We start from the raw sequence: 114,334 nt of genomic DNA on the forward strand, positions 1-114,334 counted from the left end.
TCGCGACCAACATGTAGTGGGTGTAGAGGCGCTGATCCGCTGGCAACATCCGGAACACGGCCTGGTGCCGCCGGACCTGTTTATTCCGCTGGCCGAGCAGAACGGCACCATCATCCCGATTGGCGAATGGGTGCTGGACCAGGCCTGCCGGCAATTGCGCGAATGGCATGACCAGGGCTTCACCGACCTGCGCATGGCGGTCAACCTGTCTACCGTGCAGTTGCACCACGCCGAGTTGCCACGGGTGGTCAATAACCTGATGCAAATCTACCGGCTACCGCCGCGCAGCCTGGAGCTGGAAGTCACCGAAACCGGCCTGATGGAAGACATCAGCACGGCCGCCCAGCACCTGCTGAGCCTGCGCCGTTCCGGGGCATTGATCGCCATCGATGACTTCGGCACCGGCTATTCATCGCTGAGCTATCTCAAGAGCCTGCCGCTGGACAAGATCAAGATCGACAAGAGCTTCGTCCAGGACCTGCTGGACGATGACGACGATGCGACGATCGTGCGGGCGATTATCCAACTGGGCAAAAGCCTGGGCATGCAGGTCATCGCCGAAGGCGTGGAAACCGCCGAGCAGGAGGCTTACATCATCTCCGAGGGCTGCCATGAAGGTCAGGGCTACTACTACAGCAAACCCCTGCAGGCCCGGGAGCTGGCGGTTTTTTTGAAGCAGGCCGAGCGCAATAACGCAGCCATTCTCTGACGCGGCAAAACGATACTGAATATTTCCCGCGTTTAACCCTTTACACAAAATGCAAATCTTTCGCATTATGTCGCAGTTTTTGCGCTCTCGCGCGCGCCCTATCAACAACCGAAGCAGGATGTTCGCCATGATTCGTATGCCCCTGGCCACCGCCAGTCTGCTGGCCATTGCCATTTCTCTCGCCGGTTGCGGCGAAGGTAAAGACAAGGCCGCAGCGCCCCAGGCGCCGACCCCGGCTGCCAGCACTACCGCTCCAGCGGCTGCCACCCCTGCCGGCAAGGTCGACGAAGCGGCTGCCAAGGCCGTGGTCGCGCATTACGCCGACATGGTATTCGCGGTGTACAGCGATTCCGAGTCCACGGCGAAAACCCTGCAGACCGCTATCGACGCGTTCCTCGCCAAGCCGAACGACGAAACCCTGAAAGCCGCCCGTGCCGCCTGGGTTGCCGCTCGCGTGCCGTACCTGCAGAGCGAAGTGTTCCGCTTCGGCAACACCATCATCGACGATTGGGAAGGTCAGGTTAACGCCTGGCCCCTGGACGAAGGCCTGATCGACTACGTAGACAAATCCTACGAGCACGCCCTGGGTAACCCAGGTGCCACGGCCAACATCATCGCCAACACCGAGATCCAGGTCGGCGAAGACAAGATCGACGTGAAGGACATCACTCCGGAAAAACTCGCCAGCCTCAATGAGCTGGGCGGTTCCGAAGCCAACGTCGCCACCGGCTACCACGCCATCGAATTCCTGCTCTGGGGCCAGGACCTGAACGGCACCGGCCCTGGCGCCGGCAACCGTCCTGCGTCGGACTACCTGACCGGTGATGGCGCCACGGGCGGCCACAATGAGCGCCGCCGTGCCTACCTGAGCGCCGTGACCCAACTGCTGGTCAGCGACCTGCAGGAAATGGTCGGCAACTGGAAACCCAACGTCGAAGACAACTACCGCGCCACCCTGGAGGCAGAACCTGCCACCGACGGCCTGCGCAAAATGCTGTTCGGCATGGGCAGCCTGTCCCTCGGCGAACTGGCCGGTGAACGCATGAAGGTTTCCCTGGAAGCCAACTCGCCGGAAGACGAACACGATTGCTTCAGCGATAACACCCACAACTCGCAGTTCTATGACGCCAAGGGCATCCGCAACGTCTACCTGGGCGAGTACACCCGCGTCGACGGCACCAAGATGACCGGCGCGAGCCTGGCATCCCTGGTAGCCAAGGCCGATCCGGCTGCCGACACCGCGCTGAAGGCAGACCTGGCTGCGACCGAAGCCAAGATGCAGGTCATCGTTGATCACGCCAACAAGGGTGAGCACTACGACCAGTTGATCGCGGCCGGCAATGACGCAGGCAACCAGATCGTGCGCGACGCGATCGCCTCGCTGGTCAAGCAGACCGGTTCGATCGAAGCCGCAGCGGGCAAGCTGGGCATCAGCGACCTCAATCCGGATAACGCTGATCACGAGTTCTGATCAAAGCAGCGCACCGCAAGCGCAATGCTTGCGGTGCCTGGTCACAAGTCTCCCGCCTTTGCGTCAGCCCCTGATGATGGAAGCAATAGCGCTGTTATAACGATTGATCAGCCCGCCCTGCAGCACTACAAACTTCCCGCTGTCCTGACTTTGCCTGATGAGCGTTTTGCTCACCTCATCCAGAACATTCAGGCTCAACTGCGATGGCGCACCTGGGACGAAGTGACGCGCCGAGGATACGCCGCCCCTCGGAATCATGCAGTACACCGTGTCACCTTGCGGCCATCGAAATAACAACTCCGGGCTCGGCCCTCCGTCGGCAATGAACTGGTAGCCCATCGCGCCCAAATGGCCCTTCAGCACTGCTCTGGCTTGGACTGCACCCCATGGGTCCAGCAGATTATTCCCGTACGTCTTGGGCAAGTTGAAATTCAGCGTTACAAACCCTGAAAGGGCTTGGTTGTCGATAATCGATAAAGGCTGAAGCAGCATCAATGGATCAAGCCCCAACCCCATGCCTTTTGCACGCCATCTGTTCAACTGAGCCAGGAACGCCGTCAGCCCGCTTGAGCTGACAACGCCGCCAGGATTGCAGTAATCGGACAGCGCACCGACCAATCTTTTAGCGGCGCGCGTGGTCAAGACCGGAAAGGCCTCCATCGCATAGCCAGCTGGAGTTCGCTTAAAGTGCCGACTGCTATCGATCAGCCATTGATTGCTAGACACATCGAAACACGCCAAGCGAGGCTGTTGAAAGATGTTGCGGCTCACCATCACGTCAATGTCAGCGGTGACACTCGGCGGCAAGCGCGGATCATAGATATGAACCCAATTGTCGGGAAAACTGTCCCCCTTGGGCAGGATTGGATAGAACTGCTGCTCCACCTGAATGACATCTACGGCTGCACCGCCTGACGCTTGAGGTACCTTGAACGTGTGAGGACGAGACGCATTGGGCGTCAACTGCGAAGCATCCAGCTCCAGCCTCCAGCCAGACCATACGTACTTGCCCGGTAACACACTTGGCACTATGGGGAAACCGGGGCCTGGCACCACGACGGCAGGTTCGCTGACCGTGACGGTCGACGCGCCAAGCGGTTGGTAGCCGTTCAACAAGTCCCACACATCATCCACGGGGCGGTTCAGGTAGGCCTGAAAACGGCTGGGGATCTCACGCCAGGTACTTATTTCCCTCGCAAACTCCAACTCCAGTTCCAGGACCCGCCCCTGAGGGAAGCTGAACGAGTCGAGCACTTGCCGCGCACGGGTTCGAGACAAATAGGGAAAGGCATTCATCAATGTCCGCTCAACGGGGAAACCACCTTTCAAGCCAATGGCCGGTGCAGCGATTTCCCAATGCCCCAAGGCATGTCGGCGGATCGGCGCATGATGAAAAGCGAACGGCGTGCGTGCATCGATTACGCGCCAGACGTGCACATCGGCGTCGTATTTGACGAGGTACCAATGCCCGGCGTCCTTCAGAAAGTGCCTCGCCAAACCACCGTTTACGGGTGCCTGGGTGAACACGTTCTGGCGCTCCCAGCCCTTCAATGGCGTTAACCGCGAAGGCACTGTGCGTTGCGCCATTTTGCTGTTCAACCCCCAGGGCTGGGAGGGTTTGCGGGACGGTGCATGGCCCATCCAGCCGTCAAACACCGTGCCAACCAATTCGGCGAAAGCTCTGACAAAGCCATGTGCCGCCACCTCCCGGTCCCCCTGTTTCGCCGCTTCGATGGCCTTGACCAGTGAATACAGGCTCCTGGCCAAACCGATCACCATGGTCACCTTGATCGGCAGGATCGCCATGACCACATCCAGCGCCACTTCAGTCACACCAGACACCGTGTCGATGTTGGTTTCCTGGGTCGTGGTCGATTGGGCGGCGGCTGAATTGATCGCCGCCGAGGCTTCGATCTCGTAAGCCTCCAGAAAGATGTTGTCCGCAATCCTGGCCAGATGCACCAGCGTGCCGGGCACCAGCGTCTTCAACAGGTTACGCACGCTCGACTGTTCATCTCGACTGACGCGACTCACCAGGTAGTCGTGCCAGGCGCTGTGGTTGATCACCTCGCGATAAAAGGCAGCGCGATCGCTGAACTCGTAAAACACACGCCCCAAAGGCGCCTGGGGCATATACACCACCAGCGAGCCGACAGACTCCGACGCTGTACTGAACACCCACACACCACGCACCCGGGCACCACGCAGTTTGAGGCTGCGCACCAAAATGCGATGGCCCTCGACCAGGGCACGCTCACTGGTATCTTCAGGGTGGTCCAGCGCGCAATTGACCCAGTTGAATCCCCGGTCGTGTCGATTGGGCAGGAAATCCCCGGCGATCTTTGCCTCAACGGCATCCAGACGCACCTGGTATTGCATGAGCGTCGCGTAACTGTCTCGCTGGGCAAGGGCTGCGGGCGATGTCAGCAAGCGGTCCTTGAGAAAGGCATCATATTTTTCACCGATGTTCAGGCCTCGGACCAGGTCCTTGACCTGGGAAGCGCTCAGGCCCTCGTAGGGTTTGCCTTGGTTATCGGTGATCGTGGAGAAATTGACGAAGTTGAAATCCAACCCGCCGACGTTTTCCAGGGCCACTTGGGTCAAGCTGCGGGTGTGCGTCAGGTGGCGCGGTCCTTCATCCGGTACCACCGGCCTGGCGCCGGCGCCATACACCGCCGACGGTAGGCGTGGCGTTCTGGTCTGGACCTTGATGTGATCGGGGTCCACCTCAAGCCCATGCTCGGCTTTCAAGGCGTTGCGCAGTTGCTCATTGGCGTAGGCCAGCAACGTCGCCTTGTCACCGAACTGCTGCAGGGAGGGCAAGCCGTCCCATTCAAGCACACGCGCAAGCTCGTGTTGATACTGTGTGAAAGCGTTCGTCCATGCGGTTTGCTCGGCCGGTGATGCCGACTTCAGGAACGCCTTGAATCGCCCGGCGATGCGCTTGGCCTCTCGCGCCAGCTCAACGGATTGCAGGCCGAAGGTATCGCCCAAATCAGTGACGCGGTTCAGGCTATCGGGCAGGTCACTGATCCCGTCAAACAGCTCACGACCGCGAAAATGCTCGATCTGGGTGGCGAAGTCCTCACGCAGTCGCTCACATTGCGCCTCAACGCTTGCAGCACAGGCCGAGTCGGTGATTTCCCGGTACAGCCACTGGTTCTGTGCGTTCGCCTGCTTGTGCGTGCCCATCCCACGGATGTGGTGCTTTTGGGCAATCATCATCAACAGCTCTTCGAAGGTCGTCTCGGCGCTCAATCGGCGATGCAGCTCCTGATCGAGCTGCGCCAGCGTTTCAAACCCTTCAAGCCCTCTTTCCGGGGTGAACAACACAACCGTGCCGACCGAGGCATCACTCGCCAACTCACGATCTGGTGCCGAGCTGGCGGATTGACCGCCGGGCTCCCTGGCAGTCAGCACCAACGCACCGTGCAGCAGCAAATTCGGCGCGGCGCCCTCACCCTTGAGCGCCACACTGAACACAGAGGGCCGGTAGCCCTTGAGGTGCTGCTGCCGGGACGCGTTATCGGGATAGCGCAGGATTTTAATCAGCAGCACGTAGGCACCGTCGCTCAAGGTGCCATCGCTCTTGAGCAACTCGGCCTCAAGCCGCAGTTGCTCGGACCTCTGGGCGATCAGCCAGGCCTTGCGCGTTCGGGTGTCGGTCAGGCCGACCGGGCTCGACCAATAATGCTGCAGATAACGCTCATAACGCACCGGCAGCTCGCCCGCCAAGGCGTCCAGAAAACGATCGAAAGTGGCGGGGGTCAACTCGGTCACCGGCGTGGTGGCATCCCCCGTTCCGGTCCGGCGCTCAAAGGCAGTCTTGCCTTTGGCATAGTCCGACGGCTGCTGATGGACAATTCGCCGGACCACGGCATCCAACACATGGGCAGGCAGGTTGTGGGTGTGGTCACGGTCGAACAACGGGTTGGTGTTGCCCTCGCGGATGAAGATCGCCTGAGGATCACTGTGGGAACCCAACGAGGGGAACGCCTGTTCCAGCGCGTCCTGGACAAATCCCTGGAATGTTGGCTGTTGCTGGAAAAAACGTCGGATCGTGACATTCAGCGCAACCAGGTCGTTCAGTTGGGAAACCTGGAGCGGCGTATCGATCGACGACAATCGCCGCCTGATCGAGGGATGCAGCGGCACGTGATTAGAGGACATGGAACCACCTTGGAGCCATTGACTGAGAAGCCTCCATGCTGCTTGGATCAAGGGCCGCGGATGAATTACATAGTTGTCTTGCGCAACCGGAACGATGAGACTCGCGGCGCACCGCCAGCGCCGGGTTTACATGCCCCGCACCCCAGGTAGAATGGCGCCTCTGCCCTATTTCGAGTTCACTTCATGGCGTTGCCGACCCTGCGCATCATCGGTTTCATCATCGGCATCTTCCTGATCACACTCGCGATCGCCATGGTTGTGCCCATGGCCACCCTGGTGATCTTCGAACGCACCAGCGACTTGCCCTCGTTCCTGTGGGCCAGCCTGATCACCTTTATCGCGGGACTGGCGCTGGTTATCCCAGGCCGTCCCGAACATGTGCACCTGCGCCCACGCGACATGTACCTGCTCACGGTCACCAGCTGGGTGGTGGTGTGCGTGTTCGCTGCGCTGCCGTTTTTGCTGACTCAGCACATCAGTTACACCGATTCGTTTTTCGAAAGCATGTCCGGCATCACCGCCACCGGCTCCACGGTACTGAGCGGCCTGGACAGCATGTCGCCGGGCATCCTGATGTGGCGTTCACTGCTGCACTGGCTGGGCGGTATCGGCTTTATCGGCATGGCGGTGGCGATCCTGCCGCTGCTGCGCATTGGTGGGATGCGCCTGTTCCAGACCGAATCCTCGGACCGCTCGGAAAAGGTCATGCCCCGCTCGCACATGGTGGCGCGGCTGATCGTGGCGGCGTATGTGGGCATCACTATTCTGGGCAGCCTGGCGTTCTGGTGGGCCGGCATGGGCCTGTTCGATGCGATCAACCACGCGATGTCGGCGATTTCCACCGGTGGTTTCTCCACCTCCGACGAATCCCTGGCGCACTGGAAACAACCGGCGGTGCACTGGGTGGCGGTGGTGGTGATGATCCTCGGCAGCCTGCCGTTTACCCTGTACGTGGCCACCTTGCGCGGTAACCGCAAGGCCTTGATCCGCGACCAACAGGTACAGGGTTTGCTCGGTTTGCTGGTGGTGACCTGGCTGGTGCTCGGCACTTGGTACTGGTGGACCACCAACTTGCATTGGCTGGATGCCTTGCGCCACGTGGCGTTGAACGTCACGTCAGTCGTGACCACCACCGGCTTTGCACTGGGGGACTACAGCCTCTGGGGCAACTTCTCACTGATGCTGTTCTTCTACCTGGGCTTTATCGGTGGTTGCTCGGGCTCCACCGCTGGCGGGATCAAGATTTTCCGCTTCCAGGTTGCCTACATCCTGCTCAAGGCCAACTTGAACCAGCTGATTCACCCGCGTGCCGTGATCAAGCAGAAGTACAACGGCCACCGTCTCGACGAAGAAATCGTACGGTCGATCCTGACCTTCTCGTTTTTCTTCGCCATCACCATCTGCGCTATCGCTTTGGCCCTGTCGCTGCTGGGCCTGGACTGGATGACCGCACTCACCGGCGCCGCCAGTACCGTCTCCGGCGTCGGCCCCGGCCTTGGCGAAACCATTGGCCCGGCGGGCAACTTCGCCAGCCTGCCGGATGCGGCCAAGTGGATCCTGTCCCTGGGCATGCTGCTGGGCCGCCTGGAAATCATCACAGTCTTTGTTCTGTGCATCCCGGCGTTCTGGCGTCACTGACGGGCGCCGTGCCTTGCAACCGCGCCCGGTATTCGCCGGGCGTGGCATCGAACCAGCGGCGGAACGCACGGAAGAAGTTGCTGGGATCGGCAAAGCCCAGCAGGTAGGCAATCTCCAGCAGCGTCATGCTTGGCTGCGCCAGGTATTGCTCGGCCAGTTCGCGGCGGGTGTCGTCGAGCAGGGTCTGGAAACTCGTGCCCTCCTCCTGCAAACGCCGCTGCAAGGTGCGTTGGGACAGGTGCAACGTCTGGGCCACCACTTCACGCTTGGGCTCGCCCTGGGGCAGCAGGCGACACAGCACCTGGCGCGCCTTGTGGGTCACGCGGCTCTCGGAAAAGCGCGCCAGGTATTCACCGGCAAACCGGTCGTGCAAAAGCGCCATGGCCTCGTTGGCCGTGGGCAGCGGCGCGTCCATGTCGGCGCGCTCGAAAATCAACGCGTCATAGGCCGCGTTGAACTCCAACGGGGCATGAAACGCTTGCTTATAGGGCCCCAGGTCAGCCGGCTGTTCACCTTGCAACAGGACTTTGCGCGGTTGCAGGGTGCGCCCGGTCAGCCAGCCGCACAGCGCCAACGCACAGGCCAGGGAGGCTTCGGCGCTTTGCCTGGTGGGCGGCAGATGGTCGCCATGCACCGTCAGAATCAGCGCATAGCCTTCAGGTAAAAGTCGGAAACTCAAGTCGGCGCTTTCGGCGATGATCCGCTGGTAACGCACCAGCCGCATAAAACCTTCAGCCAGTGTGTTACTGGACATCAACGCATAACCGGTCACATGAAACGACGCCGGGCGCACCACCTTGCCCATATTCAGGCCAATCGCCGGGTTGCCCGACAGCTCCACTGCGCGCTGCCACAGGCGGGTCATGGAATCCTGCGGGAACCGCGCGTCGGGGTCGTTGAGGGCGGCGTAGTCCAGGCCCAGCTGTTTGAACAGAGCGCGGCAATCCAGGCCATCCATTTCCAGTGCCTTGACTATCCCCATTGCCCAGCTTGCAGAAGTTGTTCGTTCGCTCATGGCGTCTTCTTAATAAAGCAGGCTCAAAACGGCAGCCAGGAAGCCAAGGATACTAAAGTGGCATCTAATGTCACTGGCTGTTACCACTGATCACTCTAGACTCAAATAAGCTCCCCGCCGAACACCTGTTGGGCGGCATAACAACCAAAGGGCCGATCACCGTGGAAAACGTCAAGCGATTCAACAGCTTCGCCGAGTTTTACCCTTATTACCTGGCCGAGCACGCCAACAGCACCTGCCGGCGCCTGCACTTTATCGGCACCACGCTGGTGATCGGGATCCTGGCGTATGCCATCGGCCGGGGCTCCCTGGGCCTGTTGATCGCCTTGCCTATCGCGGGCTACAGCTTTGCCTGGATTGGCCACTTCTTCTTCGAAAAGAACCGCCCGGCCACCTTTCAGCACCCGTTCTACAGCTTGATAGGGGATTTTGTGATGTACCGCGACATGATCCTGGGCAAAGTGCCGTTCTGAACGGTGTGACCTCTTGTCACTTGCGTAAAAACCATGAAGGTTCGTGCATCTGTCGATATAAAAGTCTTTTTGTCATTTACAGTGCTGTATCCTGCCAAGGCTTTTTGAGAGCGCGGAATCACCTGCGATTGAAAAAACAGACCTTGCGAGGAGCGACGACGATGCACGAGATACCTAATCTCCCCTTCCCAAGCCTGCACGAAACTGAGCAGCCAACACCGCAGCAGGCCAGCGCCAAGCAGCCTGAGGCCAAAGAAGCAAAACCAGTCGACAGCAAAAGCCAGGACTGACGCCGTACCAGACCGTGTGGAAAGCGCAGCTTTGAGCGCTTTCCACACTGCCTGAATCACCCGAGATTCCCCATCATGACCGACACCCTCCCCGACACCGCCGTACTCGATGCTGCCTTGCAAATGGTCGACGTGTGGAACCGTCTCAGCGCGGACAAACAAGCCGTGCTGCTCAAGCGCTTCGGCACCCAGGAAAACGCCTTGGCGGCCCTGGTCACCACCCAATTACTGGCGCCTGCCAAAACCTGACGTCTTTTTGATCTGACGTTTTTGCGTTTTACCGCCCTGCGCACGCCAAAGCCCCGGTATCATTAGCAGCCTATCTTTACCTGCTGCGACAGTGGACCTCTCCCCATGCCAGATACCCAGCGCCCCATGGCGGTCACGCTGCAAGTTGTTTCCATCGTGTTGTTCACCTTTATCGGCTACCTGAATATTGGCATTCCCCTGGCCGTGTTGCCGGGCTATGTCCACAGTGAGCTGGGCTATGGCGCGGTGATCGCAGGGCTGGTGATCAGCGTGCAATACCTGGCCACCCTGCTGAGCCGTCCTTACACCGGCAAAATCATCGATAACCTGGGCAGCAAGCGCGCCGTGCTGATCGGCCTGGCGGGCTGCGGCCTGAGTGGCGTGTTCATGCTGCTCGCAGCGTGGTTTTCAAACCTGCCGGCCGTCAGCCTGGGCAGCTTGCTTGTCGGTCGATTGGTACTGGGCAGCGCGGAAAGCCTGGTGGGCTCGGGCGCCATCGGCTGGGGCATCGGCCGGGTAGGCGCAGCGAATACGGCCAAGGTCATCTCCTGGAACGGCATTGCCAGCTATGGCGCGCTGGCCGTTGGCGCGCCGCTGGGCGTGGTACTGGTGAAGAGTTTCGGCCTGTGGAGCATGGGCGTCAGCATTATCCTGCTGGCCATCGTCGGCCTGCTGCTGGCCTGGAACAAGGTCGCCGCGCCGATTGTGGCCGGCGTGCGCCTGCCGTTCATGAACGTGCTGGGCCGCGTACTGCCCCACGGCTGCGCGTTGGCCTTGGGTTCTATCGGCTTTGGCACCATCGCCACCTTTATCACGTTGTATTACACCACGCAGCACTGGGATAACGCGGTGTGGGCCCTGAGCCTGTTCGGCGCCAGCTTCATCGGTGCACGGTTGTTGTTCGGCAATTTGATCAACCGCATCGGCGGCTTTCGCGTGGCGATTGCCTGCCTGTCAGTAGAGATTCTCGGCTTGCTGTTGCTGTGGCTGGCGCCGGACGCCAACCTGGCCCTGGCTGGCGCCGCATTGAGCGGCTTTGGCTTTTCCCTGGTGTTCCCGGCGCTTGGCGTGGAGGCCGTCAACCTGGTGCCGGCCTCCAGCCGAGGCTCCGCCGTGGGGGCCTACTCGTTGTTTATTGACTTGTCGCTGGGCATCACCGGCCCATTGGCCGGGGCTGTGGCGGCTGGCTTCGGCTTTGCCTCGATCTTCCTGTTCGCCGCTCTCGCCGCCCTCGTCGGCTTGCTGCTGAGCGTGTACCTGTACCGACAGGCACCCAAGGCCCGCGAGGCACGTGGCGACTGACTAAAAGTCGACCTTGCCGCGCCCGGCCTTGATGCTGCCGCGCTTGGTCTTGGATTCGAGACGGCGTTTTTTCGAGCCCAGGGTCGGCTTGGTCGGACGGCGCTTCTTCTCCACCTTGGTGGCGCTGAGGATCAACTCCACCAGGCGCTCGAGCGCGTCGGCGCGGTTCTGTTCCTGGGTGCGGTATTGCTGGGCCTTGAGGATCAGCACCCCTTCGCTGGTGATGCGGCTGTCGCGCAGCGCCAGCAAGCGCTCCTTGTAGAAGTCCGGCAACGACGACGCCGGAATATCAAAACGCAGGTGCACCGCGCTCGACACCTTGTTGACGTTCTGCCCACCCGCCCCCTGGGCGCGAATGGCGGTCAACTCGATCTCGGCGTCGGGCAGGTGGACGTTATTGGAAATTACCAGCATCAATCAAAAACCTTAGGCAACGGACACGCCCAATTCGGACAACATCAACAAGGACGCATGAACATGAAAACACTACTGATCACTTTGCTCGGCACCTTATCACTCATTCAAACATCACTGTCCTTTGCAGATAATGCCAATGGCAAAAACCTCTATTCACAGCGATGCGCCATGTGCCACGGGCCAGACCTCAAGGCCACGGGGCCGTTGGCGAAGAAAAGCAACCCGCCTACACCCGACCTTACAACGCCCGCCTTCAAAAAACGGCTGGCGGCTTATCCGGGCGTTATTGTTTCTTCGGTCATACTTCGCCCGAATGGAGATTTGATCCCGAAAACGCTGCGCGAAAACGGTGTGCAGGTCGCGCCGCATGCCTGGACCGTCAAGGACTTTCGCGATTTGAATGAATACATGAGCGGCGTGATTTCAAAAAATTGACGACTTGAAAACTCAAAAACCCCGCGTCCTGAGTTCCCGATAGAGGAATACAGGACGCCGGGTTTTCTGTGGACGTGCATCTGTTTACTTCAACGCAGCACTCGCTGTGTTCAACGCGGCTTCAGCACTGCGCTTGTTCTTGAGCCAGTAACACACCGCCATAAACGCCACCCACACCGGGATCGCGTACACCGACACCTGGATCCCCGGAATCATCAGCATGATCACCAGGATAAACACCACAAACGCGAGGCAAACGAAGTTGCCGTACGGGTACCACAGCGCCTTGAACAGCGGCACCTGACCGGTGCGGTTCATGTGCTGGCGGAACTTGAAGTGGGAGAAGCTGATCATCGCCCAGTTGATCACCAGCGTGGCCACCACCAGGGACATCAGCAGTTCCAGCGCGTGTTGCGGGATGAAGTAGTTCATCAGCACCGCCACCAGTGTCACTGCCGCCGAGGCGAGGATGGAGCGCACCGGCACGCCGCGTTTATCAATCTTGGCCAGGGCCTTGGGCGCGTCGCCCTGCTCGGCCATGCCCAGCAGCATGCGGCTGTTGCAGTAGGTGCCGCTGTTGTAGACCGACAACGCTGCAGTCAGGACCACAAAGTTGAGGATGTGTGCAGCGGTGTTGCTGCCCAGCATCGAAAACACCTGCACGAACGGGCTGCCGCTATAGGCATCGCCGGACGCATTGAGGGTCGCCAGCAGGCTGTCCCACGGCGTCAGCGACAACAGCACCACCAGGGCGCCGATGTAGAAGATCAGGATGCGGTAGATCACCTGGTTGATGGCCTTGGGGATCACGGTGCGTGGCTGGTCGGCTTCGGCGGCGGTGAAGCCGAGCATTTCCAGGCCACCGAAGGAAAACATGATGATCGCCATGGCCATCACCAAACCGCCCACGCCATGGGGGAAGAAGCCGCCGTGCTCCCACAGGTTACTCACCGAGGCCTGCGGGCCGCCGCTGCCGCTGACCAGCAGGTAGCTGCCCAGTGCGATCATGCCGACGATGGCCACGACCTTGATGATGGCGAACCAGAACTCAGCTTCACCGAAGACTTTGACGTTGGCCAGGTTGATCAAGTTGATCAATACGAAGAACGCCGCCGCCGAGACCCAGGTCGGGATCTCCGGCCACCAGTAGTGCACGTACTTGCCCACGGCGGTCAGCTCGGACATGCCCACCAGGATGTACAGAATCCAGCAGTTCCAACCCGACAGGAAGCCGGCGAAACCGCCCCAGTACTTGTGGGCAAAGTGGCTGAAGGAACCGGCGACCGGCTCTTCGACGATCATTTCGCCGAGCTGGCGCATGATCATGAAGGCGATGAAGCCGCAGATTGCATAACCCAGGATCATCGACGGGCCGGCGGACTTGAGCACCCCGGCCGAGCCGAGGAACAAGCCTGTGCCGATGGCGCCACCGAGGGCGATCAACTGGATATGCCGATTTTTCAGGCCGCGTTTCAGCTCGCCTGAAGGGGAATGGGGTCCACTCATGAAAAGGGTCTCACGCAAGGTTTGAGGATATTGAATGCAGGTTGCTGCCTGGAATCTCGACTCAAGCAGCGCCGCTCAAACCCCAGCGCAGGCACCAGGAGTACAGCGTCTTTCTAATGGTCATGCGTCACCTGTTTGTTTTTATCTGTGACGAAATCGAACCCGCCAGGCTCGTGGCCGGGCGGAGTGATCGGGGTCGGCAAACCCCAAGGTCTTGGCCTTTTGCGGGTTACGCAAAGGGGGTCACAGTAAAACGCGGCGCATTGTACACCGCTCGACAGCTTACGCCCGCCCCCGAACGGTGCATGCGACGATCTGTCAGGGATTCCTTACAGCTTCGAGTCGCCCAATAACGCCACCGTTTAGTCGTAAACTAATCGTTACATCGCGGAAAACCTGCGTTACAGCTGTCATCTTTGGGAAAATTGGCGATCAGAAGTTTCCGTCAACAAGAGGCTGCCAGCTCACTGTTTTTCCTCAGAAAAAATGCGTGCTAAAAAAACAGAAGAAAAAATCCAAATGAAACCGTGTCAATAAATATTTTGCATTAAGTAACAGCCTCTCCTAGGTTCATTCCACTTGCCAGCGAAGCCCGTTGGCAGGCCGTACTCAAACACCGTCCTCTAGGAGATACACCATGCAAGTACTGGAAAACGACCTGGAAACCGAACTGCAACTCGACGACTGGTTTGAAGCACCGACCCACGAGGCCGCCGTTGAAATGATGCAAGCCGATGCCGTGGTGCCGTTCGGCACCGCGATGTGGCCGTTCTAACCGGCAGGCATCCGGCAGGTGCTGTGCACGGCGCCTGCCCCCTTTCCCAAGGCACACAAGGACACGCGTCATGGACAAGGCCCGCGCCGTCGAACACTTTCTCTACTACCTCGCCCACCACCCGGCTCTCAGCGGCCTGAACTGCCCCACCGTGCTGCTGGGCCATACCGAGCGTTACGACGCCATCGCCCAGGCCATCTCCCACCGCAGCGCCGCCCGCTTCAACTTCCAGGTACAGCGCCTGGACCTGACCGCCAGCGATACCTTGGCCCACTCCATCGAAACCTGTGACCTGTACCTGTTTCTCTACGATTCCTCGACCCTGCCAAACCCACGCGCCGAAGGCCCGGACTTTATCCGCGCCTTGCAGGGTGTAATGGCTGAGCACTGGAAGAAGTCCCTGCTGTTCAAGGATTACGGCGATTACTTCTACGACACCTTCAGCGTGGAGCCGCAGCGTATTGCCGATCTCAACGCCACGCTGATCCGGCGCATGGGCCAGGCCAATGTGCTCAGCTTTACCGACAAACATGGCTCGCGCCTTGAGGCGCCACTGAGCAGCATCAAGAAGTGGACCAATATCAACGGCGTCGGTAACCACGACCTGGCCCCCGGCGAGATCGCCACCCACAGCGAAGCCATCAACGGCCAGGTTCGGTTTGTCGGCACTTTTCTCAGCACCATCCCGTTTGCGCGCAAATACGGCGTGCTGCAATCGCCGCTGGAGTTGTGGATCGAGAACTCGACCGTCTGCAGCGTCGCCAGCGATGTGCCGGGGCTGGTGGATGATTTCAATAAGTACCTGAACGCCAACCCGTCGAACCGGCGTGTGGAAGAACTGGGGATTGGTACCAATGAAGGCGTGAAGGACCTGTATGCACGCAATGCCGGGTTTGAGGAGCGCCATTGCGGCTTGCACCTGGGCCTGGGCGGCGGGCAGAAAGGCAGCCATCACCTGGATCTGATCTTTGCCAGCGGGATATTGGCACTCGACGACAAGCCGGTGTTTGATGGCACTTTCGCGTTTTAGAAGGACATCAGGATGACTAGGCCCCCTGTGGGAGCCGGGCTTGCCCGCAATTGAATGCATTTCAAATCCAGATCTAAAAAAAACGCCAACCCGAGGGTTGGCGTTTTTGCGCAGCGCTTAGCGCATCACTGCGGCTTCTTGCGCCCAAAACCCGGACGCTGACCCGAACCCGCCGGAGCGCCACGGCGCTTGCCCGATGGCTCGTCGGCCACCAGTTTCGGGCCGGGGCGCTTGTTCGCCGCCGGCTTGGCTGGGCGCTTGGTGCTGGCGTTGTCGGCAGGGCGATCTGCCTCGCCACGGTTGCTGCGACCACCGGCCGGCGCAGGACGCGGGGTACGCGGTGCGCGCTCGCCTTCCTGACGCGATGGGGCCGTTGGGCGGCGCTCACCTTCGATGTGCGGCTGACGGGAGATACGCCCACCAGTCGCCGGGGCATCCAGTGCCGGGCGTACGGTACGCGCCACACGCTCGGTACGGGCCACAGGACGCGACGATTTACGCTGCATACGCTCAAGCTTGTCTTTGCTCTTGGCGTTCATCTGCGGCATGGCGACCGGCGTCAGGCCCACTTCGGCGCTGAGGATGTCGACTTCGTACTGGCTCATTTCGCGCCAGCGGCCCATCGGCAGGTCGGAGTTCAGGAACACCGGACCGAAACGCACGCGCTTCAGGCGGCTGACCACCAGGCCCTGGGACTCCCACAGGCGACGTACTTCACGGTTACGGCCTTCCATCACCACGCAGTGGTACCAGTGGTTGAAACCTTCGCCACCTGGAGCCTGCTTGATATCGGTGAACTTGGCCGGGCCGTCTTCCAGCACGACGCCGGCTTTCAAGCGCTCGATCATCTCGTCATCGACTTCGCCACGGACACGTACCGCGTATTCACGGTCCATCTCGTAAGACGGGTGCATCAGGCGGTTGGCCAATTCACCGTCGGTGGTGAACATCAGCAAGCCGGTGGTGTTGATGTCGAGGCGACCGATGTTGATCCAGCGGCCTTCTTTAGGCTTGGGCATCTTGTCAAACACGGTCGGACGGCCTTCAGGGTCGTCACGGGTGCAGATCTCGCCATCGGGCTTGTTGTACATGATCACGCGGCGCACCGATTCGGCGGCCTCTTCACGCTTGATGACCTTGCCATCAATGGTGATTGCATCGTGCAGGTCGACGCGCTGGCCAAGCGTGGCCTCGACGCCGTTGACCTTGATGCGCTTCTGGGTGATCCAGGCTTCGACGTCGCGGCGCGAGCCCACGCCGATACGCGCCAGCACCTTTTGCAGTTTTTCACCTGCTGGGCCGATTTCCTGGCTGTCGTTCTGGTCGTTGTCGTTCATCTTAAGCACCTCCCGGTGGGTCGATTCAGGCGTGGCCTGAAGAGTGTTGAAAGCGGGGCTTTGGCCGAATAGGTCGGCAAAGGGTCGCGAATCATACGCTCATGGTGAGCGTTGCGCATCAGAGACTAGTCGATATGCGCCAAGTCATTTGTTTTTCCGCCGGCCGGTGGCGCCCAAAGCACCAGAGCACCAGAGAACCAATGTGGGAGGGGGCTTGCCCCCGATTGCGGTGTGTCAGGATCAAATGTACTGACTGAACCACCGCCATCGGGGGCAAGCCCCCTCCCACATGGGCCCGTGTCAGTCTTCGAACTGGCGGCGTTCGTTTTCGATGGCCTCTGCCAGTGCCCGGGCCTCGTCTTCCTCATCGCTCAGCGGCGGCTGTTCGAGGGCGGCGACGGCGGCCAGGAGTTTCTCGCGGGCATCGGCGACGCCGAGGATGTCTTCCTCCGAATCCACTTCAGGCGCAACTTCAACGTTCATTTCTGCTTCCGGCTCCGCCACCCCATCACGCAGCAGATCGTCAAAGTCGGTCTTGATGCCCTGCTCCATGTCGTCCAGTTCCAGCAACAACGTGTGGAAACTGGTTTCGTCCTTGGGCTCTTCCGGCTCGGCACTGGCATCGGCCAGTTCCTGCAGGCTTGCCGGCACCGGGGCGTCGTCGAAGTCCAGCACCGGCTCGGCTTCCATCTCGCGCAATTCGGCCAGCGGCGGCAGGTCGTCGAGGTTTTTCAGGTTGAAGTGGTCGAGGAATACCTTGGTGGTGGCGAACATCGCCGGTTTGCCCGGCACGTCGCGGTAGCCGACGATGCGGATCCACTCGCGCTCCAGCAACGTCTTGACGATATGGCTGTTGACCGCCACGCCCCGCACATCCTCAATCTCGCCACGAGTGATCGGCTGGCGATAGGCGATCAGTGCCATGGTCTCCAGCATCGCCCGTGAATAACGCTGCGGGCGCTCTTCCCACAGACGGCCGACCCACGGGGAAAATTTCTCACGGATTTGCAGGCGATAACCCGACGCCACTTCGCGCAGTTCAAAGGCGCGGCCTTCACAGGACTTGCGCAAAATCTCCAGCGCCTTTTTGAACACCGGCGGTTCGGGGCGCTCGGCCTCTTCGAAGAGTTCGAACAGGCGCTCCAGGGATTGCGGTTTGCCCGAGGCCAGGAGAAAGGCCTCCAGCAGGGGCGCCAGTTCGCGGGGTTCAGTCAGATTCATCGATTCAGCTCTTTATTCGGCTCGCGCCCGCACGTGGATAGCCGCAAAAGGCTCATTCTGGACCAGCTCGACCAAGGACTCCTTGACCAATTCCAACACCGCCATAAAGGTCACCACCACCCCAAGGCGCCCTTCTTCCTTGGTGAACAGCTCGACAAACGGCACAAACCCACCGCCCTTCAGGCGCTCCAGCACATCACTCATGCGCTCGCGGGTGGACAGCGCCTCACGGCTGACCTGGTGGTGTTCAAACATATCGCCACGGCGCAGCACTTCAGCCATGGACATCAGCAATTCTTCCAGGCTCACGTCTGGCAACAGTTTGCGCGCGCGGGCTTCGGGAGCATCCAGCTTGGGCACCACCACGTCGCGGCCCACGCGGCTCAGACCGTCGATGCCTTCGGCGGCGGCCTTGAAGCGTTCGTACTCTTGCAGACGGCGGATCAGTTCGGCACGTGGGTCGTCTTCTTCGGCTTCGACCGTCTCCGAACGCGGCAGCAACATGCGCGACTTGATCTCGGCCAGCATGGCGGCCATTACCAGGTACTCGGCGGCCAGTTCCAGGCGCACCGACTGCATCAGCTCGACATACCCCATGTACTGGCGGGTGATTTCCGCCACCGGGATGTCGAGAATGTTGATGTTCTGCTTGCGGATCAGGTACAGCAACAAGTCCAGCGGGCCTTCGAAGGCGTCAAGGAAGACCTCCAGCGCGTCCGGCGGGATGTACAGATCCAGGGGCATTTCCAGCACGGCCTGGCCGTACACCATGGCAAACGGCAGTTCCTGCTGGGCGCCTGCCTGAGGGTCGACGGTTTCCACTGACGACATTCAGGCCTCGACCATAAAGGGCGCCGGATCACCACAACCCACACGGATCACTTCTGGATCGCCATTGGCCAGGTTGATCACGGTGGAGGCTTTGCCGCCGCCGACGCCGCCATCGATGATCAGGTCCACCTGCTTTTCCAGCCGTTGGCGCATTTCGTACGGGTCTTCCAGGGGTTCGGTGTCGCCGGGCATGATCAACGACACACTCATCAGCGGCTCACCCAACTCAGCCAGCAACGCCAGGGCAATCGGGTGCTCCGGCACACGCAGGCCGATGGTGCGCTTCTTCGGATGCAACAGCAGGCGCGGCACTTCGCGGGTGGCGTTGAGAATGAAGGTGTACGGGCCCGGCGTGTGCGCCTTGAGCAGGCGGAAAGTGCCGGTGTCGACCTTGGCGAACAGGCCCAGTTGGGACAAGTCGCTGCAGATCAGCGCGAAGTTGTGCTTGTCGTCCAATTGACGCAAACGGCGCACACGTTCGACCGCGCCCTTGTCGCCGATCTGGCAACCGATGGCGTAGGACGAATCCGTTGGGTAGATCACCACGCCGCCGGCGCGAATGATCTCCACGGCCTGTTTAATCAGGCGTGCCTGGGGGTTTTCCGGATGAATCTGGAAGAATTGACTCACGGGTTCTACCTGTTCAGACGGTGGCAATAATGGGGTCATGCTTGAATCGCCCCCACAAAAGCGGCAAATCTTCCGGGACCGCGCGGTACTCGCCGATCTCGGACCAGCCGCCTGGGCCATGAAAATCACTGCCGGCACTGACCAGCAGACCAAATTCGCGGGCAAGAATCGCCAGGCTGCCGACCTGCTCGGCGGGTTGATGCCCGTTGACCACTTCGATCGCGTGGCCGCCCGCTCCAATATAGTCGCTGATCAGCTTGCGACGCTTGCTGCGCGTGAAATCGTAATGCCAGGGATGCGCCAGGCTGACCCAGGCCCCGGAGGCCCGCAGGGTCTCGACGGTGTCCTCAAGGGTCGGCCAATGTTGCTTCACATCACCCAACTTGCCAGCCCCCAGCCATTTGCGGAAGGCTTCAGCGCGGTCTTTGACAAAACCTTCACGCACCATCCAGTCGGCAAAGTGCGGACGGGCCGGTGCATTGCCACTGTCACCCAGTTCCTGCTGGATGGCGCGGGCGCCGTCGAGGGCATTGGGCATGCCTTTGAGGGCCAATTTGCGGCTTATTTCTTCGGACCGCAGCCAGCGGCCGTCGTGCAATTGCGCGATAGCCTCCACCAGCGGCGGGGCTTTCTGATCGAAGCCGTAGCCGAGCACGTGAATGGTCGCGCCGCCCCAGGTGCAGGACAATTCCACGCCGTTGACCAACTGCATGCCCAACGAATGGGCGGTTACACGCGCTTCGTCGAGGCCTTCGAGGGTGTCGTGGTCGGTCAACGCCAGGACTCGCACGCCTTTTTCAAACGCACGCGCAACCAGTACCGCGGGCGCCAGGGCGCCGTCGGAGGCCGTGCTGTGGCAGTGCAAATCAACATTCACGGGAGTGTGTAACCTCAAGTCAGCTGGCGCTTTCGCAACCAAGGATGTTTGTTATTATGCCGCCACATCCAGCTTCTGGCTCTTACTGTGAAACAATTCATCGACTTCATCCCGCTGTTGCTGTTCTTCATCGTTTACAAACTCGACCCTCGGGTCGTCGATCTGGCCGGCCATGAGCTCACTGTCGGCGGCATCTACAGCGCCACTGCCGTGCTGATCATCAGCTCTGTCGTGGTCTACGGCGCGATTTTCATCTCCCAGCGCAAACTGGAAAAAAGCCAATGGCTGACCCTGGTCGCGTGCCTGGTTTTCGGCAGCCTGACCCTGGCTTTTCACAGCGAAACCTTCCTTAAATGGAAAGCCCCGGTGGTGAACTGGCTGTTTGCCCTGGCGTTTATCGGCAGCCACTTCATCGGCGACCGCCTGCTGATCAAGCGGATCATGGGCCACGCGCTGACCCTGCCGGAACCGGTCTGGGTACGCCTGAACGTGGCCTGGATCGTGTTTTTTATCTTCTGCGGCGCGGCCAACCTGTTCGTGGCCTTTACCTTCCAGCAATACTGGGTCGACTTCAAAGTGTTCGGCAGCCTGGGCATGACCGTGTTGTTCCTGGTCGCCCAGGGCATTTACCTGTCGCGCCACCTGCATGACGCCGAGCCCACCACGCCGAAAACCGAGGACTGACATGCTCTACGCAATCATTGCCACTGACGTTGCCAACTCGCTGGAAAAACGCCTGTCCGTGCGCCCGGCCCACGTCGAGCGCCTCAAGCAGCTGCAAGCCGAAGGCCGCATCGTACTGGCCGGCCCGCACCCGGCCGTGGACAGCAACGATCCGGGCGACGCCGGTTTCACCGGTAGCCTGATTGTCGCCGAGTTCGCCTCCCTGGCCGATGCCCAGGCTTGGGCCAAGGCTGATCCTTATGTCGCGGCCGGCGTTTACGCCGATGTCGTGATCAAGCCGTTCAAGCAAGTCCTGCCGTGACCCGTGCTGCGCCGGACACATTGCGTTCGGCGCGCTGCTAATTGCTCATTATTCTCGGTAACCGGCCGACAACAGTCTGAATATTCGTGTGGAATCAGGAGTTCCGATGCGCTTACGTCAGTTGTGTCTGTTGGCAGTGTTAACGATCGGGGCTACGGCCCATGCTGAAGAAACCTCGAACACCGGCAGTTCCACGCCGCTGTCCTTGAGTGCCGGCAGCCAGATCAGCGAGTTGCAGCAACGTTTGAAAGAAAGCGAGCGCCAGCGTGAAGAACTGAACAAGCAACTGCAAAACGCGGATGCTGCCCGCGAAAGCGCTCAATTGAGTCGCCTTCGTCAAGAGAACCAAAAGCTGGCCCAGCAACTCAAAGATTCACAGGGCGGTGCCTTGACCCGATGGCTGACCGAGCAACAGCAATGGTTTGTCACCGGCGGGGCCGTCGCACTGATCGCCTTGCTGTGCGGGATCTTCGCCAGCGGTGGGCACCGTCGCCGTCGACAATGGCTAAATTGAGTGAGTCATGAGCGAGCTGTTACTGATAGATGATGACCAGGAGCTCTGTGAGCTGCTGACCAGTTGGTTGAGCCAGGAAGGCTTCCAGGTGCATGCCTGTCACGACGGTTTGAGCGCGCGCAAGGCCTTGGCCGACAGCGCTCCGGCCGCCGTGGTGCTCGACGTGATGCTGCCCGACGGCAGTGGCCTGGAGCTGCTCAAGCAATTGCGCAACGATCACCCTGAATTGCCGGTGCTGATGCTTTCGGCACGGGGCGAACCGTTGGACCGCATCCTCGGCCTGGAACTGGGCGCCGACGATTACCTCGCCAAACCCTGCGACCCACGGGAGCTGACCGCCCGCCTGCGCGCCGTATTGCGCCGCAGCCACCCGGCCGCCGTGTCCAGCCAGCTTGAGCTGGGCGACCTGTGCTTCAGCCCGGTACGCGGCGTGGTCAGTATCGATGAACAGGAATTCACCCTCACCGTCTCCGAAAGCCGCCTGCTGGAAGCTTTGCTGCGCCAGCCCGGCGAGCCGCTGGACAAGCAGGAACTGGCGCAGATCGCCCTGGGCCGCAAGCTGACCCTGTACGACCGCAGCCTGGACATGCACGTGAGCAACCTGCGCAAAAAAATCGGCCCGCACCCGGATGGCCGGCCACGGATCGTGGCGTTGCGCAGTCGTGGCTATTACTACAGCCTCTAAGCAAGCCCCATGTGTAGCAGCTGCCGAGCGCAAGCGAGGCTGCGTTGGGGTCTCGGTGATCGCGGGGTGTCAATACGTACGCTACACATGCCCATCGCAGGCAAGCCCGCTCCCACTATTTACCTCTGCGCTCGCGAACCTTTTGTCAGCTCGCATCAAACCCCTCTTTACCCAAGCTTTACGCTCCCCTGACCGCCGCTGACCTTGCTCTGGGTAATCTACTCACATCCGGACTCACCGGAATAGAGACAGGAGAATCACCATGCGCAAGACCCTTATCGCTTTGATGTTCGCCGCAGCCCTGCCAACCGTTGCCATGGCCGCGATGCCCGATGGCCCAAGCCCGATGGGCGGTCCTGAAGGCCACATGATGGGCGGCCCGGGCCACGGCGGTGAACACGGTCCGCGTGGCAAAGGCGGCCCCTTCAGCCAGCTGGACCTGAGCAAGGAACAGCGCCAGCAGATCGGCAAGCTGATGGGCGACCAATGGCACGCTCGCAAAGACCTGACCCAAAAGTACCTGGACAAACTCCCGGCCGCTGACCAGAAAGCCATGCAGGATGAAATCGCCGCCGGCAAGCAGAAGACCCAGGCCGATATCCGGGCCGTGCTCAAGCCTGACCAGCAGAAACAGTTCGACGAGATCATCAAGAAGCAGGAACAGCGCCGCGCCGAATGGAAGGAATTCCAGGCCTGGAAAGCGCAACAGCCGCAAAAAGCGCAATAATGCTCCCGCGTTAACGCTCCCAGCCCAGTGGCCCCCGCCACTGGGCTTTTCCTGTTTGAGGGTTTCCTGTGCGTTCATTGTTCTGGCGCATCCTGGCCAGTTTCTGGCTGGCCATCGCCTTGGTTGCCGGGTTGTCGATCCTGCTTGGGCATATGCTCAATCAAGATGCCTGGATTCTCAGCCGCCACCCCGGCCTCAAAAACCTGGCGCAAGAGTGGACCCAACTCTACGAAACCCAGGGCGAAGACGCTGCCCAGGAATTGCTGCAACAGCGCAAGCGCCAGTACCACATCGATGTGCAAGTGCTGAACGAAAGCGGCGAGCCCGTGGTGCGTGGCACCTTCCCGCGCCGCGCCGCCGCCTTTGAAGCACGGCAAAACGACAGCAAGGAAGGCCACCTGCCCTGGCGCCGCCTGACCGCCGAGTACACCAGCGAGAAAACCGGCGACACGTACTTGCTGATCTACCGCATCGCCCACCCCGAGCTCGACGAATGGCACCGCAGCAGCCTCACGTGGCCATTGAGCGCCCTAGCGATTGCCCTGGTGGTGCTGACCCTGTTCAGCCTGTTCGTCACCCTATCCATCACCCGCCCGCTGAGCCGGCTGCGCGGTGCGGTGCATGACCTTGGCCAGGCCACCTACCAGCAAAACAGCCTGGCGCGCCTGGCCAACCGCCGTGATGAGTTCGGCGTACTCGCCACCGACTTCAACCGCATGGGTGCACGCCTGCAAAGCCTGATCGGCAGTCAACGCCAATTACTGCGCGACGTGTCCCACGAACTGCGCTCGCCCCTGGCGCGCCTGCGGATAGCCTTGGCCCTGGCCGAACGCGCCAGCCCCGAAGAGCGGGAAAAACTCTGGCCTCGCCTGACCCGCGAATGCGACCGCCTGGAGGCCTTGATCAGCGAGATCCTGGTATTGGCCCGCGTCGATGCCGATAACGCCAGCGCCGAAGACGTCGACCTCAATCCCCTGCTCAAGACCCTGCAAAAAGACGCCCAGCTCAGCGCGCCCGACCAGGTGGTGCAACTGACCAGCGAAAACGACCTGCACCTCAAGGGCTGGCCGACCATGATCGAACGCGCCGTCGACAACCTGCTGCGCAATGCCCAACGGTTCAACCCGCCAGGCGAGGCCATCGAATTGCGGGCGCAGCGCCACGACGAACGAATCCTGATCAGCGTGCGCGACCATGGCCCCGGCGTGGACGCCGAGCACCTCAGCCAACTGGGCGAGCCGTTCTACCGCGCGCCCGGCCAGACCGCCCAAGGCCACGGCCTGGGCCTGGCGATTGCGCGGCGTGCAGCCGAACGCCATGGCGGCAGCCTGATTCTGGCCAATCACCCCGGCGGTGGCTTTATCGCCAGCATCGACCTGCCGTTGGAACCTGGGGTTGTCACACCGGTGTGATGTTCTTTTATAGTGGCCCTTCTCTTACGGAGGGCCTTTGATGACTGACCTGCTGACTCCCATCCAAGCCGCACTCGATCTGCCCCAGACACCGCTGACCCTGACCGAGGCTGGCGCCCTGCCCTCGATTTTCGCCGTTACCGAACTGGCCAGCGCCAGCATCGGCGCCGCCGGACAGGCCGTCGCCCGATTGATCCAACAACAGACCGGACGTTTGCCCAGCGTGAATGTCGACCGCCGCCTCGCGTCGTTCTGGTTCTCTTCCTCAATTCGCCCGCTGGGCTGGCAAGTGCCGCCACTGTGGGACCCGGTGGCCGGCGACTACGCCAGCGCCGATGGCTGGATCCGCCTGCACACCAACGCGCCCCATCACCGTGCCGCCGCCGAACAGGTGCTGGGCAACGTCGCAGATCGCGCCGAGATGGCAGCCAAAGTCTCAACGTGGAATGCCGCAGAGCTGGAACAGGCGATTGTCGATGCCGGTGGTTGCGCGGCGCAGATGCGCACGTGGCAGGCCTGGCAAATCCATCCGCAGGGGTTGGCGGTGAATGCTGAAGCGCTGATACAGCGCCAGACCTTCGACACCAGCCGTGACACGCCCTGGCTCGGCTCGGTCGCCCGTCCGCTGGCCGGCATCAAGGTGCTCGACCTGACCCGCGTACTGGCCGGTCCCGTGGCCAGCCGCTTTCTGGCGGGCCTGGGCGCCAATGTAGTGCGAATCGACTCGCCCACCTGGAACGAGCCCGGCGTGGTGCCGGAAATGACCCTCGGCAAACGCTGCGCCCGACTGGACCTCAAAAACCCCGAAGACCGGCAGATTTTCGAAAGCCTGCTCAAGGACGCCGACATCCTGTTGCACGGTTACCGCGCCGATGCCCTGGAACAACTGGGCTACTCCCCAAGTGCACTGCAAACCCTCGCCCCCGGCCTGATCGACGTAAGCCTCAACGCCTACGGCTGGAGCGGCCCATGGCGCAACCGCCGAGGCTTCGACAGCCTGGTGCAGATGAGCAGCGGCATCGCCGACGCGGGCATGGCCTGGAAACAAGCGGATAAACCGGTGCCGCTGCCCTTGCAGGCCCTGGACCACGCCACCGGGTATTTGATGGCGGCCAGCGCGATCCAGGCCTTGAGCGAGCGTTTGGAATCCGGCCGTGGTGGGGCGGCGCGGTTGTCCTTGGCGCGCACGGCAACGTTGTTGGTAGAAGCGGGACAAGCGCCGGAGCAACCAGCGTTGCGGGCCGAAGAGCCGTGTGATCAAGGCCTGCTCGTGGAACAGCCCCCCTGGGGCCAGGCCCACCGGTTGCTCCCCCCGCTGACCATCAGCGGTACGCCATTGCAGTGGGATTTGCCGGCCGGGGAATTAGGCTCGCACCGAGCACAGTGGTGATCTGGCGGCCGCTATCGGGGGCAAGTCGAACCGTCGCACCGCCCCTCCCACATGTGACTGTGTTCACAAATCAAAATGTGGGAGGGAGCTTGCTCCCGATGGGGCCAGTACAGCCAACCCATTTATAACGATAGAACCCCGCTGTACAGCCCATACGCCGCCAGCCCGGCACCGGCGATCACGCAACTGAAAATGCCTTTCTCCATGTGAGTAAACAACGGCCGCCCCTGCTCACGCTTGGCCAGGGCAAACAGGATCACGCCCGGCGCATAGAGCAGCGCCGACAGCAGCAAATACTTCAAACCCCCGGCGTAGAGCAGCCATACCGCGTAACTCAGGGCAATCACGCCCACCAACAGATCCTTGAATCGCTGACGCTGGGCACCTTCATAGGTTTCGCCGCGCCCGCTCAACAGCACCGCGTAGGCCGCCGACCACAGGTACGGCACCAGGATCATCGACGAAGCCAGGTAAATCAGCGTGGTGTAAGTGCTGTGGGAAAACAGCGTGATCACCAGAAAGACCTGAATCATCACATTGGTCAGCCACAGCGCATTGACCGGCACCTGGTTGGCGTTTTCTTTCTTCAGGAACGCAGGCATGGTCTTGTCCTGGGCAGTCGCGTAGAGGATTTCCGCGCAGAGCAGCGCCCACGACAGCAATGCGCCCAACAGCGACACCGCCAGGCCGAGGCTGATCAGCATCGCGCCCCAAGGCCCGACGATATGCTCCAGCACGCCCGCCAGGGAGGGATTTTGCAGGTTGGCCAGTTCCGGTTGGCTCATGATCCCAAGGGACAGCACATTCACCAGCACCAGCAGCGCCAGCACGCCAAGAAAACCGATCACCGTGGCCCGGCCCACGTCCGAGCGTTTCTCGGCCCGCGCCGAATAGACGCTGGCGCCTTCAATGCCGATAAACACAAACACCGTGACCAGCATCATGTTGCGCACCTGGTCCACCACGCTGCCGAGCTGCGGGTTGCCCAGGCCCCAGATATCACGGCTGAAGATATCGGCCTTGAACGCCACCGCTGCGATCACGATAAACATCAGCAGCGGCACGATCTTCGCCACAGTGGTGATCTGGTTGATGAACGCCGCCTCTTTGATCCCGCGCATCACCAGAAAATGCACGGCCCACAGCAGCACCGAGGCACAGCCGATGGCCACCGGCGTATTGCCCTGGCCGAACACCGGAAAAAAGTAGCCCAGGGTGCTGAACAGCAACACGAAGTAACCGACGTTGCCCATCCACGCGCTGATCCAATAACCCCAGGCCGACGAGAACCCCATGTAATCGCCAAAACCGGCCTTGGCGTAGGCATACACCCCGGAATCCAACTCGGGTTTGCGATTGGCCAGGGTCTGGAACACAAACGCCAAGGTGAGCATGCCGACGGCAGTGATTGCCCAGCCGATCAGGACGGCACCGACCTCGGCACGGGCGGCCATGTTTTGCGGCAGGGAGAAGATCCCCCCGCCAATCATAGAACCCACCACCAAGGCGATCAGGGCGCTGAGTCGAAGTTTCTGGGCCGGTTGGGACATGAACGCTCCTGAAGAATTAACAGTTTTAGCTGACCACCGTGCACTCCACTAATTAACTCAGCGAGTGTAGCGTTTATTAGAGACAGCGATAAAACTGGCACACTCATAACCTAATGGCATGTCAACTCAACGCTATTCAGGCTTATTTATATTTTAAATACTGCATCACCTTTAACCTTTATAGCGAATACGTGAAGCGCCGCCGAAAAGTTTGCACATCCGCAAAAACGGTCTAGCTTCAAACGTCCATAGCACTGGCTAAATAATTAATTCCAATGGCGTAACCGCTCTGCACAGCGTGTTTCCGAGGATTCTTATCGCCCACGAGTTCCCACCCTAAGTCATTAATTCACAATGGAATGTGCCAATGAAGTGATCTGAGTCAGCTGTTTGATTAGCACACGGAATTATTCTGTGGTCTCTCTTCTCCCGCATTGGAGTTATGCAATGTCTGAATCTCCGGGAAAACTTCGATTAGGCGCATTGGTTGCACTTGTCGTGGGTTCGATGATTGGCGGTGGGATCTTCTCCCTGCCGCAAAACATGGCCGCCAGCGCCGACGTCGGTGCGGTATTGATCGGTTGGGTGATTACTGCCATTGGCATGTTGACCCTCGCGTTCGTATTCCAGACCCTGGCCAACCGCAAGCCCAACCTCGATGGCGGCGTCTACGCCTACGCCAAGGCCGGCTTCGGTGATTACATGGGTTTCTCGTCGGCCTGGGGTTACTGGATCAGCGCCTGGCTGGGCAACGTCGGCTACTTCGTGCTGCTGTTCAGCACCCTCGGTTACTTCTTTCCGGTCTTTGGCGAAGGCAACACCCCCGCGGCCGTGATTGGCGCTTCGGTGTTGCTGTGGGCCGTGCATTTCCTGGTGCTGCGCGGGATCAAGGAAGCGGCGTTCATCAACCTGGTGACCACCGTCGCCAAGGTCGTGCCGCTGGTGCTGTTCGTGTTGATCGCGCTGTTTGCGTTCAAGCTGGAGATCTTCACCGCTGACATCTGGGGCGTGAAAAACCCGGACCTGGGCAGCGTGATGAACCAGGTGCGCAACATGATGCTGGTCACCGTGTGGGTGTTCATCGGCATCGAAGGCGCGAGCATCTTCTCGTCCCGTGCGGAAAAACGCTCCGACGTGGGCAAGGCCACTGTGATCGGCTTTATCACCGTGCTGCTGTTTTTGATGCTGGTGAATGTGTTGTCCCTCGGCATCATGACCCAACCGGAACTGGCCAAGTTGCAGAACCCGTCGATGGCTGCGGTGCTGGAGCATGTGGTCGGCCATTGGGGCGCGGTGTTGATCAGCGTCGGCTTGATCATCTCGCTGCTGGGGGCGTTGCTGTCGTGGGTGCTGCTGTGTGCGGAGATCATGTTCGCCGCCGCCAAGGACCACACCATGCCGGAGTTCCTGCGCAAGGAGAACGCCAACCACGTGCCGGTCAATGCGCTGTGGCTGACCAATGCCATGGTGCAACTGTTCCTGATCATCACCCTGTTTTCCGCCAGCACTTACCTGTCGCTGATCTACCTCGCCACCTCGATGATCCTGGTGCCCTACCTGTGGTCGGCGGCCTACGCGCTGCTGCTGGCGGTGCGCGGCGAGACCTACGAAAACGCCCTTAAAGAGCGCAGGAAAGACCTGTTCATCGGCGCCGTCGCGCTGATCTACGCGGTGTGGCTGCTCTATGCCGGCGGCACCAAATACCTGCTGCTCTCCGCCCTGCTCTATGCCCCCGGCGCAATCCTGTTCGCCAAGGCCAAGCGTGAGTTGGGCAAACCGATTTTCACCAACGTCGAGAAGCTGATTTTCGCCGCGGTAGTCATTGGCGCCCTGGTGGCGGCCTATGGCCTCTACGACGGCTTCCTGACTCTGTAATTGTTGCTCCTTGGAGGATCTGTAATGACCACGGAAAAAGTGAAGTACGGCGTACATTCCGAAGCCGGCAAACTGCGCAAAGTCATGGTGTGCTCCCCAGGCTTGGCCCACCAGCGGCTGACCCCCAACAACTGCGATGAACTGCTGTTCGATGACGTGTTGTGGGTGGCCCAGGCCAAGCGCGACCATTTCGACTTCGTGACCAAGATGCGCGAGCGGGATATTGATGTGCTGGAAATGCACAACCTGCTGACCGACATAGTTGCCAACCCTGAGGCCCTGGACTGGATCCTGGAACGCAAGATCACCGCCAACACCGTGGGCCTGGGCCTGGTCGAGGAAGTCGGCTCGTGGCTGCGCAGCCTGGAGCCGCGCAAGATCGCCGAGTACCTGATCGGCGGCGTATCGGCCGATGACCTGCCGAGCAGCTTCGGTGGCAAGACCATCGAGATGTTCCGCGATTTCCTCGGCCACGCCAGTTTCATTCTGCCGCCGTTGCCCAACACCCAGTTCACCCGCGACACCACCTGCTGGATCTACGGCGGCGTGACGCTCAACCCGATGTACTGGCCGGCGCGACGCCAGGAAACCCTGCTGACCAGCGCCATCTACAAATTCCACCCTGAATTCACCAACGCCGACTTCCAGATCTGGTACGGCGACCCCGACCAGGAACACGGTGCCGCTACGCTGGAAGGCGGCGACGTGATGCCGATTGGCAATGGCGTGGTGTTGATCGGCATGGGTGAGCGGTCGTCCCACCAGGCCATCGGCCAACTGGCGCGCAATCTGTTCAAGAACAAGGCCGTGGAAAAAGTCATTGTGGCCGGCCTGCCCAAATCCCGCGCCGCAATGCACCTGGATACCGTGTTCAGCTTCTGCGACCGCGACCTGGTCACCGTCTTCCCCGAAGTGGTCAACCAGATCGTGCCGTTCACCCTGCGCCCTGACGAAAGCAAGCCACACGGCATCGACATCCAACGGGAGAAAACCAACTTCCTGGAAACCGTCGCCGCAGCGCTCAACCTCAAGGCGCTACGTGTCGTCGAGACCGGCGGCAACAGCTTCGCCGCCGAACGCGAGCAATGGGATGACGGTAACAACGTGGTGGCTGTGGAACCCGGCGTGGTGATCGGCTACGACCGCAACACCTACACCAACACCCTGCTGCGCAAGGCCGGTGTGGAAGTCATCACCATCAGTGCCGGTGAACTCGGCCGGGGCCGTGGCGGTGGCCACTGCATGACCTGCCCGATCATCCGCGACCCTATCGACTATTAAGGAGATTCCATCATGGCTTTCAATATGCGCAACCGCAGCCTGCTGTCGCTGATGCACCACACCACGCGCGAGCTGCACTACCTGCTGGACCTGTCCCGCGACCTCAAACGCGCCAAATACACCGGCACCGAGCGTCCGCACCTGAAGGGCAAGAACATCGCGCTGATCTTCGAAAAAACCTCGACCCGCACCCGCTGCGCGTTCGAAGTGGCGGCCCATGACCAGGGCGCCCACGTCACCTATATCGACCCGGTGTCGTCGCAGATCGGCCACAAGGAAAGCATGAAAGACACCGCCCGCGTGCTCGGTCGGATGTTCGATGCCATTGAATACCGTGGCTTCGAGCAGGAAATCGTCGAAGAACTGGCCAAGTTCGCCGGGGTGCCGGTGTTCAACGGCCTGACCGCCGAATTCCACCCGACGCAGATGATCGCCGACACCCTGACCATGCGCGAACACAGCGACAAGCCGCTGCATGACATCAGCTACGCCTACCTGGGCGACGCCCGTTACAACATGGGTAACTCGCTGCTGATGATCGGCGCCAAGCTCGGCATGGACGTGCGCATCGGCGCACCGAAAGCCCTGTGGCCCCATGAAGATTTCATCAAGCAATGCCAGGCATTTGCCGAGGAAAGCGGCGCACGCATCACCATCACCGAAGACCCGAAAGAAGCCGTGAAGGGCGTGGACTTCATCCACACCGACATCTGGGTGTCCATGGGCGAGCCGGTGGAGGCATGGGACGAGCGCATCGAGCAACTGCTGCCGTACCAGGTCAACGCCAAGATGATGAAAGCCTCGGGCAACCCTCGGGTGAAGTTCATGCACTGCCTGCCGGCGTTCCACAACAGCGAAACCAAGGTCGGCAAGGACATCGCCGCGCGGTATCCGAACCTGGCAAACGGCGTGGAAGTGACCGAGGAAGTCTTCGAGTCGCCGGCCAACATCGCCTTTGAGCAAGCGGAAAACCGCATGCATACCATCAAGGCGATCCTGGTGTCGGCGCTGGCGGATATCTAACTCTCACTGTCGGAACACAATAAAAATGTGCGAGGGGGCAAGCCCCCTCCCACATTGTGCCTTGTGTCCCAAAGCTGAATTCTAGAAGGATCGTATTATGCGCATCGTCGTAGCCCTGGGCGGCAACGCCCTCCTGCGCCGTGGTGAACCCATGACGGCGGACAATCAACGCGCCAACATCCGCATCGCCACCGAACAGATTGCCAAGATCCACCCCGGCAACGAGCTGGTGATCGCCCACGGCAATGGCCCGCAAGTCGGCCTGCTGTCGCTGCAAGCCGCCGCCTACACCCAGGTTTCACCGTATCCACTGGACGTGCTGGGCGCCGAAACCGAAGGCATGATCGGCTATATCATCGAACAAGAACTGGGCAACCTGCTGGACTTTGAGGTGCCGTTCGCCACGCTGCTGACCCAGGTGGAAGTGGACGCCAAGGACCCGGCATTCCAGAACCCGACCAAGCCGATCGGCCCGGTCTACTCCAAGGCCGAAGCGGAAAAACTGGCGGCCGAAAAAGGCTGGGCGATTGCCCCCGATGGCGATAAATACCGCCGGGTGGTAGCCAGCCCACGCCCCAAACGCATCTTTGAGATTCGCCCGATCAAGTGGCTGCTGGAAAAAAGCAGCATCGTGATTTGCGCCGGCGGTGGCGGGATCCCGACCCTGTACGGCGAAGACGGCAAACTGCGCGGCGTCGAAGCTGTCATCGACAAAGACCTGTGCTCGTCGCTATTGGCCTCGCAACTGGACGCCGATTTGCTGGTGATTGCCACCGATGTCAACGCCGCTTTTATCGACTTCGGCAAGCCGACCCAGAAAGCCATCGGCCAGGCGCACCCGGACGAAATGGAAAAACTCGGCTTCGCCGCCGGCTCCATGGGCCCCAAGGTCCAGGCCGCCTGTGAGTTCGCCCGCCAGACTGGCAAAACCGCAGTGATCGGTTCACTCTCGGACATCGAAGCCATCGTCCAGGGCAGCGCCGGCACGCGCATCAGCACGGCAACACCTGGCATCACCTATCTGTGAAGTAGAGGAGATACGCCTATGGCCACCTTTGAACCCGGTCACCTGCATATCGAACGTCACGCGCTCAACAATAACGATGTCAGCTACGACCTTTGCCTGGACTACGAAGTCGTCACACATGAGGCGGAAGGCAAAGGCATGCAATTCACCCTGCACGGCAACATCCAGGGCAAGGACATGAAGGAAACCTTTTTCCTCCCCAAGGACCAGGCTTACAACTTCGCCAGCAATGTGACCAAGATCGTCGAGAAATACGGCATTCCCAAGACCCACAGCAGCGTCGGCTCGCAACACAAGCATTACGACATGATGTTCGAAGATGTGCGGCATCAACTGGATATGAAATCCGGTGATCCGGTCAAACCCGAACACCTGGAGTAACGCGGAGCAAATGTGGGAGGGGGCTTGCCCCTCCCACATTTTTTGATCTGCATCGCCTGTCAGGCATACTTGCGGCCTCTCGCACCTCAGAATCGTCAGCCACTGCATGCGTATCCACGTCAGCTTCATCGACCGCGTCGGCATTACCCAGGAAGTCCTGGCCTTGCTCGGTGGGCGCAATCTCAACCTGGATGCGGTGGAAATGGTACCGCCCAACGTCTACATCGACGCCCCGACCCTCAGCGCCGAGGTGCTCGAAGAGCTGCGCGATGCACTGTTCAGCGTACACGGCGTGCGGGCGGTGAAGGTGGTGGACATCCTCCCCGGCCAACGCCGCCACCTGCAACTCGACGCCCTGCTGGCGGCCATGACCGACCCGGTGCTGGCCCTGGACAGCGCGGGCACGATCCTGCTGGCCAACCCGGCGCTGATTGCCCTGTACGGGCGTGAACCGGCCGGGGAAAGCATCGCAGAGCTGTTCAATGACCCGGCGCTGCTCGATACCTTGTTGGAAAACGGCTTTCGCCTGCCCCTGCGCGAGATCAGCGTCAACGGCCAGACCCTCCTGCTGGACGCTACACCGATCACCGATGCCGGCGCCCTGCTCACCCTTTACCAGCCAAACCGCATCGGTGAACAACTCTCGGCGCTGCACCATGACCATGCCGAAGGCTTTGACGCACTGCTGGGCGAGTCGCCGGCGATCCGTACCCTCAAGGCCCGCGCGCAACGGGTGGCCGCGCTGGATGCACCGCTGTTGATCCAGGGCGAAACCGGCACCGGCAAGGAGTTGGTGGCGCGGGCCTGCCATGCCATCAGTACGCGCCACAGTGCGCCGTTCCTGGCGTTGAACTGCGCCGCGCTGCCGGAGAACCTCGCCGAAAGCGAGTTGTTCGGCTACGCCCCCGGCGCCTTTACCGGCGCCCAGCGCGGCGGCAAGCCGGGGCTGATGGAGTTGGCCAACCAGGGCACGGTGTTCCTCGATGAAATCGGCGAAATGTCGCCGTATTTACAAGCCAAGCTGCTGCGTTTTCTCAACGACGGCAGTTTCCGCCGGGTGGGCGGCGACCGCGAAGTGAAGGTCAATGTGCGCATCCTCAGCGCCACCCACCGCAACCTGGAAAAAATGGTCAGCGAAGGCACCTTTCGTGAAGACCTGTTCTATCGCCTCAATGTGCTCAACGTCGAGGTGCCGCCCCTGCGCGAACGCGGCCAGGACATCCTGTTGCTGGCCCGCTACTTCATGCAGCAGGCCTGCGCACAGATCCAGCGCCCGGTGTGCCGCCTGGCGCCCGGTACCTATCCGGCGCTGTTGGGCAACCGTTGGCCGGGCAATGTGCGCCAGTTGCAGAACGTCATCTTCCGCGCCGCCGCCATTTGCGAAAGCAGCCTGGTGGACATCGGCGACCTGGACATCGCCGGGACCTCGGTGGCCCGCCAAAGCGACGGTGAAATCGACAGCCTCGAACAGGCCGTCGAAGACTTCGAACGCAGCCTGCTGGAGAAGCTCTACACCAGCTATCCCTCCACACGACAGCTGGCCAGCCGCTTGCAGACCTCCCACACCGCCATCGCCCACCGCTTGCGCAAGTACGGCATTCCCGGCAAACCCTGAACCCACTCATCACCAGAATGAGCGCCGCCCGCGGTGCTTGACCGAGCCCGTTGTGTTGAAGAACAACTGCGCGGCCTTAGGTGCACTGATGCGCGAATAGTAGATCTCGATAACATCCCTGTCGGTTTTGTCCGCGAGGCTGCGGAAACTCATGAAGCGCTGCTCCGGCCGTTTCAAATGGCCGGCGTTGTAGGCGGTGTCAGGTGCGGTGGGCGTCGAGTAATGAAAATGCGCATACGCCAGAACCTTGCCTTGCTTGTCCTTGACCACATACTCCTGCAAAAAATCATCGACACGCTTGAGTGCGATACGGCCCTCAATGCGCAGTATCTGCACCTGATCCTGGGCCTGGAGCCAGGCAATCCCGTCCTCATCGGGCGGCAGACGTTTGATCATGTCGATACGCATCCGACGTCCCGCCTCCAGATAACGGCGCGCAGCCTGCTCCAACTCATCGAGCAGCGCCTGGGACGCGGTATCGGGGGTTGAGGGCAACGCCTTGCGAATTTTCTCGGCAACCGCCTGGATAGTCGTGGATTGACGTATCAACCGCGTCTCGACACTGTCCGGCAAACTGGAGCCAAGAGCCTCGGCACGCGCCTGCTGCAACACGATGGGTTCCCTGTCCAACAACCGACGGGCGTCGCCCTTGAGGTTTTCCAGTGAGCGTGTCGGGCGTGGTACGGGCACCGTCGCCTCGATAACCGGTTCAAAATCATTGGAGCTGGGGCTACGCCGAAAGCTGGTCTGTACGCGCTTATCGATGGGATTGAGGATATCCACGATCTCATCATCCGATTCGGGCGTGCGGGCCCTTACCTTCCCGAGCTGATAGCGATTTTTCCGGTCGCGAAACAAACGTTTGTCGGCACTGAGCACCGACACTGGTTGAGGCGCGCAATGTTCCTCCTGTTCGCGAAGCAGCCCCGACAAAGACTGCGCCGCTTGCTGCCCCAACTCTTCGAGCAAACGGCTCAGTTGTTCGATAACACGCTCGTCAACCACGTCAGCGGCCATATCACCGTACTCCCGCACCCCTGCCTGAGACCGGCGATACTCCCTGGCAATCGCTTCATACCCGTTGATTCGTTGCTGCATGCTCAGCAAACCGGGCTCTTGCAGGGTTTTTTGCGACTGAATCGATTGGATCGCCTCACCTAGCAACCCGTGAACCTGCTCGAAGGGCGCAGACTCTTCAGAGGACGGCAAACGGCGCAGCACTGCCCCATATAAAGCCTTTAATTGCATGGACTGCCAGTCCAGAGGCGTGCCCATATCCGAGGGGGCCTTTAAATGCGCATACGGCTCAAACCCAGGCACGCCCATCAATCGCTCACGGGCATTCTGCTCCAGCGTACTCAGTTCGATCAGTTGAACGTTGTACCCTGCGATCGTCCGCGAGGATTGAACAAAGGTGCGATGTGCCGCTTGGGCAATAACCTCGTCGGCGCCATCCATTTGCGCGTCCAACTCAATCAAACGCTCATCGGGAAGAATTGCGTCTGCCCGCACGTTGATCACCACCGTCATCTGGTCGCGCAAGTTCTCGATCATGGCCTCCAACTGCTTCATCTTCTCCCGCTCGAAAGCACTCACAGGTTTGTGGGTGTTCAGTGCATTCAACGCATTTATCCTGTCGCACTGCAGCCGGTATTCGTTTTCCAACTCGATCAAATACTCGGTGCTGATGTCGCGCCGTTGGTGATCAGTGAACGTAGTGGCGCCCGCAGCGTGAGCCTCTTTGTAACGCTTCTGGGCCTGCGCCACCCGAGACAGGACCTCAGCGAGCCTGGCTGACGCGCGGTCGTAGTCACCCTCCAGTCTGCGGTTTTCATTCTGAAGGTGCAGACGCCGCTCGGCGGCCGTGGTCTTTTTTGGCTGCCCGCCGAGCAATCGCAGGCCCAGGTCAATCTTCCAGATACCTTTTGAGTCTTGCCTGAGCCATGGGCCCAAGCGTTGGTTGTTTCTCAAGTCAGCGATCCGCCAGCGATCGCCATCGGGCTTGACGCCATATAGCTTGCTGTCTATCAGCGTGTAATCCTGATGACGGCCTTGCACCCTCACCCGACCGCGCACAGGACTGTCTGTCGAGATCACGCTGGGGTTTGCAGGCCAGGTTTCCCCCGGTTCTGGCGACCATTGGAAGGTTTCGAGCTGTGCTCGCTGCGCCGTGTCAAGCTTGAGCCGAGAGTTGGCCCAGGCATAATCCATGGCCGTGATATCTGCGTGTGAACGCTGCCAGGCGAATTTCCACACGGGTTCAAGCGTGTGGCTGACCGGAATCACCTCCGAGCCTTGGGCCGCACCTGTCGTCACGGTTTTGATCGCGTCCAGGCGTAAACGCTGATCCAGCGTGACCACGGGGCTCATCAGCAGGCCGGCCACACTGCCCATCAGCTCGGCAAGGGCATTGGCAGTCTCTTCCCGACTGGCCTGTGCCGGTAACGCCAGCACTGTGCGAAAGGTCCTGAAGGTTTGGAACAGCCAGCCCGCTACCGCCACAGGCCCTCTGATCATGGGCAACAGCGCATTGAACAACTGCCAGAGATCATTCTTGAACACGGTCCAGCGCAATGCCTCGTTGGAAGCAGATTGCTTCATGGCAAGCTGCCACAGGCTTTTGGCGTTTTCATTGAAGACGGTCGTCAGAAAATCGCCCTGCACCAATGCATCGCTGAGCAGCGCCGGGCTAGAGCCGGGCAGCGCGTCGTATTCATCGCCCTGAAAAAACCGCTGAACATGGGGGTTCAGAAAGCCGCCATTGCCAAACATGGCCCGGCTGTCATCCGGCAAACGCTGCAGCACCAGGCATTGCAGGTCGCTGCCCGCTCGCGCGATCTCGTCGAGCAACGCCTGGCGACTGGCAAACTGTTGTAAAACCGCTTCGGTGTGATCCGGGCGATAAAGAATGTGCGGCAACTGGCCGTTGTCACGCGGGCCGATGACATACAGGTTGTCCGTTTGATGGGCACGCCCCCCGGCATGCACCAGGAACGCCAGCGGCCGGGCCACTATCACTTCACCGTCGATCACGCGCTTTTGCGGATCGCCCTGCAACATCGCTTGCACCACCAAGGCGCCAGCGCGGGTAAAACCGTAGCGCTGGCGCAGGCTGTGTTCAAAGGCGAGCATCGGCAACTGGATCGCCATCTGATCAACGAACAATCGCCGCCGCCGTGCGGACTCCGCCGGGTCGGCGATCAACGCGTGCTCAAGCAGCGCGGGGTAGTGCTTACCCACATCCACGCTTTCGATCAGGTGCTTGAGGTATGCCGGGGTGATCCGGCCGGGCACCTGGCCCGGCATGGCCTGGTTGCTGATCTGCACACGGGCATAGGCCGTGGCGAAGGGGTTTTCCAACGACCATTGGGTCAAGGTCCTGGAGGTGCGTTGCGTCCAGCCGACGGTGGCGCCCTGGGTGCGCTCGAAGGTCAGGAGGTAATCGTCCGGGTTAATGGGCGCTTGAGTGGGGTAGTCCAGGCGCATTTGCCGTTGCAGCGCTTTGCGTGCATACACATCGATAGGGTCGAGGCCCTCCAGGAACGACGCTCCACCGGTGGCTCGCTGCAGGTGCTCCAGGCGTTCGAGCCACTGGCCATAAACCAGGCGATCAGCACGGTTGGCCAGTTGCAGCCAGACAGGCAACTGTTCTTCATGAGGTTGCTGAAGGTAATCAGGATCGAACCAGGCCAACGGCGACGTGAGTTTGATGAACAGCTGTTCATAGCTGCTGATGTAGGGAAGTGCCGACCAGTCGAGACGATACACGTTGCGAAGCTGACGCTCGAGCAAGGTCTGGGCCAAGGCATCGAACACATTACCGTCGGGCTCACGAAGCACCCAGTTGATGGGCATGCCAGGCCGGTAGTGGTTCATATAGCGAGGCAACAGGTTACCCAACGCGTCCAGGGTATCGAGCTTCAGCAGGTTCATCGCCGGGACGTAAACCAGGCTGATCTGTTGCCCCTGAACCCGACGCTGCAGGACCAGCAGTGGCAACCACTCGCCCGCGCGCTCTGCCTGCACGGCATACACCTGATAGATATGCAGCGCATCGGGGCTGCCCACCACCTCTCGATCCGCCCGATACCCCCATAGCACGGTCTCCTCGACACCCAGCCCCAGCAACGACTGCGCGTGCTCGGGCAGCAGCGGTGGATTTTGCCGCGCCGTGAGCAGGCATGCTCGCAACTGGCTGCCAACCGCGTTCCAACGGCTGCGGGCCGGATCGTGAGGCACGCGGGCATTCCAATAGTCCACCAACCGCTGGCCGAACCCCACGAGCACGCCGGGGGCCAGGGTGTTGAGCATCAATTCGATGTCGTCCACGCTGATGGCTTGGGTCACCGGTTGGAACACCTCCTCTCCCAAGCGGATCAACAACTGATGATGGCCTGGCGTGTAGTTCAACGCTTCGCCGCTCATGCAGCGTTTGATCAGCGCATCGCTCAAGGTGATGAGCTGCGCGTAGCGACCGCCTGGCTGTATCACACCGATCCAGCTGTTGCTCGCCTGCAGACGGGATTCGGTAAACCACTCGCCTATCCACGCCTGGATCATTGATTGGGCCACCTGAGTCAGGCTCAGGCGGTGGGCAAACAGTTTGGATAAGTAATCGCGGGACTTCCGGGCCTGGGTGGCCTCCGGGGGATTTGCAGTTGAAGCACGCATGGATCGCATCCTGATAACGAGATGAGTGCACGTTAAAACGCGGGCAGGCGGGCATTACGGTAGATAGATCTCCTTGGCAGCGCCAAAAGCGACGCCGACCCGTACTGAAAGCGCTACAGCGTAACGATTTCGATACAACCCTAGTTTTTGCACGCCATGCAACGCTTTGATCCACATAGGCTTTTTTTACCCGGCCCGGCTGTAGCGAAATCGCTACAACCAAAACGCATAGGCTTATAACCATATTTGTTAACCTTTTGATTTATAACAATTTATTTAGATTGGCCGCGATCTTGCTAAGCAACTTCCCATTATTTCAATCCCGTCCACCAGACGAATCTGGCCCCGAGGAGTTTCCATGAGCGAGTTGCGTTTCACTGAAGATCACGAATGGCTGCGCGCCGAAGCTGACGGCAGCGTCACCGTGGGTATCACCGCTTTTGCGCAGAACGCGCTGGGTGATGTGGTTTTCGTGCAACTGCCGGAGTTGCAGGCCTACGCCAAGGGCGCTGAAGCGTCCACCGTGGAATCGGTAAAAGCCGCCAGCGGCGTGTACATGCCATTGGACGGTGAAGTGCTGGAAGTGAACGACAAACTCGACGGCAGCCCGGAGCTGGTCAACGAAGACCCGATGGGCGAAGGCTGGTTCTTCCGCTTTAAACCGGTCGACGCCGAGGCTGTAGCTAAACTGTTGGATCAGGATGCGTACGACCGCCTGATCAAAGCCAACGCTGAAGCCTGAGGAGCGCGCCATGACTGTTAATTTGAGCACCGCCAACGAATTCATCGCCCGCCACATCGGCCCGCGCCAGGAAGATGAGCAGCAAATGCTCGCCAGCCTGGGCTTTGACTCCCTGGAAGCCTTGAGCGCCAGCGTGATCCCGGAAAGCATCAAGGGCACCAGCGTGCTCGGCCTGGAAGACGGCCTGAGCGAAGCCGAGGCCCTGGCCAAGATCAAGGCCATTGCCAGCCAGAACCAACTGTTCAAGACCTACATCGGCCAGGGCTACTACAACTGCCACACGCCATCGCCGATCCTGCGCAACCTCCTGGAAAACCCGGCCTGGTACACCGCCTACACACCTTACCAGCCAGAAATTTCCCAAGGCCGCCTGGAAGCGCTGCTGAACTTCCAGACCCTGATCAGCGACCTCACCGGCCTGCCGATTGCCAACGCATCCTTGCTCGACGAAGCCACCGCCGCCGCCGAAGCCATGACCTTCTGCAAGCGCCTGAGCAAGAACAAAGGCAGCAACGCCTTCTTCGCCTCGGTGCACAGCCATCCGCAGACCCTCGACGTGCTGCGCACCCGCGCCGAGCCGCTGGGTATCGAGGTGGTAGTCGGCGACGAGCGTGAACTGACCGACGTGAGCCCGTTTTTCGGCGCCCTGCTGCAATACCCGGCGAGCAACGGTGACGTATTCGACTACCGTGCGCTGACCGAGCGCTTCCACACCGCCAACGCCCTGGTGGCCGTGGCTGCCGACCTGCTGGCCCTGACCCTGCTGACCCCGCCGGGTGAATTCGGCGCCGACGTGGCCATCGGCAGCGCGCAACGCTTCGGCGTGCCGCTGGGTTTTGGTGGCCCGCACGCGGCGTACTTCTCCACCAAGGATGCGTTCAAGCGCGATATGCCGGGCCGTTTGGTCGGTGTGTCCGTTGACCGTTTCGGCAAGCCGGCCCTGCGCCTGGCCATGCAGACCCGCGAGCAACATATCCGCCGTGAGAAAGCCACCAGCAACATCTGCACCGCCCAAGTGCTACTGGCCAACATCGCCAGCATGTACGCCGTGTACCACGGGCCCAAAGGCCTGACTCAGATTGCCCAGCGCATTCACCAGTTGACCGCGATCCTGGCCAAGGGCCTGACCGCCCTGGGCTTGAAGGTCGAGCAGGAACACTTCTTCGACACCCTCACACTCAACACCGGCGCCAACACCACCGCGCTGCACGACAAGGCCCGCGCCCAGCGCATCAACCTGCGTGTGGTGGATGCCGAGCGTGTCGGCCTGTCGGTGGATGAAACCACCACCCAAGCCGATATCGAAACCCTGTGGTCGATCTTTGCCGACGGCAAGGCCCTGCCCGCCTTCGCCGCCACTGAGAGCACCCTGCCAGCCGCGCTGCTGCGCCAGTCGCCGATCCTCAGCCACCCGGTGTTCAACCGCTACCACTCGGAAACCGAGCTGATGCGCTACCTGCGCAAGCTGGCGGATAAAGACCTGGCCCTGGACCGCACCATGATCCCGTTGGGCTCGTGCACCATGAAGCTCAACGCCGCCAGCGAAATGATCCCGGTGACCTGGGCCGAATTCGGTGCCCTGCACCCGTTCGCCCCAGCCGCACAAAGCGCCGGCTACCTGCAACTGACCTCCGACCTGGAAGCCATGCTCTGCGCAGCCACCGGTTATGACGCGATCTCGCTGCAGCCGAACGCCGGCTCCCAAGGTGAATACGCTGGCCTGCTGGCCATCCGTGCCTATCACCAGAGCCGTGGCGAAGAACGCCGCGACATCTGCCTGATCCCCTCGTCGGCCCACGGCACCAACCCGGCGACCGCCAACATGGCCGGCATGCGCGTCGTCGTCACCGCCTGCGACGCCCGTGGCAACGTGGACATCGAAGACCTGCGCGCCAAAGCCATCGAGCACCGCGAGCACCTCGCCGCGCTGATGATCACCTACCCGTCCACCCACGGCGTGTTCGAAGAAGGCATCCGCGAAATCTGCGGCGTCATCCACGACAACGGCGGCCAGGTCTACATCGATGGCGCCAACATGAACGCCATGGTTGGCCTGTGCGCACCGGGCAAGTTCGGTGGCGACGTGTCCCACCTGAACCTGCACAAGACGTTCTGCATCCCCCACGGCGGTGGCGGCCCGGGCGTTGGCCCGATTGGTGTCAAATCCCACCTCACGCCATTCCTGCCGGGCCACGCGGCCATGGCACGCAAGGAAGGCGCGGTCTGCGCGGCACCGTTCGGCAGTGCGAGCATTCTGCCGATCACCTGGATGTACATCAGCATGATGGGCGGCGCGGGCCTCAAGCGCGCTTCGCAGTTGGCGATCCTGAATGCCAACTACATCTCCCGTCGCCTGGAAGAGCACTACCCCGTGCTCTACACCGGCAGCAACGGCCTGGTGGCGCACGAATGCATCCTCGACCTGCGCCCACTCAAAGACAGCAGCGGCATCAGTGTGGATGACGTGGCCAAGCGGTTGATCGACTTCGGCTTCCACGCACCGACCATGTCGTTCCCGGTGGCCGGCACCTTGATGATCGAGCCGACCGAAAGTGAATCCAAGGAAGAACTGGACCGCTTCTGCGACGCCATGATCGCCATCCGCGAAGAAATCCGCGCAGTGGAAAACGGCACGCTGGACAAGGACGATAACCCGCTGAAGAACGCACCGCACACGGCGGCGGAACTGGTGGGCGAATGGAGCCACCCCTACAGCCGTGAGCAAGCGGTGTACCCGGTTGCCTCGCTGATCGAAGGCAAGTACTGGCCGCCGGTTGGCCGGGTCGACAACGTGTTTGGGGATCGCAACCTGGTGTGTGCGTGCCCGTCAATCGAGAGCTACGCATAATCTGAGGACGCACTCAGTCAAAATGTGGGAGGGGGCTTGCCCCCTCCCACATTTGACCACCTCAATAATAAGAAACCGGAGAACAACTCATGTCTTTAAGCGTGTTCGACCTGTTCAAGATTGGCATCGGCCCCTCCAGTTCCCACACCGTCGGCCCGATGCGCGCCGCTGCCCGCTTCGTCGAAGGCCTCAAGCGCGACAACCTGCTGACCACCACCTGCAGCATCAAGGTGGAGCTTTATGGATCCCTCGGCGCCACCGGCAAAGGCCACGGCAGCGACAAAGCCGTGCTGCTGGGCCTCGAAGGCGAACACCCGGACACCGTAAACACTGAAACCGTGGCCGCCCGCCTGGCGCAGATGCGCAGGGATGGCCGCCTGAACCTGCTCGGCGAACACAGCATTGCGTTCAACGAGAAAGAACACCTGGCGATGATTCGCAAACCCCTCGCCTACCACCCCAACGGCATGATTTTCCGTGCCTTCGACGCCGCCAACATCCAGATCCGCAGCCGCGAGTACTACTCGGTGGGCGGCGGTTTTGTGGTGGATGAAGACGCCGCCGGCGCCGACCGGATTGTCGAAGATGCCACGCCGCTGACCTTCCCTTTCAAGCACGCCAAGGACTTGCTCGGTCATTGCGCCACCTACGGCCTGTCCATCAGCCAGGTGATGCTGACCAATGAAAGTGCCTGGCGCCCGGAAGCCGAAACCCGCGCCGGCTTGCTGAAGATCTGGCAGGTGATGCAGGACTGCGTCGACGCCGGATGCCGCAATGAAGGGATCCTGCCCGGCGGCTTGAAGGTAAAACGCCGCGCTGCCGCGTTGCATCGCCAACTGTGCAAGCACCCGGAATCGGCGCTGCGCGATCCGTTGTCGGTGCTCGATTGGGTCAACCTGTACGCGCTGGCGGTCAACGAGGAAAACGCCAATGGCGGGCGCGTGGTGACGGCGCCCACCAACGGTGCGGCCGGGATCATTCCGGCGGTGCTGCATTACTACATGCGCTTTATCCCGGGCGCGAACGAAGACGGCGTGGTGCGTTTCCTGCTCACCGCCGCCGCCATCGGGATTTTGTACAAGGAAAATGCGTCGATCTCCGGGGCTGAAGTCGGTTGCCAGGGCGAAGTCGGCGTAGCCTGCTCCATGGCCGCAGGCGCTTTGTGCGAAGTGCTGGGCGGCAGCGTGTCCCAAGTGGAAAACGCTGCCGAAATCGGCATGGAACACAACCTCGGCCTGACCTGCGACCCGATTGGCGGATTGGTGCAGGTGCCCTGCATCGAGCGCAATGCCATGGGCTCAGTCAAGGCCATCAACGCCGTGCGCATGGCCTTGCGCGGCGACGGGCAGCATTTCGTCTCGCTGGACAAGGTCATCCGCACCATGCGCCAGACCGGCGCCGATATGAAAAGCAAATACAAGGAAACCGCCCGTGGCGGTTTGGCGGTCAACATTATCGAGTGCTGACGCCCAAGGCGCGGCAGCACGTTTTTCAGGAGCTGAATATGTCCACCGAAACCCTGTTGAAAACCCCATTGCACGCCCTGCACATCGAATTGGGGGCGCGTATGGTGCCCTTCGCCGGCTATGACATGCCGGTGCAGTACCCGTTGGGTGTGATGAAGGAACACCTGCACACCCGTGAACAGGCCGGGTTATTTGACGTGTCCCACATGGGCCAGATCCGCCTCACCGGCGCCAATGCTGCCAAGGCCCTGGAAACCCTGGTGCCGGTCGACATCATTGACCTGCCGGTGGGCATGCAGCGCTACGCGATGTTCACCAACGAGCAAGGCGGCATCCTCGACGACTTGATGGTCGCCAGCCTGGGCAACGACGAACTGTTCCTGGTGGTCAACGCCGCCTGCAAGGACCAGGACCTGGCGCACCTGCGCAAACATATTGGCGATCAGTGCACCATCGAGCCACTGTTCGAAGAACGCGCCCTGCTCGCCCTGCAAGGCCCGGCGGCAGTGAAGGTGCTGGCGCGCCTGGCGCCGGAAGTGACCGGGATGACCTTTATGCAGTTCGCCTCCCTGCGCCTGCTGGGCGTGGACTGCTACGTCAGCCGCTCCGGTTATACCGGTGAAGACGGCTTTGAAATCTCCGTGCCTGCCGCCAATGCCGAAAGCCTGGCGCGCAGCCTGCTGGCCGAAAGCGAAGTACAGGCCATCGGCCTGGGCGCCCGCGACTCCCTGCGCCTGGAAGCTGGTCTGTGCCTGTACGGCCATGACATGAACACCGAGACCACCCCGATTGAAGCCAGCCTGCTGTGGGCGATCTCCAAGGCCCGTCGCGCCGATGGCCCGCGTGCCGGCGGGTTCCCGGGTGCCGACCAGATCTTCACCCAGCAGCAGACCGGTGTGAGCCGCAAGCGCGTCGGCCTGCTACCCCAGGAACGCACCCCGGTACGCGAAGGCGCCGAGATTGTCGACGCGCAGGGCACGGTGATCGGTAGCGTCTGCAGCGGCGGCTTTGGCCCAAGCCTCGGCGGCCCGTTGACCATGGGTTACCTAGACAGCGCGTTTATCGCACTGGATACCGAAGTCTCTGCGTTGGTGCGTGGGAAAAAGGTGCCACTTCGTGTAAGTAAAATGCCATTCGTGCCACAGCGTTACTACCGTGGTTGATTGACTGTTCCTATAAGTAACGCGGTTGCGTTAACGTGCACTAATCTGTAACGCAACCGCCATAAAACAGTGCAGCGACGATAGTCATTTTTATAGGAATCAACCTATAACGAGTGACACTTTCTATCGAATAAGCCGATTCCACATTACTCAGCGAAGTGTCATCAGGCCCAGCAAAACCTGGGCTTTTGGCAGGGGTTGTTTTTTCTCTATTAGTTGGCGTAGAGTTTGCCCACTGTGTTTGCATGGGTCGCTTGGAACCTGGACCTGGGCAGTAGCTGAAGTAGTTGTGCTACAACCCGTTCGACGTCTCTTACTTTCCTGCAACCCAGCCCAGTACTCTTTCATGTGAAAGGGGCTGTCATTAATTTTAGCGTCAAAGGAAAGAAGAAAATGTCCCAACGTCAGAGCGGTACCGTCAAGTGGTTCAACGACGAGAAAGGGTTTGGTTTTATCACGCCGGAGAGCGGTCCGGATCTGTTCGTGCATTTCCGCGCCATTCAGGGCAACGGCTTCAAGAGCCTCAAGGAAGGCCAGAAAGTGACCTTCATTGCTGTGCAAGGCCAAAAAGGCATGCAGGCTGACGAAGTTCAAGCAGAAGGTTGATCCTTCCTGCGACAAAAAGCCCCTGACATGACATCAGGGGCTTTTTTATGGGCGCGATTCCGTAAAATGCGTTTTTTCCTCAGAGAGTCCTGCCATGTCCAAACCCTTGCTGAGCCCCCAAGGCGAATTCCCCGCCGTTGGCCTGGGCCGTCGCCTGGCAGCGATGTTCTATGACTTCCTGTTGTGCACCGCCCTGCTGATCGTCACGGCGTTTATCTACAAGCTGGTGTGGATGGCGTTTTTGGGCGAAGCCAGGATGCGTACCCTCACCGAGTCCGGCGCCCTGGATGGGGACCCGCTGCTGTCGACGATTCTGTTTTTTGTGCTGTTCGGCTTCTTCGCCAAGTTCTGGACCCATTCCGGGCAGACCCTGGGCATGCAGGTATGGGGCGTGCGCGTACAGAACGCCGACGGCTCGCGCATCAGCTTGTGGCAGGCGCTGTTGCGCTTTGTGGTGTCGATTGCGTCGTGGTTGTGCGTGGGGCTGGGGTTTATCTGGGCGTTGTTCGATAAGCAGAAACGCGGCTGGCATGACATCTACTCAAACACGCAACTGGTGCGGGTTCCGAAGCAGAAAAAGTAATCCCAGGAACACTGAAGATCCAAATGTGGCAGGGGGCTTGCCCCCTCCCACATTTGGACTGTATTCACAGCTGGCTCAGGCGTTGCCGGCCAGCTTCAGGCGCGCGGCGTGGGTAAAGTCCAGCATGCGCTTGAGTGGTCGCACGGCATGAGGAATCACCGAAGGCTCGACGAAGATCTCGTTGCTCCCCTCTCGCAGGCACTGCAACGTGCGTTCCAGCGTGTTCATCGCCATCCACGGGCAGTGCGCGCAACTGCGGCACGCGGCGCCGTTACCGGCCGTAGGCGCTTCGACGAAGACCTTGTCCGGGCACAGCTGCTGCATCTTGTAGAAGATGCCGCGGTCGGTGGCGACGATAAAGGTCTTGTTGGGCAAGCGTTGCGCTGCAGCGATCAGTTGGCTGGTAGAGCCCACGGCATCCGCCAGTTCGATCACCGCTGTCGGCGATTCCGGGTGCACCAGGATCGCAGCATCCGGGTACAGCGCCTTCATGTCTTCCAGTTGCTTGGACTTGAACTCTTCGTGGACGATGCACGCACCGTCCCAAAGCAGCATGTCGGCACCGGTCTGGCGCTGGATGTAAGTGCCCAGATGCTTGTCCGGGCCCCAGATGATGGTCTCGCCGTTGTCCATCAGGCTTTCGACGATTTCCAGCGCGCAGCTGGAGGTCACCACCCAATCGGCCCGGGCTTTGACCGCCGCCGACGTGTTGGCGTACACCACCACGGTGCGTTCGGGATGCTGGTCGCAGAAGGCCGAAAACTCATCCACCGGGCAACCCAGGTCCAGGGAGCAGGTGGCTTCCAGGGTGGGCATGAGGATGCGTTTTTCGGGGGTGAGGATCTTGGCGGTCTCGCCCATGAAACGCACACCGGCAACCAGTACGGTCTTGGCCGGGTGGGCGGCGCCGAAGCGGGCCATTTCCAGGGAGTCGGAGACACAGCCACCGGTTTCTTCGGCCAGGGCCTGGATCACCGGATCGCAATAGAAGTGGGCAACCAGCACCGCGTCCTGAGCTTTCAGCTCGGCGGCGATGGCGGCACGCAGGCTCGCCTCTTCATCGGCGCTGAGGGCCTTGGGCTGCTTGGCGTCGAGGTGGGCTTGAACCAGTAGGCGTTCAGATATCTGCGTCATGTTCGCAAGACCTGCAGGCGCAGTTGCGCGAAAGTCGAGTGTACCACCGGCTCTGGAGCCCTTCGGGCGCCGCCGGACGAAGTGATTGTGTTCATCAAGCACGGGTAAAGGTGAAGCTGCGCAAGGCTACAGAATATCCAATGGTTTCAAAAGCCTAATCTGGCGTTGGCGCGTGCGATTGTCGCAGCAAAAACGGTAACTGCCGGCGTGCCAACGCTCGCACCGCGTCATCAGGTCCCGCGGCCTGTTCGTTCAGGCCGTTTTGGAAGGGCGTTCAAACAGGCATAGGTACTCGGCGTCCTTGAGGCTGCTTTCAAACTGCTCAAGGCCGTTATAGATGTTTTGCAACCCTTCTATCCGGGCTTGCAGTTCCAGTTTTTTAGCAGCAATCGCCTGGCTGACCACATCCCAAGGCAGCGCCTGCCCGCTGTGCGCCTGAATGATCGCCTGCATTTCCTTGAGTTTGAAGCCCAACTGCTGAGCGCATTTGATGAACGTCAGCAGCTCGACACTTTGCTGGGTATAGACCCGATACTTACCATCGCGCATGGGCGGCGGCAGCAAACCAATGCCTTCATAGTGGCGGATGGTCTTGACCGTCGTGCCCGACAACTGCGCGGCTTTGCCGATATACATGTAAAAGTCCTTTTTAAGGCACAACAGGTGCGCGCACTTTCGCGCGCCGCATCTTCACACATGTATAAGGGGTCGGGAAACGAAGGCTTCAAAAGAGGGTCAGCGACCAGCGATTGCCTGGGCTTGCTTGAGCCAGGCCTCACGCTGAGCGGGAGCGGAACCAAGCAGCGGTCCGAACGTAAGGGTCTTCAACGGTTTGATGCCACAGAACGCCAAGGTGGTCTTGCGCACCTGGTGCAGGCCCGGCATGCAATAGACCCATTTGTAGTACCAAGGTGGAGTATCCATCGTGACGAGCAGATGAGCGGTTCGCCCCTTCAATAGCTTGTCGGGAAAGGCTTTGCCTTCGCGATACTTAAAGGCGAAACCAGAAAGAAAAGTCCGATCAAAAAAACCTTTCATCAGCGCCGGAATGCCGCCCCACCAGATGGGATACACAAATGCCAAGTGTTCAGCCCATGTGATATCGGCCTGGGCCTTGAGCAGATCGGGCTCCAACGGCTGAACCTGCTGGTAGCCTTCGTGCAGCACGGGATCGAAGCTCAGTGCATTCAGCCGCAACAGACGCACCTCATGCCCGGCCTGCGTGGCCGCCCTCATATAAGTATCAGCCAGGGCGCCACAGAAACTGTCGTTTGAAGGATGCCCCAGAATCACCAGAACGCGCTTACTCATCATCACCTCATCCTTAAAGTAGAGCGCTCAGAATAGGGTGTGCCCGTAACGGGAGAGTCAACAGGGGCGTTTTTCAAATGCGGTTATAGCCGGATGCATTGCGCACCGGCAGGTAAGCCCCAAAACGCAGGCAAAAAAAAACCCGGAAATCCTCACTTGCGTGGGCCTTCCGGATTTTCTAAACCGCCAAAAATGGTGGGTCGTGTGGGATTCGAACCTACGACCAATTGGTTAAAAGCCAACTGCTCTACCAACTGAGCTAACGACCCGCTGTGTGGTGGCGCGTATAATACTGATTTCTAAGGATTATTCAACACCTTATTTGAAATAAATCAGAAATAACGCGTTGGGTCCGTAATTCCGGCCATTTTGAAGCCCTCTGCACGCAGTCGGCAGGCGTCGCATTTCCCACAAGCACGACCGCCTTCGTCTGCCTGATAGCAGGAAACAGTCAGCGCGTAATCGACGCCAAGTCCTACGCCAGCCTTCACGATATCGGCCTTGGTCATGTTTTGCAGCGGCGCCTGGATACGAAACCCCTGCCCTTCCACACCGGCCTTGGTCGCAAGGTTGGCCATGCGCTCGAACGATTCGACGTACTCCGGGCGGCAGTCCGGGTAACCGGAGTAATCCAGCGCATTGACACCGATAAAGATGTCGCGGGCGTTCAGCACTTCGGCCCAGCCGAGGGCCAGGGACAGAAACACTGTATTGCGTGCCGGTACGTAAGTGACGGGGATGCCTTCCGAGGGCGCCTCTGGCAGGCCGATGGTGCTGTCAGTCAAGGCCGAACCGCCCATGCCCCCCAGATTCAGGCCAACCACCTTGTGCTCAACCACACCGAGGTCGCGGGCGACACGCGCAGCCGCGTTCAACTCAGCGCGGTGACGCTGCCCGTAGTCGAAACTCATGGAATAGCAGCTGTAGCCTTGTGCTCGGACCATGGCCACCAACGTGGCGGAGTCGAGACCACCGGACAGCAGAATGACTGCACGCTTTTGATCCGTCATCTCAGCGCCCTGGCTCGTCGTTCCACAGGTATTTATGCAGCTGCAATTGCAGGCGTACGGGCAAGTTATCGGCAACCACCCAGTCGGCCAGATCGCGTGCGTTCAGGTCATGGTGGCTGGGGGAGAACAGCACTTCACCGGCACGGCGGTCGAGGCCGTACTGGATCAGCTTGGAGTTGGCCCAGTCATAATCCTCACGGGAACAGATAACGAACTTGACCTGATCGTTGGGCGTCAGCAGTTCGATGTTCTCGTAAAGGTTGCGGTGCGCTTCCTTGGAACCAGGGGTTTTGAGGTCGACCACTCGGCTCACACGCGGATCTACCGCGGAAATATCCAGGGCGCCACTGGTTTCCAGGGACACCTCGTAACCGGCGTCACACAACTGCTTGAGCAAAGGAATGGCGTTGGGCTGGGCCAGGGGCTCGCCGCCGGTCACACAGACGTAGCGCGGCCGGTAGCTGGCAACTTGCTCAAGAATGTCGTCAAGAGTGCGCACGGTGCCGCCACTGAAGGCGTAGGCGCTGTCACAGTATTGGCAACGCAACGGGCAGCCGGTCAGGCGCACAAATACTGTGGGCAGGCCGGCGGTGCGCGTTTCACCCTGCAACGAGTAAAAAACTTCGGTGATGCGTAATGTGTCTTGCATAGTCGCCACGGGCGTAACAGCTAAACAGGCTGTCCGCCTCCGTCAGGCACTTCAAGAAACCCCGCCAACGCGTAGGCCCCAGGAAGCGGGTGTCATAAAAGGGCGTGGATTCTAACGAAAAAACCCGCGCCAGGCGCGGGTTTCTTCTAAACGGGCGGCATCGCTTACAAGCGTTGCAGATCCCGTTGGGCCAACTGTGCGGCAGAGGTGCCCGGGTATTGGGCAACAACCTGCTGCAGAATGCCTTTAACCTTGTCGGCATGACCGAGGCGGCGTTCTACGTCAGCGAGTTTGTACAGCGAGTCCGGCACCTTGGCGTGCTTGGGGTACAGTTGGCTGACCTTGGCAAATGCCTGGCCCGCCCCTTGCAAATCACCTTTTGCCAGGTTCACCTCACCCAACCAGTACTGGGCGTTGCCCGCGTACTGGCTGTTTGGGTAACGGCCCAGGAATGCGGTGAAGGCCTTGCTGGCCTTGTCGAAATCCTTGGCTTTAATCAGGTCGAAGGCTGCATCGTAATACAGCTTTTCCTTCGCCGGATCACCCGGTTCGCTGCTGGCTGCAGGGCCTTGGCTCGCGGCTGCGGCCCCTGCTGCTGCACCACCGGCAGCGGCGCTTGGCGCACCACCGGCAGAAGAATTATCAGGAGTAGCGGCAGGTGTAACACCGGCTCCTATACGTCGATCAAGATCCTGGTAACGCTCCAGGCCTTCTTGCTTCAGCTGACGCACTTCATTCTGCAGAACTTCAATGGTGCCTTGTTGCTGCGCCAATTGATCCTGCATACGTTGCAGCTGGTTGAACAGTTCGCCCTGTGCCGAGGGGGCGGACGTAGCCGCCCCCCCAGCATAGGCGCCGTTCGTGCCATAACCTGCTGGCGGATAGCTGCTCCCGCTATTGTTATAGCCAGAGTTGCTATCTTCCACAGGAACCGCAGCCCACACCGCAAGCGGTGCGAAGCTGAGAGCCAATACAGTTAGAGCACGACGGCACGTTCGCATGACGAATTACTTACGCAGTTCGACGCGACGGTTTTGAGCCCAGGACTGCTCGTCGTGGCCAGTAGCAACTGGACGCTCTTTACCGTAGGAAACCAGTTCCAGTTGGCCTGGAGCAACACCTTGCAGTACCAGGTAGCGCTGAACGGCTTTCGCACGACGCTCGCCCAGTGCCATGTTGTACTCACGAGTACCACGTTCGTCGGTGTTACCTTCCAGAACAACGCGAGCGCCGTTAGCTTTCAGGTCCTTCGCGTGAACGTCCAGAGCGCGCATGGCTTCTGGTTTCAGGTCCGAACTGTCGTATTCGAAGTAGAAAGTGGTGATAGCGCGCAGAGCAGCTTCTTCGCTCAGGGAGCCGTCAACTGCACCAGTGTTAGCGCCGTAACCAGCGTTTGGATCAACAGCTGCGCCTTCACCGGCATTGTCGCCGCCTTTAGACGAGCAACCAACGGCTACGGACAGAGCCAGAGCCAGAGCAGCAAACTTACCAAACTTCAGCATTTCCATCGTGAAACTCCTAATGAACCCCAGTGTGTTAAGTACTTCTTTTTGTAGCGCCGCGTCAGTTCAGGTAAGGGGACCAGGACGGTTCTCTGACTTCGCCTTGAGCGGTAGGAAGCGGGAGCCTTACGCGTCCATTAATGGACACGAGCATCAAGACTCCCCGGCCCTGCTGGCGGGTGGCGTAGATTACCATGGTGCCGTTGGGCGCAACAGTAGCTGACTCATCAAGGTTGGTATCTGTGAGGATTTTTACGGTTCCGCGCTGCAAATCTTGGGCCGCAACCCGGAAATTAGTGAAACCATCCTGACGGTGAATCATCACCAACGTCTTTTCATCAGCCGAAAGCTTAGGGTTGGCGTTGTAGTTACCAATAAAGGTCACTCGTTCCGCACCGCCGCCACTCACGCTCGATTTGTAGATTTGTGGCTTGCCGCCCCGGTCAGAGGTGAAATAGATGGTCGAACCATCCTTGCCCCAGAACGGTTCAGTGTTGATACCCGGGCCGCTGGTCACACGATTGATCTGGCGCGAAGCCATGTTCATCACGTAGATATCCGGGTTGCCGTCCTTGGACAGCACGAACGCCAGGCGCGAACCGTCCGGCGACCAGGCTGGCGCACCGTTGAGGCCTTCGAAGTTGGTGATCTGCTCACGACGGCCAGTATCGATATGCTGGACGAAGATGCGCGGACGCTTCTGTTCGAAAGACACGTAGGCGATACGCTTGCCGTCCGGCGCGAAGCGCGGCGACAGGATTGGCTCACGCGATTGCAGCAGGGTCACGGCACGTGCGCCGTCGTAGTCCGAGCGCTGCAGGGTGTAGCGAGTGTTATCTACAGAGAAACGCTCAGCCGTTACGTAAAGCAGGCGTGTCGAGAACGCACCTTTGATACCGGTGAGTTTTTCAAACGACTGGTCCGAGATGTAGTGGGCCATGTCGCGCAGTTGCTCGGTGGTGCCCGAAACGCTGCCGGTCAGGACCTGCTGCTCGGTGGCCACGTTGAACAAGGTGTACTGGATTTGCAGGCGACCGCCGGCCGGCACGATGTTGCCGACCATCAGGTACTGGGCACCAACGGCTTTCCAGTCACGGAACACAACTTCGCTGGCCTGGTTCGGCTGGCTGATCATGTTGCCTTTCGGAATCGGCGCGTAGTAACCGGAGTTACGCAGGTCGTCGCTGACGATCTGGGCCATGTCATCCGGCAGCACGCTACCGCCCTGCCAACCGAACGGAACTACAGCAATCGGGGTGGCCCGGTCGCTACCGCTGGTTACCAGGATGTTTTTTTCATCCGCCGCCGCTATCCCTGCCATACAGCAAATAACGACAAGCATTCCTCGAAGAAGGTTTCTCACAAGGCTAGATCCTCAGGTGTGAATGTCATCTTGAATGAACGATAGGGAGCGAAGTCGCTTGGTTTCATTCCCTGCATCTCGGTCAACCGGCCAATGTTCTTGACCGCGGCAACCGCCGAACTGTCGAACGAACCGTCACCACTGGACTTGGTCACGCTGACCGAAGTCACCGTACCGTCCGGCAACATGCCGATCTGCAGCACTACTGTCATGCCTTTGCGTGCCGAAGGTGGACGTGTCCAGCCTTCTGCTGCCCGTGCCCGAATCAGGTCGTCGAAACTGCCCGCGACTTCATCACCACGTTCATCGGCCAAGGCTTGCTGACGCTGCGGCGTGTCGGAGAGCAAATCTGCCAAGGCCTGGGCCTTTTTCTCTTCGGCGGATTTACGCGCTGCTTCCTGGGCCTTTTTCTTGGTGGCATCGGCGGCAGCTTTCTTCTTCGCGTCGTCGGCGATCTTTTTCTTCGCCTCGTCTGCTTCAGCTTTTTTCTTGGCGTCTTCGGCGGCTTTCTTCTTCGCGTCTTCGACTATCTTCTTCTTGGCTTCTTCAGCGGCCTTTTTCTTGGCCTCTTCTTCGGCAGCTTTTTTCGCTTCTTCTTCAGATTTCTTCTTGGCTATATCAGCCAATTGTTTCTCTTCAGCTTTTTTAGCTTCGGCAGCTTTCTCGGACTTCTTGGCTTCATCAGCCTTTTTCGCCTCGTCGGCCTTCTTCGCTTCGTCAGCCTTTTTCGATTCCTCGGCCTTTTGAGCCGCCTCTTCTTTCTTTTGTTCCGCAGCAGCCTTCACCGCTTCCTGCTCGACCTTCTTCTGTTCCATCTGTTCGACTTCAGTCTGGCGCGCAGCCGACTTCTGGGCCTCACCCGCAATCTTCTGATTGGTCTGGGTGGTGGCCTGACTCTTCGATTTCAGCTGATACAGGGTCGCCTGCACGATCGGCTTGGCTGGCGGCAGGTCCGGGGTCATGGCAAAGCTGACGAACAGCATGCCAAACACCAGGACGTGCAGGGCAATTGCCCAGACGCTAGGCCAGAAGTAGCTTTCCGAGGCGGACGGCTCTCGCTGTTGCTGCATCAGGGCGCCTCGGTAATCAAGCCAACGTTACCGACGCCGGCCTTCTGCAGCCCGCCCATGGCGCCCATGACGGAGCCATAGTCGACCGACTTGTCGCCGCGAATGAACACCTGCGTGTGCTTGCCGCCTTCGTTGCCGGAGCGAATGATCTTGGTCACCGCATCGGTCATCGCCGGCAGGGTCAGGGCCTTGTCCTGCTGCTTCTGAGTGTCGACTTCGCTGCCAAGGTTCCAGTAATAGGTCTTGTCAGCCTTGATCGAAATGGTCAGTACCTGGGTGTTGTTGTCCTGGGGCAAGGCTTCGCTGGAAACCTTGGGCAGATCAACCTTCACGCCCTGGTTGAGCATCGGCGCGGTCACCATGAAGATCACCAGCAGCACCAGCATCACGTCGATGTAAGGCACTACGTTCATCTCGGCGACCGGCTTGCGCTTGGTTCGAGCTCGAGTGATTAAAGCCATCGGGGAGTACCTGCTTATTCTTCGCTGGTGTGCACTTTACGGTGCAGGATCGCCTGGAATTCATCGGCGAAGGTGTAGTAACGGCCAATCAGGTTCTCGCCGCGTGCGGCAAAACGGTTGTAAGCGATAACGGCCGGGATAGCGGCGAACAGACCGATCGCGGTGGCGATCAGGGCTTCGGCGATGCCGGGGGCCACAGTGGCCAAGGTCGCTTGCTGGGCCTGGGCCAGGCCACGGAAGGAGTTCATGATCCCCCACACGGTACCGAACAGACCGATGTAGGGGCTGACCGAACCGACGGTGGCAAGGAACGGCAAGCTTTGCTCAAGCTTCTCTTCCTCGCGGGAGATGGCGACGCGCATGGCGCGGGCCACGCCTTCCATCACCGCTTCCGGGTCTACACCCGGCTGCTGGCGCAGGCGCGAAAATTCCTTGAAGCCGGCACGGAAGATCTGCTCCACGCCTGAATCCGGGTCCGGGTTGCTGCCGGCCTGGCGGTAGAGCTTGGACAGGTCGATACCCGACCAGAAGCGCTCTTCAAAGCTCTCCAGGGCACGTCGACCGGCACGCAGCAGGTTGCTGCGCTGAAAAATCATGACCCAAGAGGTAACCGATGCGGCTACCAGGATCAGCATCACCAGTTGAACCACAACACTGGCATTGCTGACCAGGCTCCACATGGAGGAATGGTCGACGACGGTAGGTTCCACGCTAAATCTCCTGCTTTGATTGTTTACCCGCGCCGCTCACGGCGGCAAAGGCCGCACGTAGAGTTTCGGGAATGGCCCGAGGTTTCAAACTGTTGGTGCGCACACACGCCACCAGGAACTGCCCCTCACAGAGCAGCGTTGCATCCGTGGCCCGCCTGACCTGCTGCTTGAAACGCAGGCTGGCACGGTTCAATTCGATTACTTCAGCGCTGACCAGCAGCTCGTCGTCCAGTCGCGCCGGCGCGTGGTAACGCGCCTCGCTGGAATGCACGACGAATAACAGGTCCTCCCCTGCCAGCTGGGATTGGGCAAAGCCCAGCTCCCGTAGCCGCTCGGTTCGAGCCCGCTCCATGAACTTGAGGTAATTGACGTAATAAACGATGCCGCCAGCATCAGTGTCCTCGTAATAAACGCGACAGCGATGTGCGAACGACTGATCCCCGTTTTGCGCGCGCATACTCTAGTGCTTACTCCTGAGGTTGCCAATCCGGCTGGGCAACTGTTTTTGCATTCTCGCGAACATTTCCAATGACTGAATGACGACGCCAGACACTGGGACAGCACAAACCTCGAATAAATCGACTCAACTGATGCTTTTAATCGTCCACTGCATCGAGGAATTCGTCTACCACGGGCATCTCACCCAATCGTGACGGAATGTTTAACCCAAAGTGCAGATAAGCGTGACGCGTCACCACCCGCCCCCTTGGCGTGCGCATGATGTAGCCCTGTTGGATCAGGTACGGCTCCAGCACGTCCTCAATGGTATGACGCTCTTCACTGATGGCCGCAGCCAGGCTGTCGACGCCCACCGGCCCACCGTCGAACTTCTCGATCATGGTCAAGAGTAGACGTCGATCCTGGTGATCGAAACCATGTTCGTCCACGTCCAGCAGGTTGAGCGCCAGGTCGGCCACGGCTTTGGTGATATGCCCTTTGGCCCGCACTTCGGCAAAATCGCGCACCCGGCGCAGCAAACGGTTGGCGATCCGTGGCGTGCCACGGGCCCGGCGCGCAATCTCGAACGCACCTTCCGGGTCCAGCGGCAAGCCAAGGATGCTCGCCGAACGGCTGACGATGGTTGCCAGGTCCGTCGTGCTATAGAACTCAAGACGTTGAACAATGCCGAAACGGTCTCGCAACGGGTTGGTCAGCATGCCCGCACGGGTGGTCGCGCCCACCAGGGTGAACGGCGGCAGGTCGAGCTTGATCGAGCGCGCCGCGGGGCCTTCGCCGATCATGATGTCGAGCTGGAAATCTTCCATCGCCGGGTACAGCACTTCCTCGACAATGGGCGACAGTCGGTGAATCTCGTCGATAAACAGCACATCGTGGGGTTCAAGGTTGGTCAGCAGCGCCGCCAGGTCACCCGGCCGCTCAAGCACCGGCCCGGAGGTGGACTTGATCGACACGCCCATCTCATTGGCAATAATCATCGCCAGGGTGGTTTTACCCAGCCCCGGCGGACCGAAGATCAGCGTGTGATCCAGGGACTCACTGCGCCCGCGCGCAGCCTGGATAAACAACTCCATCTGTTCGCGCACGGTGGGCTGGCCGATGTAGTCGGCCAGGCTCAGCGGGCGGATGGCCCGATCCTGGACTTCTTCACGGTCGCGCGGGCCAGTGGCCGCGATCAGACGATCAGCTTCAATCACTTAAATCATTCCCTTCAGGGCGCGGCGAATCATGTCTTCAGCACTCAGGTTCTTGTCCTTGATGGCCGACACCGCCTTGCTGGCTTCCTGAGGCTTGTAGCCGAGGGAGATCAGCGCATTGACGGCGTCACTTTCAGCGCTGGCGACTTGCGCAGCAGGCATGTCCGGCTGGTTCGGCACCAGGGCAAACATGCTCGGCACGACCTCCCAGGCCTTGAAGCGGTCTTTGAGTTCTACCAGCAGGCGCTCGGCGGTTTTCTTTCCGACGCCAGGCACCTTGGTCAACGCCGAGGTGTCCTGGGCTGAAACGGCACGTACCAATTCGTCCACTTCCAGGCTCGACATCAAGGCCAGCGCGAGCTTCGGCCCTACGCCATTAAGGCGAATCAGCTCACGGAAGAAGTCCCGGTCACGCTTGCCGATGAAACCATAGAGTAGTTGCGCGTCTTCGCGCACCACCAAATGGGTGTGCAGCGTTATCGACTCACCGACCGACGGTAGGCGATACAGGGTGGTCATGGGCACTTCAAGCTCATACCCCAACCCGTTTACATCCAGAATCAGGTGCGGCGGCTGTTTCTCAGCCAGGGTGCCGCGCAAACGTCCAATCACGGTTCAGATCCTTAAAGCGTGGGGGTCAGATCAAGGCCTGACCGCACATTTCGATTGCGCCGATGCTATCAGAGACGCAGCCGGCCGCCACGACTGCGTGCAGTGCCCAAGCCGTGCGGCAGCAGGCTGGAACGGGTGTGCGCATGGCAAATGGCGATGGCCAGGGCGTCGGAGGCGTCGATCTGCGGCTTCGACGTCAGCTTGAGCATGTGCATGACCATCATCTGCACCTGTTCTTTATTGGCCGCGCCGGTGCCGACCACGGCCTGCTTGACCTGGGTCGCGGTGTACTCGGCGATTTCCAGGCCCTCTTCGGCGCCGGCGACGATGGCGGCGCCACGGGCCTGGCCGAGTTTCAACGCCGAATCGGCGTTCTTTGCCATGAACACCTTTTCGATGCCCATGGTCACCGGCCCGTAGGTCTGGATCACTTCCCGCACACCGCGATAGACAATCTGCAGGCGCTCGGCCAACTCGCCCGCGCCGGTGCGGATGCAACCCGACGCGACATAGACGCAGCCGCGCGGGGTGTGTTGCACCACACCAAAACCGGTGATGCGCGAACCGGGGTCGATACCTAGGATTAAAGTCATAACGCCTGCGGGTTGGATGAAAACTATTTTGATACAGAGAAAATCCAATGTGGGAGAGGCTTGCCCCTCCCACATCTGGATCTACATCGTCCGTCAGACCAACTGTTCGGCTACGGACTCGGGGATATCAGCGTTGGAATAGACGTTCTGCACATCATCCAGGTCTTCCAGCATATCCAGCAGCTTCAGTACCTTCTGTGCACCGTCCAGGTCCAATTCGGCGCTGGTGGTCGGCAGCATCACAATTTCCGCGTCAGTACCTTTGAAACCGGCAGCTTCGAGCGCATTACGCACGGCGTAGAAGCTGGCAAACGAGGTAAACACGTCGATGGAGCCGTCGTCATTGGTGACAACGTCGTCGGCATCAGCCTCCATCGCCGCTTCCATCAGCGCATCCTCATCCACGCCCGGCGCGAAGGAAATCTGGCCCTTGCGTTCAAACAGGTAGGCCACCGAACCGTCAGTGCCGAGGTTGCCACCGCACTTGCTGAACGCATGACGCACCGCAGCGGCCGTGCGGTTGCGGTTATCGGTCATGCACTCGACCATTACCGCCACACCGCCCGGGCCGTAGCCTTCGTAGGTCAGCTCGACCATGTCGTCGGTGTCGGCCGCACCGGCACCACGGGCCACGGCGCGGTCGATGATGTCGCGGCTCATGTTGGCGCCCAGAGCCTTGTCCAGCGCCAGGCGCAGGCGCGGGTTGGAGCCCGGATCACCACCGCCCTGACGGGCAGCGACGGTCAGCTCGCGGATCCACTTGGTAAAAATCTTGCCTTTCTTGGCATCCTGACGCTCTTTGCGGTGCTTGATGTTCGCCCACTTGGAATGGCCAGCCATAACACAACTCCGAAATTCTCTAGAAACCTTGATCAATCCCGCCCCAGGCGAGATACAGCTCTTTAACGCAAAGGCGCATCCGAAGATGCGCCTTTTTGACTGTGTAAAACCCTATAGCGCTTTCGCGCAGCAGCCTTACTCAGCCTTTGGCGTCTCGCGCAGACGGATATGCAGTTCGCGCAACGCCTTGGCATCCACCACGCCCGGTGCCTGGGTCATGACGTCCGCAGCACTCTGGGTTTTCGGGAAGGCGATCACCTCACGGATCGACTGGGCGCCGGTCATCAGCATCACCAGGCGGTCAAGGCCGAAGGCCAGGCCACCGTGAGGCGGCGCGCCATATTTCAGGGCGTCGAGCAGGAAGCCGAATTTCTCTTCCTGTTCCGCTTCGTTGATGCCCAACAGGCGGAAGACCGCTTGTTGCATCTCTTTGCGGTGGATACGGATCGAACCGCCACCCAGCTCAGTACCGTTGAGCACCATGTCGTACGCACGGGACAGCGCGCCGGCCGGGTTGGCTTCCAACTCCTCGGGCGAGCACTTCGGTGCAGTGAACGGGTGGTGCAAGGCGCTGAAGCTGCCGTCGTCGTTCTCTTCGAACATCGGGAAGTCGACCACCCACATCGGTGCCCACTTGCAGGTCAGCAGGTCCAGGTCGTGGCCCAGCTTGATGCGCAGCGCGCCCAGGGCTTCGCTGACGATCTTGGCTTTATCGGCACCGAAGAACACGATGTCGCCGTCGACTGCGCCGACGCGGTCCAGGATCGCGTTGAGGTTGTCCAGCGGAATGTTTTTCACGATCGGCGATTGCAGGCCGTCAACACCGTTGGCGCGCTCGTTGACCTTGATGTACGCCAGGCCCTTGGCACCGTAGATGCCGACGAACTTGGTGTAGTCGTCGATCTGCTTGCGCGGCATGCTCGCGCCGCCAGGCACGCGCAGGGCGGCGATGCGGCATTTCGGGTCGTTGGCCGGGCCGCTGAAGACTTTGAAATCAACTTCTTTGAGTTGGTCGGCAACGTCCACCAGTTCCAGCGGGTTACGCAGGTCTGGCTTGTCGGAACCGTAGCGGCGCATGGCTTCTTCGAAAGTCATGTGCGGGAATTCGCCGAATTCCAGGTCCAGCACTTCCTTGAACAGGTTGCGGATCATCTGCTCGGTCAGGCCCATGATCTCTTTTTCATCGAGGAAGCTGGTCTCGATGTCGATCTGGGTGAATTCCGGCTGACGGTCGGCGCGCAGGTCTTCATCGCGAAAGCACTTGGCGATCTGGTAGTAACGGTCGAAGCCGGCCACCATCAGCAGTTGCTTGAACAACTGCGGCGATTGCGGCAGGGCGAAGAACGAACCGGCGTGAGTACGGCTAGGCACCAGGTAGTCGCGTGCGCCTTCCGGGGTGGCCCGGGTCAGGATCGGCGTTTCGACGTCGAGGAAGCCGTTTTCATCGAGAAAGCGGCGGATGCTGGTGGTCATGCGCGAACGCAGGCGCAGCTTCTCGGCCATTTCCGGACGACGCAGGTCCAGGAAGCGATAGCGCAGGCGGGTTTCTTCGCCGACGTCGGAGTATTCGTTGAGTGGGAACGGCGGGGTTTCCGACTCGTTCAGCACTTCCAGCTCATAACCCAGCACTTCGATGCCACCGGACGCCATGTTTGCGTTCACGGCACCGGCCGGACGCAGGCGGACCTTGCCGGTGATCTTCACGACGTACTCGCTGCGCACGCGGTCAGCGGCGGCGAAGCTCTCGGCGCGGTCCGGGTCGAATACCACTTGGGCCAGACCATCACGATCACGGATATCGAGGAAGATCACCCCGCCGTGGTCGCGGCGACGGTGAACCCATCCGCAAAGGGTAATTTCCTGACCATCCAGGGTCTCGTTCAGTTGGCCGCAATAGTGGCTGCGCATCATGGTCGTGGTTTCACTTCTCGTAATTCGAAATTCGGTGGAGGCTTGCCTCGTCACCGTACAGTTAAGCAGGGGACGGATAATGCAGGAGCCTGCGCATGGAGTTCAACTCAGTCGGCTTTGTCGCCGCCGGCCAGATTTTTCTTAGAGCCGGTCTTGAAATCGGTCTCGTACCAGCCGCTGCCGCTCAGGCGGAAGCCTGGCATGGACAACATCTTCTTGAGCTCGGGTGCCTGGCAGGCCGGGCAATCGACCAGCGGCGCGGCGCTGATCTTCTGGATGGCTTCCAACTGGTGACCACAGGAAGCACATTGATAGTCGTACATGGGCATGGCGATGTCTCGGCGATCAAATCGTTACTGCGCCACGCCTGCCCAAAAGATAAAGCCTCGGCACGCGCAGCAAAGCGCGGGATTATATCTGGTAAATCGAGGCAGCGCAGCCGGCTTTCTGCCCGGAGCCTGGTCCACCTCGACGGCGGACCGGCCCCAAAGCCTACCGATCACTCCGGGGTTGGCGACGTAGCACGACCTTTTAACAGATGAACCACGCACACCACCCTGACCAAGCCACTGAAGTTCTTCACGCCTCCATAGCGCAAGTGCACTTCCCGATCGACATAAGACAGCAATGCACTGACAGAGCAGGCATTGATCCTGGCGATTTCCGTGAGGATATTCCAATAGATCTGCTCAAGCCGCAGACAAGTGGAAAACCCATTGAGTCGCACCGATCGGGACAATGGCTTGGCCAGCCCCATATCGAACCCCTTGGCGAAGGGGTCGACGTTTATCTTATGAAAACCACCGGTTTCCATCACTCCAGTATCCACTCCACGTGACATACACCTGACACTCCATTGCCAAACAGCAGCCCACGGGGTCTCCCATGGGGCAGTGGCCCTATAAAACAGCAGGACGAGACAGGCAGCCAGAAGACGGGACGTTGATAAGCGTAGGACAACGCCAGGAAATGCGTGGAAACCAGCAAGTGGCGCCCGATCGGCGCCACTCCGGTTCGAGGTTTACTGGTTTTCTAGCAGCGAGCGCAACATCCACGCGGTTTTTTCGTGAACCTGCATGCGCTGGGTCAACAGGTCCGCCGTCGGCTCATCGCTGACTTTGTCGAGCAACGGGAAGATACCGCGCGCAGTACGGGTGACTGCTTCCTGGCCCGCCACCAACTGCTTGATCATTTCTTCTGCGTTGGGTACGCCCTCCTCTTCCTTGATGGAAGACAGACGGGCATAGATCGAATAGGCACCCGGCGCCGGGAAACCCAGGGCACGGATACGCTCGGCAATGGAGTCCACCGCCAGCGCCAGTTCGTTGTACTGCTCTTCGAACATCAAGTGCAGCGTCCGAAACATCGGGCCCGTGACGTTCCAATGGAAGTTGTGGGTCTTCAGGTACAGTACATAGGTATCGGAAAGCAGGCGTGAAAGCCCATCGACGATGGATTTACGATCTTCTTCGCTGATACCGATATCGATTGCCATGTTTATCCCCTTCAATTGACTAGCATTCATTGATCAGGTGCAGGACCACTGTAGCAAGAGTGCTGCTGACGCGCAGCCCGCCGAGGACAAGGTGCGGCAAATGGTCCTGCGCTTCACGCGCTTTTCGTCGGCAGGCACGTCTTTGAGCACGGCCGGAGTTTCACCGCCGTCCTTTAAAAACACCTGCACCCGTCTAGGACCAACGTTTGACGCGCAAATGCCCTGCTCCCTGCACACCGTGCAAATGCTGGATTTGAGTAGGCACAGCCTTTGCTGTTAAATAGGCAGCGTGTCGCCGTCGTTTTTTCCCACGGCAAGCGACATAGGCTGATACCCGTGCACGTGCCCAACGCCTCCCATTGTTCAGAAGCGAACCGTGCCAGTCAGCTCTTCCTTGCGATCCGTCTTAACGTGAGTTAATCAAAATGTTGAAAATCGTCCACCTGCTAACGGGCGTTGCAGCGTTGCTGCTGTCCTTTATCCCGAGCCTGCAGCCTGAAAGCCTGCCCTACCTGCAACAACATGATGCTTTGTACCTGGCCTTGTTCGGCCTTCTTAACCTGACGCTCGCCCCAGTAATCCCTTACTGGAACAAAGGCACACGTCATCAACTGCAAAATCTGGTCAGCGCGCTGCTGGTACTGACCGTTGTCGTACAAACCCTCACCCTCCTGGCACCTATGCCTGAAGTCGGCGGCCATCCGGCCATCCTGCTCAGCCTGGTGATTGCTGTGGTCGCCATTGCTCTTCACCTGGCCATCAGCTTCTACCGTTCGTCCCCAGCGGCCGCGTCGCAAAACTACGACATGACCAATCGGGATACCGGTACCGTCAAGTGGTTCAACACGTCCAAAGGCTTCGGCTTTATTTCCCGTGATTCGGGCGACGATATCTTCGTCCACTTCCGGGCTATTCGCGGCGAAGGCCATCGTGTTCTGGTTGAAGGCCAGCGCGTGGAGTTCTCCGTGATGAATCGCGACAAAGGCCTGCAAGCCGAAGACGTGATCGCAGCATTGCCGCGTCGCTGATTCCAGCGATCGCAGCAACAAAAAACCGCGATCCAGCCTGGCTGGATCGCGGTTTTTTTATAGCCTGCCGATCAATAGTGAGGCGGCGGCGCTTCTTCTTCGGACGACTCGAATTGCCCACCCATTTCTTCCTGGCGCTTGAGCAGCGCGGTCATCTGCAACTGCAGGCGTTCGACGGCCCGCTGCTGGGTGACCAGAATGTCATTGAGGGTCTCGATGGTGTCGTCCTGGAAGGCCAGGCGGCTTTCCAGGTCGGTGACGCGGTCTTGCAGATCCATGGTTCAGCCCTGGGTAAAGATAAAGTCGGCAGGTAGCCATTCACGCAGACGTGCACGAACGGCCGCCACTTGCTCCTCCGTGTACGGCCGGGCCGGATGCTTGCCCCACACGGGGGCGGGCCAGGCGGCGTCGTCACGTTTGCGTACGATCACATGCACATGTAACTGGCTGACCACGTTGCCCAGTGCACCAATGTTCATCTTGTCAGCGCCAAACCCCTCGTTCAGCCACTGCGCCAGGGCCGTGGTCTCTTGCCACAGCGCGTGTTGATTGGCGACATCCAGTTGAAATACTTCGCTGATATCCTTGATACGCGGCACCAGGATGAACCAGGGATAGTTAGCGTCATTGGACAGCAGCAGGCGGCACAGCGGGAAGTCCCCGATGACCAGTGTGTCTTGTTGCAGGCGTTGATCTAAGGCGAACACCACGGGCACTCCGTTCGGCAGGTCAGGTTCAGGGCACCAGCATACCGTTGAACGCACCCGGCTTCACGGCGAATGGCGGCAACGTAACGCAAACCGATAAAAACCTGCACCCTTTAGAGGCAGGCAACTATTTGAGCTACGCTAATCCGGGCCTCCCAAAGGCGCACCAAAATGACCCACTTGTGCATCAAAGGGATCCGCGGACTACCCACTTGTAGGGTGGACCGGTAACGTTTTTCCCTGGCACAGCTTTTCAGTACCACTGAACGGACGTAACACATGCACGTCAAGGCCAAACAAAACGGCGTAAAAAGCCCGTACTTATGAGGTTTTTACGCGCCCGTCACGTTTTTCACGAAAAAATGACATTCGGTTACCGGTTTGGGCGCGCTTGTTGCATTCACACTCACATCGTCGGCAACGACACCCGTTTGGAAGCAGGTGTTTCGCGATAGAAGAACACCAGCGTTTCAATGCATCCCAAGGAAGATTCCAAACTTCGAAAGCGGTTTGGAAACAGCATTGAAGTTGTCAGTCCCGTTGCATTCAGGGCTGTGAATTTGCGACATGGAGCTAGCAATTTACGACAGCCTCGTAAAGAAGCTGAAAGGAAAGTTTGGTAAGTATCGTCAATAGAGTCTGCGTGATATAACTTTGCGCCGACACAAAAAAGAAAGAGCCGCCCAGATAAAAATACAGGTGGGACGGCAGTACTCTTCCGAAAACCAAAGGAGCAAATCACGATGCGCGTGATGAAGTGGAGCATGATCGCCCTGGCTGTTTCTGCAGGCACCTCGCAGTTCGCAATCGCGTCCTCCCAGGACGACGCAAAGGGTTTTATCGAAGATAGCACCCTGACCGCGAAAACCCGTGCAATGTACATGAACCGTGACTACAAGGACGGCGTGGGCAACGTACGTCGTGGTAACGGTACCTACACCACCGGTACCGACGACAAAGTCAGCGGCTACCGCCAGGACACCGGCATCAGCGAGCTGGTCACCTACCAATCCGGCTTCACCCAAGGCACCGTCGGCTTCGGCATCGATGCCATGGCCATGGGCAGCTTCAGACTCGACGGTACTTCGGACCGCGCCGGTAACGGCCTGTTCGCAACCAATGGCGCTGGCGAGCCAGAAACCACCCAATCCAAAGTGGCTGGTGCGGCGAAACTGCGCATCTCCGACACCGTACTGAAATATGGCAACCAATTCGTTTCCAGCCCGGTTTTCACCACCGACGACGGCCGTCTGCTGCCTGAAGTCGCCACCGGCACCTTGATCACCAGCAACGAGATCAAAGGTCTGGAATTGACCGCCGGCCGCTTCAGCGCATTGAGCGCGCAAACCGGTATGGGCCGCGACACCATCAACGGTCGCAGCCGTGTTACCGGCAAGCAAAACCCAGGTCTGACCGCAGCAAACATCGCGGGCTTCACCTACTCGGGTCTTGAGAACTTCATTTTCGCGTTCCACGCGTCCGATGTTGAAGACTACTGGAAGAAGCAGTACGTCAACGTCTTCTACACCCTGCCGCTGAGCGACAAGCAATCGTTGAGTTTCGACTTCAACGGCTACCGCAGCAATGACGACGGCAAGAAACTGGCCGGCGAACTGGACAACCGCGTCTGGAGCCTGGCAGCTGCCTATAGCATCGACGCCCACAAGTTCACCCTGGCTTACCAGCAGTCCTCGGGTAAAACCGGTTACAACTACGGCGTCGACGGTGGCGGTACCGTTTACCTGGCCAACTCCGTGCAGATCTCCGACTTCGTTGGCGAAGACGAGAAGTCCTGGCAAGCTCGCTACGACCTGAACATGGCCTCCTTCGGCGTGCCAGGCCTGAGCTTCATGACCCGCTACACTCGCGGTAGCAACGTTACCGTTGCCGATTCCAGCGATGGCAAAGAGCACGAGTGGGACGTGGAAGCCAAGTACGTGCTGCAAGAAGGCCCGGCCAAAGGCCTGTCCTTCCGCGTACGTAACGCGATCTACAGCGGCACCAACAGCGACTACCGTGCGACCAACTACGACAACCTGATCGACACTCGTGTGATCGTAGAATACCCACTGAGCATTTTGTAATTTCAGTGGTCAGCTGATTGCGCTAACGCGTAACGCTAATAAAAAACCGGCGCCCTGATCAGGTCGCCGGTTTTTTTATGCCCAATAAAAAGTGTATTGATGGGATCGAGTACTTAAATAGCAAGCTAACTAAGCAAGTCACTTTCGCTAATTATGCCACTCAACACAATTAGGACTTGATAGTTACCAAATAGAGACTGACAACAAACAAGGGGCCTGAAGCCCCTTGTTTTTAACCGCTATAATTGACCGAGTGGCCAAGTTAACAATGCGACTGATTACACAGCGGCTTCCTGAACCACACGAATCACCCGTTGCGGAAACGGAATATCAATCCCCGCGACCTTCAAGCGATCACGTGCCAGTTCATTCAACATGAACACTACGTCCCAATAATCCGGCGTATTAGTCCAGCAGCGCAGGGAAACCGTGATCGAGCTATCGCCCAGGGTCGAAACCACCGCCACTGCAGCCGGATCGGTCAGCACGCGTGGATCTTTTGCCAGCTCCAGCAGCACTTCGCGGGCTTTTTGCAAATCAGCGTCGTAATCCACACCCACGTCAAACACCACCTTGCGGGTCGGCTGACGGTTGGTGTTGGTGATGAGGCCGTTGGACAGGCTGCCGTTAGGAATAATCACCGTCTTGTTGTCACCGGTGCGCAGCACGGTGTGGAAAATCTGGATGCTGTCGACAGTGCCCGAGGTGCCCTGTGCTTCGATCCAGTCACCAATGCGGAACGGGCGGAACAACAGAATCAGCACGCCACCGGCGAAATTCGCCAGGCTGCCTTGCAGCGCTAGGCCGATAGCCAGGGTTGCGGCACCAATCGCGGCGACGAACGAGGTGGTTGCCACACCGATCATCGACGCCACGTTGACCACCAGCATGACTTTGAGCGCGATATTCGCAAGGCTGGTGATGAAGTGTTGCAACGCAAGATCGGCATTGCGCATGGCCAGCAGACGCCCCACGCGATTGGTCAATACGTTGATCAGCCACCAGCCAATGGCCAGCGTGAGCACCGCCAGCAATACCCGGCTGCCGTATTCCATGATCATCGGGATCCACGACTGTGAGGTCTTGATCAAGTGATCCATTTCAGCGTTCAAATCCATGTAGCTTCTCCTGTTTGGCGGATGTGCGGCTTTATTGACTGCCTAAAAACGCAAATGAGCCCCGTAGGGCTCAATTGTAGGCACTGGTTATGGGGCGTGGGACGTCAAAATCGCCCACGGGTTCCCCACGGTGCCATCAGTCGCGGAAGTTATTGAACTGCAGCGGCATGTCGAAGGTTTTGGCGCGCAGGGCCGCGATGGCCTCTTGCAGGTCGTCACGTTTCTTGCCGGTGATACGAACCTGCTCGCCCTGGATGGCGGCCTGGACTTTGAGCTTGGCGTCCTTGACATGAGCGACGATCTTCTTCGCCAGCTCCTTGTCGATGCCTTCCTTGAGCACGGCTTCCTGCTTCATCAGTTTGCCGGAGGCGTAGGCGTCCTTGATTTCAAGGCACTGCGCGTCGATCTTGCGCTTGACCAGCGACAGCTTGAGGATCTCGATCATCGCTTCCAGCTGGAAATCGGCTTCAGCGGTCAGGTTGACGGTCAGTTCCTTTTCCTTGAACTCGAAGCTGCCCTTGCCCTTCAGGTCATAGCGACGGTCCAGCTCCTTGACGGCGTTCTCGACGGCGTTGGTGACTTCGTGTTTGTCCAGTTCAGATACCACGTCGAACGAAGGCATGTGATTTCTCCAATATAAGGGGCGGGTTCAGTAGAGATGGAGCGCGCCCGAGCTAAAATGCCGGGGCATTATAGCGGTTCTTTCGCGCCGTTCACCGCTGGCGAGCTTATGGAGTACACACTGATGGCGACCCCCTGGCATATTCTTGGCGCCGGCAGCCTGGGCACACTCTGGGCCGCACGGCTGGCGCGCGCAGGCGTGCCCGTCAGGCTGATCCTGCGCAATGAGGCGCGCCTGACCGACTATCGAGCCGGCCAGGGCCTGACCCTAGTCGAGCAGGGTGTGGAACAGACTTACCCGGTAGTCGGCGAAACGCCTGACAGCCCAGAGCCGATTCATCGCTTGCTGGTGGCGTGCAAAGCCTACGACGCCCAGGGCGCCGTCGCACAACTGCAACACCGGCTGGCGCCAGACGCGGAACTGATCCTGTTGCAAAACGGCCTCGGCAGCCAGGACGCCGTGGCCGCCCAGGTGCCCCAGGCACGCTGCGTCTTCGCCTCCAGCACCGAAGGCGCATTTCGTGATGGCGATTGGCGCGTGGTATTTGCCGGCCACGGCTACACCTGGCTGGGGGATGCGCGCCACGCCGCCCCGCCGCTGTGGCTGGACGACCTGCACGCTGCCGGCATCCCCCACGAGTGGAGTGCCGACATTCTTACGCGGCTGTGGCGCAAACTGGCGCTCAATTGCGCCATCAATCCCCTGACCGTGCTTTACCAGTGCCGCAACGGCGGCTTGCAAGCCCACGCGTGTGAAGTGGCGACCTTGTGCGCTGAACTGGCCGAGCTGCTCGAATGCTGCGGCCAGCCCGCCGCCGCACAGGACCTGCACAGCGAAGTGCTGCGGGTGATCCAGGCCACGGCGGCCAATTACTCGTCCATGCACCAGGACGTGGCCAACGCACGGCGTACCGAGATCAGCTACCTGCTGGGCTACGCCTGCCAGGCAGCGGCCCGCCATCAATTGGTGTTGCCGCACCTGCAACAGTTGCAAGCGCGCCTGGTCGAGCATTTGCGCGCACACGGATTGGCCAGCGACTGAGGCACGCGCTACCCTGCCTACCTGTCTATCACCTGGGAAAACCCTGATGCCACTGCGCCAGCGTCTTGAAAATCTACCGGTAGGGCAGAAACTGCTGGCGGCCCTGCTGGTGTTGTTGACCACCGTATTGCTGGTGGCCAACCTGACGTTTATCAGCGCCGCCTACTGGATCTCCCAGGAAAGCATGGCGCCCCAGGCCCTGCAGGCCATCGGTCGCCTGGTCTCCAACCCCGCCCTTGCCGCCGAAGCCCTCGAATCCCCCGCCAACGCCGACGCCTTGCTCAGTGAGCTGACCAGCTATTCGCCATTGCGCGCCGCCGCGCTGTATGACGGCGAAGGCAACCGCCTGGCGCAGATGCAACACGGTGACCGCCTGCACCTGCCAGACAACTATCGGCATATCGAGGCGTGGCGGGTGACGGAGTTTCGCAGCAACCAGATCATCACCCTGCCCCGCGCTGGCCAGCCTTCCGGGCACTTGCTGCTGGTGGCCAGCAGTGAGCTGCCGGTGGCCTTCTACACCGGTACGCTGACGGCGAGCCTGGGGATCCTGATTTTCAGTGTGTTGCTGTGGCTGATCATCGCCCGGCAGATCAAACGCCTGATCACCCGGCCGATCCACGAGCTGGAAGAACTGTCACGCCAGGTCACCCGCGAAGAGAACTACGCCTTGCGCGCCGGCCGTGGCAACCACGATGAAATCGGCAGCCTGGCCGAAGCCTTCAACACCATGTTGTCGCGCATCGAAGCCCGCGAACAACAACTCAAGCGCGCACGGGACGACTCTCAAGCGGCTTACGACCAAGCCCAAGGCCTGGCCGAAGAGACCCGCCACACCAACCGGAAACTGGAGCTGGAAGTCCAGGTTCGCAGCAAGATCGAGAAAAAACTCACCGGTTTTCAGAATTACCTGAACAGCATCATCGACTCGATGCCGTCGGCACTGATCGCCCTGGACGAGCAGCTCTATGTCACCCAGTGGAACCAGGAAGCCAGCGCGCTTTCCGGTACACGTCTGGACGAGGCCTTGAATCAGCCGATCTACCTCGCGTTCCAACCGCTCAAACCCTACCTGCCGCAGATCAAGGCCACGGTGGAGCAACACACGGTAGAGCGCATCGAGCGCGTCACCTGGATCAAGGACGACGAGCCCAAGCATTACGCCCTGACCTTCTACCCACTGATGGGCGGCGCCGGGCGTGGCGTGGTAATCCGCATCGACGACATCACCCAGCGCCTGTCCCTGGAAGAAATGATGGTGCAGTCGGAAAAAATGCTCTCGGTCGGCGGGCTTGCCGCCGGCATGGCCCACGAGATCAACAACCCGCTGGGGGCGATCCTGCACAACGTGCAGAACATCCGACGCCGGTTGTCGTCCGACCTGCCCAAGAACCTGGAATACGCCGAGCAGGCAGGTATCGAGCTGGACATCGTCAACCGCTACCTTGAAGGCCGCGAGGTGCCGCAACTGCTCGACGGTATCCAGCAGGCTGGAGCGCGGGCGGCCAAGATCGTTACCCATATGCTCAGCTTCAGCCGCCGCAGCAACCGGCAGATGGCGCCTTGCGACCTGCCAGCGCTGATCGACCAGGCCGTGGAAATTGCCGGCAACGACTTCGACCTGGCCATCGGCTTCGACTTCAAGGGCCAGGCGATCACCCGCCAGTTCGACCCACAGTTGGGTCCGGTGCCGGGCACCGCCAACGAACTGGAACAAGTGCTGCTCAACCTGCTGAAAAACGCGGCCCAGGCCATTCACTTACGTGAAGACGATCGCGAACCGGGGCGCATCATCCTGCGCACACGTCTCAACCCGCCGTGGGCAGAGATCCAGGTGGAAGACAACGGCATTGGCATGAGTGAAAACGTACGCAAACGCACCTTCGAACCGTTCTTCACCACCAAGGAAATCGGCCAGGGCACCGGGCTGGGGCTCTCAGTGTCGTACTTCATCATCACCAACAATCACAAAGGCCAGATGGAGGTGCACTCCACTCTCGGCCAGGGCACCTGCTTTACCCTGCGCTTACCCTTGGCCGGCAGCCAACTGCCGCCCTACGAACTGACCCAACTGGAGCACTGACCATGGGCTTTCGCCTGTCGAAGATTTACACCCGCACCGGAGACAAGGGCGAAACCGGCCTCGGCGACGGCCGCCGTGTGCCCAAGGACCACCCGCGCGTGGAGGCCATCGGCGAAGTCGATACGTTGAACAGCCAGCTGGGACTATTGCTGGCGGGGCTGGAAGAACAGAGCGGCAAGCATCCAGAGCTGAAAGACGTGATCGAGGTGCTGGCGCCCTGCCAACATCGACTGTTCGACCTCGGCGGTGAGCTGGCGATGCCGGTGTACAAGGCGTTGAACGCAGCGGAAGTGGATCGGCTGGAGGCCGCGATTGATCGCTGGAATGACGAGGTCGGGCCGCTGGAGAACTTCATCCTGCCCGGTGGCTCGGCGCTGATCGCCCAGGCCCATGTATGTCGCAGCCTGGCGCGCACTGCAGAACGACGTTGTCAGCACCTCAATGCAGTGGAGCCGTTGGAGGGCGTGGGGCTGGCGTATATCAATCGGCTGTCGGACTTGCTGTTTGTGGCGGCGCGAGTGATCGCCAGACGCCAGGGTGTGGCTGAAGTGCTGTGGCAAGCTGCCGCCAAGCCACACTGATGGTTTTTTGGGTGACCTTTAGGGCCCTATCGGGGGCAAGCCCCCTCCCACCCTTGATTTGTGAATGCATTCAAGTGTGGGAGGGGGCTCGCCCCCGATGAGGCCAGTCAGGACAACATCAACCCTCAGGCCAGAACGCCCGAATCCCAGCAACACCTTGAGCCCCGGCTTCCCAAGCCTGTTCCCGCTCTGCAGGTCCAACCCCGCCCAACAGAAACACCGGCTTGCTGAACCCACGAATCAACTCCGCCGCCTGCTCCCAACCCAAAGGCTGGGCATCTGGATGGCTCTGGGTCGGCTGCACCGGCGACAGCGTGACAAAATCCACGTCCATCATTTCTGCCAGCGCCAGTTCCTCAGCGTTGTGGCAGGACGCCGCCAACCAACGGTCTTTCGGCAACGGCCGGCCCTTGCTCGCGTATTTGCGCAATTGGGCCGAGGTCATGTGCCAACCGGCCGCAGGGAAATCCCCCAACCATTCAAACGGCCCCTTGAGCATCAACTGTGCCTTGCCCGCACACAGCCCCACCGCATCCACCGCCAAGTCGCGATATTTAGGGTCGTAACCGTTGGGCGCACGCAGTTGGACCAGCTTGATGCCACCCGCGATAGCCTTCTGAATCCCGCGCAACAGGGTCGGGGTTTCCAGCTCGCCGGGGGTAATCAGGTAATCGGCGGGCAAGCGCGCGGCGGCAACGATTGGAGCGTTAGCGGCCGGGAACTCGTAATTGATCAGATCCCGAGGTGCCACCCACTCCAGGGGTTGCCCTTCGGCACCGTGGGGCTCGCCGGTAAAGGCCGAGACTTCCCAGACATCCAGCAACACCTGCTTGTCCGGGTAGTCATGCTGCACCTTGATCAACGGCCGCGCCGTGGTCACCTGGATGCCCAGTTCTTCCTGCAATTCGCGGGACAAGGCCGTAGCGACGGACTCGCCCGCCTCGACCTTGCCGCCGGGAAACTCCCAGAGACCGCCCTGATGCTGAGTATCGGCGCGGCGCGCCAGCAGGATCCTGCCATCGACACCGCGGATCACCGCTGCTGCTACATGCACTCGTTTCACCGCGCTTATCCTCCAGGCTCAGGTACGGTATTCCGCGTTGATCTTCACGTATTCGTGGGACAGGTCGGTGGTCCAGATGGTTTCGCTGCAGTCGCCGCGACCCAACTCAATGCGGATGGTGATTTCTTCCTGCTGCATCACCGCCGAACCCTGGGCTTCGGTGTAGCTCTCAGCGCGGGCGCCACGGCTGGCGATGCACACATCACCGAGGAAAACGTCGATCTTGCTCACGTCCAGGTCCGGCACACCGGCACGGCCGACGGCGGCGAGGATGCGACCCCAGTTCGGATCGGAGGCGAACAGTGCAGTCTTGATCAGCGGCGAGTGGGCCACGGTGTAGCCGACATCCAGGCATTCCTGGTGATTGCCGCCGCCGTTGACTTCAACCGTCACGAACTTGGTGGCGCCTTCGCCGTCACGCACGATGGCCTGGGCCACGTCCATGCAGACTTCAAACACCGCCTGCTTCAATGCTGCGAACAACGGGCCGCTGGCCTCGGTGATTTGCGGCAGGTTGGCCTGGCCGGTGGCGATCAGCATGCAGCAGTCGTTGGTCGAGGTATCGCCATCGATGGTGATGCGGTTGAACGATTTGTTGGCGCCATCCAGGATCAGGCTGTGCAGCACGTCGCGGGAGACTTTGGCGTCGGTGGCGATGTAGCCGAGCATGGTGGCCATGTTCGGGCGAATCATGCCCGCGCCCTTGCTGATACCCGTGACGGTAACAGTCACACCGTCGTGCACGAACTGACGGCTCGCGCCTTTGGGCAGGGTATCGGTGGTCATGATGCCAGTGGCGGCGGCCGCCCAGTTATCCACAGACAGGTCGTCCAACGCGGCTTGCAAGGCGCCTTCGATTTTCTCCACCGGCAGCGGCTCGCCGATGACACCGGTGGAGTACGGCAGCACTTGGCTGGCATCCACGCCGGTCAACTCGGCCAGCTTGGCGCAGGTACGCGCTGCTGCAACCAAACCCGGCTCACCGGTGCCAGCGTTGGCATTGCCGGTGTTGGTCAGCAGGTAACGGATGGTGCCGGCAACACGCTGCTTGGCCAGGATCACCGGAGCGGCGCAGAAGGCGTTGAGGGTGAACACACCGGCGACGGTCGAACCTTCGGCACAGCGCATCACCACCACATCCTTGCGCCCCGGGCGCTTGATGCCGGCCGACGCGATACCGAGCTCAAAACCGGCAACCGGGTGCAATGTGGGCAAAGGACCAAGACCAACAGCCATGAACGCGCTCCTTATAAATAGATGATGTCTGTGCCGTCGTAATCGACGGTGAAATTAATGGCAAAACGCCGCGACGGCAGAGGCCGGTCGCGGCGCGGGGTATTGCAGCGTCAGGCGAAAATCTTATTCGATCTGGCCATGGCAGTGTTTGAATTTCTTGCCCGAACCGCAGTAGCACAGTTCGTTGCGGCCCAGCTTCTGATCATTGCGAACCGGAGCCTGAGCCAAGGCCACATCGACCTCTTCACCCAACACTTCAGGTGCTTCCAGACCCGGTGCTTCGTCATGCTGGAACTGCATGCGCGCCGCCAGTGCTTCGGCTTCCTGACGCAGGCGGGCTTCTTCCTCGATCGGGTCTTCGCGACGCACCTGAACGTGGGACAGCACACGAATCGAATCGCGCTTGATCGAATCCAGCAACTCGGAGAACAGCGTGAACGACTCGCGCTTGTACTCCTGCTTCGGGTTCTTCTGGGCGTAGCCACGCAGGTGGATGCCGTGACGCAGGTGGTCCATGGTCGACAAGTGGTCTTTCCACAGGTCGTCCAGCACGCGCAGCACGATTTGTTTCTCGAAGGTGCGCAGTGCCTCGGCACTCGCTTGCTCTTCTTTCTCGTTGTACGCGGCCAGCAGCTCGGTCATCAGCTTCTCGCGCAGCGTCTCTTCGTACAGGTGATCGTCTTCGTCGAGCCATTGCTGGACCGGCAAGTCGACACCGAAGTCGCTCTTCAACGCGGCTTCCAGACCGGCAACATCCCACTGCTCTGGCAGGGATTGTGGCGGGATATGTGCGCTGACGGTGGCGTTGAGCACGTCCTGGCGGAAATCGGCGATGGTCTCGCCAATGTTGTCGGCGGCCAGCAACGTGTTACGCATGTGATAGATCACTTTACGCTGTTCGTTGTTGACGTCATCGAACTCAAGCAGTTGCTTGCGAATGTCGAAGTTACGGCCTTCAACCTTGCGCTGCGCCTTCTCGATGGCGTTGGTCACCATGCGGTGCTCGATCGCTTCACCGGACTGCATGCCCAGGGCTTTCATGAAGTTCTTCACCCGATCCGAGGCGAAGATGCGCATCAGGCTGTCTTCCAGGGACAGGTAGAAGCGGCTGGAACCGGCGTCACCCTGACGGCCGGCACGACCACGCAGCTGGTTGTCGATACGGCGCGATTCGTGACGCTCGGACGCAATCACCTGCAGGCCACCGGACTCCAGCACGGCCTGGTGGCGCTTCTGCCAGTCAGCCTTGATCTGGGCGATCTGCTCAGGAGTCGGGTTGTCCAGGGACGCCACTTCCACTTCCCAGTTACCGCCCAACAGGATGTCGGTACCACGACCGGCCATGTTGGTGGCGATGGTCAGTGCGCCTGGGCGACCGGCCTGGGCAATGATCTCTGCTTCTTTTTCGTGGAACTTGGCGTTGAGGACCTTGTGCTCGATGCCTTCCTTGTTGAGCAGGTTGGACACGTGCTCGGAAGTCTCGATGGTTGCGGTACCCACCAGGATCGGGCGGCCCTGGGCCAGGCCGTCCTTGATGTCGTTGATGATCGCCGCGTACTTCTCTTCGGCGGTCAGGAACACCAGGTCGTTGAAGTCTTTACGTGCCAGCGGCTTGTTCGGTGGAATCACCATCACGGCCAGGCTGTAGATCTGGTGGAATTCAAACGCTTCGGTGTCCGCTGTACCGGTCATGCCGGACAGTTTGTTGTACAGACGGAAGTAGTTCTGGAAGGTGGTAGAGGCCAACGTCTGGCTTTCGGCCTGGATGTTAAGCACTTCCTTGGCTTCGATAGCCTGGTGCAGGCCTTCGGACAGACGACGACCCGGCATGGTACGACCGGTGTGTTCGTCGACCAGTACCACCTGGCCATCCTGCACGATGTATTCAACGTTGCGATGGAACAGCTTGTGGGCGCGCAGGCCGGCGTACACGTGGGTCAGCAGGCCCAGGTTATGCGCCGAGTACAGGCTTTCGCCTTCAGCCAGCAGGCCGATCTGGGTCAGCATGTCTTCGACGAACTGGTGACCCGCCTCGTTGAGTTCGACCTGACGGGTCTTCTCGTCGATGGAGAAGTGACCTTCTTTGGTCACCACGCCTTCCACTTCCTCGATGTGCTGCTCCAGACGCGGGATCAACTTGTTGATCTCGGTGTAGAGGCGCGAGCTGTCTTCGGCCTGGCCGGAGATGATCAGTGGGGTGCGGGCTTCGTCGATGAGGATGGAGTCGACTTCGTCGATCACGGCAAAGTTGAGTTCGCGCTGGAATTTTTCATCCATGCTGAACGCCATGTTGTCGCGCAGGTAGTCGAAACCGAATTCGTTGTTGGTGCCGTAGGTAATGTCGCACGCGTAGGCAGCGCGCTTCTCTTCCGGCGGCTGGAACGGTGTGACCACACCGACGGTCAGGCCGAGGTATTCATACAGCGGGCGCATCCAGTTGGCGTCCCGGCGAGCCAGGTAGTCGTTCACCGTCACAACGTGCACGCCCTTGCCGGACAGTGCGTTGAGGTAAACACCCAGGGTCGCTACCAGGGTCTTGCCTTCACCTGTACGCATTTCGGCAATCATGCCTTCATGCAAGGTCATGCCGCCGATCAACTGGACGTCGAAGTGGCGCATGCCCATGACACGCTTACCGGCTTCACGGGCGACCGCAAAGGCTTCGGGAAGCAGCTTGTCGAGGGTTTCACCTTTAGCTATGCGGGCCTTGAACTCTTGGGTCTTGGCGCGCAATTGCTCGTCCGACAGGGCAACCATCTGCTCTTCGAAGGCATTGACCAGCTGCACCGTCTTGAGCATGCGTTTGACTTCGCGCTCATTCTTGCTTCCAAAAAGTTTCTTTAACAAAGGCGCAAACATATCGGCAGGTTCTTCCACACATAGGGATGGAGGGCGCACCGTGAGTGGCCCGAGCAGCCCTCACGGCCGCATGCGAACGCGCATTCTACCCGGAATCGTGGGTGAGGAAAGTGGCGTTGTTCCCCGACGCTGGCATGGTGCTGTGAGAGGGCTTGTTTAAAATAAGGGCTTTTGCGCGAACTTCAACCCATGGAGCCGATTGATTTCATGGGAAACCCCCCGGCAATGCATTGTCCGGGGCCGCGCAGACGCATTCTGCTAAGATGGCCGCTCTGTTACTTAAGGTGTCCAATCATGGCATTTCGCCCTCTTACAGCCCGCGCACCCAGCGTGTTGCTTCGCGAAGCCAAGCCGTTGAAAGCCATCTTTGGCCATGCGCAACGCTTGGGCCACCTGCAACGCCTGCTCGAAAGCCAACTGCAACCCGCCGCCCGCGAGCACTGCCATGTAGCGTCGTGGCGTGAGGGTAATTTGCTGTTAATTGTCACCGACGGTCATTGGGCCACCCGGTTGCGCTATCAGCAAAAACGTCTGCAGCGTCAATTGATGGCATTCGATGAGTTCGCCAGCCTGACCCGCATTCAGTTCAAGGTGCAACCACCGACCGTGCAGCAAGGGGCAGCCGGCCATACTATGGACCTGTCGGAAAATGCGGCCGAGACTATTCAGGCCACGGCCGACGGCATCAGCGATCCAGGCTTGCGCGCCGCGCTTGAGCGCCTGGCCGCCCATGGCAAGCCCAAGGCCTGAAGCGCTATTTGCGCTTGCTGCCGCCCAGCAAAGACCCCAACAAACCCCGTACCAATTGGCGCCCCATCTGATTGGCTGCCTGCTGCATGGCTGATTTCAGCGCCTTGCCTGCGGCGGTTCCGAGGAACGCACCCGCCTTGTCCGTGAAGCTGGGCTCCTCGGCGGGCTGACTGGCCTCTTCCGTGGTACCCAGTTCCTTACGCGCCATCAGCACTTCATAGGCAGACTCCCGATCAATCGGCTTGTCATAGCGGCCCTGCAACGGCGAACTCGCCACCAGTGCGGCGCGCTCCGCCGTGCTGAGCGGCCCGATCCGCGATTGCGGTGGCGCGACCAGTACGCGCTGGACGACTTCCGGCGTGCCTTTTTCCTGCAACGTACCCACCAACGCCTCACCCGTACCCAGCTCGGTCAACACTGACAAGGCATCGAATGTCGGGTTGGGCCGGAAACCGTCCGCTACCGCCCTGAGGGATTTCTGCTCTTTCGTGGTGAACGCCCGCAGGCCGTGCTGCACCCGTAAACCAAGTTGCGCCAGCACAGTGTCCGGCAGGTCGCCCGGCGATTGAGTGACGAAATACACACCCACGCCTTTGGAACGAATCAGCCGCACCACTTGCTCCAGGCGCTCTTGCAATGCCTTGGGCGTGTCGGCAAACAATAAATGTGCCTCGTCGAAGAACAGCGCCAGCAGTGGTTTATCCGCGTCGCCGCGCTCCGGCAACTGCTCGAACAACTCCGCCAACAGCCACAGCAGGAAGGTCGCATACACCTTCGGCGCCTCATGCACCAGGCGGCTGGCGTCCAGCAAGTGGATGCGCCCACGCCCGTCAGCCGTGGGCTGCAAGATGTCTTCAAGCTGCAGGGCCGGCTCGCCAAACAGCGCCTCCGCCCCCTGCTGTTCCAAGACAGCCAGGCGCCGCAACAGCGCCTGGCTGGAACCGGTGGTCATCAGCGCCGCGTCTTCACCGAGCAGTTCCGGGTGATAGCGTAGATGGTTGAGCAGTGCCTTGAGGTCCTTGAGGTCCAGCAGCAACAGGCCTTCGCGATCCGCAACCTTGAACGCTGCGTACAAGGCCGACTGCTGGCTGTCAGTCAGTTCCAGCAGACTGCCCAGCAACAACGGCCCCATTTCACTGATGGTAGTGCGCAACGGATGACCGGACTGCCCGTGGATATCCCACAACGTAACGGGATACGCCTTGGCCGTGTAATTAAGGAAAGGCATCCCGGCAATACGCTCGGCCACCTTGCCTTGTGGATTGGCAGCGGCACCCAGGCCACAGAGGTCACCTTTGATGTCCGCCGCAAATACCGCCACGCCCGCATCACTGAAGGCTTCAGCCAGGCGTTGCAACGTGACGGTCTTGCCGGTGCCCGTGGCGCCGGCGATCAGCCCGTGGCGGTTGGCCAGGCGCATGGCCTGGGCAATGGGCTGGCCATCAAGACCGGCACCGATTAGGAGTTGCGTGGAATCAGGCATTTCGTCACCCATGGTTAAGCTTTAGTGTCGCCAGGTCGATAAGAAAGATGTGAGACCCATAAAGTCTAAAAATCGCTCAGATAGTTCCTACAGGGACCAACGGAAATATCAAACTTTTTTTACGCACCCTTTCGCGTGTTCCACAAGGACGCGCTTCGGATATTAAGACCTTAGCGGACCCTTCAAGCTATGAATAAAAATCTGCGCTTCAGCCACAAGATCCTGCTTGCAGCCTCCCTTATCGTCATCGCGGCCTTTGCCCTGTTCACCCTCTACAACGACTACCTACAACGTAACGCTATCCGTGACGACCTCAACAATTACCTTCACGAAATGGGCGATGTCACCGCCAGCAACATTCAGACCTGGCTGACCGGGCGCATTGCGCTGGTGGAAAACGCCGCACAAAACATCGCCATCAACCCTGAGCCTTCGACCGTTGCCAGCCTGCTGGAACAGAAAAGCCTGACATCCTCCTTCATGGCGACCTACGTGGGTGACAGCAAAGGGGCTTTCACCATTCGCCCCGACACCAAGATGCCGGACGGCTTCGACCCACGGGTTCGCCCCTGGTACAAGGGCGCCCAGAACAGCAACGGCTCGACCCTGACCGAGCCGTACATTGATGCCGCTACCGGGCAATTGATCATTTCCCTCGCCACCCCCAGCGCCAAAGGCGGCCAGAGCATTGGCGTGGTGGGCGGTGACCTGAGCCTGCAAACCCTGGTGGATAACATTGGCGCGCTGAACTTCGGCGGCATGGGCTATGCGTTCCTGGTCAGCGCCGACGGCAAAGTGCTGGTACACCCGGACAAAAACCTGGTGATGAAAACCCTGGCCGATGTGTATCCAAAACATACGCCGAAGATCAGTGGCGACTTCAGTGAAGTCGAAGCCAACGGCAAGGACAACATCGTGACCTTCACACCGATCAAAGGCCTGCCGTCGGTGAACTGGTACTTGGGTATTTCGGTGGATAAAGATAAATCCTACGCCATGCTCAGCGAATTCCGCACCTCGGCGGTGATCGCCACGATCATTGCCGTGGTGATCATCATTGCCTTGCTGGGCATGCTGATTCGTGTCTTGTTGCAACCACTGCATGTGATGACCCGTGCCATGCAGGACATCGCCGACGGCGAAGGTGACCTGACGCGCCGCCTGACCATCCAGAACCACGATGAATTCGGCATTCTGGGCAATGCGTTCAACCGCTTCGTAGAGCGGATTCACACGTCCATTCGCGAAGTGTCCTCGGCCACCGAGCACGTGAATGAAGTGGCACTGCGGGTGGTCAGCGCGTCCAACTCGTCGATGGTCAACTCCGACGAACAGGCCAACCGCACCAACAGCGTAGCTGCCGCCATCAACGAGCTGGGCGCCGCCGCCCAGGAAATCGCACGCAACGCCGCGCAGGCCTCCAACCAGGCCAGCGATGCACGGCACTTGGCCGAAGACGGTCAACAGGTGGTTGAGCGCAATATCAAGGCGATGACTCAGTTGTCTGCAATGATCAGCGCCTCCAGCAGCAATATCGAAGCGCTTAACAGCAAGACCGTGAACATCGGCCAGATTCTCGAAGTGATCACCAGCATTTCCCAGCAAACCAACCTGCTGGCGTTGAACGCTGCCATCGAAGCGGCCCGTGCCGGCGAAGCCGGACGCGGGTTTGCGGTCGTCGCTGACGAAGTGCGCAACCTGGCGCACCGCACCCAGGAATCGGCGCAACAAGTACAAAAGATGATCGAGGAACTGCAAGTCGGCGCGCGGGAGTCGGTCAGCACCATGAGCGACAGCCAGCGCCACAGCCATGACAGCGTAGAGATTGCCAACCTGGCGGGTGAGCGCCTCAACAGCGTGACTCAACGCATTGGCGAGATCGACGGCATGAACCAGTCGGTGGCGACTGCCACGGAGGAACAGACCTCGGTGGTGGAGTCAATCAACATGGACATCACCGAGATCAACACCCTCAATCAGGAAGGCGTGGAAAACCTGCACTCCACCCTGCGCGCGTGCACCGACCTGGAACAGCAGGCGGCACGGTTGAAACAATTGGTGGGCAGCTTCCGGATCTGATCTGCTTTATTCAGCAGCGGGATCCGGTTTGGCCTGCTCACGCTCCCACAGCTCGGCGGCACCCGGAAATTCGGTGCCGTCTTCACTGTCCAGGTCATCCGGATCGTACCGGCTCAAGCACCCTTCACCCAATGTCGCAGGTGCTTTGGAGGTGGCTTTGTCCAGTGGGTCACTCATCGGTCAATCCTCAATGGCACACAAAGAAAAAGGGCCTGCAGCGATTTAAAGCCCAGGCCCTTCATTCTTCAATCAGAACGCCTTGATCAGAACACGACAGTCTTGTTGCCGTGTACCAGCACGCGGTCTTCCAGGTGGTAACGCAGGCCACGGGCCAGCACCATTTTCTCGACATCGCGGCCGAAGCGCACCATGTCCTCAATGCTGTCGCTATGGCTGACGCGCACTACGTCCTGCTCGATGATCGGACCGGCGTCCAGCTCTTCGGTGACGTAATGGCAGGTTGCGCCAATCAACTTCACGCCACGCAGGGACGCCTGGTGGTATGGCTTGGCCCCCACAAATGACGGCAGGAAGCTGTGGTGAATGTTGATCACCTTGCCGGCGTATTCGCGGCACAGTTCCGGCGGCAGGATCTGCATGTAGCGCGCCAGCACCACAACATCAGCCTCATGCTGCTTGACCAGGCGAGAAACCTCGGCGAACGCCGGCTCCTTGTCCTGTGGGTTAACCGGCACGTGGTAGTACGGGATCCCGTGCCACTCGACCATGCTGCGCAGGTCGTCATGGTTGGAGATTACACACGCGATCTCGCAGTCCAGCTCATCACTGTGCCAGCGGTGCAGCAAGTCGGCCAGGCAGTGGGATTCGCGACTGGCCATCAACACCACGCGCTTCTTCTGCTCGGTGTCGGTGATATGCCAGGTCATCGAAAACTCTTCGGCGATTGGCGCAAAGGCCTCGCGAAAAGCCTCAAGGCCAAAGGGCAGCGTGTCGGCACGGATTTCATGACGCATGAAGAACCAACCGCTGAGATTGTCCGAGTGATGGCTCGCCTCGGTGATCCAACCGTTGTGGGAGGCCAGAAAATTACTGACTTTGGCAACGATGCCGACCCGGTCCGGGCAAGCAATCACCAGCCGAAAAGTGCGCATTAGGGGGAAACTCCAGAACTTCGCAAAGGCCGCCATTCTAGCGATTACGCAGGAAAACTGCAGTATTCGTTAGCGCTTATTCTGTTCACCTGCCCGCGACCTCCGCCTCGCCAACCCAAGGATTACCACCGCTACTATGAATTTACTGTCCCCCCAAGGCTGTTCCCTGATGTCAGCAATATTATCTTTAGGTTTACACCGTGATAATTAACTCGATTGCATTAGGTGTGCTAAAAACATTCAAAGTAATTCACATAAATGCGACCTAAATGTTTACTTGGGGAAACTGCCTGACTATTATTGGGCCACTGTCCCTGTCAATCAGCGTTCTACATAAGGTAGTCCACATGTCTCTGATCAACGAATACCGTGCCACCGAAGAAGCTATCAAAGAGCTGCAAGCCCGTTTGAAGAACCTGTCCCAAGACGACAAGCTGAAAACCGAGCTGGAATTCGAAGGCAAACTGCGCACCCTCATGGGTGAATACTCCAAATCCCTGCGTGACATCATCGCGCTGCTGGATCCAGAGTCGAAAGTTAAAGCACCTCGTGGCGCCGTGAAAACTACCGGTACCAAGCGTGCTCGCAAGGTCAAACAATACAAAAACCCGCACAACGGCGAAGTGATTGAAACCAAAGGTGGCAACCACAAAACGCTGAAAGAGTGGAAAGCCAAGTGGGGCGGTGACGTGGTTGAAGGCTGGGCTACCCTGCTGGGCTAAGCTTTGCCAGGCCTGCGCCTGATACGCAACACATTAAAAACGCCAGCTTGCTGGCGTTTTTTATTGGCCGTCAATTCTGCACAACCTAATTACAGATTCACACGGGCCGCTAAAGCATCGGCATATTCCTGCCACTGCACCAGCACCTGCTGCTGCAACGGCGTCGCACTAACAGCCAACTCCTGCCGCGCCTGATTAAATGCCTCAAGGGTATTGGGTGCGCCAAATTCAGGGCAGGACAAACGTTGCTGACAGAAAAGTTTCCAGCGTTGTAGCTCCTCGCTGTTCAGCGTATCGGGGAAGTTACGCGCTCGGTAGCGAAATAATAATTCCGGCAATCGATGATCATCAAAAGGCCACTGCTGTCTTGCTAATTGCTCGGGCTCTGCCATCCGGACTTGTTCACATAAGCGTCGATCACGATCGCCAATAAAGCCGTCGTAAAGCTGCTGTTCCGGGTCGGTATTCCCTGAAAAATCTTCGTCGGCATAAATGACCGCCAACTTATCGCGCCACAGTTCCTGTGCGTCAGTTAGCCGCAGCGCCCGCGCCTGATAAATGTCCATATCCAATTGCAGGCGTTCACGATCTTCGACCCGCAATACGTTCAAGGGCGCGACAACTGGGCAGCGATTGATATGCACCAGCTTCAGCGGCACCGGCAACTCACCTTCGGCAAGGTCATCACGACGGGTGTACAGGCGTTGGCGCAAGGTGGCGGCGTCAGCGTCAAGCAGCCCCTGAGGGTCCAGGCCAAGGTCGCAGACAATCAACGCGTTGCGGTTGCGCGGATGCCAAGCCAAGGGCAGGACAACGCCAAGGTAATGACGCTCGGCGGAAAACCGCCCTGATATGTGCACCATTGGTTGCAACAGGCGCACCTGGTCCATCACTCGCTGTTTACTGCGTAATTGAAACAGCCAGTCGTACAGCTTGGGCTGCTTCTCGCGCACCAATCTAGCCAGGGCGATCGTGGCGCGCACGTCGGATAACGCATCGTGGGCCTGCCCATGATCGATGCCGTTGGCAGCCGTCAAACGTTCAAGCTTGAGGGTCACACGCCCGTCCTGCTGCGGCCACTCGATGCCTTCCGGACGCAGGGCGTAGGCGGTGCGAACCACATCGATCAAGTCCCAACGACTGTTACCGCCCTGCCATTCGCGCGCGTAAGGGTCGAAGAAGTTGCGATACAGGCTGTAGCGCGTCATTTCATCGTCAAACCGCAATGTGTTATAGCCGGCACCGCATGTTCCCGGAGTTGCCAGTTCGGCATGTACGCGGGTCATGAAATCAGCCTCGGCCAGGCCCTTTTCGGCCAGTATGGCGGGGGTGATCCCTGTAATCGCGCACGCGGCGGGATGGGGCAGGATATCGTCGCCGGGCTGACAGTAGATGTTGACCGGCGGGCCGACCTCGTTGAGTTCGAGATCCGTACGAATCCCCGCTACCTGGAGCGGTCGATCACTGCGCGGGTTGATGCCGGTGGTTTCATAGTCGTACCAGAAAATGGTGGTCACGGGCTATTCCTGTGCTGAAGATCGACAAAGTCTAGGCGCTGGGCCTGGTTCGGGGCCAGCACCAAATCAACTGTACAAACATCCAGCAAAACCTTGAGTGGTTGCTTCCATCGCCGACGCTGTTAGCATCCGTGTCACCCAGCCGCTCTGCACTGCCAAGGATCGCGATGCCATCAGCCCCATTGGATACCCGCTACCAGATCGAAACCCCAGAGGGCATCGACCTGCCACTGCGCCCCGCCGGCCTGGTGCCACGGGTGCTGGCATTTGCCTTCGACCTCGGCGCACGCGCAGTGATCATGGGCGTATTTATGGTGCCATTAGCCCTGCTCGGCAATATTGGGATCGGCCTGGGCTCGCTGCTGCTGTTCCTGGTCAGTTGGTGGTACATGGTGCTGTTCGAGGTCCTCAACCAGGGCTGTTCACCGGGCAAACAGGTCATGGGCCTGCGGGTAGTGCAGGACGATGGCACGCCCATAGGCTGGTCAGCGTCACTGATCCGCAACCTGCTGCGGTTCGTCGACATGCTTCCGTTCGGCTACTTCCTCGGCGCCATCAGTTGCCTGCAGCACCCTCACTTCAAACGCCTTGGCGACCTGGCCGCCGGCACCTTGGTGGTCTATCGCGAGCAGCCCCTGGCACGCCCCCAGATACCTCAAGCTGCAGCACTGCGCCTACCGTTTGCCCTGGACCTGAGTGAGCAGCGGGCGATCCTGGGTTTCGCCGAACGCCAGGCTGAGCTGTCCCCCGAGCGGGTACACGAACTCGCCTCCATCCTCGCGACACCGCTGCAAGTATCCCCAGCACGTGCCGTGGAGCAACTCAATGGCGTGGCCCGTGGCCTGCTGGGGCCAGCATGAAACAGAGCCTCTTCGAAAGCCGTTACCAGCCCCAATGGCAAGCCTTTGCCGAACAACTTAAGCAGTTGGAACAAGGCAAGGCCAAGGCCGGTGACCTCGCCGACTTTCCTCATCAATACCGCCGTCTATGCCAGCACTTGGCCCTGGCCCAGGAGCGTGGTTACAGCAGTTACCTGGTGGACCCGCTGCAACAATTGGCATTGCGCGGCCATCAACAACTCTATCGCCACCGCAGCCAATTGGCGGCGAATGTACTGAGTTTCCTACTGGCCGACTTTCCGCGACAAGTAAGGGAACAATGGCGCTTCGTGTTGATTGCCAGCCTGCTGTTCTTTGGCAGCCTGCTGGGCATTGCCCTGCTGGTCTACCTGTTTCCCGACCTGATCTACAGCATTGTCAGCCCACAGCAGGTAGCCGAAATGCAGGGCATGTATGACCCCGATGCCAGCCGCCTGGGTCGCGCCGCCGAACGGGCGTCAAGCGAAGACTGGATGATGTTTGGCTACTACGTGATGCACAACGTCGGCATCGCCTTCCAGACATTCGCCGCGGGGTTGCTGTTCGGCTTGGGCAGTGTGTTTTTCCTGATATTCAACGGGCTGATCATCGGCGCGATTTCCGGGCACCTGACCGAAATCGGCTATGGGCAGACCTTTTGGTCATTTGTCATCGGCCATGGTGCCTTTGAACTGACGGCTATCGCCCTCGCTGGCGCCGCAGGCTTGCAACTGGGCTGGGCGCTGATTGCGCCTGGGCAACTGACACGCAGCGAATCCTTGCGACTTGCCGCTCGCAAGAGCGTGCAGCTGCTGTGCGGTGTCATGGTGTTCCTGCTGATCGCAGCCTTTATCGAAGCCTACTGGTCTTCCACCACCCAAATCGCCCCTTGGATAAAATACCTTGTGGGCACTGCACTTTGGCTGTTGGTGGCTGCTTACCTGACCTTTGCCGGACGGACTCGCCATGCGCCTGAGTGATGCCAGCGTGGCGATTCGCCCGCGAACCGCATGGGAGGCCATGGACCTTGGCGTATCAATGGCCCGGGAGCATCGGCTGCTGTTGATGGGGAGCTGGGCGCTGGTGACCCTGCCGGTGTTTGCCGTGCTCACCGCGTTGCTATGGAACTACCCATCCACGGCCATGTTCCTGTTCTGGTGGTTCAAACCGGCGTTCGACCGCTTGCCTTTATTCATTCTCTCCAAAGCCCTGTTCGGTGAAACGCCTAGCCTCAAGCAGGCTGTGCGCCAATGGCCAAAACTGCTTAACAGCCAACTGCTGGCCAGCCTGACCTGGCGCAGGCTAAGCCTCAGCCGCAGTTTTGTGATGCCGGTCAGTCAGCTCGAAGGCCTCGACGGCCAGGCGCGTCAACAACGCCTGGGCGTGCTGCTGCAACGTAACGCCGGTGCCGCGCGCTGGTTGACCACTGTCGGGGTGCACCTGGAAATCGGGCTGTGGTTTGGCTGCATGGCGCTGTTCTACCTACTCATTCCGCAGCAACTTGAACTGGATTGGGACTGGCAACGGTTGGCGCTGGCTACGGGTTCCGAAGCCTTGTGGCTGGAGCATCTGGGCAACGCGTTCTATGCCTTGATACTGGTGTTTTGGGAGCCCATTTATGTCGCCTGTGGTTTCAGCCTTTATCTCAATCGCCGCACCGTGCTGGAAGCGTGGGACCTGGAGCTTGTATTCCGCCGCCTGCGCCAGCGCCTGAGCAACGTAGCGTCGCTTTTACTGCTGGCGCTCGGGCTGACATTCCTGCCATACAGCCCGCACGCCATGGCAGAGGAAGGCAAACCACTGAGCCATGAAAGCGCAAGCCAATCCATCAAGTCGCTTCTGGACCAGCCCCCCTTCAAAAACCCGGAGACCGTCACTCGCTATCGCTTTGGCGAAGAAAAGCCCGTCGTTAAAAACCAGACACACAGTGACGGCAAACTTCCGGCGTGGCTGCAGGCACTGCTGGACAACTTCAACGGCAATACTTTCAAGCATGTCGCCCAAGGCCTGGAAGTGCTGTTGTGGAGCGTACTGATCGGCGGCCTGGTCCTATTGATATGGCGTTATCGAGAATGGCTGCGTACTTTTGTCAGCCGGCGCGGGCCAGGGAAACCCAAAGCCGCCAAAGCAGTACCCGCCCAGTTGTTCGGTCTGGAGCTGGGCACAGAGAGCCTGCCCAGGGACATCGCCAGCACTGCCGAGCAACTCTGGTCGAGCCAACCCCGGGAAGCCCTTGGCCTGTTGTATCGTGGCCTGCTGAGCCGCTTGCTGCATGACTTCAACCTGCCCCTTAAAAGCGCGGACACCGAAGGCCAGGTGTTGGAACGCGTTCACCTGTTACAGCAACCACAACTGATGGCGTTCAGCGATGAGTTGACCCGACACTGGCAAAACCTGGCCTACGGTCATCAACTCCCACCCGCCTCGGCCCAGCAAAAACTATGCAACGATTGGCGTGCGCTGTTCAGTTCGGGGGGCGCCCAATGAACCGATGCTTACTAGGGATAGGACTGCTGCTGGCATGCCTGATCACTGCGGGCGGCTTTTACGCCTGGAGCAAGGCGATCCCCTATGAAGAGGTGGTGGACCGCGGGCCCGCTCCGCAAGCCCGGGCCAATCCCTACCTGGCTGCCGAACACTTTCTGCGCCAGCAAGGCTTGCCCGTCGAACATGCCAATAGCCTCGAACGCCTGGCCACCCTGCCGGCCGCAGGCAACAGTCTGTTGCTACTGGAAGAACGCAGCAACATGTCGCCACGCCAGGTCGAACAGTTGCTGGATTGGGCCAAGTCCGGTGGACATCTGTTGTTAGTGGCCGAAGCACTCTGGGATGAAGAGACCGGCAAAAGCGGCGACCTGTTGCTCGATCGCCTGCATATCCACCAAGTGCTGAGTGACGAACCCGAAGAGCCCGCACCCGCCAGTAAAAAGAAAGCGCCGGACCTGACGAAACTCTATATCGACAATGACACCGCCCCGGCCTACTTCAGCTTCGATACCGACTTCAACCTTATCGACCCCAGGCACCTCGCACAATTTTCAGCCAATAGCGCCAGGTCGAGCCACCTGATGCAACTTGACCTCGGGCAAGGCCGCGTTACGGTAATCACCGACAGCGAACTGTGGAAAACACCCGAGATCGGCAAACACGATAATGCCTGGCTGTTGTGGTATCTGAACCAGGGCACTGCCGTCACCTTGCTGTCCAACAGCAACGTGGATGATCTGTTCACCCTGTTGTTGCGTTACTTCCCCCAGGCAGTGGTTGCGCTCATTGCACTGATAGCCCTGGGACTCTGGCAGGCCTGGATGCGCCAGGGCCCGATCCAGGCCCCAGCCTCCAAGGCGCGCCGGCAATTGCAGGAGCACTTGAAAGCCAGCGCCGACTTTCTGCTGCGCCGCAGCGGTCAAGGCACGCTATTGCAGGCTTTGCAGCACGATATTCTGCGTGCGGCCCGACGTCGCCATCCAGGCTTCGAACATCTCGACAAAGCAGAACAATGGCGGGTACTGGAACACCTGACCCGCCAACCCTCTCACGTCATCAGCCAGGCCCTTGGCCCACTCCCGGCAAAACGGCTTTCCAGCGCCGATTTCAGCCGGCAGGTGGCATGCCTGCAAACCCTCAGGAATGCCCTATGAGCGATTTCCCCAGCACCACAGCCTCGACCGGCGAACCCCTGCAACGCGCCAGCAAGCAAGCCCAAGCTCTGCGTATTGAACTGCGTAAGGCGGTGATCGGGCAGGATCAGGTGATCGATGACGTACTGACCGCACTGATCGCCGGCGGCCACGTCTTGCTCGAAGGTGTACCCGGGCTGGGCAAGACCTTGCTGGTGCGCGCCCTGGCCCGTTGCTTTGGCGGGGACTTCGCGAGGATCCAGTTCACTCCGGACCTGATGCCCAGCGATGTCACCGGCCATGCCGTGTACGACCTGCATACCGAGCAGTTCAAACTGCGCAAGGGTCCCGTGTTCACCCACCTCTTGTTGGCCGACGAAATCAACCGGGCCCCAGCCAAGACCCAGGCGGCCCTGCTCGAAGCCATGCAGGAGCGGCAAGTCACCCTCGAAGGTGAAGCCCTGCCCATCGGCCAGCCGTTCATGGTGCTGGCCACGCAGAACCCAATCGAGCAGGAAGGCACCTACCCCCTGCCGGAAGCCGAGCTGGACCGGTTCATGCTCAAGGTACGCATGGACTATCCCGACGCGCAGCAGGAACTGGATATGGTGCGAGAAGTGACGCGCTCGTCACGGGCCGACATGCTGGATGTGCAACCTTTGCGTACAGTGCTGCAGGCCGAAGACGTGTTGCAACTGCAACAGATCGCCAGTGAACTGGCCCTGGATGAACACGTACTCGACTATGCCGTGCGCCTGGCGCGAGCCACACGAAGTTGGCCAGGCCTGGCCATCGGCGCCGGCCCACGAGCGTCAATCGCACTGGTACGCGGCGCCCGCGCCCGCGCACTGCTACGTGGGGGCGAGTTCGTCACGCCGGATGACATCAAAAGCTGCGCCCTTGCGGTACTGCGTCATCGGGTACGCCTTGCACCAGAACTGGACATCGACGGATTGGAGGTCGACCAGGTGCTCAAGCAATTGCTCGACCAGATTCCGGCACCCCGGCAATGAAGCGCCCATGAAACCGACCCGTCTGTTATTAGTCTGGCTTGGCGTGCTGCTGGGCTTGAACATCCTGCTGGGCACTGCGGCAGCCTTGCAGTTCAAGGTGCCCGACACCCTGCACTCGGTGGCGTGGGGTCTGCTCCTGGCGCTGTTCCTCTTGGCGTTGCTGGACGCGCTGCGACTGCGCCGCAGACCATCACCGAACGTGCACCGGCATATGCCCGGCAGCCTGGCGCTGGGACGCTGGGGCGACGTACGCCTGGTCCTGGAACATGGCTCTCCACAAGCGTTGACGGTGCAGGTGTTCGATCACGTTCCCGACGGGCTGAGCCTGGAAAACCTGCCCCAGTCCATCGAGTTACGCCCCGGTGAACGCAGCGAGCTGGGCTATCGGCTACGGCCTTTACGGCGCGGGCATTTCACGTTCAGTCGATGCGAAGTCCACCTGCCCAGCCCATTGGGCCTCTGGTCCGCCAGGCGCTTTATCGAAGTCGAGGATGCCACCCGCGTCTATCCGGATTTTGCCCGACTGTACGGGGCACAGCTGCTGGGGGTGGATAACTGGCTGAGCCAACTGGGGGTGCGTCAACGCCAACGACGGGGCTTGGGACTGGAGTTTCATCAACTGCGCGAATTTCGTGAGGGTGACAGCCTGCGGCAGATCGACTGGAAAGCCACTGCGCGGCAACGTACTCCCATCGCACGAGAGTATCAGGACGAGCGCGACCAGCAGATCGTGTTCATGCTCGATTGCGGCCGACGCATACGCAGCCAGGATGATGAACTGTCACACTTCGACCACGCCCTCAATGCCTGCCTGTTGCTCAGTTATGTAGCCTTGCGCCAGGGCGATGCGGTGGGATTGTGCACCTTCGCTTGCGACCACCCACGCTACCTGGCGCCGGTCAAGGGCAGTAGTCAGTTGAACCTGTTGCTCAATGCAGTCTATGACCTGGACACCACCCGCCGAACTGCCGACTACGAGGCGGCGGCCAGCCAACTGCTGGCCCGGCAAAAGCGGCGGGCATTGGTGATCGTGGTCAGCAACCTGCGGGATGAGGACGATGAAGCACTACTCAGCGCCGTCAAACGCATCAGCCGTCAACATCGGGTGCTGGTGGCGAGTATGCGGGAGGAAGTCCTCGATCTACTGCGCCAGTCTCCCGTACAGACGTTGCCCGAGGCTTTGGCCTACAGCGGCACTGTCGACTACCTCAACATGCGGGACGAATTGCATGACCGTTTGAACGCACACGGCCTGTCGGTGCTGGATACGCTGCCATCAGCCATGGGCGCCGCCCTGGTAACACGCTACCTGGGCTGGAAAAAAGCTGGAGTCTTCTGAAAAAAGCGCACGATTGCTGGGGGACAGCACCATTCCCCCGGACATGTCGACTGCATGCTGCTTCTAGGCCGAGGCCTCCAAGGGATCGAAGCTGAAGTAATGCAACAGCACCTTGATGAGCTGCCCATATTCCTCGGGCGCCTGAAGCACGCTGAACCCGGAATCGTAATGCTGCGGGTTGATATCTTCATGACTCCACAGGCAGGTCGCCGTGAGGTCAATGGCATGGAAGGTGTCGTCAGCCCCAGGAATTTTCAAGCGCAACTCGAACTCTGCGTCGACCATCATGGGTAACTGGCTGATCAACATCAGCCCGTCGTCAGAGAGGTTACCCAAATATCCGATGGGCTTGTCGGTGACGCGGTTAAACACCTGCAGGAAATAAGGAAGTTGATGCCGCTCGATCCGTCGGTCGGTAAACATGGTGAGATCGCCATCCAGTGGCCATGAGTCTGGCCGTGCCAGTAATTCGGAACGAGCGCAATTGCTCGCTCTCCCTGGATCTCGGTGTGACGAAAGACAACGCCTTGTCACTAGACAGCTGCCGAATCCGGGCCCCGCATTCGTTCGAATAGAAAACCTATACAAACGCCCATTCAAAGGATAGCCCAAGACTGGCAAGGGGCCAGTTATTAAATGACGAACGCCATTACAACGAGGCCGGACGCGGCTTTGCAACGCTTGCACCGGGGTAATGCCCCAGTTGTTGCAAGGTGTCCAACCTTGCGCGTGCACGGTAGGCGTATTCGCTCGACGGGTACTGATTAATGATGAATTGGTAGGTTTGCACCGCATCGACGAACAGCTTCTGTCGTTCAAGGCATTGCCCGCGCAACATCGAGACCTCCGGCTGCACGTAGCGCCGGGTACGACTCTCGCGGTCGACCTGGGACAATTCCAGAGTGACACGCTCGCAGTCACCGACCTTGTACGCACGGTAAGCGTTGTTCAAATGATGGTCCATCGACCAGCGGGTGCAGCCGACAACACTGACGGCCAGGGCAGCAATGAGCAAAATTCGCATGAGGGTTCTCCTGTCTTGTGCAGTGTATCGACCCCTCGTCGAAAATCTTCAAGGATGTTGGTCTATTCAATCGGAGCGAAAACAAGCGAATCGTCGATAAGTAGTGCAAACGAACAATGACTACAACCAAAGAGCATAGTAGCCTTCCTCAGCGCTTGAACTCAGGAGTCTGTGCATGTCCGTCCGTCGTACCAAAATCGTCGCCACCCTTGGCCCGGCCAGCAACTCGCCGGAAGTCCTCGAACAGCTGATTCTGGCTGGTTTGGACGTTGCCCGTCTGAACTTCTCCCACGGCACCCCGGACGAGCACAAGGCTCGCGCCAAGCTGGTGCGTGACCTGGCCGCCAAGCACGGTCGCTTCGTCGCATTGCTGGGTGACCTGCAAGGCCCGAAAATCCGTATCGCCAAATTCACCAACAAGCGTATCGAGCTGAAGATCGGTGACAAGTTCACCTTCTCCACCAGCCATCCGCTGACCGAAGGTAACCAGGACGTCGTGGGTATCGACTATCCGGACCTGGTCAAGGACTGTGGCGTCGGTGACGAGTTGCTGCTGGATGACGGCCGCGTAGTCATGCGTGTCGACACCGCCACCCCGACCGAACTGAACTGCACCGTGATCATCGGCGGCCCGCTGTCCGATCACAAAGGCATCAACCGTCGCGGCGGTGGCTTGACTGCTCCAGCCCTGACTGAAAAAGACAAGGCCGACATCAAGCTCGCCGCTGAAATGGAAGTGGACTACCTCGCCGTGTCCTTCCCGCGTGACGCCGCTGACATGGAATACGCCCGTAAACTGCGCGACGAAGCCGGCGGTACCGCCTGGCTGGTGGCGAAGATCGAACGCGCCGAAGCCGTGGCCGATGACGAAACCCTCGACGGCCTGATCAAGGCATCCGACGCCGTGATGGTTGCCCGTGGTGACCTGGGTGTGGAAATCGGCGACGCCGAGCTGATCGGTATCCAGAAGAAGATCATCCTGCACGCACGCCGCCACAACAAAGCAGTGATCGTCGCGACCCAGATGATGGAGTCGATGATCCAGAACCCGATGCCGACCCGCGCCGAAGTGTCCGACGTGGCCAACGCCGTGCTCGACTACACCGACGCCGTGATGCTCTCGGCTGAAAGCGCCGCTGGCCCGTACCCGCTGGAAGCCGTGCAGGCCATGGCGCGCATCTGCGTCGGCGCCGAAAAGCACCCGACCAGCAAGACCTCCAGCCACCGTATCGGCAAGGTCTTCGAAAGCTGCGACCAGAGCATCGCCCTGGCCGCCATGTACACCGCCAACCACTTCCCGGGCGTTAAAGCGATCATCGCCTTGACCGAAAGTGGCTACACGCCGTTGATCATGTCGCGCATCCGTTCCTCGGTGCCGATCTACGCGTTCTCCCCACACCGCGAAACCCAGGCCCGCGCGGCGATGTTCCGTGGCGTGTACACCGTACCGTTCGATCCGGCTTCGTTGCCGCCCCATGAAGTCAGCCAGGCGGCCATCGACGAGTTGATCAAGCGTGGCGTCGTGGAGAAAGGCGACTGGGTCATCCTGACCAAGGGCGACAGCTACCACACCATCGGCGGCACCAACGGCATGAAAATCCTGCACGTTGGCGATCCAATGGTCTGAGTCAAACGCTGAAAAACAAAAGCCCTGCCATGTGAATGGCAGGGCTTTTTGTTTTTGATGTGGCTCAGCGTTTGGTGATAAACCCCGATAACGCCGCAATCGCCTCCGGTGACTTCAAACGCTGGACGAACAACGCGCCCTCCTCCTCAATTACCTGCCGCAACTGCTCACGATCCACGCTCTTCATCAATTGCTTGGTCACCTGCACCGCCCCCGGCGCCAGCGTTTCAAAGCGCTCGGCGATTTCCCGCGCCTTGGCCAACGCCGCTTCGCCACTGCCCAACGCCTCGGTGGCGATCCCCCATGCAGCAGCCTGCTCCCCGGTAAACCCCTCGCCCAGCAACAACAATTCAGCCGCCTTCGCATGCCCCAGCAAACGCGGCAGGATCAGGCTCGAACCAAACTCAGGACACAGCCCCAGGTTGACGAACGGCATACGCAAGCGCGCATCACGGCTGATATACACGAGGTCACAGTGCAGCAGCAGGGTTGTGCCAATCCCCACCGCCGCTCCTGCCACCGCAGCGATCACCGGCTTGCGACAGTTGAGCAGACTTTTCATAAAGTGAAACGGTGGGCTGTCGAGGTCGCTGGGCGGCTGTTCAAGAAAATCGCCGATGTCATTACCGGCGGTAAAACACTCGCTGCTGCCCTGGATCAGCACGGCGCTGATCGCTGAATCGGCATCCGCCAACTCCAGCGCCTCGGCGAGTTGGGTGTACATGGCGCGGGTCAGGGCGTTTTTCTTGTCCGGGCGGTTGAGCTGCAGGGTCAGCAACCCGCGCTCGCGGTGCAGCAGGATGGCGTCGGTCATGGTGCGTCTCGCGGCTGTAGGGTTCAGCGCTCAACCACGGGGCAGGAACACATCGGCCAGCAGTTGATTGCGCGGCAGTCCCGCCAGGAACAAGCGCTTGGAAAACGCCTCGACACTCGCGGGGTGTCCGCAGAGTAAGGCCAGCGTTTGCCGGGAAACAAGCCGCAGTTGCGCCAATGCCTGGGTCGACTCAGCCGCCGTCCACAACTCCACCGACAGGTTTGAATGCTGCGCGGCCAGCGCTGCCAGGGGTTCGGCCAGGTAATGACCGTCGGCATCATGGGCCAGGTGAATCACACGGATGGCGCCTTGATGATTCTGGCGCAAGGCCTCGCGCAACACGCCCCACAACGGACCAAGGCCAGTGCCGGAGGCCAGCAGCCACAGCGGGCGGGATTGCCAGTCTGGATCGTATTGCAAAGCGCCGCCGCGCAACTCGCCCAGGCGCAATGGATCGCCGACCTGCAGCTGCCGAGCGAGATCACTGAATTGACCGGGCTGCCGGCAATCGATATGAAACTCCAGAAATGCATCTTCCTGAGGCAAGCTGGCCAAGGAATACGGCCGCGCCACGTGCCCGGCCCACAGGACCAGATGCTGCCCGGCCCGATATCGCAGGCCGCGCTCGGGTTGCAGGCGCACGCGCACAACATTCGAGTTCAGCCAGTCGGCGCCCACCACCCGAGCCGCCAGACCATCGCGTTGCGGATCAAACGCTTCGACCTGCAGATCACCCGTCACATGGCACTGGCAGGCCAACCGCCAACCGTCCTGGCGTTGCGCAGAGCTCAGGGCATCGGGCTGTCTGTCCTCGACCTCGCCCCGGCAACGTACCAGGCACGCATGGCAACTGCCGGCGCGGCAACTGTAGGGCACGGCCACTCCCGCCTGGTTCAAGGCATCCAGCAGGTTGCTGCCGGCAGTTACCGACCAATGGCGTTCGCCGACGTACAGTTCAGGCATATAAGGGCTCAATCACAGGGGAGGCGCACAGGGAATCATGCCTGCGACAGTTTGACCATAGTCGGGTGTATCGGCCACCGCGTCGGGTTATACTGCCGCGCCTTTTTAGCGTCGCGCCTGCACCACTTGGCGTGCCTTGGAAAGGTGGCTTCAGCCGACCGATACACCCCACTGAAGCCACCTTTATTGAATGTTCCCTTATAGAGGAGCGCGACTCATGACCGTGATCAAGCAAGACGACCTGATTCAGAGCGTTGCCGACGCCCTGCAATTCATTTCCTACTACCACCCCGTTGACTTCATCCAGGCGATGCACGAGGCCTACCTGCGCGAAGAATCGCCAGCAGCCCGTGACTCCATGGCGCAGATCCTGATCAACTCGCGCATGTGCGCCACCGGCCATCGCCCGATCTGCCAGGACACTGGTATCGTCACCGTGTTTGTGCGCGTGGGCATGGACGTACGTTGGGATGGCGCCACCATGGGCCTGGACGACATGATCAACGAAGGCGTGCGTCGCGCCTACAACCTGCCGGAAAACGTCCTGCGAGCGTCTATCCTCGCCGACCCGGCCGGTGCGCGTAAGAACACCAAGGACAACACCCCAGCGGTGATCCACTATTCCATCGTCCCGGGTAACACCGTGGAAGTGGACGTGGCTGCCAAAGGCGGTGGTTCCGAGAACAAGTCGAAAATGGCCATGCTCAACCCGTCCGACTCGATCGTCGACTGGGTGCTCAAGACCGTTCCGACCATGGGCGCCGGTTGGTGCCCGCCGGGCATGCTCGGCATCGGCATCGGCGGCACCGCCGAGAAGGCCGCAGTGATGGCCAAGGAAGTGCTGATGGAATCCATCGACATCCACGAGCTGATCAAGCGCGGCCCGTCCAACCGTATCGAAGAGATGCGCCTGGAGCTGTTCGAGAAGGTCAACCAACTGGGCATCGGCGCCCAGGGCCTGGGTGGCCTGACCACCGTGCTCGACGTGAAGATCATGGACTACCCGACTCACGCCGCTTCGCTGCCGGTGTGCATGATCCCCAACTGCGCCGCCACCCGTCACGCGCATTTCGTGCTCGATGGTTCCGGCCCGGCGTCGCTGGAAGCACCACCGCTGGACGCCTACCCGGAAATCGTCTGGGAAGCCGGCCCGTCGGCCCGTCGCGTCAACCTCGACACCCTGACCCCGGAAGACGTGCAGAGCTGGAAGCCGGGCGAAACCGTGTTGCTCAACGGCAAGATGCTTACCGGCCGCGATGCCGCGCACAAGCGCATGGTCGAGATGCTGAACAAGGGCGAAACCCTGCCGGTGGACCTCAAGGGTCGCTTCATCTACTACGTCGGCCCGGTAGATCCAGTGCGCGAAGAAGTGGTTGGCCCAGCTGGCCCGACCACCGCCACGCGGATGGACAAGTTCACCCGCCAGATCCTTGAGCAAACCGGCCTGCTGGGCATGATCGGCAAGTCCGAGCGCGGCCCGACTGCGATCGAAGCGATCAAGGACAACAAGGCCGTGTACCTGATGGCCGTGGGCGGCGCTGCTTACCTGGTGGCGCAAGCCATCAAGAAGTCGCGGGTTGTCGCGTTCGCCGAACTGGGTATGGAAGCGATCTACGAGTTCGACGTCAAAGACATGCCGGTCACCGTTGCCGTTGATAGCAAAGGCGAATCCGTGCACATCACCGGTCCTGCCATCTGGCAGAAAAAGATCAGTGAAAGCCTGGCGGTAGAAGTGCAGTAAGCACTTTACTGCAAGGATAAAGGCGACTGCGGCCCCATGGCCCAGTCGCCTTTTTTATGGCTCATGGTATGGTGCTCGCCCCTTATTGCAGCTGTTCATATCCGTATGATCGCGATCCCTCGCCCCCTGCGCCTGACCTTCTACTCGTTATTGATCATCGCCGGAGCGGTGCTGGCCGCTGCCTTGGCCACGCGTCATGCCGAGCGCCAGGCCCTGGCCGACGATGCCGCACGCGCCAATCAACAGCTCGCGCTGTACGCCAACTCGCTGCACACCCTGATCGAACGCTACCGCGCCCTGCCCGCCGTGCTGGCGCTGGACTCGGAAATGATCAGCGCGCTCAAAGGCCCGCTGGATGCCGCTACCCAGGACGTGCTTAATCGCAAACTGGAACGCATCAACGGTGCCGCGCAATCGTCCACCCTGGAATTGATGGACCGCAGCGGCCTCGCCGTGGCCGCCAGCAACTGGGCGCTGCCGAGCAGTTATGTGGGCCACAACTATGCATTCCGGCCGTATTTCAGCCAGACCAAGAGCCAGGGCACCGGGCGCTTTTATGCGGTGGGGGTGACCACCGGGATTCCGGGTTACTTCCTCTCCAGCGCAGTACTCGATGAAAACGAGCAGTTCCTGGGCGCCATGGTGGTGAAACTGGAGTTCCCCGAGCTGGAGCGCGAATGGGCTCAGGGCGATGACTTGCTGCTGGTCAGTGATGCACGTGGCATCGTGTTTATTGCCAACCAGCCGGGCTGGCGTTATCGCAATCTGAGGCCGCTATCGGCCAATGACCTCGCCGAGCTCAAGGCCACTCGCCAATACGACAAGAAACAACTGCAGCCGCTGGAAACCGAAACCCTGCAGCGCTTTGACGAAAACAGCCACCTGATGCGCGTCAACGGCCCCGACGGCAGTGCCCGGTACATCTGGGAATCGCTGCCGCTGAAGGCAGAAGGCTGGACCCTGCACCTGCTGCGCAAACCGCAATTGCCGTTTGAAGACCAACGCAACGCGGGCCTGGCCGCCGCGGGCTCCTGGCTGGCGCTGGTGTTCCTCGTGCTGTTCCTGAGCCAACGCTGGCGCCTGGCCCGCTTGCGCCAGCGCAGCCGCGAAGAGCTGGAGCAACTGGTGGAAGAACGCACCCAGGCCCTGCGCACCGCACAGGACGGCTTGGTGCAATCGGCCAAGCTGGCGGCGCTGGGGCAAATGTCCGCCGCCCTCGCCCACGAAATCAACCAGCCACTGACTGCCCAGCGCATGCAGCTTGCCACCCTGCGCCTGTTGCTGGATCACGGCCGCGTGGACGACGCCTACAAGGCGCTCACGCCGCTGGACGACATGCTCACGCGCATGGCCGCGCTCACCGGCCACCTCAAGACCTTCGCACGCAAAAGCCCCAGCGGCCTGCGCGAACGCCTGGACCTGGCCACGGTGGTCGACCAATCCCTGCACCTGCTCGACGCACGCCTGCGCGATGAAGGCATCGGCGTGGTGATGGACCTGACCCGCCCGGCCTGGGTGCGCGGCGACGCGATTCGTCTGGAGCAGGTGCTGATCAACCTGCTGCGCAACGCCCTGGACGCCATGGCCGACAAGCCGCGCAAGCGCCTGGAAATCCGCCTGCACGCCGACCAGCAGCTCTGGCTTTTGACCGTCAGCGACAGCGGCGGCGGGATTGCCGAGGAACACCTGAATAACGTGTTTGACCCGTTCTTTACCACCAAGCCGGTGGGTGATGGTCTCGGTTTGGGACTGGCGGTGTCTTACGCTATCGTGCATGAACTCGGTGGACGCCTGATCGCCGGCAACCACGGCGACGGCGCGATATTCACCCTGACCCTGCCCATCGCGCTGGAGACGCCGGACCTATGCTGAATGCGGTGATTGTGGTCGATGACGAAGCCAGCATTCGCACGGCCGTAGAGCAGTGGTTGAGCCTCTCCGGGTTTGAGGTGCAGCTGTTCAGCCGCGCCGAAGAATGCCTGGCACACCTGCCCAAGGACTTTCCCGGCGTGATCTTGAGCGACGTGCGCATGCCAGGGCTCAGCGGCCTGGAGTTGCTGGCCGAGGTGCAGCGTCGCGACGCCGACTTGCCGGTGATATTGCTGACCGGCCATGGCGATGTGCCGATGGCTGTCGAAGCCATGCGCGACGGCGCCTACGATTTTCTGGAAAAACCCTTCAGCCCTGAAGCCCTGCTCAACAGCCTGCGCCGGGCGTTGGACAAACGTGGGCTGATCCTGGAAAACCGTCGCCTGCACCAACAGGCCGACCACCGTTCGAAGCTCGAATCCAGCCTGCTCGGCGTGTCCCGCGGCTTGCAGAACCTGCGCCGTCAGGTGCTCGACCTGGCGAGCTTGCCGGTCAACGTGCTGATCCGTGGCGAGACCGGCAGCGGCAAAGAGCTGGTTGCCCGCTGCCTGCATGATTTCGGCCCTCGGGCCAAGAAGCCGTTTGTGGCGCTCAACTGCGCGGCTATTCCCGAGCAGTTGTTTGAAGCCGAGTTGTTCGGCCACGAAAGCGGCGCGTTCACCGGCGCCCAGGGCAAGCGCATCGGCAAGCTGGAATACGCCCACGGCGGCACGCTGTTCCTCGATGAAATCGAAAGCATGCCCCTGGCCCAGCAAGTGAAGTTGTTGCGGGTGCTGCAAGAACAGAAGCTGGAGCGACTGGGCTCCAACCAGAGCATCCACGTGGACTTGCGCATCATCGCCGCGACCAAGCCGGACCTGCTGGAAGAGGCCCGAGCGGGGCGGTTTCGCGAAGACCTGGCTTATCGCCTCAACGTCGCACAATTGCGCCTGCCGCCGTTGCGCGAGCGCCGTGAAGATATTCCGCTGCTGTACGAGCACTTTGCCCAGAGCGCTGCTGAACGTTTGGGGCGTACGGCCGAGCCATTGAGCGGGCCGGCGCTGGGGCGCCTGCTCAGCCATGACTGGCCCGGCAATGTGCGTGAACTGGCCAACGTCGCCGAGCGCCAGGTGTTGGGCCTTGGCGACCCGGAACCGGAAGGCATCGAGGCCGGGCAATCCCTCGCGGCACAGCAAGAAGCCTTCGAAGCCCATTGCCTGAAGGCAGCGCTGACCCGGCACAAAGGCGACATCAAGGCCGTGCTGGCGGAATTGCAACTGCCCCGCCGTACCTTCAATGAAAAAATGCAACGCCATGGCCTGGCACGCGACATGTTCATCAAGGATGAATGAGCGGATTTCCGCTCATCACTCCAGAATAACCAGCGATATTCCGCTCAAAAAAAACCACAAACCCTTCTAGACCGGGCCTTCATCTAACTGGCACAGCTCCTGCTATAGCCCCAGCCAGGCAGCGCTCGCGCCGCTCCATAAAAACAACTAGATGAAGGATCCTTCAATGGATAACTCCAACACCTTGCCTCTGGGGTCGGCGGCCGCGCCGGCACAACCACGCACCACTTCCAGCCGCATCAAGTCGATCTTCAGCGGATCAGTCGGCAACATGGTCGAGTGGTACGACTGGTACGTCTACGCCGCTTTTTCACTGTACTTCGCCAAAGCCTTTTTCCCGAAAGGCGACACTACCGCCCAACTCCTCAACACCGCCGCAATCTTCGCCGTGGGCTTCCTGATGCGCCCGATCGGCGGCTGGCTGATGGGCCTGTACGCCGACAAGGTCGGGCGTAAAAAAGCCCTGATGGCCTCGGTCTACCTGATGTGCTTCGGCTCGTTGCTGATTGCCCTGAGCCCAGGCTATGAAGTCATTGGTATCGGTGCGCCCATCCTGCTGGTGTTTGCCCGTTTGCTGCAGGGGCTGTCAGTCGGCGGCGAATACGGTACCTCCGCCACCTACCTCAGCGAGATGGCGACCAAGGAACGTCGTGGTTTCTACTCCAGCTTCCAGTACGTGACCCTGATCTCCGGCCAGCTCATCGCTTTGGCGGTGCTGATCGTGCTGCAACAGGTGCTCACCACCGAGCAACTGTATGCCTGGGGCTGGCGTATCCCGTTCGCCATCGGCGCCCTGTGCGCAGTGGTCGCGCTTTACCTGCGTCGTGGCATGGAAGAAACCGAGTCGTTCACCAAGAAAGAAAAAGCCAAGGAAAGCGCGATGCGCACCTTGATGCGTCACCCCAAGGAACTGATGACCGTGGTCGGCCTGACCATGGGCGGCACCCTGGCCTTCTACACCTACACCACCTACATGCAGAAGTACTTGGTGAACACGGTCGGCATGAGCATCTCCGACTCCACCACCATCTCGGCAGCTACGCTGTTTCTGTTCATGTGCCTGCAACCGATCGTCGGCGGGCTGTCGGATAAAGTCGGCCGTCGTCCAATCCTGATCGCCTTCGGCATCCTCGGCACGCTGTTCACTGTGCCGATCCTCACCACCCTGCACACCATCCAATCCTGGTGGGGCGCGTTCTTCCTGATCATGGCGGCGCTGATCATCGTCAGCGGTTACACCTCGATCAACGCAGTGGTGAAGGCCGAACTGTTCCCAACCGAAATCCGTGCCTTGGGCGTGGGCCTGCCGTATGCACTGACCGTATCGATCTTCGGCGGCACCGCTGAATACATCGCGCTGTGGTTCAAGAGCATCGGCATGGAAACCGGTTACTACTGGTATGTGACTGCGTGTATCGCAGTGTCGCTGGTGGTCTACGTGACCATGAAGGACACCCGCAAGCATTCGCGCATTACCACGGACTAAAAAATGTGGGAGGGGGCTTACCCCCTCCCACATTGGCTTTACATCGCTTAGTTAATCAGCGCAGTTCCGCCACCTCACTACGCCCATACCGCCGCTGCGCATACGACGCCCCTGCAATCATCATCACCAATATTCCCGCCAACACCGCCGATGAACCAATGGTGCCAAAATCCAGGCCACCCTGCTCATGGGGCTTGGTCAGGAAATCCCCCAACGTCGCGCCAAACGGCCGGGTCAGCACAAACGCTACCCAGAACAACAGCACCGACGAAATCTGCGTGAAGTATTTGAGCGCCACCACTGCGGCGATGGTCGAGCCGATCAACAGTGCCCCGCCAGCAAACCCCAACCCCGAATCGTCCGCCAGGAAATCGCCCAACGCCGTGCCGAGGGTGTTGGAAAACAGAATTGCCATCCAATAGAACAACTCACCCCGGAAGGTCTGCACCTTGTTCACGTTCAGCGAGTCACCGCTGAGGTGCCACAGCGCGAAAATGATCATCAGGATCACGATCAGGATCATCGACCCCGTGGCGTAACCCAAGCCCAGGGTGCGGTCCATAAAGTCGGACATGGTGGTGCCGGCCGTGCTGGTGGATAAAATCACGATCCAGTACAGCACCGGGTTGTAGGTTTTCGACCAGAGTTGCGTCACCAGAGTGACCAGGAACACGCTGATCAAAATCATCGTACTGATCGCATAACCGACATTCAGGGTCATCGACAACAAGTCCCCGGCGGTTTCGCCTAAGGTGGTTGCGCAGATTTTCATGACCCAGAACGCCAGGGTGATCTGAGGAAGTTTATTCATGGGGTAGAAGGCTCCGAGATTCAGTCTTTCGATGGCCGACTTATGGGGGTGTCGACCTTGGGCGCAGACTGAACGGGGCGCTGTGAAAAATAGGTGGGCGATGAATGAAAATTCCATGGGCCAATGGAAATTCGCTGCCACGGGTTGCACTATGACCGCCTCCCAGAATTGCGTAGCAGGAACCCGGCCCATGTCTGACGATATCCATTTCTACGAACCCGCCAACGGCCACGGCCTGCCCCATGATCCGTTCAACGCCATCGTCGGCCCACGGCCTATCGGCTGGATTTCGTCCCACGACAGCGCAGGCCGCCTGAACCTGGCGCCCTACAGTTTTTTCAATGCGTTCAACTACATTCCGCCAATCATTGGGTTTTCCAGTGTCGGGCGCAAAGACAGCCTGAACAACATCGAACAGACCGGCGAGTTCGTGTGGAACCTCGCTACCCGCCCGCTGGCCGAGCAGATGAACCAGAGTTGCGCAGCGGTCGCGCCAGACGTGAATGAGTTCGAGTTGTCAGGCCTGACGCCGGTGGCCTCGAAAATCGTCGCCGTGCCACGGGTGGGCGAAAGCCCGGTGTCATTCGAATGCAAGGTGACGCAGATCATCCAGCTGCAACGCGCCGACAAAGGGTTGGTACCGAGTTGGCTGGTGCTGGGCGAGGTGGTTGCGGTGCATATTGCCAAGTGGCTGCTCAAGGACGGCGTCTACGACACCGCCGCCGCCGAGCCGATTTTGCGCGGCGGTGGCCCGGCGGATTACTTCCAGCTAGGGCCAGAGGCACTGTTCAAGATGCACCGCCCAGGCGCCCCCCAACGCTGATTGGAGTGCGATCAATTGTGGGAGGGGACTTGCCCCCTCCCACATTTAGTCAGCGGCAGGCGCCCAAATCAGTTGACCCTCTGCATCCACGTCGACCAAGCCTGCAAGCTGCAGCGTCGCCGCATCATCGGCATCCGAAGCGGTCTTGAACGTCTGCCCATCGAGGATCTTGTGAAACTGCGGTGCGCCCATGCCATCCAGTGCCTTGACGGCGACGGCGGCGCTGTAGCCTCCTTCACCCGGTACTACGGCGGAAACGGCTTCGTGGTGGGCAAATTGTTTACGTGCCATGTTGCAGGTCCTGGCCAATGGAAAGGCGGCCATTCTAAACCGGTTCAACCGGCGAGTTGCAGGTACTCGCCATAGGCGTGGGCGGCGGATGCATCGGTGAAGGTCTGAAAGTCCATGCTGCGCACCACCATGTCGTTCAACAACTCGGTGAAGATCATCAGCGCCGGCGAGCTGAAGTAGGCGCTCATCGCCTGCTCGCTGCTCCAGAAACCCGAGACCAGCCACACATCGGGGTCGACCTGGGAATGCTGCAACGAGAATTGCAGACAACCCTGAGCCTGACGCCCTGGTTCGATCAAACTGCTCAAACGTGCACCGAGTTCGGTGCTGCACCCGGTGCGGGCACGGATAAAGGCCATATGGCTCGCGGGAATGGGGGTGGACATGTTCGACTCTCCCGTTGAGAAGTGATGCTCGGCAAGCACTGTGAGGGTGTGTTGCCACAGGATCAACGATAACGGCGCGGGGGTGGACGCGGTTAGTCGATTCCTGCCGGCTTATTGCACAATCCTGCGAGAAGCGTAAACCGGGTGTTCGGCCCAGCGGTTTTACGCAGGGGCGAACGCCGTGTTTCAGGGAGATGACAGGCCTCGCGCTTGCCTGATTGCCCACATGGCGCAGGATCAGGCAAGGATTATGCAGAATCGACCTAACACTCTTTGAAAAGCCGCCGCTAAGCTGACCCCATCAAAGCCGCCTGCAGAGGACGCTTCATGTCGTCGCCCGAACATAAGCCCATTCCCCTCGATGCCGAGATGGAAAAACAGCGCGCCGAACTGGCCAGCATCGTGCACCGGCATACCTGGGAAGATGGCTCCTACGGCACCGCGATCACCTCGCTGTACCTGAACCGCCACAACACACCGCGCGACTTTATGCCGGTGCTGGTGGAGCCCGCGCTGTGCATCCTCGCCAACGGCAGCAAGGAAGTGCGCCTGGCCGATGAAATCTTTGCCTACGACCCGCTCAACTACCTGGTGTTCTCGGTGGCGATGCCGGTGGCCGGGCGGATCATCGATGCGACGCCGGAAGATCCGAACCTGTCGGTGCGCATCAACATCGACCCGGCGCAACTCACAGCCCTGATTGCTGAGGCCGGCCCCATGGGCGTCCCCACGCGCCCGACATCACGCGGCATGTACGTGGACCGCATCGACACCCAATTGCTCGACGCCGTGCTGCGCCTGGCGCGCTTGCTGGATACGCCCAAAGACATCGCCATGCTGGCGCCGCTGATCAACCGGGAAATTCTCTACCGCCTGCTGCGGGGGCCGCAGGGGTATCGCCTGTATGAAATTGCCGTGGCCAATAGTCAGAGCCATCGGGTGAGCCAGGCGATCAAGTGGCTCAACGGCAACTATGAGCAACCGCTGCGCATCGATGACCTGGCCAGGGAAGTGAACCTCAGCGTCTCGACCTTGCATCACCGCTTCAAGGCGATCACTGCCATGAGCCCGCTGCAATACCAGAAGCAACTGCGCTTGCAGGAAGCGCGGCGGTTGATGATTGCCGAAGGGCTTGAAGCCTCGGCAGCCGGTTATCGGGTGGGGTATGAAAGCCCGTCACAATTCAGCCGGGAGTACAGCCGACTATTTGGTGCGCCGCCGTTGCGGGATCTAGCCAGACTGCGCCAAAGCATCTGATCTTCAGTGTTTTTCAGTCCAGGGTGCGCGGGAGCTGCAAGGTGACCCGCAACCCACCCTCGCGCAGATTCTGCAAGCTCACCTCGCCACCATGGCTGTGGGCAATATTGCGCGCAATCCCCAGACCCAACCCGTAGCCCTGCTGCTGCCCGGCCAGGCGGAAGTGCGGCTCGAACACCTGCTCCAGGCGCTGCTCCGGCACGCCAGGACCTTCATCGTCGACGTGCAGGACAAATTCCGCGCCATCATCCTCGACATGCAAATGCGCGTTCTGCCCGTACTTCAAGGCGTTGTCGATCAGGTTGCCAATGCAACGCTTGAGCGCCAGCGGCTTGCCCGGATAGGCCACCAATGCAGCGCCATCCAGGGTCACGCGGCCGTTGCCGTTGGGCGCAACATAAGGCTCCACCAGGCATTCGAGCACATGGTTCAGATCGACGGGCTGGATGTTCTCGTGGATATCGGTGTCTTTCACGCATTGCAGCGCGCCCTTCACCAGCAGTTCCAGCTCATCCAGATCGCGGCCGAACTTGGTTTGCAGATTCTCGTCTTCCAGCAGCTCCACGCGCAGGCGCAGACGGGTGATCGGTGTGCGCAGGTCGTGGGAAATCGCGCTGAACAGCTGGCTGCGCTCGGTCAGGTAGCGGCTGATGCGCTCGCGCATGGCATTGAATGCGCGTCCCACTTCCACCACTTCACTACCGCCACCTTCGGCCACAGGTTCTACGTCGGCGCCCAGGGACATATCCCGCGCCGCCCGCGCCAGGCGCTTGAGCGGCCGGCTTTGCCAGTGCACCAGCAGGCCAATAAACAACAGCAGAAAACCGCTGGTCAGTACGATAAACCACACCTGCTGCGATGGCAGGCCCTGTTCTTCAAGACTGGTGTAAGGCTCAGGCAGCAACGAAGCGATGTACAGCCATTCGCCGGGGGCGAGCTGGATCTGGGTCACCAGCACCGGCGGGTTTACCGGTTCCAGGGTCAGTGCGTAATGGGCCCAGGAACGCGGCAGCTCATCGAGCTTGAGGCCGGCGTTGAAGATGCGCAGGTCTTCGGCGCTGACGAACTCCACCGAGATATGCACGTCGGCGCCCAGGGTCTGGCGCAGCACTTCGTCCACCGCCACCAGCACCGCCTGTTTGCGCGGGGTTTCGGGCAAGACCTGCATGTCCAGCGGGCGGTCATTGAGGGTCACCACAAACCGGGTGCCGCCCATGCTGCGCAATTGGTCCAGGACCAGCGGGCGATAGGCCACGGGCAACGAACGGAAGTAACTCACACTGGCGGTCATCGAATGCGCCAGGCTGCGGGCGCTGGTGACCAGGCCCTCAAGCTGGGTGGCGCGCAACTGCGAGACCCAGATCACGCTGGACAACGCTTGGGCGAACAACACCGCGAGCAAGGTCAACAGCAGCATGCGCCCCAACAGCGAGCGCGGTACCGGGAAGCGGCGACGGCGTTCTGTCACCGGCTCATTGGACATTGCCGGCAACCACGCTGGCTGCCAGTTGATAACCGCTGCCACGTACGGTGCGGATCAGCCTCGGGGGTTTTTCGGTGTCGCGCAGGCGTTGGCGCAGCCGGCTCACTGCCATGTCCACGATTCGGTCCAGCGGCATCAGGTCGCGGCCACGGGTGGCGTTGCCGATGGTGTCGCGGTCGAGAATCTGTTGCGGGTGGTCGAGAAACAACTTGAGCAGCGCGAAGTCGGCACCCGAGAGGATCACTTCCTCACCGTCGACGTGAAACAGGCGGTGGCTGATCATGTCCAGGCGCCATTCATCGAACACCAGCACATCAGCATTCCCACTGCGCTCCTGGCCGAACTGGCAGCGGCGCAACAGGGCCTTGATCCGCGCCTGCAACTCGCGAGGGCTGAACGGTTTGCCGATATAGTCATCGGCGCCCAGCTCCAGGCCGATCACACGGTCGGCTTCGTCGGAACTGGCGGTGAGCATGATGATCGGCACCTGCGCCTGGCGCGGATGCTGGCGAATCCAGCGGCAGAGGCTGAAGCCGTCTTCGTCCGGCAACATCACATCGAGGATGACCAGGTCGCACGGCGCCTCGTTCATCGCCTGGCGGAACCCCGCGCCATCCGGCACGCCACGCACCTGGAAACCGGCGCGACTGAGGTAGGTTTGCAGCAATTCGCGGATTTCCTGGTCGTCGTCGACGAGGAGAATCGATTTACTGATTACGCTCACGGGGTCCTCCTTGTTGTTATGGGTGTTCTTGATGGCCTCATCGGGGGCAAGCCCCCTCCCACATTTGAAATGCGTTCCAAGTGTGGGAGGGGGCTGGCCCCCGATGAGGCCATCACTGCCTAAGCAAATGCCTGTTCCAATGCCACACCCGCCCCGGTCAACCCGGAATACGGCGCGGTCACCAACCACACCGGAATACCTTTGAAGTAGTCGCTCATGCAGCCTTTGTCACTGAAGCTTTTGGCGAAACCGCTGACGATAAAGAAGTCGGCAAACCTCGGTATCACCCCGCCCACGATGTACACGCCACCGCGCCCACCGGTGGTCAGTACATTATTGCCTGCAACCCGGCCCAGCCAAATGCTGAACTGTTCCAATACTTCCATCGCCACCGGGTCGCCAGCCAGGCCTGCCGCCGTGATGGCTTCGGGTGTGTCCAGTACCGGCGCGTGACCATCGACCGCGCAAATCGCCCGGTACAAACGCGGCAAGCCGCCGCCGCTCAACGCCGTTTCGGCGCTGACGTGGCCAATTTCGGTGTAGATGTGCTGCCACAGCTGGGTTTCCTGCGGGCTGCTCAGGGGCAGGTCGACATGGCCGCCCTCCCCTGGCAACGCCGCGTAACGACCAGCACCAAGGTCCAGCAGTGTGCCGACACCCAGCCCAGTGCCCGGCCCGATCACCACCGCCGGGCGCAACGGCTCCGGCGTGCCTTCGCAGACCACGCGGAATTCGTCGGGCTGCAGGCGGGTCATGCCCAGGGCCATGGCCGAGAAATCATTGACCAGCAGCAGTTCATCCACCTGTAACGTCTTGCAAAACGCCGTCTTGCTCAAGCGCCAGTGATTGTTGGTGAACTTGAACTCATCGCCGCTCACCGGCCCGGCCACCGACAGGCACACCGCACCGATGTCCCCGATTTCCAGGCCTTCTTCCTTCAGATAGACCGTGATCGCCGCTTCAGGGCTTGGGTAATCCGCCGTGGCATGCACCCGGATCGAGTGCAGCGCCGAATCTCGCCACACTGCAAAACGGGCGTTGGTGCCCCCGATATCACCGACCAGCGCTAACTTCACTTAAGCGTCTCCAAGGCAGAGGTAAAGGCGCTGGCGCCCTGCTCTGCGGAGCTTGCGGCCAAGCGCATAAATGCAAACAGCTCGCGACCGGCTCCCACGTTATTGCCCAGAAGGCCCGTGGCAGGCGTGCGCGCTGCAAATGCTTCGGCGTCCACCTTAAGCTCCAAGGTGCCGGTCACGCCATCCACACGAATGATATCGCCATCGCGCACCCGCGCCAGTGGCCCGCCGCTCTGGGCTTCGGGGTTGACGTGAATCGCGGCGGGGATCTTACCCGACGCGCCGGACATACGCCCGTCTGTCACCAGCGCCACCTTGAAACCACGGTCCTGCAACACGCCAAGGAACGGCGTCATCTTGTGCAATTCCGGCATGCCGTTGGAGCGCGGCCCCTGGAAGCGCATCACCGCGACGAAGTCTTTTTCCAACTGGCCAGCCTTGAAGGCGTCGGCCAGGTCTTGCTGATCCTGGAACACCACAGCCGGTGCTTCGACGATTTGATGTTCCGGCGCCACGGCGGAGACTTTCATCACGCCGCGCCCCAGGTTGCCTTCCATCACGCGCAGGCCACCTTCTGGCGAAAACGCGCGAGCCACCGGGCGCAGGATGGTTTCGTCGAGGCTTTCGATAGGGCCGTCGCGCCAGACCAGCTCACCGTCGACCAGGAACGGTTCCTGGATATAGCGGCTCAGGCCCTTGCCGGCTACGGTGTTGACGTCTTCGTGGAGCAACCCGGCTTCCAGCAACTCACGGATCAGGAACGACATGCCGCCCGCCGCCTGGAAGTGGTTGATGTCGGCCTTGCCGTTTGGATACACGTGGGACAGGGTCGGCACTACCTCGGAGAGGTCAGCCATGTCGTCCCAGGTCAGGATGATGCCCGCCGACATGGCGATGGCCGGCATGTGCAGGGTGTGGTTGGTGGAGCCGCCGGTGGCGTTGAGGGCGACGATGGAGTTGACGATGGATTTCTCGTCGACGATCTCGCCGATCGGCGTGAAGTTGCCGTTGGCTTTGGTCAGGCGCGTGACCTGATGCGCGGCTTCGCGGGTCAGGGCGTCACGCAGCGGCGTGTACGGGTTGACGAACGAGGCGCCCGGCAAGTGCAGGCCCATCACTTCCATCAGCAACTGGTTGGTGTTGGCGGTGCCGTAGAACGTGCAGGTGCCGGGGCTGTGGTAGGACTTCATCTCCGATTCCAGCAGCTCCTCGCGAGTGGCCTTGCCTTCGGCATAGCGCTGGCGCACATCGGCTTTCTGCTTGTTGGAGATGCCCGACGGCATTGGGCCGCCCGGCACGAAGATCATCGGCAGGTGGCCGTAGCGCAGCGCACCCATCATCAGGCCGGGGACGATCTTGTCGCAGATGCCCAGCATCAGTGCGGCGTCGAACATGTTGTGGGACAGCGCTACCGCCGTGGACATGGCAATCACTTCACGGCTGAGCAGGCTCAGCTCCATGCCCGGCTCGCCCTGGGTCACGCCGTCGCACATCGCGGGCGTACCACCGGCGAACTGGCCGACCGAGCCGACTTCGCGTAGGGCTTTCTTGATTTGTTCAGGGAAATGTTCGTACGGCTGATGCGCCGAAAGCATGTCGTTATATGACGAAACAATTGCCACGTTGGCGGCATTCATCATGCGCAGGCTGTTTTTGTCTTCAGTGCCGCAACCGGCCACGCCGTGGGCAAAGTTGGCGCATTGCAGCTTGCCGCGCATCGGACCGTCGCTGGCGGCGCCGCGAATGAGCGCAAGGTAAGCCTCGCGGGTGGCGCGGCTGCGGGCGATAAGCCGTTCGGTGACCTCAAGAACGCGGGGATGCATGTGTAGAACTCCAGGCTAACGGATGTGGCGACCTGAGTGTCTATGCTGATCAAACGCCCGCAGCTCATGGGATGGCAGGGTGTCGTTTAAATCATCGGACCAGTTGATTCAGGTCACTCGTTGTAGATTGAACAAAATATTGCCACTAAAAAGGCTTGTTTTCTATTTTTATGCGAATAATCTTGTAATTCTTACAACAAATCGACGACAGGCACTCTCCAATGACTCTTCGTATCGCAATCAATGGTTTTGGCCGTATCGGCCGTAATGTCCTGCGCGCACTGTATACCCAAGGCTACCGCCAGGATTTGCAGATCGTCGCCATCAACGATCTGGGCGACAGCTCGATCAATGCCCACCTGCTCAAATACGACACCGTACATGGCACATTCGACGCAGAGGTCGCTCACGATCAGGAAAGCCTGACCGTCAACGGTGACCGGATTGCCGTGAGTGCCATTCGCAACCCGGCCGACCTGCCATGGGCTGCACACAAGATCAACGTGGTCTTTGAATGCACCGGTCTGTTCACCGACCGTGACAAGGCTGCCGCCCATATTAGCGCCGGCGCGCGCAAGGTGATCATCTCGGCACCGGCCAAAGGCGCGGACGCTACCGTGGTGTATGGCGTGAACCACGACATTCTGCGTCAATCCCACCAGATCATCTCCAACGCCTCGTGCACCACCAACTGCCTGGCGCCAGTCGCCCAGGTGCTGCACCGCGAGCTGGGCATCGAAAGCGGCCTGATGACCACCATCCACGCCTACACCAACGACCAGAACCTGACCGACGTCTACCACACCGACCCGTACCGCGCGCGCTCGGCCACCCAGAACATGATCCCGAGCAAGACCGGTGCCGCCGAAGCGGTCGGCCTGGTGCTGCCGGAACTGGCGGGCAAACTGACCGGCATGGCCGTGCGGGTGCCGGTGATCAACGTGTCGCTGGTGGACCTCACCGTGACACTGAAGAAAGAAGCCACCGCCGAAGAAGTCAATGCGCTGCTCAAGGAAGCCAGCCAGCACTCGAAGATCCTCGGTTACAACACACTGCCGCTGGTATCCAGTGACTTCAACCACAACCCGCTGTCGTCGATTTTCGACGCCAATCACACCAAAGTGAGTGGCAAGTTGCTCAAAGTGTTGGCGTGGTATGACAACGAGTGGGGTTTCTCCAACCGCATGCTGGATAACTGCCTGGCGTTGTGCAACGCCGAGTAAACCCGTCTTGTGATGAGCTTATGTGGGAGGGGCTTGCCCCCCCGCATTTGATCGATGCAGGCCTGCAGAAATAGCCACTTGCCATTTCAGTTGATGATAAGCATTATCATTAACTGCAAATCGGTCTGGTATCACTGTGAGCCAATCTCGCTTCAATCAAGTCTTTCTCACCCAACGGGTGATTCTGCTACGCACCTTGCAGCGGATGGTGAATAACCCCAGCACCGCCGAGGACCTGTTGCAGGAAACCTACCTGCGCGTCACCCGGGCCCTCAGCGAGCGGCCGATCGATCACCTTGAACCTTTCGTCTACCAAACCGCGCGCAATCTGGCGTTGGATCACCTGCGTTCGCGCAGGATTCAGGCCCGAACGCTGCAGGAAGATGTCCCGTTCGACATCCTGCAAAGCGTCGCAGCGCCCATCAGCACCCCCGAAGATGCGACCCAGGCCGAGCAACTGCTTGAACACCTGAGCGTCAGCCTGGGCCAGTTGAGCGCCCGCCAGCAGCAGATTTTCATCCTCAGCCGCCTGCACGGGTGCAGCTACCAGGAGATCGCCGATCAGTTGGACGTGTCCTTGAGCACCGTGCAAAAGGAACTGAAATTGATCATGGCCATCTGCGTAGGTGTGGCCGAACGGCTGGATCGGCCTTAAGCTGCACCCGACAGAAGTGTCGACCCAGGCTGTAGGATTAATGAATAAAACGTGGCGAAGACCCGAGGCACACCGTGACGGACCCGAATAAACTGCGCCCCCATGAGCTGGCTCATGAGGTGTTGCAAGACACGGCTATGGACCAGGCCCTCGACTGGCTGATCGCCTTGCAGTGCCCGCAGCCCGGGCAGCAGGCCGAGTTTGAAGCCTGGCTGGCCCACGACACGGCCCACGTCCAGGCTTTCGCCAAGGCCCAGGCCGCCTGGGGTGGCGCGCCCGTGCACAGTGCTGCCATGGCTTTGGCCGCGCCACGCAAGCCCAGCGCCTGGCGCCGGATCAAACCCCATTGGAAACCACTGGCCACCGCCGCTGGGCTGCTGATTGGCCTGTTCAGCTTCAGCAATCTGCCAGTACGCCTGCAAGCCGATCACCTGACCGTGGTGGGCGAACGCCAGCGCCTGCAACTGGACGATGGCTCGAAAGTATTGCTGAACACCAACTCGGCGTTCTCCAGCAGCATCAAGGACCAACAGCGCATCGCCCGCCTGTACCAGGGCGAGGCTTTTTTCGAGATCGCGCCCAGTCATGGCCAGCCCCTGGAAATCGACGCCGGCCCGGTGCGTGCCAGCGTGCGCGACACCGCCTTCGCCGTGCGTTACCTCAATGGCGAGGCCCAGGTGCAGGTGCAGCGCGGTGATGTGGACCTGAGCAACACGTTCGACGACGCCCGTGTACGCCTGCGCGCTGGTGAAAGTATCCGCATCGGCCCCAAAGGCT

At 60.2% G+C, this 114,334-nt stretch carries 106 protein-coding genes, 1 tRNA gene and 1 pseudogene (2 of these 108 running past the window's edge); 54 read left to right on the forward strand and 54 right to left on the reverse strand.

Annotated elements, in window-relative coordinates; genetic code table 11:
• On the forward strand, positions 1–709 hold the 3' portion of the coding sequence (locus tag AB3G88_RS22015) for a putative bifunctional diguanylate cyclase/phosphodiesterase (RefSeq protein ID WP_099585453.1). It extends 1,343 nt beyond the left edge of the window; 709 of the gene's 2,052 nt are visible here — the last part of the coding sequence; its start codon lies off the left edge, out of view; its stop codon occupies positions 707–709.
• Between the two features lie 127 nt (positions 710–836).
• A complete protein-coding gene (locus AB3G88_RS22020; RefSeq protein WP_099585454.1) occupies positions 837–2,180 on the forward strand; it encodes an imelysin family protein in 1,344 nt (447 codons plus the stop codon).
• Positions 2,181–2,243: 63 nt separating this feature from the next.
• On the opposite strand, the gene AB3G88_RS22025 is transcribed toward AB3G88_RS22020, so the two are convergent.
• Positions 2,244–6,350 carry a dermonecrotic toxin domain-containing protein gene (locus tag AB3G88_RS22025; protein ID WP_480451657.1) on the reverse strand — a complete coding sequence of 1,369 codons (4,107 nt, stop codon included), beginning with the start codon at positions 6,348–6,350 and terminating at the stop codon, positions 2,244–2,246.
• 183 nt (positions 6,351–6,533) lie between these two features.
• On the opposite strand from AB3G88_RS22025, the gene AB3G88_RS22030 reads away from it, so the two are divergent.
• A complete protein-coding gene (locus AB3G88_RS22030) occupies positions 6,534–7,988 on the forward strand; it encodes a TrkH family potassium uptake protein (RefSeq protein WP_099585456.1) in 1,455 nt (484 codons plus the stop codon).
• On the opposite strand, the gene AB3G88_RS22035 is transcribed toward AB3G88_RS22030, so the two are convergent.
• Positions 7,945–9,003: an AraC family transcriptional regulator gene (locus AB3G88_RS22035; protein WP_400528721.1), complete on the reverse strand. Its 1,059-nt coding sequence runs from the start codon at positions 9,001–9,003 to the stop codon at positions 7,945–7,947. The genes AB3G88_RS22030 and AB3G88_RS22035 overlap by 44 nt on opposite strands.
• 161 nt (positions 9,004–9,164) lie before the next feature.
• On the opposite strand from AB3G88_RS22035, the gene AB3G88_RS22040 reads away from it, so the two are divergent.
• The 4 genes from AB3G88_RS22040 to AB3G88_RS22055 all read left to right on the forward strand — a co-directional run bounded on the left by AB3G88_RS22040 (position 9,165) and on the right by AB3G88_RS22055 (position 11,317).
• Positions 9,165–9,476: an Mpo1-like protein gene (locus AB3G88_RS22040; protein ID WP_112196578.1), complete on the forward strand. Its 312-nt coding sequence runs from the start codon at positions 9,165–9,167 to the stop codon at positions 9,474–9,476.
• 161 nt (positions 9,477–9,637) lie between these two features.
• Positions 9,638–9,766, forward strand: coding sequence for a hypothetical protein (locus tag AB3G88_RS22045; protein WP_024077105.1), 129 nt, complete (start codon positions 9,638–9,640; stop codon positions 9,764–9,766).
• A gap of 75 nt (positions 9,767–9,841) precedes the next feature.
• The gene (locus AB3G88_RS22050; RefSeq protein ID WP_178117069.1) at positions 9,842–10,015 is read left to right on the forward strand and encodes a hypothetical protein; all 174 of its coding nucleotides are present in this window, start codon (positions 9,842–9,844) and stop codon (positions 10,013–10,015) included.
• Between the two features lie 105 nt (positions 10,016–10,120).
• Positions 10,121–11,317: an MFS transporter gene (locus tag AB3G88_RS22055; protein ID WP_480451660.1), complete on the forward strand. Its 1,197-nt coding sequence runs from the start codon at positions 10,121–10,123 to the stop codon at positions 11,315–11,317.
• On the opposite strand, the gene arfB is transcribed toward AB3G88_RS22055, so the two are convergent.
• Complete coding sequence (arfB, locus tag AB3G88_RS22060; protein ID WP_088426440.1) at positions 11,318–11,731, reverse strand: alternative ribosome rescue aminoacyl-tRNA hydrolase ArfB; 414 nt, start codon at positions 11,729–11,731, stop codon at positions 11,318–11,320.
• Between the two features lie 63 nt (positions 11,732–11,794).
• On the opposite strand from arfB, the gene AB3G88_RS22065 reads away from it, so the two are divergent.
• Entirely contained in the window at positions 11,795–12,169 is a 375-nt protein-coding gene (locus AB3G88_RS22065) for a c-type cytochrome (protein ID WP_099585459.1), read from the forward strand.
• An 84-nt stretch (positions 12,170–12,253) separates the two neighbouring features.
• On the opposite strand, the gene AB3G88_RS22070 is transcribed toward AB3G88_RS22065, so the two are convergent.
• Complete coding sequence (locus AB3G88_RS22070; protein ID WP_112196580.1) at positions 12,254–13,675, reverse strand: amino acid permease; 1,422 nt, start codon at positions 13,673–13,675, stop codon at positions 12,254–12,256.
• A 637-nt stretch (positions 13,676–14,312) separates the two neighbouring features.
• Here AB3G88_RS22070 and AB3G88_RS22075 point away from each other — a divergent pair.
• Positions 14,313–14,450: a hypothetical protein gene (locus AB3G88_RS22075; RefSeq protein WP_034100099.1), complete on the forward strand. Its 138-nt coding sequence runs from the start codon at positions 14,313–14,315 to the stop codon at positions 14,448–14,450.
• Positions 14,451–14,520: 70 nt separating this feature from the next.
• Entirely contained in the window at positions 14,521–15,480 is a 960-nt protein-coding gene (locus tag AB3G88_RS22080) for a M29 family metallopeptidase (RefSeq protein WP_480451663.1), read from the forward strand.
• A 125-nt stretch (positions 15,481–15,605) separates the two neighbouring features.
• Here the strand turns inward: AB3G88_RS22080 and rluB are convergent, their stop codons facing one another.
• The 5 genes from rluB to AB3G88_RS22105 all read right to left on the reverse strand — a co-directional run bounded on the left by rluB (position 15,606) and on the right by AB3G88_RS22105 (position 20,376).
• On the reverse strand, positions 15,606–16,817 hold the full coding sequence (gene rluB, locus AB3G88_RS22085) for a 23S rRNA pseudouridine(2605) synthase RluB (RefSeq protein WP_480451665.1): 1,212 nt from the start codon (positions 16,815–16,817) through the stop codon (positions 15,606–15,608).
• 300 nt (positions 16,818–17,117) lie between these two features.
• Positions 17,118–18,038 carry an SMC-Scp complex subunit ScpB gene (gene scpB / locus AB3G88_RS22090; RefSeq protein WP_480451667.1) on the reverse strand — a complete coding sequence of 307 codons (921 nt, stop codon included), beginning with the start codon at positions 18,036–18,038 and terminating at the stop codon, positions 17,118–17,120.
• A gap of 12 nt (positions 18,039–18,050) precedes the next feature.
• Positions 18,051–18,749, reverse strand: coding sequence for a segregation and condensation protein A (locus AB3G88_RS22095; RefSeq protein ID WP_174244890.1), 699 nt, complete (start codon positions 18,747–18,749; stop codon positions 18,051–18,053).
• Positions 18,750–18,869: 120 nt separating this feature from the next.
• Positions 18,870–19,499, reverse strand: coding sequence for an L-threonylcarbamoyladenylate synthase (locus AB3G88_RS22100; protein ID WP_480451669.1), 630 nt, complete (start codon positions 19,497–19,499; stop codon positions 18,870–18,872).
• 13 nt (positions 19,500–19,512) lie between these two features.
• Positions 19,513–20,376: a PHP domain-containing protein gene (locus tag AB3G88_RS22105; RefSeq protein WP_099585466.1), complete on the reverse strand. Its 864-nt coding sequence runs from the start codon at positions 20,374–20,376 to the stop codon at positions 19,513–19,515.
• An 87-nt stretch (positions 20,377–20,463) separates the two neighbouring features.
• Here AB3G88_RS22105 and AB3G88_RS22110 point away from each other — a divergent pair, with 87 nt between their 5' ends.
• The 7 genes from AB3G88_RS22110 to AB3G88_RS22140 all read left to right on the forward strand — a co-directional run bounded on the left by AB3G88_RS22110 (position 20,464) and on the right by AB3G88_RS22140 (position 26,089).
• Positions 20,464–21,060 carry a septation protein A gene (locus AB3G88_RS22110; protein WP_112196584.1) on the forward strand — a complete coding sequence of 199 codons (597 nt, stop codon included), beginning with the start codon at positions 20,464–20,466 and terminating at the stop codon, positions 21,058–21,060.
• Position 21,061: 1 nt separating this feature from the next.
• A complete protein-coding gene (locus AB3G88_RS22115) occupies positions 21,062–21,361 on the forward strand; it encodes a YciI family protein (RefSeq protein ID WP_015885584.1) in 300 nt (99 codons plus the stop codon).
• A 106-nt stretch (positions 21,362–21,467) separates the two neighbouring features.
• Complete coding sequence (locus AB3G88_RS22120; RefSeq protein WP_099585468.1) at positions 21,468–21,875, forward strand: SH3 domain-containing protein; 408 nt, start codon at positions 21,468–21,470, stop codon at positions 21,873–21,875.
• Between the two features lie 7 nt (positions 21,876–21,882).
• Positions 21,883–22,560, forward strand: coding sequence for a response regulator transcription factor (locus AB3G88_RS22125; RefSeq protein ID WP_099585469.1), 678 nt, complete (start codon positions 21,883–21,885; stop codon positions 22,558–22,560).
• Positions 22,561–22,822: 262 nt separating this feature from the next.
• The gene (locus AB3G88_RS22130; protein ID WP_480451673.1) at positions 22,823–23,287 is read left to right on the forward strand and encodes a Spy/CpxP family protein refolding chaperone; all 465 of its coding nucleotides are present in this window, start codon (positions 22,823–22,825) and stop codon (positions 23,285–23,287) included.
• A gap of 68 nt (positions 23,288–23,355) precedes the next feature.
• The gene (locus AB3G88_RS22135) at positions 23,356–24,699 is read left to right on the forward strand and encodes a sensor histidine kinase (protein WP_158877812.1); all 1,344 of its coding nucleotides are present in this window, start codon (positions 23,356–23,358) and stop codon (positions 24,697–24,699) included.
• A gap of 40 nt (positions 24,700–24,739) precedes the next feature.
• Positions 24,740–26,089 carry a CoA transferase gene (locus tag AB3G88_RS22140; protein WP_480451675.1) on the forward strand — a complete coding sequence of 450 codons (1,350 nt, stop codon included), beginning with the start codon at positions 24,740–24,742 and terminating at the stop codon, positions 26,087–26,089.
• A gap of 122 nt (positions 26,090–26,211) precedes the next feature.
• Here the strand turns inward: AB3G88_RS22140 and arcD (AB3G88_RS22145) are convergent, their stop codons facing one another.
• Positions 26,212–27,639 (reverse strand): arginine-ornithine antiporter, encoded by a 1,428-nt coding sequence (gene arcD, locus AB3G88_RS22145; protein ID WP_480451677.1) that lies wholly within the window; start codon positions 27,637–27,639, stop codon positions 26,212–26,214.
• 447 nt (positions 27,640–28,086) lie between these two features.
• Between arcD (AB3G88_RS22145) and arcD (AB3G88_RS22150) the strand changes: the two genes are divergently transcribed.
• From arcD (AB3G88_RS22150) to AB3G88_RS22175, 6 genes are all read left to right on the forward strand, one after another.
• On the forward strand, positions 28,087–29,514 hold the full coding sequence (gene arcD, locus AB3G88_RS22150) for an arginine-ornithine antiporter (RefSeq protein WP_099585474.1): 1,428 nt from the start codon (positions 28,087–28,089) through the stop codon (positions 29,512–29,514).
• 24 nt (positions 29,515–29,538) lie between these two features.
• Positions 29,539–30,795 (forward strand): arginine deiminase, encoded by a 1,257-nt coding sequence (gene arcA / locus AB3G88_RS22155; RefSeq protein ID WP_112196589.1) that lies wholly within the window; start codon positions 29,539–29,541, stop codon positions 30,793–30,795.
• A gap of 12 nt (positions 30,796–30,807) precedes the next feature.
• Positions 30,808–31,818, forward strand: a complete 1,011-nt coding sequence (locus AB3G88_RS22160) for an ornithine carbamoyltransferase (RefSeq protein ID WP_071484378.1) — start codon at positions 30,808–30,810, stop codon at positions 31,816–31,818.
• Positions 31,819–31,915: 97 nt separating this feature from the next.
• Complete coding sequence (gene arcC / locus AB3G88_RS22165) at positions 31,916–32,845, forward strand: carbamate kinase (RefSeq protein ID WP_099585477.1); 930 nt, start codon at positions 31,916–31,918, stop codon at positions 32,843–32,845.
• Positions 32,846–32,863: 18 nt separating this feature from the next.
• Entirely contained in the window at positions 32,864–33,226 is a 363-nt protein-coding gene (locus tag AB3G88_RS22170) for a DUF5064 family protein (RefSeq protein WP_099585478.1), read from the forward strand.
• A 106-nt stretch (positions 33,227–33,332) separates the two neighbouring features.
• Entirely contained in the window at positions 33,333–34,841 is a 1,509-nt protein-coding gene (locus AB3G88_RS22175) for a transcriptional regulator GcsR (protein WP_099585479.1), read from the forward strand.
• A 9-nt stretch (positions 34,842–34,850) separates the two neighbouring features.
• On the opposite strand, the gene AB3G88_RS22180 is transcribed toward AB3G88_RS22175, so the two are convergent.
• Positions 34,851–39,512: a dermonecrotic toxin domain-containing protein gene (locus AB3G88_RS22180; RefSeq protein WP_480451681.1), complete on the reverse strand. Its 4,662-nt coding sequence runs from the start codon at positions 39,510–39,512 to the stop codon at positions 34,851–34,853.
• Between the two features lie 358 nt (positions 39,513–39,870).
• Here AB3G88_RS22180 and gcvH point away from each other — a divergent pair, with 358 nt between their 5' ends.
• The 6 genes from gcvH to AB3G88_RS22210 all read left to right on the forward strand — a co-directional run bounded on the left by gcvH (position 39,871) and on the right by AB3G88_RS22210 (position 46,920).
• Positions 39,871–40,254, forward strand: coding sequence for a glycine cleavage system protein GcvH (gene gcvH, locus AB3G88_RS22185; protein ID WP_480451683.1), 384 nt, complete (start codon positions 39,871–39,873; stop codon positions 40,252–40,254).
• 10 nt (positions 40,255–40,264) lie between these two features.
• Positions 40,265–43,102 (forward strand): aminomethyl-transferring glycine dehydrogenase, encoded by a 2,838-nt coding sequence (gcvP, locus tag AB3G88_RS22190; protein ID WP_480451685.1) that lies wholly within the window; start codon positions 40,265–40,267, stop codon positions 43,100–43,102.
• Between the two features lie 89 nt (positions 43,103–43,191).
• Positions 43,192–44,568, forward strand: coding sequence for an L-serine ammonia-lyase (locus tag AB3G88_RS22195; RefSeq protein ID WP_480451687.1), 1,377 nt, complete (start codon positions 43,192–43,194; stop codon positions 44,566–44,568).
• A gap of 38 nt (positions 44,569–44,606) precedes the next feature.
• Entirely contained in the window at positions 44,607–45,731 is a 1,125-nt protein-coding gene (gene gcvT, locus AB3G88_RS22200; protein ID WP_480451689.1) for a glycine cleavage system aminomethyltransferase GcvT, read from the forward strand.
• A gap of 393 nt (positions 45,732–46,124) precedes the next feature.
• A complete protein-coding gene (locus tag AB3G88_RS22205; RefSeq protein WP_007931076.1) occupies positions 46,125–46,337 on the forward strand; it encodes a cold-shock protein in 213 nt (70 codons plus the stop codon).
• Between the two features lie 94 nt (positions 46,338–46,431).
• Entirely contained in the window at positions 46,432–46,920 is a 489-nt protein-coding gene (locus AB3G88_RS22210) for an RDD family protein (protein WP_191947342.1), read from the forward strand.
• Between the two features lie 75 nt (positions 46,921–46,995).
• Here AB3G88_RS22210 and nadA read toward each other — a convergent pair whose 3' ends face one another.
• The 21 genes from nadA to AB3G88_RS22315 all read right to left on the reverse strand — a co-directional run bounded on the left by nadA (position 46,996) and on the right by AB3G88_RS22315 (position 63,236).
• The gene (gene nadA, locus AB3G88_RS22215; protein ID WP_099585486.1) at positions 46,996–48,054 is read right to left on the reverse strand and encodes a quinolinate synthase NadA; all 1,059 of its coding nucleotides are present in this window, start codon (positions 48,052–48,054) and stop codon (positions 46,996–46,998) included.
• Positions 48,055–48,306: 252 nt separating this feature from the next.
• Positions 48,307–48,690 carry a MerR family transcriptional regulator gene (locus AB3G88_RS22220; protein ID WP_191947341.1) on the reverse strand — a complete coding sequence of 128 codons (384 nt, stop codon included), beginning with the start codon at positions 48,688–48,690 and terminating at the stop codon, positions 48,307–48,309.
• Between the two features lie 99 nt (positions 48,691–48,789).
• Positions 48,790–49,368 carry an NAD(P)H-dependent oxidoreductase gene (locus AB3G88_RS22225; protein ID WP_400528745.1) on the reverse strand — a complete coding sequence of 193 codons (579 nt, stop codon included), beginning with the start codon at positions 49,366–49,368 and terminating at the stop codon, positions 48,790–48,792.
• A 190-nt stretch (positions 49,369–49,558) separates the two neighbouring features.
• Positions 49,559–49,634, reverse strand: a tRNA-Lys gene (locus AB3G88_RS22230).
• Positions 49,635–49,697: 63 nt separating this feature from the next.
• Positions 49,698–50,375, reverse strand: a complete 678-nt coding sequence (gene queC, locus AB3G88_RS22235) for a 7-cyano-7-deazaguanine synthase QueC (RefSeq protein ID WP_112196605.1) — start codon at positions 50,373–50,375, stop codon at positions 49,698–49,700.
• 1 nt (position 50,376) lies between these two features.
• Positions 50,377–51,024, reverse strand: a complete 648-nt coding sequence (queE, locus tag AB3G88_RS22240) for a 7-carboxy-7-deazaguanine synthase QueE (protein ID WP_099585498.1) — start codon at positions 51,022–51,024, stop codon at positions 50,377–50,379.
• Between the two features lie 164 nt (positions 51,025–51,188).
• Positions 51,189–52,025, reverse strand: a complete 837-nt coding sequence (ybgF, locus tag AB3G88_RS22245) for a tol-pal system protein YbgF (RefSeq protein ID WP_480451693.1) — start codon at positions 52,023–52,025, stop codon at positions 51,189–51,191.
• A gap of 6 nt (positions 52,026–52,031) precedes the next feature.
• Positions 52,032–52,532, reverse strand: a complete 501-nt coding sequence (gene pal, locus AB3G88_RS22250) for a peptidoglycan-associated lipoprotein Pal (protein WP_003209827.1) — start codon at positions 52,530–52,532, stop codon at positions 52,032–52,034.
• Between the two features lie 55 nt (positions 52,533–52,587).
• Positions 52,588–53,868 carry a Tol-Pal system beta propeller repeat protein TolB gene (gene tolB / locus AB3G88_RS22255; RefSeq protein ID WP_174244834.1) on the reverse strand — a complete coding sequence of 427 codons (1,281 nt, stop codon included), beginning with the start codon at positions 53,866–53,868 and terminating at the stop codon, positions 52,588–52,590.
• A gap of 17 nt (positions 53,869–53,885) precedes the next feature.
• Entirely contained in the window at positions 53,886–54,959 is a 1,074-nt protein-coding gene (tolA, locus tag AB3G88_RS22260; RefSeq protein ID WP_480451695.1) for a cell envelope integrity protein TolA, read from the reverse strand.
• Positions 54,959–55,411, reverse strand: coding sequence for a protein TolR (gene tolR, locus AB3G88_RS22265; protein ID WP_160384999.1), 453 nt, complete (start codon positions 55,409–55,411; stop codon positions 54,959–54,961). The genes tolA and tolR overlap by 1 nt, the downstream gene beginning before the upstream one ends.
• A 23-nt stretch (positions 55,412–55,434) precedes the next feature.
• The gene (gene tolQ, locus AB3G88_RS22270; RefSeq protein WP_032890916.1) at positions 55,435–56,130 is read right to left on the reverse strand and encodes a protein TolQ; all 696 of its coding nucleotides are present in this window, start codon (positions 56,128–56,130) and stop codon (positions 55,435–55,437) included.
• Position 56,131: 1 nt separating this feature from the next.
• Complete coding sequence (gene ybgC / locus AB3G88_RS22275) at positions 56,132–56,587, reverse strand: tol-pal system-associated acyl-CoA thioesterase (RefSeq protein ID WP_032890914.1); 456 nt, start codon at positions 56,585–56,587, stop codon at positions 56,132–56,134.
• Between the two features lie 139 nt (positions 56,588–56,726).
• Positions 56,727–57,785, reverse strand: a complete 1,059-nt coding sequence (gene ruvB / locus AB3G88_RS22280) for a Holliday junction branch migration DNA helicase RuvB (protein WP_099585501.1) — start codon at positions 57,783–57,785, stop codon at positions 56,727–56,729.
• Positions 57,786–58,397 carry a Holliday junction branch migration protein RuvA gene (gene ruvA, locus AB3G88_RS22285; protein WP_099585502.1) on the reverse strand — a complete coding sequence of 204 codons (612 nt, stop codon included), beginning with the start codon at positions 58,395–58,397 and terminating at the stop codon, positions 57,786–57,788. It abuts the gene before it with no gap.
• 68 nt (positions 58,398–58,465) lie between these two features.
• Positions 58,466–58,990 carry a crossover junction endodeoxyribonuclease RuvC gene (gene ruvC / locus AB3G88_RS22290; protein ID WP_099585503.1) on the reverse strand — a complete coding sequence of 175 codons (525 nt, stop codon included), beginning with the start codon at positions 58,988–58,990 and terminating at the stop codon, positions 58,466–58,468.
• Positions 58,991–59,083: 93 nt separating this feature from the next.
• Positions 59,084–59,830 (reverse strand): YebC/PmpR family DNA-binding transcriptional regulator, encoded by a 747-nt coding sequence (locus AB3G88_RS22295; RefSeq protein ID WP_099585504.1) that lies wholly within the window; start codon positions 59,828–59,830, stop codon positions 59,084–59,086.
• 135 nt (positions 59,831–59,965) lie between these two features.
• Positions 59,966–61,741, reverse strand: coding sequence for an aspartate--tRNA ligase (gene aspS, locus AB3G88_RS22300; RefSeq protein ID WP_099585505.1), 1,776 nt, complete (start codon positions 61,739–61,741; stop codon positions 59,966–59,968).
• Between the two features lie 107 nt (positions 61,742–61,848).
• Positions 61,849–62,070, reverse strand: coding sequence for an FmdB family zinc ribbon protein (locus AB3G88_RS22305; protein ID WP_010208103.1), 222 nt, complete (start codon positions 62,068–62,070; stop codon positions 61,849–61,851).
• Between the two features lie 170 nt (positions 62,071–62,240).
• The gene (locus AB3G88_RS22310; protein WP_099585506.1) at positions 62,241–62,582 is read right to left on the reverse strand and encodes a ribbon-helix-helix domain-containing protein; all 342 of its coding nucleotides are present in this window, start codon (positions 62,580–62,582) and stop codon (positions 62,241–62,243) included.
• A 180-nt stretch (positions 62,583–62,762) separates the two neighbouring features.
• The gene (locus AB3G88_RS22315) at positions 62,763–63,236 is read right to left on the reverse strand and encodes a Dps family protein (RefSeq protein ID WP_099585507.1); all 474 of its coding nucleotides are present in this window, start codon (positions 63,234–63,236) and stop codon (positions 62,763–62,765) included.
• 425 nt (positions 63,237–63,661) lie between these two features.
• Between AB3G88_RS22315 and AB3G88_RS22320 the strand changes: the two genes are divergently transcribed.
• Positions 63,662–64,264 carry a cold-shock protein gene (locus AB3G88_RS22320; RefSeq protein ID WP_032890906.1) on the forward strand — a complete coding sequence of 201 codons (603 nt, stop codon included), beginning with the start codon at positions 63,662–63,664 and terminating at the stop codon, positions 64,262–64,264.
• 71 nt (positions 64,265–64,335) lie between these two features.
• Here the strand turns inward: AB3G88_RS22320 and AB3G88_RS22325 are convergent, their stop codons facing one another.
• Together AB3G88_RS22325 and AB3G88_RS22330 are read right to left on the reverse strand one after the other, a co-directional pair.
• Entirely contained in the window at positions 64,336–64,542 is a 207-nt protein-coding gene (locus AB3G88_RS22325; protein ID WP_017847119.1) for a SlyX family protein, read from the reverse strand.
• A gap of 3 nt (positions 64,543–64,545) precedes the next feature.
• Entirely contained in the window at positions 64,546–64,971 is a 426-nt protein-coding gene (locus AB3G88_RS22330) for an HIT domain-containing protein (protein WP_480451700.1), read from the reverse strand.
• A gap of 743 nt (positions 64,972–65,714) precedes the next feature.
• On the opposite strand from AB3G88_RS22330, the gene AB3G88_RS22335 reads away from it, so the two are divergent.
• Positions 65,715–67,055: an OprD family porin gene (locus tag AB3G88_RS22335; RefSeq protein WP_099585508.1), complete on the forward strand. Its 1,341-nt coding sequence runs from the start codon at positions 65,715–65,717 to the stop codon at positions 67,053–67,055.
• Between the two features lie 278 nt (positions 67,056–67,333).
• Here AB3G88_RS22335 and AB3G88_RS22340 read toward each other — a convergent pair whose 3' ends face one another.
• Positions 67,334–68,173 carry a mechanosensitive ion channel family protein gene (locus tag AB3G88_RS22340; protein ID WP_250926376.1) on the reverse strand — a complete coding sequence of 280 codons (840 nt, stop codon included), beginning with the start codon at positions 68,171–68,173 and terminating at the stop codon, positions 67,334–67,336.
• Between the two features lie 136 nt (positions 68,174–68,309).
• Complete coding sequence (locus tag AB3G88_RS22345) at positions 68,310–68,795, reverse strand: YajQ family cyclic di-GMP-binding protein (RefSeq protein WP_003209785.1); 486 nt, start codon at positions 68,793–68,795, stop codon at positions 68,310–68,312.
• A gap of 123 nt (positions 68,796–68,918) precedes the next feature.
• Here AB3G88_RS22345 and AB3G88_RS22350 point away from each other — a divergent pair, with 123 nt between their 5' ends.
• Genes AB3G88_RS22350 through AB3G88_RS22360 form a run of 3 tightly spaced genes read left to right on the forward strand, consistent with a single transcriptional unit; the run spans position 68,919 to position 72,500 of the window.
• A complete protein-coding gene (locus AB3G88_RS22350) occupies positions 68,919–69,836 on the forward strand; it encodes a putative 2-dehydropantoate 2-reductase (protein WP_480451703.1) in 918 nt (305 codons plus the stop codon).
• A 46-nt stretch (positions 69,837–69,882) separates the two neighbouring features.
• Entirely contained in the window at positions 69,883–71,919 is a 2,037-nt protein-coding gene (locus tag AB3G88_RS22355) for a sensor histidine kinase (protein ID WP_099585511.1), read from the forward strand.
• 2 nt (positions 71,920–71,921) lie between these two features.
• The gene (locus AB3G88_RS22360; RefSeq protein WP_099585512.1) at positions 71,922–72,500 is read left to right on the forward strand and encodes a cob(I)yrinic acid a,c-diamide adenosyltransferase; all 579 of its coding nucleotides are present in this window, start codon (positions 71,922–71,924) and stop codon (positions 72,498–72,500) included.
• Positions 72,501–72,618: 118 nt separating this feature from the next.
• On the opposite strand, the gene AB3G88_RS22365 is transcribed toward AB3G88_RS22360, so the two are convergent.
• The 3 genes from AB3G88_RS22365 to secA form a co-directional block, all read right to left on the reverse strand.
• A complete protein-coding gene (locus tag AB3G88_RS22365; RefSeq protein WP_112196608.1) occupies positions 72,619–73,563 on the reverse strand; it encodes a Nudix family hydrolase in 945 nt (314 codons plus the stop codon).
• Positions 73,564–73,581: 18 nt separating this feature from the next.
• Positions 73,582–74,799 carry a bifunctional glutamate N-acetyltransferase/amino-acid acetyltransferase ArgJ gene (argJ, locus tag AB3G88_RS22370; protein ID WP_099585514.1) on the reverse strand — a complete coding sequence of 406 codons (1,218 nt, stop codon included), beginning with the start codon at positions 74,797–74,799 and terminating at the stop codon, positions 73,582–73,584.
• A 123-nt stretch (positions 74,800–74,922) separates the two neighbouring features.
• Positions 74,923–77,658, reverse strand: a complete 2,736-nt coding sequence (secA, locus tag AB3G88_RS22375) for a preprotein translocase subunit SecA (RefSeq protein WP_099585515.1) — start codon at positions 77,656–77,658, stop codon at positions 74,923–74,925.
• 294 nt (positions 77,659–77,952) lie between these two features.
• Here secA and AB3G88_RS22380 point away from each other — a divergent pair, with 294 nt between their 5' ends.
• Positions 77,953–78,408, forward strand: a complete 456-nt coding sequence (locus AB3G88_RS22380; protein WP_099585516.1) for a DUF721 domain-containing protein — start codon at positions 77,953–77,955, stop codon at positions 78,406–78,408.
• A 4-nt stretch (positions 78,409–78,412) separates the two neighbouring features.
• Here AB3G88_RS22380 and AB3G88_RS22385 read toward each other — a convergent pair whose 3' ends face one another.
• Positions 78,413–79,891: a helicase HerA-like domain-containing protein gene (locus AB3G88_RS22385; protein ID WP_099585631.1), complete on the reverse strand. Its 1,479-nt coding sequence runs from the start codon at positions 79,889–79,891 to the stop codon at positions 78,413–78,415.
• Between the two features lie 189 nt (positions 79,892–80,080).
• Here AB3G88_RS22385 and AB3G88_RS22390 point away from each other — a divergent pair.
• Together AB3G88_RS22390 and AB3G88_RS22395 are read left to right on the forward strand one after the other, a co-directional pair.
• Positions 80,081–81,112: pseudogene (locus AB3G88_RS22390) on the forward strand (HAMP domain-containing protein); the annotation flags it as partial.
• Positions 81,113–81,205: 93 nt separating this feature from the next.
• Entirely contained in the window at positions 81,206–81,970 is a 765-nt protein-coding gene (locus AB3G88_RS22395; RefSeq protein WP_371926552.1) for a methyl-accepting chemotaxis protein, read from the forward strand.
• Positions 81,971–81,976: 6 nt separating this feature from the next.
• Here the strand turns inward: AB3G88_RS22395 and AB3G88_RS22400 are convergent, their stop codons facing one another.
• Positions 81,977–82,147: a hypothetical protein gene (locus AB3G88_RS22400; protein WP_177411569.1), complete on the reverse strand. Its 171-nt coding sequence runs from the start codon at positions 82,145–82,147 to the stop codon at positions 81,977–81,979.
• 86 nt (positions 82,148–82,233) lie between these two features.
• Entirely contained in the window at positions 82,234–83,082 is an 849-nt protein-coding gene (gene purU, locus AB3G88_RS22405; protein ID WP_015885632.1) for a formyltetrahydrofolate deformylase, read from the reverse strand.
• Between the two features lie 347 nt (positions 83,083–83,429).
• On the opposite strand from purU, the gene mvaT reads away from it, so the two are divergent.
• Entirely contained in the window at positions 83,430–83,804 is a 375-nt protein-coding gene (gene mvaT, locus AB3G88_RS22410; protein WP_003175830.1) for a histone-like nucleoid-structuring protein MvaT, read from the forward strand.
• Positions 83,805–83,893: 89 nt separating this feature from the next.
• On the opposite strand, the gene sbcB is transcribed toward mvaT, so the two are convergent.
• On the reverse strand, positions 83,894–85,321 hold the full coding sequence (sbcB, locus tag AB3G88_RS22415) for an exodeoxyribonuclease I (RefSeq protein WP_480451707.1): 1,428 nt from the start codon (positions 85,319–85,321) through the stop codon (positions 83,894–83,896).
• A gap of 167 nt (positions 85,322–85,488) precedes the next feature.
• Here sbcB and AB3G88_RS22420 point away from each other — a divergent pair, with 167 nt between their 5' ends.
• Genes AB3G88_RS22420 through AB3G88_RS22445 form a run of 6 tightly spaced genes read left to right on the forward strand, consistent with a single transcriptional unit; the run spans position 85,489 to position 92,150 of the window.
• A complete protein-coding gene (locus AB3G88_RS22420; protein WP_112196611.1) occupies positions 85,489–86,181 on the forward strand; it encodes an RDD family protein in 693 nt (230 codons plus the stop codon).
• Positions 86,178–87,158 carry a stage II sporulation protein M gene (locus tag AB3G88_RS22425; RefSeq protein ID WP_480451709.1) on the forward strand — a complete coding sequence of 327 codons (981 nt, stop codon included), beginning with the start codon at positions 86,178–86,180 and terminating at the stop codon, positions 87,156–87,158. Before AB3G88_RS22420 ends, AB3G88_RS22425 begins: the two co-directional genes overlap by 4 nt.
• On the forward strand, positions 87,145–88,665 hold the full coding sequence (locus tag AB3G88_RS22430; protein WP_480451711.1) for a DUF4129 domain-containing protein: 1,521 nt from the start codon (positions 87,145–87,147) through the stop codon (positions 88,663–88,665). Before AB3G88_RS22425 ends, AB3G88_RS22430 begins: the two co-directional genes overlap by 14 nt.
• A complete protein-coding gene (locus AB3G88_RS22435; RefSeq protein ID WP_480451713.1) occupies positions 88,662–89,819 on the forward strand; it encodes a DUF4350 domain-containing protein in 1,158 nt (385 codons plus the stop codon). The genes AB3G88_RS22430 and AB3G88_RS22435 overlap by 4 nt, the downstream gene beginning before the upstream one ends.
• The gene (locus AB3G88_RS22440) at positions 89,816–90,811 is read left to right on the forward strand and encodes an AAA family ATPase (RefSeq protein WP_099585522.1); all 996 of its coding nucleotides are present in this window, start codon (positions 89,816–89,818) and stop codon (positions 90,809–90,811) included. The genes AB3G88_RS22435 and AB3G88_RS22440 overlap by 4 nt, the downstream gene beginning before the upstream one ends.
• Positions 90,812–90,818: 7 nt before the next feature.
• On the forward strand, positions 90,819–92,150 hold the full coding sequence (locus AB3G88_RS22445) for a DUF58 domain-containing protein (protein ID WP_480451715.1): 1,332 nt from the start codon (positions 90,819–90,821) through the stop codon (positions 92,148–92,150).
• Between the two features lie 63 nt (positions 92,151–92,213).
• On the opposite strand, the gene AB3G88_RS22450 is transcribed toward AB3G88_RS22445, so the two are convergent.
• Together AB3G88_RS22450 and AB3G88_RS22455 are read right to left on the reverse strand one after the other, a co-directional pair.
• Positions 92,214–92,573, reverse strand: a complete 360-nt coding sequence (locus AB3G88_RS22450) for a PilZ domain-containing protein (protein ID WP_099585524.1) — start codon at positions 92,571–92,573, stop codon at positions 92,214–92,216.
• Between the two features lie 226 nt (positions 92,574–92,799).
• Positions 92,800–93,174, reverse strand: a complete 375-nt coding sequence (locus tag AB3G88_RS22455; RefSeq protein WP_099585525.1) for a tol-pal system YbgF family protein — start codon at positions 93,172–93,174, stop codon at positions 92,800–92,802.
• A 175-nt stretch (positions 93,175–93,349) separates the two neighbouring features.
• Here AB3G88_RS22455 and pyk point away from each other — a divergent pair, with 175 nt between their 5' ends.
• Positions 93,350–94,801 carry a pyruvate kinase gene (gene pyk / locus AB3G88_RS22460; protein ID WP_032890873.1) on the forward strand — a complete coding sequence of 484 codons (1,452 nt, stop codon included), beginning with the start codon at positions 93,350–93,352 and terminating at the stop codon, positions 94,799–94,801.
• Between the two features lie 64 nt (positions 94,802–94,865).
• On the opposite strand, the gene AB3G88_RS22465 is transcribed toward pyk, so the two are convergent.
• The gene (locus AB3G88_RS22465; protein WP_099585526.1) at positions 94,866–95,615 is read right to left on the reverse strand and encodes an enoyl-CoA hydratase-related protein; all 750 of its coding nucleotides are present in this window, start codon (positions 95,613–95,615) and stop codon (positions 94,866–94,868) included.
• 30 nt (positions 95,616–95,645) lie between these two features.
• Positions 95,646–96,578 (reverse strand): iron-sulfur-binding ferredoxin reductase, encoded by a 933-nt coding sequence (locus tag AB3G88_RS22470; RefSeq protein ID WP_480451718.1) that lies wholly within the window; start codon positions 96,576–96,578, stop codon positions 95,646–95,648.
• A gap of 217 nt (positions 96,579–96,795) precedes the next feature.
• Here AB3G88_RS22470 and AB3G88_RS22475 point away from each other — a divergent pair, with 217 nt between their 5' ends.
• The 4 genes from AB3G88_RS22475 (at position 96,796) to AB3G88_RS22490 (ending at position 103,005) form a co-directional block, all read left to right on the forward strand.
• On the forward strand, positions 96,796–98,319 hold the full coding sequence (locus AB3G88_RS22475) for a fumarate hydratase (RefSeq protein WP_191960281.1): 1,524 nt from the start codon (positions 96,796–96,798) through the stop codon (positions 98,317–98,319).
• Positions 98,320–98,424: 105 nt separating this feature from the next.
• Positions 98,425–100,191, forward strand: coding sequence for a sensor histidine kinase (locus AB3G88_RS22480; protein ID WP_099585528.1), 1,767 nt, complete (start codon positions 98,425–98,427; stop codon positions 100,189–100,191).
• Positions 100,185–101,519, forward strand: a complete 1,335-nt coding sequence (locus AB3G88_RS22485) for a two-component system response regulator MifR (protein ID WP_099585529.1) — start codon at positions 100,185–100,187, stop codon at positions 101,517–101,519. Before AB3G88_RS22480 ends, AB3G88_RS22485 begins: the two co-directional genes overlap by 7 nt.
• Before the next feature lie 166 nt (positions 101,520–101,685).
• The gene (locus AB3G88_RS22490) at positions 101,686–103,005 is read left to right on the forward strand and encodes an MFS transporter (RefSeq protein ID WP_099585530.1); all 1,320 of its coding nucleotides are present in this window, start codon (positions 101,686–101,688) and stop codon (positions 103,003–103,005) included.
• Between the two features lie 55 nt (positions 103,006–103,060).
• On the opposite strand, the gene AB3G88_RS22495 is transcribed toward AB3G88_RS22490, so the two are convergent.
• Positions 103,061–103,816, reverse strand: coding sequence for a COG4705 family protein (locus AB3G88_RS22495; RefSeq protein WP_191960282.1), 756 nt, complete (start codon positions 103,814–103,816; stop codon positions 103,061–103,063).
• A gap of 190 nt (positions 103,817–104,006) precedes the next feature.
• On the opposite strand from AB3G88_RS22495, the gene AB3G88_RS22500 reads away from it, so the two are divergent.
• Complete coding sequence (locus AB3G88_RS22500) at positions 104,007–104,639, forward strand: flavin reductase family protein (RefSeq protein ID WP_250926589.1); 633 nt, start codon at positions 104,007–104,009, stop codon at positions 104,637–104,639.
• A 45-nt stretch (positions 104,640–104,684) separates the two neighbouring features.
• Here the strand turns inward: AB3G88_RS22500 and AB3G88_RS22505 are convergent, their stop codons facing one another.
• Together AB3G88_RS22505 and AB3G88_RS22510 are read right to left on the reverse strand one after the other, a co-directional pair.
• Entirely contained in the window at positions 104,685–104,930 is a 246-nt protein-coding gene (locus tag AB3G88_RS22505; protein ID WP_099585533.1) for a hypothetical protein, read from the reverse strand.
• 44 nt (positions 104,931–104,974) lie between these two features.
• Positions 104,975–105,316 carry an antibiotic biosynthesis monooxygenase family protein gene (locus AB3G88_RS22510; RefSeq protein WP_065930419.1) on the reverse strand — a complete coding sequence of 114 codons (342 nt, stop codon included), beginning with the start codon at positions 105,314–105,316 and terminating at the stop codon, positions 104,975–104,977.
• A gap of 327 nt (positions 105,317–105,643) precedes the next feature.
• On the opposite strand from AB3G88_RS22510, the gene AB3G88_RS22515 reads away from it, so the two are divergent.
• Positions 105,644–106,573 carry an AraC family transcriptional regulator gene (locus AB3G88_RS22515; protein WP_480451723.1) on the forward strand — a complete coding sequence of 310 codons (930 nt, stop codon included), beginning with the start codon at positions 105,644–105,646 and terminating at the stop codon, positions 106,571–106,573.
• A 13-nt stretch (positions 106,574–106,586) separates the two neighbouring features.
• Here the strand turns inward: AB3G88_RS22515 and AB3G88_RS22520 are convergent, their stop codons facing one another.
• From AB3G88_RS22520 to edd, 4 genes are all read right to left on the reverse strand, one after another.
• A complete protein-coding gene (locus AB3G88_RS22520) occupies positions 106,587–108,056 on the reverse strand; it encodes an ATP-binding protein (protein WP_099585535.1) in 1,470 nt (489 codons plus the stop codon).
• The gene (locus AB3G88_RS22525) at positions 108,046–108,780 is read right to left on the reverse strand and encodes a response regulator (protein ID WP_099585536.1); all 735 of its coding nucleotides are present in this window, start codon (positions 108,778–108,780) and stop codon (positions 108,046–108,048) included. The genes AB3G88_RS22520 and AB3G88_RS22525 overlap by 11 nt, the downstream gene beginning before the upstream one ends.
• Before the next feature lie 119 nt (positions 108,781–108,899).
• Complete coding sequence (locus AB3G88_RS22530; RefSeq protein WP_480451726.1) at positions 108,900–109,856, reverse strand: glucokinase; 957 nt, start codon at positions 109,854–109,856, stop codon at positions 108,900–108,902.
• The gene (edd, locus tag AB3G88_RS22535; protein ID WP_112196621.1) at positions 109,853–111,679 is read right to left on the reverse strand and encodes a phosphogluconate dehydratase; all 1,827 of its coding nucleotides are present in this window, start codon (positions 111,677–111,679) and stop codon (positions 109,853–109,855) included. The genes AB3G88_RS22530 and edd overlap by 4 nt, the downstream gene beginning before the upstream one ends.
• A 221-nt stretch (positions 111,680–111,900) precedes the next feature.
• On the opposite strand from edd, the gene gap reads away from it, so the two are divergent.
• The 3 genes from gap to AB3G88_RS22550 form a co-directional block, all read left to right on the forward strand.
• Positions 111,901–112,902 (forward strand): type I glyceraldehyde-3-phosphate dehydrogenase, encoded by a 1,002-nt coding sequence (gap, locus tag AB3G88_RS22540; RefSeq protein ID WP_480451728.1) that lies wholly within the window; start codon positions 111,901–111,903, stop codon positions 112,900–112,902.
• A gap of 136 nt (positions 112,903–113,038) precedes the next feature.
• Positions 113,039–113,557, forward strand: a complete 519-nt coding sequence (locus AB3G88_RS22545; RefSeq protein ID WP_099585540.1) for an RNA polymerase sigma factor — start codon at positions 113,039–113,041, stop codon at positions 113,555–113,557.
• Positions 113,558–113,631: 74 nt separating this feature from the next.
• On the forward strand, positions 113,632–114,334 hold the 5' portion of the coding sequence (locus AB3G88_RS22550) for a FecR family protein (protein ID WP_480451730.1). The gene runs 266 nt beyond the window's last position; the window shows 703 of its 969 coding nt (coding positions 1–703); the start codon lies at positions 113,632–113,634; the stop codon falls past the right edge of the window.

This window comes from Pseudomonas arvensis (genome assembly GCF_056688935.1).

Excerpts from the sequence above, each read along its gene's own strand:
- pal (WP_003209827.1), bottom strand. The coding sequence starts at position 52,532 with ATGGAAATGCTGAAGTTTGGTAAGTTTGCTGCTCTGGCTCTGGCTCTG.
- argJ (WP_099585514.1), bottom strand. The coding sequence starts at position 74,799 with ATGGCTGTTGGTCTTGGTCCTTTGCCCACATTGCACCCGGTTGCCGGT.
- AB3G88_RS22120 (WP_099585468.1), top strand. The coding sequence starts at position 21,468 with ATGCGCTTACGTCAGTTGTGTCTGTTGGCAGTGTTAACGATCGGGGCT.
- AB3G88_RS22175 (WP_099585479.1), top strand. The coding sequence starts at position 33,333 with ATGCGTATCCACGTCAGCTTCATCGACCGCGTCGGCATTACCCAGGAA.
- pyk (WP_032890873.1), top strand. The coding sequence starts at position 93,350 with ATGTCCGTCCGTCGTACCAAAATCGTCGCCACCCTTGGCCCGGCCAGC.
- AB3G88_RS22430 (WP_480451711.1), top strand. The coding sequence starts at position 87,145 with ATGCGCCTGAGTGATGCCAGCGTGGCGATTCGCCCGCGAACCGCATGG.
- arcD (WP_480451677.1), bottom strand. The coding sequence starts at position 27,639 with ATGTCCCAACCGGCCCAGAAACTTCGACTCAGCGCCCTGATCGCCTTG.
- AB3G88_RS22355 (WP_099585511.1), top strand. The coding sequence starts at position 69,883 with ATGCCACTGCGCCAGCGTCTTGAAAATCTACCGGTAGGGCAGAAACTG.
- AB3G88_RS22125 (WP_099585469.1), top strand. The coding sequence starts at position 21,883 with ATGAGCGAGCTGTTACTGATAGATGATGACCAGGAGCTCTGTGAGCTG.
- AB3G88_RS22440 (WP_099585522.1), top strand. The coding sequence starts at position 89,816 with ATGAGCGATTTCCCCAGCACCACAGCCTCGACCGGCGAACCCCTGCAA.
- AB3G88_RS22055 (WP_480451660.1), top strand. The coding sequence starts at position 10,121 with ATGCCAGATACCCAGCGCCCCATGGCGGTCACGCTGCAAGTTGTTTCC.
- AB3G88_RS22020 (WP_099585454.1), top strand. The coding sequence starts at position 837 with ATGATTCGTATGCCCCTGGCCACCGCCAGTCTGCTGGCCATTGCCATT.
- queE (WP_099585498.1), bottom strand. The coding sequence starts at position 51,024 with ATGCAAGACACATTACGCATCACCGAAGTTTTTTACTCGTTGCAGGGT.
- ybgF (WP_480451693.1), bottom strand. The coding sequence starts at position 52,025 with ATGCGAACGTGCCGTCGTGCTCTAACTGTATTGGCTCTCAGCTTCGCA.
- AB3G88_RS22345 (WP_003209785.1), bottom strand. The coding sequence starts at position 68,795 with ATGCCTTCGTTCGACGTGGTATCTGAACTGGACAAACACGAAGTCACC.
- AB3G88_RS22315 (WP_099585507.1), bottom strand. The coding sequence starts at position 63,236 with ATGGCAATCGATATCGGTATCAGCGAAGAAGATCGTAAATCCATCGTC.
- AB3G88_RS22070 (WP_112196580.1), bottom strand. The coding sequence starts at position 13,675 with ATGAGTGGACCCCATTCCCCTTCAGGCGAGCTGAAACGCGGCCTGAAA.
- gap (WP_480451728.1), top strand. The coding sequence starts at position 111,901 with ATGACTCTTCGTATCGCAATCAATGGTTTTGGCCGTATCGGCCGTAAT.
- AB3G88_RS22170 (WP_099585478.1), top strand. The coding sequence starts at position 32,864 with ATGGCCACCTTTGAACCCGGTCACCTGCATATCGAACGTCACGCGCTC.
- AB3G88_RS22210 (WP_191947342.1), top strand. The coding sequence starts at position 46,432 with ATGTCCAAACCCTTGCTGAGCCCCCAAGGCGAATTCCCCGCCGTTGGC.
- AB3G88_RS22335 (WP_099585508.1), top strand. The coding sequence starts at position 65,715 with ATGCGCGTGATGAAGTGGAGCATGATCGCCCTGGCTGTTTCTGCAGGC.
- AB3G88_RS22035 (WP_400528721.1), bottom strand. The coding sequence starts at position 9,003 with ATGAGCGAACGAACAACTTCTGCAAGCTGGGCAATGGGGATAGTCAAG.
- AB3G88_RS22045 (WP_024077105.1), top strand. The coding sequence starts at position 9,638 with ATGCACGAGATACCTAATCTCCCCTTCCCAAGCCTGCACGAAACTGAG.
- arcC (WP_099585477.1), top strand. The coding sequence starts at position 31,916 with ATGCGCATCGTCGTAGCCCTGGGCGGCAACGCCCTCCTGCGCCGTGGT.
- AB3G88_RS22520 (WP_099585535.1), bottom strand. The coding sequence starts at position 108,056 with ATGTCCAATGAGCCGGTGACAGAACGCCGTCGCCGCTTCCCGGTACCG.
- AB3G88_RS22380 (WP_099585516.1), top strand. The coding sequence starts at position 77,953 with ATGGCATTTCGCCCTCTTACAGCCCGCGCACCCAGCGTGTTGCTTCGC.
- AB3G88_RS22050 (WP_178117069.1), top strand. The coding sequence starts at position 9,842 with ATGACCGACACCCTCCCCGACACCGCCGTACTCGATGCTGCCTTGCAA.
- gcvH (WP_480451683.1), top strand. The coding sequence starts at position 39,871 with ATGAGCGAGTTGCGTTTCACTGAAGATCACGAATGGCTGCGCGCCGAA.
- rluB (WP_480451665.1), bottom strand. The coding sequence starts at position 16,817 with ATGAACGACAACGACCAGAACGACAGCCAGGAAATCGGCCCAGCAGGT.
- AB3G88_RS22030 (WP_099585456.1), top strand. The coding sequence starts at position 6,534 with ATGGCGTTGCCGACCCTGCGCATCATCGGTTTCATCATCGGCATCTTC.
- arcD (WP_099585474.1), top strand. The coding sequence starts at position 28,087 with ATGTCTGAATCTCCGGGAAAACTTCGATTAGGCGCATTGGTTGCACTT.
- AB3G88_RS22515 (WP_480451723.1), top strand. The coding sequence starts at position 105,644 with ATGTCGTCGCCCGAACATAAGCCCATTCCCCTCGATGCCGAGATGGAA.
- AB3G88_RS22350 (WP_480451703.1), top strand. The coding sequence starts at position 68,919 with ATGGCGACCCCCTGGCATATTCTTGGCGCCGGCAGCCTGGGCACACTC.
- purU (WP_015885632.1), bottom strand. The coding sequence starts at position 83,082 with ATGCGCACTTTTCGGCTGGTGATTGCTTGCCCGGACCGGGTCGGCATC.
- arfB (WP_088426440.1), bottom strand. The coding sequence starts at position 11,731 with ATGCTGGTAATTTCCAATAACGTCCACCTGCCCGACGCCGAGATCGAG.
- AB3G88_RS22180 (WP_480451681.1), bottom strand. The coding sequence starts at position 39,512 with ATGCGTGCTTCAACTGCAAATCCCCCGGAGGCCACCCAGGCCCGGAAG.
- AB3G88_RS22195 (WP_480451687.1), top strand. The coding sequence starts at position 43,192 with ATGTCTTTAAGCGTGTTCGACCTGTTCAAGATTGGCATCGGCCCCTCC.
- AB3G88_RS22340 (WP_250926376.1), bottom strand. The coding sequence starts at position 68,173 with ATGGATTTGAACGCTGAAATGGATCACTTGATCAAGACCTCACAGTCG.
- AB3G88_RS22475 (WP_191960281.1), top strand. The coding sequence starts at position 96,796 with ATGACCGTGATCAAGCAAGACGACCTGATTCAGAGCGTTGCCGACGCC.
- AB3G88_RS22470 (WP_480451718.1), bottom strand. The coding sequence starts at position 96,578 with ATGCCTGAACTGTACGTCGGCGAACGCCATTGGTCGGTAACTGCCGGC.
- AB3G88_RS22320 (WP_032890906.1), top strand. The coding sequence starts at position 63,662 with ATGTTGAAAATCGTCCACCTGCTAACGGGCGTTGCAGCGTTGCTGCTG.
- AB3G88_RS22295 (WP_099585504.1), bottom strand. The coding sequence starts at position 59,830 with ATGGCTGGCCATTCCAAGTGGGCGAACATCAAGCACCGCAAAGAGCGT.
- AB3G88_RS22500 (WP_250926589.1), top strand. The coding sequence starts at position 104,007 with ATGTCTGACGATATCCATTTCTACGAACCCGCCAACGGCCACGGCCTG.
- AB3G88_RS22115 (WP_015885584.1), top strand. The coding sequence starts at position 21,062 with ATGCTCTACGCAATCATTGCCACTGACGTTGCCAACTCGCTGGAAAAA.
- AB3G88_RS22140 (WP_480451675.1), top strand. The coding sequence starts at position 24,740 with ATGACTGACCTGCTGACTCCCATCCAAGCCGCACTCGATCTGCCCCAG.
- AB3G88_RS22495 (WP_191960282.1), bottom strand. The coding sequence starts at position 103,816 with ATGAATAAACTTCCTCAGATCACCCTGGCGTTCTGGGTCATGAAAATC.
- AB3G88_RS22420 (WP_112196611.1), top strand. The coding sequence starts at position 85,489 with ATGCCATCAGCCCCATTGGATACCCGCTACCAGATCGAAACCCCAGAG.
- AB3G88_RS22490 (WP_099585530.1), top strand. The coding sequence starts at position 101,686 with ATGGATAACTCCAACACCTTGCCTCTGGGGTCGGCGGCCGCGCCGGCA.
- mvaT (WP_003175830.1), top strand. The coding sequence starts at position 83,430 with ATGTCTCTGATCAACGAATACCGTGCCACCGAAGAAGCTATCAAAGAG.
- ruvC (WP_099585503.1), bottom strand. The coding sequence starts at position 58,990 with ATGACTTTAATCCTAGGTATCGACCCCGGTTCGCGCATCACCGGTTTT.
- AB3G88_RS22445 (WP_480451715.1), top strand. The coding sequence starts at position 90,819 with ATGAAACCGACCCGTCTGTTATTAGTCTGGCTTGGCGTGCTGCTGGGC.
- nadA (WP_099585486.1), bottom strand. The coding sequence starts at position 48,054 with ATGACGCAGATATCTGAACGCCTACTGGTTCAAGCCCACCTCGACGCC.
- AB3G88_RS22205 (WP_007931076.1), top strand. The coding sequence starts at position 46,125 with ATGTCCCAACGTCAGAGCGGTACCGTCAAGTGGTTCAACGACGAGAAA.
- aspS (WP_099585505.1), bottom strand. The coding sequence starts at position 61,741 with ATGATGCGCAGCCACTATTGCGGCCAACTGAACGAGACCCTGGATGGT.
- ybgC (WP_032890914.1), bottom strand. The coding sequence starts at position 56,587 with ATGCGCGCGCAAAACGGGGATCAGTCGTTCGCACATCGCTGTCGCGTT.
- AB3G88_RS22400 (WP_177411569.1), bottom strand. The coding sequence starts at position 82,147 with ATGAGTGACCCACTGGACAAAGCCACCTCCAAAGCACCTGCGACATTG.
- AB3G88_RS22480 (WP_099585528.1), top strand. The coding sequence starts at position 98,425 with ATGATCGCGATCCCTCGCCCCCTGCGCCTGACCTTCTACTCGTTATTG.
- AB3G88_RS22450 (WP_099585524.1), bottom strand. The coding sequence starts at position 92,573 with ATGTTTACCGACCGACGGATCGAGCGGCATCAACTTCCTTATTTCCTG.
- AB3G88_RS22065 (WP_099585459.1), top strand. The coding sequence starts at position 11,795 with ATGAAAACACTACTGATCACTTTGCTCGGCACCTTATCACTCATTCAA.
- AB3G88_RS22395 (WP_371926552.1), top strand. The coding sequence starts at position 81,206 with ATGGTCAACTCCGACGAACAGGCCAACCGCACCAACAGCGTAGCTGCC.
- AB3G88_RS22130 (WP_480451673.1), top strand. The coding sequence starts at position 22,823 with ATGCGCAAGACCCTTATCGCTTTGATGTTCGCCGCAGCCCTGCCAACC.
- AB3G88_RS22425 (WP_480451709.1), top strand. The coding sequence starts at position 86,178 with ATGAAACAGAGCCTCTTCGAAAGCCGTTACCAGCCCCAATGGCAAGCC.
- tolA (WP_480451695.1), bottom strand. The coding sequence starts at position 54,959 with ATGCAGCAACAGCGAGAGCCGTCCGCCTCGGAAAGCTACTTCTGGCCT.
- AB3G88_RS22305 (WP_010208103.1), bottom strand. The coding sequence starts at position 62,070 with ATGCCCATGTACGACTATCAATGTGCTTCCTGTGGTCACCAGTTGGAA.
- AB3G88_RS22435 (WP_480451713.1), top strand. The coding sequence starts at position 88,662 with ATGAACCGATGCTTACTAGGGATAGGACTGCTGCTGGCATGCCTGATC.
- gcvT (WP_480451689.1), top strand. The coding sequence starts at position 44,607 with ATGTCCACCGAAACCCTGTTGAAAACCCCATTGCACGCCCTGCACATC.
- AB3G88_RS22505 (WP_099585533.1), bottom strand. The coding sequence starts at position 104,930 with ATGGCACGTAAACAATTTGCCCACCACGAAGCCGTTTCCGCCGTAGTA.
- AB3G88_RS22360 (WP_099585512.1), top strand. The coding sequence starts at position 71,922 with ATGGGCTTTCGCCTGTCGAAGATTTACACCCGCACCGGAGACAAGGGC.
- arcA (WP_112196589.1), top strand. The coding sequence starts at position 29,539 with ATGACCACGGAAAAAGTGAAGTACGGCGTACATTCCGAAGCCGGCAAA.
- AB3G88_RS22510 (WP_065930419.1), bottom strand. The coding sequence starts at position 105,316 with ATGTCCACCCCCATTCCCGCGAGCCATATGGCCTTTATCCGTGCCCGC.
- AB3G88_RS22310 (WP_099585506.1), bottom strand. The coding sequence starts at position 62,582 with ATGTCACGTGGAGTGGATACTGGAGTGATGGAAACCGGTGGTTTTCAT.
- AB3G88_RS22385 (WP_099585631.1), bottom strand. The coding sequence starts at position 79,891 with ATGCCTGATTCCACGCAACTCCTAATCGGTGCCGGTCTTGATGGCCAG.
- secA (WP_099585515.1), bottom strand. The coding sequence starts at position 77,658 with ATGTTTGCGCCTTTGTTAAAGAAACTTTTTGGAAGCAAGAATGAGCGC.
- AB3G88_RS22465 (WP_099585526.1), bottom strand. The coding sequence starts at position 95,615 with ATGACCGACGCCATCCTGCTGCACCGCGAGCGCGGGTTGCTGACCCTG.
- AB3G88_RS22075 (WP_034100099.1), top strand. The coding sequence starts at position 14,313 with ATGCAAGTACTGGAAAACGACCTGGAAACCGAACTGCAACTCGACGAC.
- AB3G88_RS22080 (WP_480451663.1), top strand. The coding sequence starts at position 14,521 with ATGGACAAGGCCCGCGCCGTCGAACACTTTCTCTACTACCTCGCCCAC.
- AB3G88_RS22160 (WP_071484378.1), top strand. The coding sequence starts at position 30,808 with ATGGCTTTCAATATGCGCAACCGCAGCCTGCTGTCGCTGATGCACCAC.
- AB3G88_RS22455 (WP_099585525.1), bottom strand. The coding sequence starts at position 93,174 with ATGCGAATTTTGCTCATTGCTGCCCTGGCCGTCAGTGTTGTCGGCTGC.
- edd (WP_112196621.1), bottom strand. The coding sequence starts at position 111,679 with ATGCATCCCCGCGTTCTTGAGGTCACCGAACGGCTTATCGCCCGCAGC.
- AB3G88_RS22225 (WP_400528745.1), bottom strand. The coding sequence starts at position 49,368 with ATGATGAGTAAGCGCGTTCTGGTGATTCTGGGGCATCCTTCAAACGAC.
- queC (WP_112196605.1), bottom strand. The coding sequence starts at position 50,375 with ATGACGGATCAAAAGCGTGCAGTCATTCTGCTGTCCGGTGGTCTCGAC.
- AB3G88_RS22220 (WP_191947341.1), bottom strand. The coding sequence starts at position 48,690 with ATGTATATCGGCAAAGCCGCGCAGTTGTCGGGCACGACGGTCAAGACC.
- scpB (WP_480451667.1), bottom strand. The coding sequence starts at position 18,038 with ATGAATCTGACTGAACCCCGCGAACTGGCGCCCCTGCTGGAGGCCTTT.
- tolB (WP_174244834.1), bottom strand. The coding sequence starts at position 53,868 with ATGCTTGTCGTTATTTGCTGTATGGCAGGGATAGCGGCGGCGGATGAA.
- AB3G88_RS22485 (WP_099585529.1), top strand. The coding sequence starts at position 100,185 with ATGCTGAATGCGGTGATTGTGGTCGATGACGAAGCCAGCATTCGCACG.
- AB3G88_RS22325 (WP_017847119.1), bottom strand. The coding sequence starts at position 64,542 with ATGGATCTGCAAGACCGCGTCACCGACCTGGAAAGCCGCCTGGCCTTC.
- AB3G88_RS22025 (WP_480451657.1), bottom strand. The coding sequence starts at position 6,350 with ATGTCCTCTAATCACGTGCCGCTGCATCCCTCGATCAGGCGGCGATTG.
- gcvP (WP_480451685.1), top strand. The coding sequence starts at position 40,265 with ATGACTGTTAATTTGAGCACCGCCAACGAATTCATCGCCCGCCACATC.